Raw genomic sequence first — 115,343 nt, 5'->3', positions numbered from 1 at the left:
CCGAGGCAGCGCCCGTGCTCCACGACGCAGGCCGCCTTGCCGCTACGGGCGACGACCTTGATCGCGTCGGCGACGACCGCGCCGGGGTCGAGAGCGCCGGGATGCTCGGCCGCGTCGCAGCCCCCGGGCCGCATCGCCGTACGTACCGTCATCACCTGCTCGCGCGACACGTCCCGGACGAACTCGCGTACGTAGTCGTCGGCCGGGCTGCCGACGATCTCCTCGGGGGTGCCGAGCTGCACCACCCTGCCGTCGCGCATCAGGGCGATGCGGTCGCCCAGCTTCAGTGCCTCGGAGAGGTCGTGGGTGATGAAGACCATCGTGCGGCCCTCCTCGCGGTGCAGTCGGACCACCTCCTCCTGCATGTCCCGCCGGATCAGCGGGTCGAGCGCGCTGAACGGCTCGTCGAACAGCAGGACCTCGGGGTCCACCGCGAGCGCCCGGGCCAGGCCCACGCGTTGGCGCTGGCCGCCGGACAGCTGGGCCGGGCGGCGCTGCTCCAGGCCCTCCAGGCCGACCTTTTCGACGACCGCCTGGGCGCGCGCCCGCCGCTCGGCCTTGCTCACGCCCTGGATCTCGAGGCCGTACGCCACGTTGTCGAGGACCGTGCGGTGCGGCAGCAGGCCGAAGTGCTGGAAGACCATCGCGGCGCGGTGGCGGCGCAGTTCGCGCAGCCGGGTCTTGTCCATGGCGCGTACGTCCTCACCGTCGATGGCGATGGCACCCGCCGTCGGCTCGATCAGCCGGGTCAGACAGCGCACCAGGGTGGACTTGCCGGAGCCGGACAGGCCCATCACCACGAAGACCTCGCCCTTCTGCACCTCGAACGAGACGTCGCGCACGGCGGCGGTGCAGCCGGTGCGGGAGCGGAGTTCGGCGGGTTCCAGCGAGGTCAGCTCGGGGTCTGCGGGAACGCGGTCGGCCTTCGGGCCGAACACCTTCCACAGTCCTTCGACGGAAAAGACGGACGTACTCATCACGCACCACTTCCGATCAGGTCTATGGCTTTCTCCCCGACCATCAGCACGCCGATCATCGGGTTCACGGCGGTCATGGTCGGGAACACGGAGGCGTCGGCGATGCGGATCCCGTCCAGGCCGCGGATCCTCAGCTCCGGGTCGACGACGGCCTGCGGGTCGTCCGCGGCGCCCATACGGCAGGTGCCCGCCGGGTGGTACACGGTGTGGGCGACCTTGCGGGCGTACTCGCTGAGCTCCTCGTCGCTCGTGAGGTGCGGGCCGGGAGCCACCTCGCGCTTGAGCCAGCCCGCGAGCGGCTCGGTCCGCGCGATCTCGCGGGCGATGCGGATGCCGTCGACGAGGGTGCGGCCGTCGTAGTCGTCCTCGTCGGTGAAGTAGCGGAAGTCGAGGGCCGGCTTCACGGACGGGTCGGCGCTGGTGAGGTACAGCCGGCCGCGGCTCTTCGGCTTGGGGATGTTCGGGGTCATCGAGACGCCGTACGGCGGCCGTTCGTAGCCGAGGCGCTCGGGGTTGTCCGTGAAGGGGACCTGGTAGAAGTGGAACATCAGGTCCGGGCCCGCGTGTCCGGGGTCGCGGCGCACGAACAGTCCGGCGTCGCTGTCCATCGCGGAGTTCTCCGGGATCGGGCCGTTCGTCTCCCAGACGATCACCGACTCGGGGTGGTCCAGGAGGTTCTCGCCGACGCCGGGCAGGTCGTGCGCCACGGGTATGCCGAGCGCTTCGAGGTCCTCGCGGGGGCCGATGCCGGAGTGCATCAGCAGGCGGGGGGAGTCGACGGCGCCGGCGCAGAGCAGGACCTCGTGTCGGGCCCGTACGAGGATCTCCTCGCCGTCCTTCGTGCGGACGTGCACGCCCTCGGCGCGGGTGCCGTTCAGCTCCAGCCGGTGCGCCCAGGTCTCCAGGAGGATCGTCAGGTTCCGGCGCTCGTCCATCACGGGGTGCAGATACGCCACCGACGCCGACGACCGCTTGTTGTCCTCGGGGTGGTAGGCGAGGTCGAAGAAGCCGACACCATCGGTGAACGGCGCACGGTTGAAGCCCTCGACCCGGGGAACCCCCGTCGCGTGCTGAGCGGCGTCGACGAAATCCCGGGCGATGGCGTTCCGGTCCTTCTCGTCGACCGGGACGATGTTGTTGAGGAGCCGCGCGTAGTACGCCTCCATGGGCACCGCGCCCCAGCCCTTGGCGCCGGCCTCCTCCCACTCGTCCCAGTCGGAGGGCAGCGGCTTGAAGGCGATGAGCGTGTTGTGGGAGGAGCAGCCGCCGAGGACACGGGCACGGCTGTGCCGGATGTGGGAGTTGCCGCGGGGCTGCTCGGTGGTGGGGTAGTCGTAGTCCAGCTCGCCGCCCAACAGGCCCATCCAGCGGCGCAGCGTCAGCACGTCCTCGCGGCCGACGTCGCTGGGGCCGCCCTCGATGACGGCGACGGTGACGTCCGGGTTCTCGGTGAGGCGGGAGGCGATGACGGACCCTGCCGTGCCGCCGCCTATGACGACGTAGTCGTAGACCTGCGTGTTCTCGGACATGGGGGGTGGTGCTCCAAGGGGGTGGGGGGATCGGTCGTGGCGTGCGGCTCAGCCCGCGAACCAGCGCACCGGCTTCGGCGCGAGGTTCTGGTAGACGTGCTTGGTCTCGCGGTACTCGGCGAGGCCGGCGGGGCCGAGTTCGCGGCCCACGCCGCTCTTGCCGAAGCCGCCCCACTCCGCCTGCGGCAGGTAGGGGTGGAAGTCGTTGATCCAGACGGTGCCGTGCCGCAGCCGGCCGGCGACCCTGCGGGCCCGGCCGGCGTCGGCGCTCCAGACGCCGCCCGCGAGGCCGTACTCGGTGTCGTTGGCGAGGGCGACGGCCTCGTCCTCGGTGCGGAAGGTCTCGACGGTGAGGACGGGGCCGAAGACCTCCTCGCGTACGACGCGCATCTCGCGGTGGCACTGGTCGAGGACCGTCGGCTCGTAGAAGTAGCCGCCGGCGGGCCGCTCCGGCGCCGCCTCGGGCCGCCGGCCGCCGGTCCGCAGCACCGCGCCCTCGGCCAGCGCGGAGGCGACGTACTCCTCGACCTTGGCGCGCTGCTGCTCGGAGACGAGGGGACCGCACTCCACGGCGTCCTCGGTGCCCCGGCCGAGGCGGATCCGGCTTGCCCGGCGGGCGAGTTCGGCGACGAAGCGCTCCCGCACGGACTCCTCGACGATGAGGCGGGCACCGGCCGAGCAGACCTGGCCGCTGTGGATGAACGCGGCGTTCAGGGCCTGGTCGACGGCCGTGTCGAACCCTTCGTCCGTGGCGCAGGCGTCGGCGAAGACGACGTTGGGGTTCTTGCCGCCGAGTTCGAGGGCCACCTTCTTCACGCTCGGCGCCGCGGCGTGCGCGACCTTGGTGCCGCTCGCCAGGCCGCCGGTGAAGGAGACCAGGTCGACGTCGGGGTGCTCGGCGAGACGGGCGCCGACCGAGTGGCCGGGGCCGGTGACGATGCCCGCGACGCCGGCGGGGAGCCCGGCCTCGGTGAGCAGGTCGATGAGGGCGATCGTGGTCAGCGGGGTGATCTCGCTCGGCTTGACCACGAAGGTGTTGCCCGCCGCGAGGGCGGGGGCGATCTTCCAACTGGCCTGCAGAAGCGGGTAGTTCCAGGGCGTGATCAGCGCGCAGACACCGACGGGTTCGTGTACGACGACGCTGTGGACGTCGGGCGAGCCCGCGTCGACGACCCGGCCCGGGGCCTCGCCTGCGACGAGGTCGGCGAAGTAGCGGAAGGCGTCGGCGACGCAGTCGATGTCGATCCGGCCCTCTTCGACGGTCTTGCCCGCGTCGCGGCTCTCCAGCCGTCCGAGCCGCTCGCGGTCGCGCACCAGGAGGTCGGCGACGCGGCGCAGCAGCGCGGCACGCTCGGCCACGGGGGTGTGCGGCCAATCGCCGTGGTCGAAGGCCTGGCGTGCCGCCGCGACCGCCAGGTCCGTGTCCTTTTCGTCGCCCTCCGCGACCAGAGCGAAGCCCTGACCGTCCGCGGGGTCGAGAATCTCGCGCGTGGCGCCGGAGAGGGCTGCTCGCCATTCCCCCGCCACGTGGATGGTCGCCTGCGCGTCCAGTTCTTGGGTTTCCGCTCGGTCCGCCATGATCCGTGTTGCCTTCCGTTCCAGTTCAGCACCTCTGAGTGACACAGGTGTCACTCATGAGGACCGTGATCGCCTGCCCTTCGCCCCAGGATGCATGCGCGATCCATGGCTCAAAGTGCTCTGTGTCACTGAGAATGCGGGCAAATAGGGCCTAAACATCGCCGAAATCGGTCCGATCCGGCGCCCGGCCATGGACTCCGCGAGAAACCTTTGACTAAAGTCAAAGAACTATGGAGCCCGTGACCGTGGAGCCGGGGACGGTGGAGCCCGCGTCGCCGGAGGAGGTGGCGGCCCTCCGCCGCTTCAACCGCTACCTCACCCGCCGTATCGGGGCACTCGACGACCACTACCTCGGCCAGGACCGCCCGCTCGGCGAGGCCCGGCTGCTGTTCGAGATCGCCGAGAACCGGGGCCGGATCTCCCTGCGCGAGCTGCGCGCGACCCTGGGTCTCGACGCCGGATATCTGAGCCGCATGGTGAAGGCACTGGAGGCGCAGGGGCTGGTCCGGGTCGGCGTCCACCCGGACGACAACCGGCTGCGCATGATCGAGCCGACCCCCGCCGGGCGCGTCGAGGTCCAGGAGCAGAACCGCCGGGCCGACCTGCTCGCGACCGGACTCCTGGACGCCCTGAGCCCCGGCCGGCGCGAGCAGCTCATCGAGGCGATGGCCACAACACAGCGCCTGCTGCGCCTGGCCGGCATCACCGTCGAGCACGTCGACGGTGCCTCCCCGGACGCCCGCGCCTGCCTGGACGCGTACGCCGCCGACATCGACGAACGCTTCCCGGAGGGCTTCGACAAGTCCGACCTGGTGGAGCCGCGGGAGGTGTCGGGGGACGCCGGGGCGTTCTTCGTCGCGTACGAGGAAGGCCGGCCGGTGGGCTGCGGCGCGCTGCGCAGGCTGGAGCCGGGCGTGGGCGAGATCCGGCACGTGTGGGTGCACCGGGAGGCACGGCGGCTCGGCCTCGCACGGCGGATCCTCGACGCCCTGGAGGGTGCGGCCGCGGACCGCGGCCTCACCGTCGTACGACTCGACACGCATGCCACCCTCACCGAGGCGCAGGCCATGTACCGGGCGTCCGGGTACACGGAGATCCCCGCGTACGTGGACCACGTCTACGCAGCCCACTGGTTCGAGAAGCGACTGGGACCGACCGCCTGACCACCCGGCGCTCCAGGCCGAGTCCGGCAACCACGGCGTCGACACCGACCTCCGAATCCGCCGCGTACGTCGCGTCCGGTCGGGCCGCGATTCCCGACTCCCCTCCCCCGCCTGCTCGCCCGGTTCGGGAGCGGGACCCGTACCGCGTCCGGGACCGAAGTCCCGCCCCTGATCAGCCGGTCGAGCCGGTCAGGTCGCTGGATACGTCGCCGTGCAGGCGCGGGCTCAAGTGGCGCCTATGTGCACTGCGCTCCGGTCGGGCAGAAGGAGCGCACTGCCGTTGCCAGCGGCTCGCGTACCCGCGCGGGGTCCAGATCCGCGGGTCCGCTGGAGCGGATCGCGTACAGCGTGCCGTCGGCGGCCTGGAAGCGGTGGTCGATGACCTGGCGGGTGCCCTTGTCCTTGTCCTTGTAGCGGTACGACAGTTCGGCCCAGGTGTCGCCGCGGTCGTGCTCCAGGGCCTGGTAGCCGGGCTGCTTCGCGAAGCCGTAGCCGGGGTCGGTCTCCGCGAGGGTCAGGGACTCGTAGGGGGTGTCCTCGGTGACCTTGAAGATCTGCAGCTGCCTGCTGCCGCCCGGAGCGTCGTAGTAGACGATCGGCGCGAGTTTGCCCTGTGCCTGACGTCGGGTCCAGCCGTCCGGGACGTCGACCGTGTAGCCGACGGGATCCTCGGCGCGGCGGTAGCCGACCGAGGGCGACGGGGACGCGAGCGTCGAGGCCGTCGGAGTGCCGGTGCCGGTGTGGGCGGAGGTGGGCGTCCGGGTCTGCGACTGCGTGGTGGTGACCGTGACGCTGACACTCGTCGCCGAACCGGCCCCGGTGCCGGTCGAGTTGTCGCGGGTGAGATACCAGAAGCCGGCTCCGGCGCCCGCGCCGACGACCACCACGAGGGTCAGGGCGAGCAGCAGGCCGCGGGCTCCGCGGCGGGGAGCGGGTACGGCCGCCGGGGTCGGGACGGTCATCGGTACCGGTACCGGTCCAGGGCCCGGGAGCGGGGGTGGTGGCGGTGGTGGCCACGACGACCCCGCCGACGGCATGGGGCTGCCCGTATAGGTGTCGGCGGACGCCCAGGGCGGCGGGGACTGGCTCGTCTGTGTCTGTGCCGAGGACCACGGCGGCACGGCTCCCGGCTGCTGGGCGGCCCAGGCCGCCTGGCCTCTCTCCTCGCTCGGTTCACGCTCCGGGCCGGAAGCGGAGTTGCGGCCGTCACCACGGCCGTCGTCACGACGGTCACCGCGGCTGCCGTCGAAGCCGTCCCGTTCACTCATGACACGCCCCCCGAATCACCCCATTGGGTACCGCTTCTGACGGTAGCGGCGAAAAGGGCCACGGGCCCCGTTCCGGTAGGAAACCGGAACGGGGCCCGTGCAGGGTCGTGACAGAACCGTAAAGCCGTAAGGGCTCAGCAGGTTCAGATGAGGCCGAGACCGCGGACCGCCTCGCGCTCCTCCTCGAGCTCCTTCACGGAGGCGTCGATGCGGGCGCGCGAGAACTCGTTGATGTCCAGGCCCTGGACGATCTCGTACCGGCCGTCCTTGGTGGTGACGGGGAAGGAGGAGATCAGGCCCTCGGGGACGCCGTACGAGCCGTCCGACGGGATGCCCATGGAGGTCCAGTCGCCGTCCGCCGTGCCGTTGACCCAGGTGTACACGTGGTCGATGGCGGCGTTGGCGGCGGACGCGGCGGAGGACGCGCCACGGGCCTCGATGATCGCGGCACCGCGCTTGGCGACGGTCGGGATGAACTCCTCGGCCAGCCACTTCTCGTCGTTCACGGTCTCGGCGGCGTTCTTGCCGGCGACCGTGGCGTGGAAGATGTCGGGGTACTGGGTGGCGGAGTGGTTGCCCCAGATGGTCAGGCGCTTGATGTCGGCGACCGTGGAGCCCGTCTTCTTCGCGAGCTGGGTCAGCGCGCGGTTGTGGTCGAGGCGGGTCATCGCGGTGAAGCGCTCGGCCGGTACGTCCGGGGCGGCGGCCTGGGCGATCAGCGCGTTGGTGTTGGCCGGGTTGCCCACGACCAGGATCTTGACGTCGTCCGCGGCGTTGTCGTTGATGGCCTTGCCCTGCGGCTTGAAGATGCCGCCGTTGGCGGAAAGCAGGTCACCGCGCTCCATGCCCTTGGTGCGGGGGCGGGCGCCGACGAGCAGACCGACGTTGGCTCCGTCGAAGGCGACGTTCGGGTCGTCCGTGATGTCGATGCCCTGGAGCAGCGGGAAGGCGCAGTCGTCGAGCTCCATCGCGGTGCCCTCGGCGGCCTTCAGCGCGGGCGTGATCTCCAGCAGGCGCAGCTTGACCGGCACGTCCGCGCCGAGCAGCTGGCCGGAGGCGATGCGGAAGAGCAGGGCGTAACCGATCTGGCCGGCCGCGCCGGTGACGGTGACGTTCACGGGAGTGCGGGTCATGGCGTTCTCCGTATGACAGCTGGCGGTGGGCGTCCTTGCCCTGGGGTGCGCGGACGTACAAATGATCGATCTCTTGGTATCAAGAGATCCACCGGTCAGGCTATCGCGCATCCGGGATCCCGGTCGTCCGGGTCCGTGTGGCCCAGCCCACAGCACGCCCCGGCACGAAGAAATCCGGGGGCGGCAAAGAAATCCGGAACGGCAGGAATAGTCGCCCCCATCCCGGGCACGCGGACGTTACCCCCACGGGAGTCCGGCACAGTCGGTACCCCCCATCGGCGGCCGCCCATGTCCCCCCTCTCCCGGACGGGCGGCCGCCCCCTCTTTTCCACCGCGCTCTTCCGTCGCGCCGTTCCCTCGTGCCACGGCGCTACTGCGTGCAGCCCTTCTGGCCGGAAGCCAGCGTCGCGCACGCCTTCGCCTCGCCCGCGTCCTTCACGGCGACCATCGGCGTGTAGGCGATGTTGTCCCCGGCCGCGGTGATGCTGTCGTCCTGCTTGGCACTGCCCGCGGTCACCTGGACGGAGTCCCCCTGTGCAGCCTGGGTGATACGGCCCCAGGCCGCGCCGCACGTCTTGCTGTAACGCACCTCCACCGTGGTCGTGCCGACGACGGCGGTCTTGGCGGTGGTCACCGCGGCGGTGTCCTTGGTGCAGCCCATGGCCTCGGCGTCCTTGCCGGTGCAGGAGGCACCGCTGCACTTCACGCCGGCCGGCAGGTCGGTCTGTGCGCTGACGGACGGCGACGGCGAGCCGCCGCCCTCGTTCTTCTTGTCCGAGCCGTTGTCGGTCAGGTAGAACACCGCCGCGATCACCACCAGCACGCCCACGACACCCGCGAGGAACATCGTCAGCCTGCGCCTGCGCCCGCCGGAGGAGGAGTTCCCCCCGGGCCGCGGGCCCTGCGGCGGCTCGCCGAACGGGCTCGGCGTCCCCGGTGTCCAGCCCGGACCGTCGGCCACCGGGCCCGGCGCCGGTGTCGGCTTCGGTGTCGGCGTCGCGGCCCCGGGCGTGCGCGCGGCGGACTGCGCGGGGCCCCGGTATCCGGCCACCCCCCACGAGTTCGTGCCGGAGGAACTCCCCGCGGGAGAAGCCGGGGCACGCGCGGGAGAGGAGGCCGGGGAGTCGGCAGGAGCGGCGGGAGAGGAACCCGCCGAGTCCTGCGCGTCCGGCGCCCTCGGCTGCGGCGGCACCGTCGGCGCCACACCGGCCGGGCCCGCGATCCCCGGCGTCGCCGTCGCGCTGCCGGACCTGCGGGCCGTCCTGCTCCCCTTGGCATTGGCGGGCGGCGCCCCGAACTCACCGAGCGCGGCGCGCGCCTGGGAGATCCGGATGGCCTCCATGGTCATGTCGTGACGCATCTCCGAACGGCTCCAGGCGCGCTCGGCGAGCTCCCACATCGTCGTCAGATGGATCGGGTTGGTACCCGTGACCTCCGCCAACGCCACTATCGCGCCCTTGGGCGCGAGCAGCCGGCCGTTCAGATACCGCTCCCAGGACGTCTTGCTGTAGCCCGTACGGTCGGCCACCGACGCGATGCTCAGGCCGCTGCGGTCCACGAGCCGGCGCAGCTGGCTCGCGAACTCCCTGACCTGTGGATCGAGTTCGTCCGGCAAGGCCCTCCAACGAGGCATTGCTTCCCCCCTCTTCCCCCGGTTGTGCTGGTCTTCCTCGCGTTCCCCCGCGCGTGGTGCCCGTTCTGGCTACCCACAGGGATGCGCCCAGTAAGGATCTCAGTTCCCGGGATGGGGGCGCACGGGAGCGTTCGAGCCGCGCGGCATGCACCGTTGCACGCCGACCCGGCCGTGGTCCAGTGTCCCACCGGCGGCCCCCTCCGCCGCCCGGCCGGACGCGCCCACGCTAGCCCGCTCTTCGAACAATCCCGTGTCAAATCCGCAAACTTGTCAATACATCGACACGGTAGACACACATGGACAACCCCACATGTCACGGACGTATCCACCCCACTCACGGGCAACTCACCCGAGGAGGACGGCACCCACGGCCAGGACCAGCAGCATGAGGAGGAGGAGCAGTGCGGCGTAGAGCAGCGGCCATGCGCCGGGCCTGCGGCCGCTGTCCTCCTCGGGTGTGTCCCACCACGGCAGGGTGGGGTCGTCCTCGTACTCGGGCGCGCTCTCCTCACCGGCGGGTTTCGCCGGGCGCGGCCAGGCCTTGACGGCCAGTTCCCAGCGCACGGTGAAGCGTTCGGCGTCCGTGTCGGCGAGGCCCGCGATCCGGCACAGGGCGAGGACCGCCTGCCGGGGCGGGGGCTGGGTCGCGTTGAGGTAGCGGTGCCAGGATGACTTGCTGTACGCGGTGCGGGCGCCGAGGGAGACGAGGCTGAGCCCCGTACGGTCCTTGAGGAGCCGCAGCTGCTCCACGAAGTGCCGCACCTCCGGCGGCAGATCCTCCGCCAGCGGCTGCCAGCCGCCCATCGCCCACCTCCACGGCGTTCCTCGCATTGCCCGGTCTGACCAGGTGACGACGCAGGCCCGCCGATGGTTCCCGCGTTGCGGAACGGTCACCTCCGTGCCACAGCGCTCTGATAGCCGTTGAACAGGCAGTTCACCCTGCAGGAGGGTGGGTCCCGGCGACGGCCCGTCCTTCATCGGGGGAGAGGACGGGCCGTCGTCGTGAGACGTTCCCCGCGGCGGCTAGCCGCTGCTCACCGTGAGGTGCAGCGTGTCCTTCAGGAACGGGATCTGCAGCCACGGGTCCGGCTGCACCATCATCGCCAGCAGGACGATCGCCGTGCCCAGCAGGCCGTAGGTGGCGATGTCCGTGAAGCGGGAGCGCACGGCGAGCATGCCGACGTCGGGCAGGACCCAGCGCAGCACGGCGCCCGCCACCAGGGCGATGCCGATCAGCAGGGTGCCGTAGCGGAAGGCGTCCAGCGCGGTCACCAGCAGACCGAGCGCGACCAGGCCGAGGACGGCGAGGATCGGCCACTGCCGGGCGGGCGCGGGAGCGTCGCCCGGGGCGGCCCTGCCGCCGCCCTCGGGGCGCGCGGTGTCCTTCGTGAACAGCGGGAAGCGGCGGGTCGTGCGGCGCGGCCGCCCCTCGGCGTCCGGGGCGCTGATCGCGTCACGGACGGTCTCCTCCGCCTGCCGCTCGGGGTGCTTCACCTCGCGCTCGGTCTCCCTCGCCGCCCGCTCGGGGCCCTTCGCCTCAGCCGGCACTGCGCTCCGCCGCCTCGACCACGTTGACGAGCAGCTGCGCACGGGTCATCGGGCCGACACCGCCCGGGTTCGGCGAGATCCAGCCGGCCACCTCGGCGACGCCCGGGTGGACGTCGCCCACGATCTTGCCCTCGGCGCTGCGCGAGACACCGACGTCTAGGACGGCGGCGCCCGGCTTCACGTCCTCGGGACGGATCAGGTGGGCCGAGCCGGCGGCGGCGACGATGATGTCCGCGCGCTTGAGGTGGGACGACAGGTCGCGCGTGCCGGTGTGGCACTGGGTGACGGTCGCGTTCTCGCTGCGGCGGGTGAGCAGCAGGGGCATCGGGCGGCCGATGGTGACACCGCGGCCGACGACCACGACCTCGGCGCCCTTGATCTCGACGCCGTAGCGGCGCAGGAGGGTCAGGACGCCGTTGGGGGTGCAGGGCAGCGGGGCCGGCTCGTTCAGGACGAGGCGGCCGAGGTTCATCGGGTGCAGGCCGTCGGCGTCCTTGTCCGGGTCCATGAGCTCCAGGATCCGGTTCTCGTCGATGCCCTTGGGCAGCGGCAGCTGGACGATGTAACCGGTGCACGCCGGGTCCTCGTTCAGCTCCCGTACGACGGCCTCGATCTCCTCCTGCGTCGCCGTCTCCGGCAGTTCGCGCTGGATGGAGGCGATGCCGACCTGGGCGCAGTCGCGGTGCTTGCCGGCGACGTACTTCTGGCTACCGGGGTCGTTCCCGACGAGGATCGTGCCGAGGCCGGGCGTGACGCCCTTCTCCTTCAGCGCCGCCACGCGGGCGGTCAGATCGGACTTGATCGCGGCTGCGGTGGCCTTGCCATCGAGAATCTGGGCGGTCATGGCCCCATCCTCGCGGATGACCGCCCCCAGGTTCCAATCAGGGGGCCTCGGGGAGGCCCGGCCGCGACTCCGCCCGTATCCGCCCATGATCAGTGATGTTGCACTTGCACAACACATAGCGGATGCGGCTGGACAAGTAAGAGGCTGTTAAAGAACGATGAGCACCACAGTGCCGCGGGCAGTACCGGGGGGACGGACCGCTCTGTAGAAATTCCTCCGCACCGTGCCGCGCCCCGTCCCCACAGAAGGCAAACGGAGGAAATCCCGCCATGAGTTTCGGCGATCCGAACAACCCCTACGGTCCCCCGCAGGGGCAGCCGCAGAACCCCCCGCCCGGCTACCCGCCGCAGGCGCCCCAGAACCAGCCCGGATACGGCTACCCGCAGGGCGCTCCGCAGCAGCCCGCTTACGGGGGCTACCCGCAGCAGCCGGCGTACCCCGGCTACCAGGGCGGCAACCAGATGCCGGTCGTGATGCCCGGCCTGATGAAGACCGCGCGCGTGCTGCTCTTCGTCCTCGCGGGCTTCCAGATCCTGTTCGGCATCATCGCGGGCCTCGCCGTCGGCGCCGCCCAGGACCTGTCCAACGGCGTCGGCTCCGGCGACAACACGGACACGCTGGCCGGGCTCGGCTTCCTGGTCGCGGCGCTCCTGGTGGGCCTGGGCGCCCTGTCGATCTTCCTGGGCGTCAAGTTCAAGAACGGCGGCAGCGGCATCCGCATCACCACGATCGTGTACGCGTCGCTGATGATCCTCGGCGGCATCGTCAACATCGTGAACGGCGCGAACGGCTCGGCGACGTTCGGCGGCCTGATCTCACTCGCCATCGCCGGCATCATCCTCGCCTCGATGGTGAACGGCGCGGCCACGACGTGGTTCAACCGCCCGCGCTACTGAACAGTTCACGCCATTCACGCCCAAGGGCCGTGTCTCACCCTGCACAAGGGGGACACGGCCCTGGTGCGTCGCCCTACTCTGACGTGGGTAGCCGGCAGGCACGGGAGACGCACCTTGTACAGCATCATCGTGGTACCTCCGCCGACCACGGAGGACGAGCGAAACCGCAACCAGTTCCGGCTCGCACCCGGCGAGCGGCTGACCTTCGGGCGTTCGGCGGTCGACGTCGACGTGACGATCCCGCACGACGGGGTGTCCCGCCGGGCCGGTGAGATCACCGCGCAGGGCGCCTTCTGGATACTGAGCAACCTCAGCCGCGTGCAGACGTACGTCGTGGAGAACCCGGAGGGCGCGGGCGAGCACATCAAGGTCGGGCCGGGCCGTCTCGACGCACCGGTCCCCTTCGAGTTCTCGCGGATCGTGCTGCCCGCCGCGGGCGACCTGCTGCCGATCGAGGTGTGGGCGCCGCGCCACGACTACCTCCACTCCGACGGCGGACTCGACGGCGCGACCACCGCCCCCGCCTTCGCCGTCGACCGCACCAAGCGCTACTTCGCGGTCCTCGCCGCCCTGTGCGAACCCCGTCTGAGGGGCGAACCGCACGCCGCGCTGCCCACGGTGGACCAGGTCGTGGACCGGCTGCGCCCGAACTGGCCCAGCGCGTCCCGCACTTCGGTGCAGTGGAACATCGACTACCTCGCGGTGAAGCTGCGCCTGAAGCCCGGTCCTGACGAAGCCGACACGGGCCCGCGCCTCAACGGCAAGAAGGAGTCGCTGGTCTCCCTCGCGCTCCGCTTCGACCTCGTCCGGGAGGACGACCTGGTCGTGCTGGCCGCCGCGCCCTCCGGCCGGGTGGGCCGGTGACCGAGCCGTACGCCGTGCCGGTGCCCAAGGGGTACCGGGTGGGCGTCTGGGAGGTACGGGAGCCGATCGCGACGGGCGCCTTCGGGAGCGTGTACGAGGGGCGGCGCACGGTCGACACGGCCGGCGAGGAGCTGCCCCGAACGGCCGCCCTGAAGTTCCTGCCCACCGGCACGGGCACCCCGCGCCAGTTGACGCATCTGCGCGAACTCGTCGAGCGCGAGGTCGCGTTGCACCGCCGGCTCAGACGCCCGCGCCTCATCCGGATGTACGAGACCCTCACCGTCGACGACCCGTCGCGCCCCGCCCTCGACGGCGCCACCGTCCTCGTACTGGAGAAGGCGGAACGCTCCCTGTCCGCCCAGCTCTCGGCCACGCCCCGCCCGGCCGCCGGGCCCGCGCTGCTCGCGCAGATCTGCGAGGGGCTGGCCCAACTGCACGGCGCCGGCTGGGTGCACGGCGACCTGAAACCGGCCAACGTGCTGCTGATGAAGGACGGTTCGGCACGGCTGGCGGACTTCAACATGGCCGCGGAGCTGGAGGGCACCCACGCGTACACGCCCGCGTTCTCCACCCCCGACTACACGCCGCCGGAGCTGCTGTGGTCGGAGATCGGCGCCCGCGGCCGCCAGATCCGGCCCTCCGCCGACGTCTGGGCGTTCGGTGTCCTCGCCCACCTCGTCCTCACCGACTCCTTCCCGCTGCCCGGCGCCACCCCGACCGCCCGCCGCGACGCGGCCGCCGCCTACGCGCGCGGCACCGACGAGCTGCGCCTGTCCCCCGAACTCCCGGACGCCTGGCGGGAGATCGTGCGGGACTGCCTGTCCCGTACGCACGCGGACCGCGTCGGCACCGACGCGCTGCTGCGCCGGGTCGAGGAGGCGGCCGGTACGGGACGCTCGCCCCGGCTGCCCAGGGTGCTGCTGTCCCGCCGGCGCCGGTCCGCGGTGGCGCTGGCATCGGCGGTGGCGACGGTGGCCGTGGCGGCACTCGGCTACGGCATCAGCAACTGGGCCGACTCGGGGCCGGGCGACGGCAAGGCGGTCACGGGGGCCGCCGCCTACGGCGCCTCCGAACTCCGTACCGACAAGGGCGTCCCGGTGCGGTACCGCCACCTCATCGTCGACTCGGCCCACGACTGCCTGCAGCGGGAGGTCTCCCCGGCGCTCATCGCGGCGATGCTGAAGGTGGAGAGCGACTTCGACCCGAACCTCTCCGACCCGTCCGTGGACGGCGGCGAATACGGCATCGCCCGCTGGACCCCCGGTGTGCTGCGCTGGTGGATCCGCCCGGACGGCGTGCCCGCCTCGGCGACCCCTGTGCCGCCCCTGTCGCCCTCCGTGTCCATCCCGGCCATGGGCCGCTACCTGTGCTACATGGAACCGCTTCTGAACACCTCGCTGCCGGGCGACCGCCGCGTACTGCTCGCCGCCGCCTACCGGACCTCGTACAAGAAGGTGAACGCCGCGGGCGGAGTTCCCCCGAAGTACCGCGCCTACTCCGCCCGCGTCGCTCACTACCTCAAGGAGTACGCGCCTCCCGGCAAGAAGTGACCCTGAGACGTCCGAGGTACCTCGCGGCGGCCCCGGTTGGGACGGTGTGTGCACACCGCTTCGGCGGCATGACCAACGACGTCATGGGGGAACAACAGTGAGCATCATCAAACCGGCCGCGCTTCTCGTCGCGGCCACCGCGCTGCTCGCCGGCTCGACGGTCGCGGCCACCGCCGCCGACTCGCCGGACGGCACCCGGGTGACCGGCCTCCAGCAGACCGCCGACCAGGTACTCGCCGGCCACCCGAAGGCCCTGAAGGTCTCCGCGAACGAGGTCAGGTACGACGGCCTGAACGTCACCCGCGCCCCGAAGAACAAGCTCGGCGCGCAGGACCTGGACTGTGGCTACGGGCACCTGTGCATGATCGTCAAGGGCACCAAGTTCGACTTCTACAAGTGCCAGACGTGGGACGTCACCAACTGGACCGGCGACGGCCCGTTCACCAACAACCAGACGCCCGGCACCGTCGCCAAGTTCTTCAACAAGGACGGCAGCGTCCGCTGGACGTCCACGGCGTACCAGGCGGGCACGGCCACCTGGGACCCGATCTGGTCCCTGCGCCCCTGCTGACCGACCCACCCACAATCAGCGGTCTCCGGCTCCCTCGGGGGAGGGCCGGAGGCCGCACGGGTGCTTATCGCAGAACTCCTGCACATTCGCACACGACACGCCGTCTTTGCGTGCACTTGTGGCAACTGCGCGCTCCCTTCCTACCCTGACGTCCAGTTCCTTGTCGGGGAGGGGAAGCAGTCATGCACAGCATCATCGTCGTGCCCGTGCACAGCACTCGTCCGGACGATCACATTCACCTGGATCCGGGCGATTCCCTGCCGTTCGGCCGTACCGCACCACCGAACGGCCCGCACCTGACCATCGCGCACGAGGGTGTCTCCCGTGAGGCCGGAGAGATCACGACCGCGGGCGCCTACTGGAGACTCAGCAATCTGAGCAGCACCCAGACGTACGTGGTCGAGAACCCGGAGGGCGCCGGCGAGCACATCAAAGTCGCGCCGGGCCGGCTCGACGCCCCGGTGCCCTTCGAGTTCGCCCGCGTGGTCCTGCCCGCCTCGGGCGAACTGCTGAGCTTCGACGTCTGGGCCCCGCGCCACGACTTCCTGGACCGGACCGGACCGAGGGACGGGGCGCCCACCGCGTGCGCGTTCCCGCTCGACCGCGGCAGGCGGTACTTCCACGTCCTGGTTGCCCTGTGCGCCAGGCGTCTGCGCGGAGAGCCGCACGCCCCGCTGCCGACCGCCGAAGAACTGGTCGAGCAACTGCGTCCCCTGTGGCCGGCGGTCTCCCGTACGTCGGTGGCGTGGAACATCGACTACCTCGCGGTCAAACTGCGCCTCAAACCGGCTCCGGACACAGTGCCGGGCGGCGCCCCCCGCCTCAACGGCAAGAAGGAGCGCCTGGTCTCCCTGGCGCTGCGCTTCGATCTCGTACGGGAGGGCGATCTGGCCCTGTTGAGCGGGAACGGGGGCGCTGCCCGATGAGCGCCGAGTCGTCGCCGTACGCCGTGCAGGTTCCCCGGGGTTACCGCGTCGGCGCCTGGAAGGTGCGCGACCCCATCGCGTCCGGGGCCTTCGGCAGCGTGTACGCAGCCCGGTGCGCCGAACCCGCCGAGGGCCTGCCGGCCGAGGCCGCGCTGAAGTTCCTGCCCACCGGCACCCGGACTCCACGCCAACTGCGCCACCTGCAGGAACTCGCCGAGCGGGAGACCGAGTTGCTGCGCAGGCTGCAGCGCCCACGCCTCATCCGCATGTACGAGACCCTGACCGTGGACGACCCCGCCCGCCCCGGCCTCGACGGAGCCACCGTCCTCGTACTGGAACGCGCCGAAGGTTCGCTCGACCAACTGCTCGACCACCTGCCGGCCCGGTTACGACACCGGGGAAACGGCCCCGCCGACCGTGCCGTCGCCGTCCCCGGAGGGCCGTCCCTGGTTGCCCAGATCTGTGAGGGGGTGGCCCACCTGCATCACGCGGGCTGGGTCCACGGCGACCTCAAACCCGCCAACGTGCTGCTGATGGCGGACGGTTCGGTGCGACTCGCCGACTTCAACCTGGCCTCCGAGCTGAACGGCACCCACGCCTACTCACCCGCGTTCACCACCTCCGACTACACTCCGCCCGAACTCCTGTGGGCCGAGGTGGGAGAGCGCGGGCACCAGACCCGTCCCACCGCGGACATCTGGGCCTTCGGCATCATCGCCCACCTGGTGCTGACCGGCTGCCTGCCGTTCCCCGGGGCGAACCCGGGCGCCCGCCGGGAAGCGGTCCAGTGCTACGCCAAGGGCCGCGACGAGCTCCGCCTCTCACCGGAACTCCCGGACGCCTGGCGGCAGATCGTCACGGACTGCCTCGCCCCCACCCACGCCGACCGCGCCCCGCACTCCGCGAAGGCCCTGCTGCGCCGGGTCGAGGCCGCGGCCGGGGCCGCCCGTTCCCCGCGGCTGCCCCGGCTGAAGCCGAGGCGCGGCCCGCATCCGGCCATTCTCGTCTCGCTGGCGGCGGTCACGGCGCTGTCGCTGGCCACCGCCGGCCTTCTCACCCTGCGCGAGCCCGCGCCACAGGGGTACGCGCGCTGCGACCAGGGCGACGTCTGCTTCTTCACGGAGCCGGACGGGCAGGGCGAGATGTGCGCCTGGTACGAGTACGACGACGACTGGATCGGCGGCATCATCACCTGCGACTGGGCGAAGGCCACCAGGCCGAGGTCGGCCTTCAACAACGGCTACACCGGGGACCCGCACGACGACGTCAAGCTCTTCCGCGAGGCCGGCAGGAAGAAGCCGTTCGGCTGCCTCCAGGCCCTCCAGAAGGTCAATTTCCCAGATCCCGGCGGCCTGGTGATCCGCTCTCACGAGTGGGTGCACGCCTGCTGACCGGTCGCCCTACAACATTCGAGGTACCGCGTTCACGGCCGCCGCCCGATGCTTGATCTGTCCGCAACAAAGAAGGACGAAGAATAACAAAGCACACAAGAGCGACAACGGGGAGATCCATGAAGACAGCAGACATGAACCGACGCCGCAGGACGGCCGTGGCACTCGCGACAGGCGCGATCGTCCTCTCGCTCGGCGTCGAGGCCGCCGCCACGGCCACGGCGGCACCGACCTCGACCCGTGCGGGCGACGCGGTCGCGGCGGCGGCCAAGCCCAAGTTCCAGATGCCGTTCGGCTGCAACACGCGCTGGCAGATCAATACCTACGACTCCGGCCACAACCCGGCCGTGGACATCGTGGCCAAGGGCAACCCGGGCTCGTCGGGCAAGGCGGTGTACCCCGGCTTCAAGGGCAAGGTGGCTCGCACCTTCTGGGACCGGGGCGCGGGCAACGTCATCATCGTCAACCACGGCCGCGGCTGGTACACGGCGTACTACCATCTCAAGGACAAGTACAACAAGTACGTCAAGGCGGGCGACGCCGTCACCGCGAAGACCAAGATCGGCCGAATCGGCGCCACCGGAAGCAACAGCGGCAACTGGGCGCACCTGCACTACGAGCAGCGCTACAAGGCGAGCGGCGTTCCGACCGAGGCCAACCGCAAGTCCGTCCACTTCAACGGCAAGAAGTACACGGGCACGAACAAGGTGTGGAAGGACGTCCAAAGCAAGAACTGCTGACGCCCGCTCCCAGAGCGGCTTGACGAAGAGGGCCCAGGCCTGGTGGCGGAACACCAGGGCTGGGCCCTTGGGGTTCTTGGAGTCGTGGACGGGGATCGCGCCGGGGAGGGAGTCGGCTACTTCGAGGCACTTGCCTGCGGTGTCGTTGCTTTGACTTGCTCCTCGGGCGGGCTGAGGCCCGAGGATTCTGGCCTTCTCGATCGTTGCTGTGCCGCTACGCGGCACGGGTGGGGAAGAGGAAGCGGACCGCAAGACGGTGTGGTGCGAGCTGCTCGCCCCCGCCGACACACATCCGCCCGTACGCGGCGCGAACCGCGTACGGGCGGATGAGGCGGGGTCGTGCGGGGTGAGCGTCAGTGGAAGAAGTGCCGCGTCCCCGTGAAGTACATCGTGACGCCCGCCTTCTTCGCGGCCTCCACGACCAGTTCGTCACGGACCGAACCGCCCGGCTGGACCACGGCCTTGACTCCGGCCTCGACCAGGATCTCCAGGCCGTCCGGGAAGGGGAAGAACGCGTCCGAGGCGGCGTACGAGCCCTGTGCGCGCTCGGCGCCGGCCCGCTCGACGGCGAGCTTCGCGGAGTCGACGCGGTTGACCTGGCCCATGCCGACGCCGACCGAGGCGCCGCCCTTGGCGAGGAGGATCGCGTTGGACTTGACGGCGCGGCAGGCCTTCCAGGCGAAGGAGAGCTCGGCCAGTTCGCCGGCGGTGAGCGCCTCGCCGGTCGCGAGCGTCCAGTTGGCCGGGTCGTCGCCCTCGGCCTGGAGGCGGTCGGTGACCTGGAGGAGCGCACCGCCGTCGATGGGCTTGACCTCGGCGGGGTGGGAGGGCGCGGCCGCGGCCTTCAGCACCCGGATGTTCTTCTTCTTGGCGAGGGCTTCGAGGGCCCCGTCCTCGTAGTCCGGCGCGACGATGACCTCGGTGAAGATCTCCGCGACCTGCTCCGCCATCTCCTTCGACACCGGGCGGTTGACCGCGATCACGCCGCCGAACGCGGACAGCGGGTCGCACGCGTGCGCCTTGCGGTGCGCCTCGGCCACGTCCGAACCGACCGCGATGCCACAGGGGTTGGCGTGCTTGATGATCGCGACGGCCGGCTCGTCGTGGTCGTACGCGGCACGGCGGGCGGCGTCCGTGTCCGTGTAGTTGTTGTACGACATCTCCTTGCCGTGCAGCTGCTCGGCCTCCGCGAGACCGACGCCGGTGCCGTCGACGTAGAGCGCGGCGGGCTGGTGCGGGTTCTCGCCGTAGCGCAGGGTGCTCTTGCGCTCCAGGGTGGCGCCGAGGAAGTCGGGGAACTGCGAGGCGTCCGCGGGGGCGTAGGCGCTAGCGAACCAGCTCGCCACCGCGATGTCGTACTCGGCCGTGTGCCGGAAGGCCTCCGCGGCCAGCCGCTTGCGGGTGGCGAGGTCGAAGCCGCCGCCCTCGACCGCGCCGAGGACGTCCGCGTACCGCGCCGGGCTGGTGACGACGGCGACCGACGGGTGGTTCTTGGCGGCCGCGCGGACCATCGACGGCCCGCCGATGTCGATCTGCTCGACGCACTCGTCGGGCGAGGCGCCGGAGGCGACGGTCTCGCGGAACGGGTAGAGGTTGACCACGACGAGGTCGAACGGCTCGACGCCCAGCTCGGCGAGCTGACGCCGGTGGTCCTCGAGCCGCAGGTCGGCGAGGATGCCCGCGTGCACCTTGGGGTGCAGGGTCTTGACCCGGCCGTCCAGGCACTCGGGGAAGCCGGTCAGCTCCTCGACCTTGGTGACGGGGACACCGGCGGCGGCGATACGGCCGGCCGTGGATCCGGTGGAGACGAGCTCGACACCGGCCTCGTGCAGCCCGCGCGCGAGGTCTTCCAGTCCGGTCTTGTCGTAGACGCTGACGAGCGCCCGGCGAATGGGCCGCTTCGTGCTCTCGGCGGTGGCGGTCACTGGATAACTACCTTTCGTCCCTCAATGCGGTGGCCGTTGCGGGCGAGCCGCCCCACGACCTCGACGAGCAGCCTTCGCTCGACTTCCTTGATGCGCTCGTGCAGAGCGCTCTCGTCGTCCTCGTCCCGGACCTCGACCACGCCCTGGGCGATGATCGGTCCGGTGTCGACGCCGTCGTCGACGAAGTGGACGGTGCAGCCGGTGACCTTGGCGCCGTACGCGAGCGCGTCACGCACACCGTGGGCTCCCGGGAAACTGGGCAGCAGGGCGGGGTGGGTGTTCACGAACCGCCCGCCGAAGCGCGCGAGGAACTCCTTCCCCACGATCTTCATGAAGCCGGCGGAGACGACGAGGTCGGGCTCGTACGCGGCGACGGACTCGGCCAGCGCCGCGTCCCACTCCTCGCGGGAGTCGTGGTCCTTGACCTTCCGCACGAAGGTCGGCAGTCCTGCGCGCTCCGCGCGCGCGAGCCCCTCGATGCCCTCGCGGTCGGCGCCGACGGCCACGATCTCGGCGCCGTAGGCCTCGGTGCCGTGGGCCGCGATCTCGTCGAGGAGCGCCTGCAGATTGGTTCCGGATCCGGAAACCAGCACGACGAGGCGCTTGACCACGGGCTTGGCGGCCACGGTGGGGCCCTTTCTCGGGGGGAGCGTTCTACCAGCGGCCGGCGCTTTGTACATTCGTCCGAATGCATCACGCCCCGGGATACGGGGAAGTCTACGAAGCGGCCGACCGCCAGCAACGATACCGGCACTCCGGACGGCCCCCACGGGACGGGGGCGTGGCCGGAAGGTAGCGTCTGGGAGGGCCCGGGCGGGAACGTGGTCGTCGTGCTGTGCGTTTCCGAAGTGACGGGTCACGAAAGCCAGCCGTACGAACGCCTGATCATCGCCGTATCTCCTAGGGGAAGACGCTCACTTGATGTCGGACCGCAGCCTGCGACTCCTCAGACTCCCTCCGCAGTCCGCGCGGGGAGGGAAGCGTGGCGCCGTCCTGCTGCGGGAGCGGCCCGCCTCGCCTCCCGATGCTCCCTCGGACAAGAAGTCCGGCGACGAGCAGAGTGGTGGCGCCCAGGACGACAACCCCTTCGCGCCGCCGCCGGAGGGCAGCCCGGACCGCCCGTGGCGGCCGCGCCGCCCGGCAGACGGGGAGAGCGACGACGGATCGGGTGACCCCGACTCCCCCTGGGGCAGCCAGTGGAGCGACCGCCAGCCGGGCCGCTCCCCCGGCGGATTCGGCGAGCGGCCCGGCCGTCCGCCGTCCCCCGGCCCCGAGGGCCAGGGCGGCAACACCCCGGGGTCGGGCATGCGCTGGGACCCGACGGACGCTTCCCAGCGCCGCGCCCGCTACGCCCTGCTGAGCGGCATGTGGGCCTTCTTCTTCGCCCTCTTCAGCTGGCCGTACGTGGCCCTGCTGCTGGGTGCCCTCGCCCTGTACTGGGGCATCAGCAGCCTGCACACCAAGCCGGACACGCCCGAGCCCACGGGCACTCCGCCCGCCCGCCCCCAGACGACGGCGGCGGTGACCGGTCTGGTCACCGCCTCCCTGGCCATCGCCCTGGTCGCCGCGACCTTCACGGCCCACCTGGTCTACAGCGACTACTACTCCTGCACGAACGACGCCCTCACCAACCAGGCGAAGCAGTCCTGCACCCAGCTGCTGCCGAAGGAGCTGCGGGGAGTGCTGGGGACGAACGGCTGACGGACAGCGGGGCGGCACCGGTCGGCGTTCACTCTGCGGGCCGTGCGTCGGGCATCGCGGGTCCTTCGGGCGTTGTCGGTTCGTCCGGCACATCCGCAGTGGGCGGCGCATCCGGCACGTCCGGCGTCCGGGGCAGCTCGGAGGCGCTCTTCAGGGCCGCCCAGCGGGCCTCCCGGGTGACGTCGTCGCGCCACGGGGTCGACGGCTCGGGGAGCGGTTCGACGGGCAGGAAGTCGTACGGCGCGTACATGGCGTTGTCCCGGTCGGGCAGCGGGCCGTACATATCGCCCTGGTCGTAGGGCACGGACGGCGTACCCGTCGCTGCCGACGCCACCACCTCCTCCTGGCCGGGGCCCTTCCCGATCCCGAACCACTCTCCGATCGAGGCCACCGCCCGCCGGACCCGGCCCCGGCGCCCGCCCTTCGGCGTCCGCGATGCCGGCTCCCCGATCCTCGGTCCCGCGATCTTCGACCCCACGACCTGCGGCTCCTTCGACTTCGCGCCCTTCAGCTCCGCGTTCTTCGGTTGGGTGCTCTTCGGCACCGCGTTCTTCGGTTCCGCGTTCTTCGCTTCCCTGCTCATCGACTCCACGCTTCTCAGCTCCCCTGTCTTAGGCCCCCCGGTCCTCGCCCCGCCGGTCTTCGGCCCCCCGGTCTTCGCCTCCCCGGTCTTCTGCCGCCCGCTCTCCTCGGCCACCTTCCGCTTGCGGCAGCGCCACGCCCGTAGACCCAGTGCCGTCGGAATCGCCACGGCCGCGGTCCATACGAGCGCCGCACCGCCCGTCGCCCACCACACCGGCCCGAACCGGGCCAGCGCGTGGACTCCGAGCCGTCCGCCCGCCAGCCCCGCGAGAACGGCCGTACCGGCCGCGCAGAACAGCGCCGCCAGTGCGGCGGTCCGCCCGGCGCCGGGGTGGTCCGCCCTGCCCACGAACCACCCGACGGTCAGCGCGGCCGTCAGCGGGGCGACTCCCGCGAGCCAGTTCGGCCACGTTCCGGCCCCCGCCTCCGGTACTGCGGCCAGCAGCGGAAACGCCGGCAGCAGGGGAGCCGGCGCCGCGGACAGCGGCCCCACCACATGCCCCGCGCCCAGCACGAAGCCCGGTCCGAGGGCGTAGGCCGCGCTCCACACGGCCGCGTTCGGCACCAGCAGGAGGCACAGGACCAGGACGGCGAAACGGCCCGACCAGCCCTCCGTGAGCTGCAGGAAGGTTCCTCGCGCCGCCTCGCCGTGCCACACCAGTGAGACCGCCAGCAGCACCGACCCGCCCCCGACGAGCGCCGCCGTGCCCGCGCCCGCGGCCCGCACCGCGACAGCCAGGCGGGCGCGGGCGTCCGACCGCGGGACCCAGCGCCGTAGCCCCGCCGACCGCAGGGCCCAGCGCCGCATCCCTGGCGGCAGCAGCTTCAGGAGGCCGACGATCGCCTCGCGCGGGTGCCCGTACGCCGTCCACACTCCCGCTCCTGCCGCGGCCATCACGAGCAGCGGCGGGCACACCGCGGTCCGTTCCCACGAGGGCCGCAGCTCCCCGCCGGACGCGTACAGGGCGGCGGCCGCGCCGACGCCGAGGTAGCCGAGGACGACACCCACCCAGGCCGCACGACCGGAACCGAGCGGTTCGTCCTCCGCGCCGCCGTCCACCGCGTCCCGCGCCGCCCGGTGCACCAGCCACATCGGCAGGGCGAGCAGCAGCAGCGGTGTGATGCCCACCGGCGCGGGGGCACCGGAGAGCGTGTCGGTGCGGACCAGTTCGGCGCCGTGCGCCAGCAGCCAGAGCGCCGCGGCGACGTGCAGCGCCGCCCCGGGCCCGCTGTCGGGATACGGCGAGCTGATCCACAGCACCACCACGAGAACGGCGAGCGACCCGAGCCCCAGCCCGGCGGCCAGCACACCGCCCACGAGGCCGGCGCCGAGGCCGGGCGAGCGGTCGCGCATCCGGGTCGGCAGGGACGACAGGGGAGGTCGGCGAGCGGTCATCTGGGTCACGCCCGCCATGCTCCCAACGACACGCGCTTTCTCGTCGTAACAGGCAAACCTCCGAAGTGTCGCCCAATATACGTTTATGTACTTTTTCGTACGTAAGGGTGCCCCGTGACGCCGAACCCAGCGAGCCCGCTGCCGCCGCCCACGGAACGCCGACGCCTGCGCGAGGCGGGCTCACTGACGCAGGATCAGGTCGCCAAGCGGCTCGGTATCCCCGGCAGGGCCGTGGCCTCATGGGAGAGCGGACGCACGGCACCGCGCGGCCGCAAGCGCAAGGCCTACGCGGCACTCCTGGCCGAACTCTCCCGGACCGGCCCCGAGGTGACGGTGAGTCCGGAGAAGCAGCCGTCGGCCGTGGATCCCGCGCCGGCCGCCGCTCCCCTGACTCCCGCGCAGGCCTTCGACGCGCTGTACGCGTTCTGTGCCCCTGCCCTCGTACGGCAGGCCTACGTGCTCACCGGGCGGCGCGAGTTGGCCCGCGAGGCGGTCGAGCGGGCCTTCCAACTCGCCTGGCAGCGCTGGCCCGAGGTGGCGGTCGACCGGGACCCGGCGGGGTGGGTGCGGGCGACGGCGTACGAGTACGCGCTCTCCCCCTGGCACCGCTTCCGCCCCCGCTACCGGCACCCCGAGCCGCCGCCCCCCGACGCGGCCGATCGCGCGCTGCTGGACGTACTCCTGAAACTCCCGTCGCCTCACCGCCGGGCGCTGCTGCTGTACGACGGTGTCGGCCTCGATCTGCCGGAGACCGCGGCCGAGGCGGAGGCGAGCACACCGGCGACGGCCGGCCGGCTGCTGCACGCGCGCGAGGTGATCGCCGCGCGCCTGCCGGAACTCGCCGACCCCGCCGTGCTCCATCGCCGCCTGGCCGAGGTGGCCTCCACGGAGCTGCTGCGCGCGGCCAGACCCCCGGCGGTGCGGACGGGCGGCGAACGCCGGGCGCGCTTCTGGACACGGGCCGCCATCGCCTTCACGGTGGCCCTGATCGGGACGACGGCGCTCACCGTGCGAACGGCCCCGACGCACTACGAGCCCCCGGTCGCTCCGGGCGCGCAGGTACGGGGAGTTCCGCCGCGGGTGGCCCAGGGTGCGCTGTCGGAGGCACAGGCGGAACTGCGCAGGAAGCTGCGGACGGCGACGGCGCACGGGCCGGAACGGCTCGTTCCGCTGATGAATTGATACTCGTCGCAAGTTCACGAGTTCACGAGTTGGCCAGTTGGCCAGTTGGCCAGTTGGCCAGTTGGCGAGCTCGCTGGTGCGCTGGTTGTTCCTTATGCCGATGGGCCCGCCCCCCTTCGAGGGGAGCGGGCCCGTCAACGCTCAGTCAGGAAGCTGCCGTTCAGCCGGCGAGGATCTCGCGAGCCAGCTTCGCCGTCTCGGTCGGCGTCTTGCCGACCTTGACGCCGGCGGCCTCGAGGGCCTCCTTCTTGGCGGCGGCCGTGCCGGAGGAGCCGGAGACGATGGCGCCGGCGTGGCCCATGGTCTTGCCCTCGGGCGCGGTGAAGCCCGCGACGTAGCCGACGACCGGCTTCGACACGTTCTCCTTGATGAAGGCCGCGGCCCGCTCCTCGGCGTCGCCACCGATCTCACCGATCATGACGATCAGGTCGGTGTCGGGGTCGGCCTCGAACGCGGCGAGCGCGTCGATGTGCGTGGTGCCGATGATCGGGTCACCACCGATGCCGACGGCGGAGGAGAAGCCGATGTCACGCAGCTCGTACATCATCTGGTACGTCAGCGTGCCGGACTTCGAGACCAGGCCGATGCGGCCCGGCTTGGTGATGTCACCCGGGATGATGCCGGCGTTCGACTGGCCCGGCGTGATGAGACCGGGGCAGTTCGGGCCGATGATCCGGGTCTTGTTGCCCTTGGAACCGGCGTACGCGTAGAACGCGGCCGAGTCGTGGACCGCGATGCCCTCGGTGATGACGACGGCGAGGGGGATCTCGGCGTCGATCGCCTCGACCACGGCGGCCTTGGCGAAGGCCGGCGGCACGAAGAGGACGGATACGTTGGCGCCCGTCTTCTCGATCGCCTCGGCGACCGTGCCGAAGACCGGGATCTCGGTGCCGTCGACGTCGACCGTGGTGCCCGCCTTGCGCGGGTTGACGCCACCGACGATGTTCGTGCCGTCGGCCAGCATGAGCTTGGTGTGCTTCATGCCCGTGGAGCCGGTCATGCCCTGGACGATGACCTTGCTGTCCTTGGTGAGGAAGATAGCCATGGCTGTGTCTGTCCCTCTTCCCTTACTTCGCAGCCGCGAGCTCGGCGGCCTTGTCGGCCGCGCCGTCCATGGTGTCCACGCGCTGCACCAGCGGGTGGTTGGCGTCGGAGAGGATCTTGCGACCCAGCTCGGCGTTGTTGCCGTCGAGGCGGACGACGAGGGGCTTGGTGACTTCCTCGCCCCTGTCCGCGAGCAGCTGCAGCGCCTGCACGATGCCGTTGGCGACCTCGTCGCACGCGGTGATGCCGCCGAAGACGTTGACGAACACGGACTTGACGTCCGGGTCGCCGAGGATGATCTCCAGGCCGTTCGCCATGACGGCCGCGGAGGCGCCGCCGCCGATGTCGAGGAAGTTGGCGGGCTTGACGCCACCGTGCGCCTCACCGGCGTACGCGACGACGTCCAGGGTGCTCATGACGAGACCCGCGCCGTTGCCGATGATGCCGACCTCGCCGTCGAGCTTGACGTAGTTGAGGTTCTTCTCCTTGGCGGCGGCCTCCAGCGGGTTCGCGGAGTCCTTGTCCTGGAGGGCCTCGTGCTCCGGCTGACGGAACTCGGCGTTCTCGTCCAGGGAGACCTTGCCGTCCAGGGCGATGACGTCACCGGAGGCGACCTTGGCCAGCGGGTTGACCTCGACGAGGAGAGCGTCCTCCTCGACGAAGGTCTTCCACAGGGTGACCAGGACGTTCGCGACCTTGTCGGCGACCTCGGCCGGGAAGTTCGCGGCCTCGACGATCTCGCGGGCCTTCTCGGGGGTCACGCCCTCGTTGGCGTCGATCGGCGTCTTGGCGACGGCCTCGGGGCGGGTCTCCGCCACCTCCTCGATCTCCATGCCGCCCTCGACGGACGCGATGGAGAGGAAGGTGCGGTTGGCACGGTCGAGGAGGAAGGAGACGTAGTACTCCTCCAGGATCTCCGGGGCCGTCTCGGCGATCATCACCTTGTGGACCGTGTGGCCCTTGATGTCCATGCCGAGGATGTTGGTCGCGTGCTCGACCGCCTCGTCGGTGGTGGCGGCGAGCTTCACGCCACCGGCCTTGCCTCGGCCGCCGACCTTCACCTGGGCCTTGACGACAGACTTGCCACCGAGGCGCTCGGTGGCTGCGCGGGCCGCCTCAGGCGTGTCGATGACTTCACCGGCCAGCACCGGTACATCGTGCTTGGCGAAGAGGTCCCTCGCCTGGTACTCGAACAGGTCCACGCGCTTCCGTCCCTATCAGTGATCTCGCGGTTCGTTGGATGCGTGGGCGTGCCGCGAAGGGCAACGTGACGTCCGCATGTGTCACAAGGGGGGCGCACACGGTGACCGAGCGCGCGGCATGTCCGTCTGGCAGGTTATCTCTGCTTGCAGGAGGCCCCTAAATCGAGCGTCACACCTGAGCGGTGATACCTGTCACATGATGCCGCGCTCACTGGCACGGTGTGCCGAATGTGAGGCCCCTGAAGGGTAAGGGGCGCGGGCCGAAGGGGGCACGGGATGGGACAGGACCGGGGCAAGACGGGGGGCAAGGGGAAGGGCCTCACCGGGCTGGGGTTGACCCGGTGAGGCCCCTTTTCACACCCCCGAGGACCCGAACGGGCCGCTCAGAGGGCTGTGGGCGAGCACGATCCCCACCCCAATGGGGACCGGCCGGCCCGTTCCGCGGGGTTTCGGTCGGACGAGACCGACGGCATTCGGCCGTCCGGGACCTTCGACCTCGCGGAGTCGGTCGTGCGGCGCACTGAGCGCGTGCGCCGCCGATGGCGGGCGATCAGATGCTGTACGGGGTGCCGTACTGCACGTTCTGCATGTTCTGCATGTTCTGCACGTCCCTCACGTCCTGTGCGTTCATCACGTCGTGCGCATAGCCCGGCGTGAGTGAGTGGCCGACGCCCTCGACGCCGGTGAGGGCGTGGCCTGCGAGCGGGCCGGCGGTGGAGCGGACGGTGCCGGTCAGGTCGTCGGCGAAGGGGGCGACCCGGCCCGCGACACCGTGGGCGAACGGGTCGACGTCGCCGACGACGCCGTACGCGAAGGGGGTGACGTCGCCCGCGACGCCGTACGCGAGCGTCGTCGTACTGCCGCCGACGCCCCCCACGACCGGGCGGACGGCCTCGGTGACGGTGTCCACGACGGGCTGTACGGAACCGGTGACGCCCTGCGCGAACTGCGGCACCTGGCCCGTGACGCCGTACGCCGGCTCGGTCCCGTCACCGGCCAGGCCGTACGCGAGCGGCACCGCGGCCTCGGCGACCCCGCCGGCGAACGGCCGGACGTCACCCGCGACGCCGTACGCCAGCCCACCCGCGTCCGTCACGGCGTGTCCGGCGACCGGCAGCACGCCGTCCACGGCCGTGTGCGCGACGGGCGGCAGCACGGTGCCCGTGGCGTCGTCGAGGACCTGACCGACCAGGCCGGTGGCGTACGGCGGCACGTCCGCGACGACCCCGCCCGCGACCGGCACCACTCCATCCACCGCACCGCCCGACACTGACCGCACACCGGAGACCGCACCGCCCGCGACGGGCGTCACGCCCTGCACGGCGCCCGTGGCGACCGGCTGCGCGCCCTGGACGGCACCGGCCGCGACCGGCTGTACGTCGGCCACGGCCCCGTACGCCAGCGCCGTCGCCGTACCGACCGCGTGCCCGGCGGTCTGCGCGACCCCTGACACCGCACCCCCGGCCACGGGCGTCACGCCGTACAGGGCGTGACCGGCGACCGGCACCACGCCGTCCAGCGCGTGAGCGACGACGGGCCCGACCCCGGCGACGGCCTGCCCGGCGACCGGGACGACGCCCGCCGCGGCCTGGCCGGCCACCGGCGTCACGCCGTACACGGCACTGGTCGCGAGCGGCGGGGCGGCATCCGCGACGGTCTCGTCGACGATCGGCGTGACCGTGCCGGGCACGCTCCTGACGGTGCCGAGGGCCCTCTGCTCGACCCCGCCGACCGTGCCCGTGACCTGGCTCGGGACCGCGGCGACGGTGGCCCGGGCGGCACCGGTGACGGCACCGGCCTCGCCCTGCGCGGTGGCGGTCACGTCGGCGGCACGGCCCCGGGCGCCGGTCGCCGTGGTCCGCGCGGTGCCCTGGACGGCGTCGGTGGTGCGGGTCGCCGACTGCACGGCCTGGAGCTTCGTCTGGGCGGCCGCGAGGGCCTGCTCAAGTTCCGGTGCGAAGGCGGCGAGGGGGCCGAAGAGGTAGTCGACCTCACCCCGGGTGGGGGTGGTCGTGTCGGAGACGGTGGTCCGGGCCGTGGCCTGCGCATGGGTCTGGGCGGCGCGGGCGGCCTTGGCGCCCTGGATGGCGGCGGCGCCGCGGACCTTGGACGGGTTGTTGGCGGCCTGGGGGACGGAGACCTTGGCGTCGACATAGTTGCGGGCCTGCTCGACGGCGCCGCCGGGCGTCGTCCTCTCGGCGCTGCCGACGGCTCCGGTGACGGCGTCGGCGACCGGGGCGGTTGCCTTGGCCGCGGTGTCGTGGACGGCCGCGTCCTGGACGGTGGTGACGACGCCGTCGACCGTGTCGGTGAGCGCGCCCGTGACGGTGCCGAGCGTGCTGTCGGCGTCGGTGTCGGAGGTCGCGTCGGACACGGACAGGGCGGAGGCGGGCAGTTCGTCGGCGCTGGCGACGGCGGAGCCGAGCGCCCACGCGCCGGTGACCCCGGCGGCTATGACGATGGAGCGACGGATGTTCTTGTTCATGCGTGCGTCAGATCCTTAGATCCCTGGAAACGCCGGCTCTCCGCGACCTCGGGGAGGCCCAGAGGGTTCCGGTGCTTCTTCGAAAGGCTTGGGGCATTTCCGGCGCCGTTCGCAGTCGCGGTCCGGGCAATCGGGACCGGTGACCAGCGAATTCGGCGGCTTCCGTCCGGAGAACGGAGGGGTGTCCGGACGGGCGGGCAGACCTGTTCCGCCCCCGCGCGGCAGGTCTGTGGCGGGGGAAGGGTCTGCTCTAGCCGGGGAAGACGGGGATGTCCCGGTGCCTGTCCCTGGTGCCGGCCGCGTCCGCGTGAGCGGCGGTGCCGGGCAGGAGCCGCAGGGGGGTCCGGTGGTTCAGGGCGACGGCGTGTGCGTCACCGTGCCTCGACGCGCCGTTGTTCACGGCGGACTGGTTGCCCAGCGCACGGGTCGGGTCGCCGTCGGGCGCCTGATGGGCCGGGGCGTGACCGGCACCGGCGGCCCGCTGCCCGTCGCCGTGTGCGGTGGCGCCGGCAGTGGTGGCTCCGACGGTGAGCCGTGGCCCGTACGCCGCGCCGCTCGCGCCCGCCGCCGCGGAGCGCCTGTCGTCGACGGCCCCTTCGGTCACCGTGCCCGCGGCACCCGGCTGCGGCACGTGCGCGAACGGCGCGGGAAGTATCCGGCCCGGCTGCGCGGGGAAACGGGCCAACGAGCGCAGGGAAGGCGGGCCTGGCAGCGTCGGCAGCGCGGGCAACGATGACAACGGCGGCATCTGCGCCGTCACTTCACCCAGCCCTGCGGGCACGGCCTCCACCAGTCCACCGACCGGCTGCACGACTCTCTCGCCCACGGACTTCACAAGCTGGACGGAGGGCTCTGCCAACGCAGGCGCGGAGTTCGAAGTGGAGGCGGAGGTGAGGGAGGCGGATGTGACGGAGGTGGGCTTGAGCTGGGCCGGAGTGTCCGGGAACGGCTTGGCCGGAGTGTGAGGCGTTGGCTCGGCGGCGGGCGGCGCGGGGCGCACCTCGGGTGCGGCCGCCTTGTCCGCCAGTCGGCCGGCCGTGGTCACAGTGGTGGCCGTGGTCGCCGCGCCGCTCGTCAACGACCCGACGCCGTCCGCCGGGGCGGCAGGCGCGACCTCGGACGAGGTGACGGCCGGCGCCTCCTCAGCGGCGTGTGCCTGTTCCCCGCAGAGGAACCCGAGTGCGAGCAACCCGCCCACCAGCACGACCACTTGCAGCGCACGCCGTCCGGCCGCCGTGCGCATGACGCGCAGAGCGGCACCGGGCAAGGCTGCTGGCCAGTTCAAGGGGGCGGGTCCTCCGTGCTACGGAACGGATTGCACATGCCGAGGCGTAACGGGCTACAGGTCGGCGCGACGCGGTACGGGTGAGCCGAGTGCGGCGCACCGCTGATGAGGCGTCGATCCTCGCACGGCACTCCCAAGGTTGCGCAAGCCCCCTATTACCGATGGGTAGCCATGTCCGTTTTGCTGGTCGGATTCGGACGGTGACGGGTCGACAAATCGTCAGCGAACGCCCGCTGCCCGGCCGGTCGTCATGCCGTGCCCGCGCACGCAGCGCCCGGGCGCAAGCTGTGCCCGCTCAAGCCGTGTCCGCTCAAGCCGTGTCCGGTATCGGCAGTGGCCGCTTCTCGATCGCCGCCGCCATCACCTCCGGGAAGAGATCGGGTGTGCAGGCGAACGCCGGTGCCCCCAGCGCGGCGAGTGCGGCCGCGTGCTCCCGGTCGTAGGCGGGCGCCCCTTCGTCCGAGAGCGCGAGCAGCGTCACGAACTGCACTCCTGACGCCTTCATCGCGGCGACCCGCTTGAGCATCTCGTTCCGTATCCCGCCCTCGTAGAGATCGCTGATGAGCACGACCACCGTCTCCGCGGGCCGGGTGATCTGCGACTGGCAGTAGGCGAGCGCCCGGTTGATGTCCGTACCGCCGCCCAACTGTGTGCCGAACAGCACGTCCACCGGGTCGTCGAGCTGGTCGGTGAGGTCGACGACCGCCGTGTCGAAGACGACGAGTCGCGTGGAGATCGTCCGCATCGAGGCGAGCACCGCTCCGAACACCGATGCGTACACGACCGATGCCGCCATGGATCCCGACTGGTCGATACAGAGGATGACCTCCTTCTTCGTGGACTGGGACGCCCGTCCGTACCCGATGAGCCGCTCCGGCACGATCGTTCGGTACTCGGGCAGGTAGTGCTTGAGGTTGGCCGCGATGGTGCGGCTCCAGTCGATGTCGTGGTGGCGCGGCCGGTTGATCCGGGCACTGCGGTCGAGGGCGCCGGTGAGGGTGGCCCGGGTGCGGGCGGCGAGCCGCTTCTCCAGGTCCTCGACGACCTTGCGCACGACGGCCCGTGCCGTCTCCTTCGTCGTCTCGGGCATGGCCTTGTTGAGGGAGAGCAGCGTGCCGACGAGGTGCACGTCGGCCTCCACCGCCTCCAGCATCTCCGGCTCCAGCAACAGCGTGGACAGCCCGAGCCGGTCGATGGCGTCACGCTGCATGACCTGGACGACGGAGGAGGGGAAGTACGTCCGGATGTCCCCGAGCCAGCGGGCCACGGACGGCGCCGACGCCCCGAGCCCCGCCGAACGGTCCCGGCCTGTCTGTCCCTGCTTGTCCGCCCTTCCGTACAGCGCGGCCAGCGCCCCGTCCATTTGGGCGTCCCGCCCGGACAGTGCGCAGCCTGTGCCGTCGGCCGCGTCGCCCCCGAGCACGAGCCGCCAGCGCCGCAGCCGCTCCCGCGCCGGGTCCATCGCCTCGGTGGTCATCGGCACGCCCCCGCGCGGGGCCGGTCCCAGAGCGGCATGACGGCGACGGCGACCGCTGTGGGGCGGTGGTCCTTGACTCCCCCCATGTAGCTGTTGCTGTTCCTGCCGACGGCCGCCGCGCCGATGTCCTCGCGCGATTCCGTCAGTCGGTCCTTTGCCAGTCGGTCCTTTGCCAGTCGGTCCTTTGTCATCCCGCCACCCCCGCAAGGTCGTTGTCGACGTGCTCTTCCGATTCCGTCGGGCCACCGGGTTCCGCGATGCCGAGCAGCAGCCGGACCACCGGCAGCACGGCCTCCGCGCGCCCGAGGTCGAGGTCGGCCGCGAAGCCGGGTATGCCGGAGCCGGCGGCCGTCACACTCCCCCGCTCCCCCGGTCCGCGCCGGACCAGTTCGCCCAGCGTTCTGCGCACGCCCGGCTCATACACCGAGAACGTCCGCCGCAGCAGGGGCAGTACGTCCGTGAACGCCTCCGCCGGCACCCCGGTCAGCCATGCGTCCACCAGCCCGAGCAGGCGCTCGTCATGGACGAGGAGCATCCCGCCGCCGGACCCTCCGCCGACGAAGCCCTCGATCCACGCGGCCGCGTCCCGCGGCGGCGTCCCCGGCGACAGCACGAGCCCCATGAGCCGCGCCGCGTCGTCCTGCCCCAACTCCCCGTCGTCCAGCAGCAACCGCACGGCCCGCCCTCGGACCACACCGGGCACGGTGTCCCGGACGGACAGCACGCGCAGGACCGAGTGCCAGCGGCCGCGCAGATCGCGGTGTTCTGGCGCGGGCGCCTCGCCCAGGAGCCCCACCGCCCCGTGCACCGCGTCCACATGGCGTCGTATCTCCTCGGCCGCGTCCGCGTCCAGGGCCGCACAGGCCGGCGGCAGGCCGACGAATATCCGCTCGGCGAGACCCGCCGCGACGCCCGCCAGCGCCCCGGTGTCCGTGCCGCGCACATCGCCGTACCGCAGGGAGCGGACCAGGGCCGGCAGGGCCTGCGCGAGGTGGCCGACGTCCGTGTCGAGGGCCGCCCGGTCCGCGAGGACCTGCATCACCACGGGCAGCGCTGCCGGGAGTTCTGCCAGCAGGCAGCGCTCGGCGAGCCCGGTGACGTCGGCCAGCGCCTGTGCGGCGACGGCGTCCGCCTCGGCCTTGGCCGTCGCCGCGGCGAGCACCGTCGTACCCCACACTCCGGCCTCCGCCACCCGCACGGACAGCTCCGGCTCCCAGCGCAGCCGCCACGTCTCCCGGAACGTGCCCGTACTCCCCCGCGAGGCCACCGATTCGCCCCACCCGACGCCCAGGAGCCGGAGTCGGTGCAGCAGCCTGCTGCGCCCGGCATCGGTCTCCTTGCGCAGATCGAGCTCCAACTCCCGCTCCAGTGCCTCCGGTTTGAGCCGCAGCCTGCGCTGGATCCGGTCCAGGTCCCGCTGCAGCGGCACGGCGGGCGCGGCCTGCGGGACCTCCCCCGGCACATCCCCGACGACCAGCCGGTCGTGCACCAGCGCCAGTGGCACGTCCGAGCCCTCGCACATCACTGCGCGCACGGCGTCGGTCGTCTCGCCGAGTCCCGGCAACGGGCGGCCCCGCATCGCGGCGAGCGTCTCGGCCAGCCGCACCGCCTCGATGACGTGCGCCGGGGACACGATCCGGTCCTCTTCGCGCAGCAGTCCCGCCACCTTGGTCATCCACCGCTCGACCGGCCGGTCCGGGGCGGCGAACAGGTGCCCGTACCAACCCGGCGAGTCGATCCCCGCCCCGTATCCGCTGACCCGCGACAGCCTCCGGTGCGTCCATGGCACCCACGTCATGTCCGCCTTGACCTTGGGCAGTCCCTTGAGCAGCGCCCGGTCCGCGGCGACGGCCGTCTTCTCCCGCAGCGCGGGCACGTGCCAGGCCCCGCACACGACGGCCACCGCGTCCCCGAACTCCCGCTGCGCGGCCCGCATCTGGAGCCGCATGTGCGCCTCCCGCACGAGATCCCGGTCGTGCCCTCCGCTGCCGTACACCTCGCGCAGTGCCGCCATGGCCTCCTCGAGCACGACGAAGGGCGCGAACGCATCCCCCTCGCCGGCTCCCCGGTGCTCGACGACGTCCTCCCACCACCGCTCGGGATCGTCATGACCGGCGGCTTCGGAGAGCACGGCGAGGGGGTCGACTCGGACGTCGGCGTCCGTGCCGGCTCCGCCGTCCGCGGCCGAATCGGCGTCGTCCTCACCCCCGGCCCCGGCGCCCGTGTCCTTCCCGAGCTCCTCCCCCTCGCCCTTCTCCCAGGCCAGCGTGTGCGTGGCGGGCAGGTCGATGAAGCGTGCCGGAATTTCGTGCCGCAGGGCCCACCGGATCGCGACCCACTCCGGGGAGAACTCGGCGAGCGGCCAGAAGGCCGAACGACCGGGCTCGTCCACGGCGTGGGCGAGGAGGGCGACCGGCGGCCGCATGTCCTCCTCGGCGGCCAGCGGGATCAACGCGTCTGCTTCGGGCGGCCCTTCGACGAGGACGGCCCGCGGCCGGGCCGCGTCGAGCGCCGCCCGCACCGCGCGTGCCGAGCCGGGCCCGTGATGCCGTACGCCGAGCAACAGCGGCCCCTCCCCGGCAGCGCCGCTCCCGCCCCTCTCAGCCCCTGTCACACCGTCCCCCCTCGCCATCGCAACCCCCGCATGCCGCCCTCGTACGCCGTGGACACGGAGCCGCCCGATCCCTCTTCTCCACCCGGCTGCTTGCTTCCGCCCGTGCGACCCCACCCCAGGTCGTTCACGCGCTCACCTCCCGGCAGGCCCGGTAGAAGTCCTTCCAGCCGTCGCGCTCGCGGACGACCGCCTCCAGGTACTCCTGCCAGATGACGCGGTCGGCCGCCGGGTCGCGGACGACGGCGCCGAGGATGCCCGCGGCGACGTCGCCGGCCCGCAGCACGCCGTCGCCGAAGTGAGCGGCCAGCGCGAGCCCGCTGGTGACGACGGAGATCGCCTCCGCCGTCGACAACGTGCCGCTCGGCGACTTGACCTTCGTACGGCCGTCGGACGTGATCCCGTCGCGCAGCTCACGGAAGACGGTCACGACACGGCGGATCTCGTCGACGCCCTCGGGCACGGCCGGCAGGTCGAGGGAGCGGCCCATCTGGTCGACGCGGCGCGCGACGATGTCGACCTCCGCCTCGACGCTCTCGGGCAGCGGCAGCACCACGGTGTTGAAGCGGCGGCGCAGGGCGCTGGAGAGGTCGTTGACCCCGCGGTCGCGGTCGTTGGCCGTGGCGATCAGGTTGAAGCCGCGGACCGCCTGTACCTCCTGTCCCAACTCCGATATCGGCAGCGTCTTCTCGGAGAGGATCGTGATCAGGGTGTCCTGCACGTCGGCCGGGATACGGGTCAGCTCCTCCACCCGCGCCGTCATCCCCTCCGCCATGGCCCGCATGACCGGGCTGGGCACGAGGGCGTCGCGGCTCGGGCCGATGGCGAGCAACTGCGCGTAGTTCCAGCCGTAGCGGATCGCCTCCTCCGGCGTGCCCGCCGTGCCCTGCACGAGCAGCGTCGAGTCGCCGCTCACCGCCGCGGCCAGATGCTCGGACACCCAGGTCTTGGCGGTGCCGGGCACGCCGAGCAGGAGCAGGGCACGATCGGTGGCGAGTGTCGTGACGGCGACCTCGACGATGCGGCGCGGGCCCACGTACTTCGGCGTGATCACCGTGCCGTCCGGCAGGGTGCCGCCGAGCAGGTACATCGCCACCGCCCACGGCGACAGCCGCCAGCGGGCCGGGCGCGGGCGGTCGTCCTGCTCGGCGAGCGCGGCGAGTTCACCGGCGAAGGCGTTCTCGGCGTGCGGTCGCAGCGCCTCGGCCGGCTCCTTCGCGCGTACTTGGGCTGCTTCGACGGTCGTCGGTTCCACGGACTCCACGGACACAGACATGGCTGAGGCCCCCTCCAGCTCGGCCGGTTCGGATCTGTCACCAACCGTGCACCACGCCACTGACAATGCGTTCCGACCTGGGCAAACGCGCTCGCCAGGCCGATTGTCAGTGGGGGGATCTACCTTCGATGTCATGACTCAGCAGGGGGTGCGCTGGAGCGCGGATCAGGTGCTGGCACTGGCGCCTGACGCCGCGTCACGCAAGGCGGGCAGCAAACTCGGTGCGGCGGGGCCGTGGTCCGAGACGGGGAGTTCCGACGAGGGGGCGGTGTGGGGGCTGTGCAAGGGCAGTGGCAGCAAGCCGTATCAGACGGTCGTCGACATCGCGGACGCGGCGGGTCCCGCGTACAAGTGCAGTTGTCCGAGCCGCAAGTTCCCGTGCAAGCACGCTCTGGGCCTACTGCTGCTCTGGGCGGGCGGGGACGACGCGGTGCCGCGGGGGCAGGTGCCGGACTGGGCTGAGCAGTGGATGGAGGGGAGAAGGCAGCGCACCGGACAGAAGCAGGCGGCGGGGACGCCCGGTTTCTCTTCCGGATCCGGTGATGCGGAGGCCGCGCGGCGCCGGGCGGAGCGCCGGGCCGAGCGGATCACCGCCGGCGCGACCGAGCTGGAGCAGCGCCTGGCGGATCTGCTGCGCGGCGGTCTCGCGAGCGCGGAGCAGGCGGGGTACGGGCTGTGGGAGGAGACTGCGGCCCGCATGGTCGACGCCCAGGCACCGGGACTGGCCGCGCGGGTGCGGGAGTTGGGGGCGATCCCGTCGTCCGGGCCCGGCTGGCCGCTGCGTCTGCTGGAGGAGTGCGCGTTGCTCCATCTCCTGGACCAGGGCTGGCTGCACCGCGAGCAGTTGCCGGACGGTCTGGCGGCGACGGTCCGTTCCCGCGTCGGCCTGCCCGGCACGGCGGACGGCCCGCCGCTCAGGGACCGCTGGCTGGTCCTCGCCCAGTACGACACGGCGGACTCACGCCTGACCACCCGCCGGATCTGGCTCCACGGCGCCGACTCGGACCGCACCGCGCTGCTCCTCTCCTACGGCGCCGCGGGCCGCGCCCCGGAGCTCGCGCTGCCCGTCGGGCTGGCCCTGGACGCCGAGGTGTCCGCCTATCCGGGCGCGGGGCAGCTGCGCGCGGCCCTGGGCGAGCGGTTCGCACCGCCGGCTCCGGCGCAGACGCGGCCGCCGGGAGTGACGACGGCCCAGGCGGCCGCCCGCTACGGCGAGGCACTGCGGGCCGACCCGTGGCTGGACTCCGTCCCGGTCACGCTGGACCGGGTCATACCGATCCCGGACGGCGACGCATGGCAGCTCGCGGACGCCGACGAGGACGCGGCGCTGCCACTGACCCCCGCCGTCCGTGCCCGGCCCGGCCTGTGGCGTCTGGTGGCCCTCTCGGGCGGCGCCCCGGTCAGGGTCTTCGGCGAGTGCGGCCACCGTGGCTTCACACCGCTGACGGCCTGGCCGGAGGAAGCGGGAGAGACGGTGCAGCTGTGCTGACCCGGCCCATCGCACCCCACCGCCTCTTCCTCACCCTCCGTCCATGCCTCAGCAGCCCAGCGGTCCTCGACCGAGCAACCCTGCGCAGCCCAGCGAAAGGAACCGTATGAACAGGACGTCCACGCCTGTGGATGAGCCCGCCCCTGGCGTCTGGGAGGAGCTCGTCACGGTGGCGCTGCTCGGGACGGAGCGGCGCACCCCGCCGGGCGGTGCACCGGGGCGGGAAGCACCGGTGGTACTGCTCGATGCGGCGGCCGCGGAGACCGTACGGCGACGGGCCGGGCTGTGTCCCGCGCGGGCGGCCGGGCGGCCGGAACCGGCTTCCGACGACGCGCGCCCCGCACTGCCCGCCGCGGCGGCCCGCAGGCTCTCGCTGCTGCTCACCGACCGTCCCGGCACGGGCGGCGGCCGCCGGGGCACGGCTCCGGACCTCATGGAGCTGCTGCCCCAGTGGCTTGCGACGGCGAACGCCCGTGGCTTCGCGGCGCCTCCGCAGGCGCTGCCCGCGCTGCTGGACGCGGCCCGTGGGCGTACGGACCTGCGGCCGGCGGCGCTGACGTTCGCGGGACCGCGGGCCGTTTGGCTGGCCCGGCTGAACCCGGACTGGAAGTTCGCCCTGCGCGCGACGCCGGGCGGAGGGACCGCCCTGCCGCACCCCGAGGACACGGAGCAGACCCGACGCCTGTGGGAGGAGGGCCTGTTCGCCGAGCGCGTCGCGCTTCTGTCCGGCATACGCGCCCGCGAGCCCGCCGCCGCGCGTGAACTGCTCACGACGACCTGGTCGACGGAGCGGGCCGAGGACCGTCTGATGTTCCTCGACTCGCTGCGCGTGGGACTCGGCCCGCAGGACGAGCCCTTCCTGGAACAGGCGCTGGCGGACCGCAGCCGCAATGTGCGGGCGACGGCGGCCGAGCTGCTCTCCGCGCTGACGGGTTCGGCGCTCGCCGCCCGCATGGCCGTCAGGGCCGCTGCGTGTGTGGCCGTGGACCCCACGGGGGACACGCCGACGATCACCGTCGAGGCTCCGCACGAGTGCGACGCGAGCATGGAACGCGACGGTGTCGTGGCCAAGGCTCCGGCAGGACGGGGTGAACGGTCGTGGTGGTTCGGCCAGTTGGTGGAGGCGACCCCGCTCGGGACGTGGTCCGTGCGGCTCGGTGGGCGTATGCCCCGGCAGATCGTGGCACTGCCGGTGACGGACGACTGGCAGGGCGAGCTGCACGCGGCATGGTGCCGGGCCGCCGTGCGGCAGCGGGAGCCCGAGTGGGCCCGGGCGCTGCTCGGGGCGCCCTCCGCCCCGGAGGCCGGCGGCCCGGGCGCGGTGTCGCTGGCCGAGCGCGCCAAGCTGCTCGGCACACTCGGCGCCGCCGAACGGGCCGACTGGGTGGCCGGGTTCATCGCGACCCATGGTCTGTCCGAGGCCTTTCAGCTGCTCGGGGTGTGCTCGGTGCCCTGGACCGCGCCGCTGGGGCGGGCGGTGGTGGACGCACTCGACATCGCGCGGGACGCGGGAAGTTACCCATGGAGTTTCAGCGGAGTGATGGGCCTGGCGGAGCGCTGTCTCGACCCCGGCGAGGCGAGCCGCCTCGACGGCCTCCTGGCGATACCGGACGAACCGGAGGACGCGTCGCCCGGCGCGGGGGGCTATTGGGCGGAGGCGTTCCAACGCCTGGTCACGACCTTGCGGTTGCGGGCGTTGATGGCGGAGGAACTGGGCGCGTAGGAAGCCGCCCTTCCAGAGGGCGGCACCCTTCCAGGTCGCGGCACTCATCCCGGGCCGGCCTGCTCTCCCCAGCCCGTCCGGCGCTTGAGGACGAGGCCCTTCGGGCCGAAGGGGGGTCCGGGGGCGCAGCCCCCAGGGCCGGTCTCGCCATCCAACCCGCACCGGACAACGGCCGCACCGCCGGAGGCCTAAGCGCCCGCCGACTGTCGAACATTGGCCCGCACCCAGTCCACGATCGACCGAGTGGTCGCCCCGGGCGTGAAGATCTCCGCGACGCCCTTCTCCTTCAGCGGAGGGATGTCCGCCTCGGGGATGATCCCGCCGCCGAAGACCAGGATGTCCTCCGCGTCCCGCTCCTTGAGCAGGTCGATCACGGCGGCGAACAGCGTGTTGTGGGCGCCGGAGAGAACGGACAGCCCGATCGCGTCGGCGTCCTCCTGGATCGCCGTGCCGACGATCTGCTCGGGAGTCTGGTGGAGACCGGTGTAGATGACCTCCATACCGGCGTCGCGCAGCGCCCGCGCGATCACCTTGGCACCCCGGTCGTGGCCGTCGAGCCCCGGCTTGGCCACCACCACGCGGATCGGACCGGCGTCCACGCCCATGTCTGCCTCCATGAAGTGACTGCACTCATCCCTACCGACGGGTACTGCAGTACCCGCACCGGCCGGGAATGTGAACGAACGCTATCGCCAGCATCCCGCAACCGGCAGTTTCGCGGTGTTGGCCGAGGGGGAAATCACACGATGGGACACGTTCACCGCGCACCGTTCCGGCGGGAACAGGCGCAACGGGAGCCGCAACGAGGTCGCCGCAGCACGGCACCGCAGACCGCGCGCCGTGGCGGTGCGGTGTGTCGACGACACGAAGAACCGTCGACCGCCTTCCTCGCGGCTTCTCACGAGGGCACACGGGGGACAGAGGCGTCCTCCTGCGTGCCGACAGGAGGCCGGCCATGAAGGTCACCAGGGCAGGGATGCCCCTTCTTCCGCTCTGTCAGCGGCTGCTTCCGGGCAGACTGGCGGGGCTCTCCCTGGCCCTGCTGAAGGCGACCGCCCTGGAGTTCGCGATCCTCGCCGGGCACCTCCTCCTCTATCCCTCCGGCATCACGCAGGAACGCCGGGGATCACCGGCCCGGCTCCCCGCCACGGACGGCGCGGCACAGCTGCCGACCGAGACCAAACCCCCGGTCGTCCTCCTGCACGGCTTCATCGACAACCGCTCGGTCTTCGTGCTGCTGCGCCGCAGCCTCGCGCAGCACGGCAGGCAGCAGGTCGAGTCGCTCAACTACTCGCCGCTGACCTGTGACATCCGCACCGCGGCCGAGCTGCTCGGCCGGCACATAGAGGAGATCTGCGAGCGCACGGGCAGCAAGCACGTCGACGTCGTCGGGCACAGCCTCGGCGGGCTGATAGCCCGGTACTACGTGCAGCGGCTCGGCGGTGACATCCGCGTGCGCACGCTGGTGACGCTCGGCACCCCGCACTCCGGCACCCGGGTGGTTCCGCTGGCGAACGCCCACCCGATCGTGCGCCAGATGCGCCCCGGCTCCGCGCTGCTCGATGAGCTGACCCGGCCCGCCCCGGGCTGCCGTACGCACTTCGTGAGCTTCTGGAGCGACCTCGACCACCTGATGGACCCGCTGGAGACCGCCTGTATCGACCACCCCGACCTGATGGTGCAGAACGTACGGGTGAGCGGGATCGGCCATCTCGCCCTGCCCGTGCATCCCGCCGTCGCGACCGGGATACGCCAGGCCCTGGACACCGAGCGGACAGGAGCCGAAGCCGCCGCCCACGCCGACGGCCTGACCGTGGCCTGACCGCCCCCGCCACAGCAGGCTTACTTACGGCCTTCGGACAGCACTCGGACAACACACGGACGACCTTCAGACGGCCGGTCGACCTCGAACATTCTTCGAACGCAGGGCCAAACTCGTGCCCGCCCTCCCCCGAAACACGGCCGAATGACCGTTTCCTTCGCGCACGAAACCTGTTGAAGATTGTCGAGCCCGTATACCGGCGGGTACAGTCGCCGCACTGCTCTGGCAGCCCCTGTTGTCGAGGCGAAAGAGAAGTTGGTGAACGACCGTCACCCGTCGGGGACCATGACCACCCCGGCTCCGGCTTCCGACGCCGCCACGGCGCACTATGCCTCGTACGGCACGCAGGAAGCCCAGTACGGCGACTTCACCACGTACGGCGGCTATGACGCCAATGGTTTTGCGACCGCCGGTCACGCCACCGCGACCTTCGACGCCGACCCCCTGTTCGGCAGCCTCCCGGGCGACAGCACCGGTGTGCACGACGCGCAGCAGTGGGCCACGGGCAGTCACCAGACTCTGAACTACGACGCGTACGCGGCCCAGCACTACGCCGCCTACGACACCGGCGCGTACGACACGACCGCCTGGAACGCCGGCCGGCAGCCGCTCTCCGCCATCCCGCCGCAGGCCACCGCGCCCGACGTCTCCGGGCAGTGGGACGCGAACGCCTGGCTCCAGCCCGATCAGTCAGGCGCCCCCGCCGACCGGACCCAGCAGTGGGAGTGGGGCACCCAGGCCTTCGACACCGGGGCGTACGACGCCACGCAGTGGAACGCCGAGAGCCACGAAGGCCACGAAGGCCACGACACAGCCGCACCCGCCGACGACTACGAACAGCAGGCCGATCAGGGCTCGTACGACCAGCCCACGCCGGACGGCGGCCAGTTGGACGCCACCGGAGAGCTGCCCTCCGTCGCCCCCGTCGCCCCGCTCCTCGACGACCAGGAAGAGGTCACACCGGCTCCGGCGTCGCGTGCGGCCTCGCGCAGCGGGAGCCGTTCCCGCCGCCGTGCGCCCGCCAAGCGCTCCGCGCTGCTGACGATCGCCGTGCCCTCGGCGTGTGTGATGGGCGTGGCCGGTATCGCCGCCGCGTCCGTGGGCACCTTCAGCGGCGACAAGGACACCTCGGCGAGCGCGTCGGACGCGCATGCGGTGAAACCGGCAGCCGCCAACAACAAGCTGGACTCCCAGATCCAGAGCCTCTCCGCCGGCGCCGACGACTTCGCCGACCGGGCCAGCCGTACGCAGGAGCGCATCGACCTCAAGGCCCAGCAGGCGGCCGACAAGAAGAAGGCGGCGGAGGAGGCGGCCCGCAAGGAGCGGCTGCGCCCGAAGTTCGCACTTCCGGTCGCCCAGAAGGGGCTCAGCGCCTACTTCGGCCAGGCCGGCATCAACTGGATGTCCGTGCACACCGGCATCGACTTCCCGGTCTCGTACGGCACGACGGTGATGTCCGCGGTCGACGGCACCGTCCGCACGCAGTGGAACAGCGCGTACGGCAACATGATGATCGTGACCGCGAAGGACGGTACGGAGACGTGGTACTGCCACCTCTCCAGTTACCGCGTCTCCACCGGTATGTCGGTGAAGGCCGGCCAGCCGATCGCGTACTCCGGGAACTCGGGCAACTCGACCGGTCCGCACCTGCACTTCGAGGTCAGGCCGGCCGGCGGTTCGGCGATCGATCCGCTGCCGTGGCTGCGCAGCCACGGCCTGGACCCGACGTAGGACCGTAGGACCCGGGGGCCACGCCCCCAGGCCCCAGGCCCGTTGTTCCTACAGCTTCTCCACCGGCGCGTACCGCAGCAGCAGCCGCTTCGGCTTGGCCTCGCCGAAGTCGACCGTCGCCTCGGCGTTCCCGCCCGTGCCCTTCACCGCCACGACCGTGCCGAGTCCGAACTGGTCATGGGTGACCCGGTCGCCGACCGCCAGCGAGACCACCGGCTTGTCGGAGGCCCGCCTGGTGGCGAAGCCGGACGCACCCGACGCCGACGAGCGTGAGCGGGAGGACGACAGCGAGGCCGCCACTCCGGATGCCGGGCCGGAGGCGACCGGTGCCGTGGCGCCCGTCCGCTTCCAGTCGACGTGCTGCGCCGGAATCTCCTCCAGGAACCGGGAGGGCGGGTTGTACGACGGCTGGCCCCATGCGCTGCGCAGGGACGACCGCGTCAGATACAGCCGTTCACGCGCGCGCGTGATGCCGACGTACGCGAGCCGCCGCTCCTCCTCCAGCTCCTTGGTCTGGCCGAGGGCGCGCATGTGCGGGAAGACGCCGTCCTCCATGCCGGTGAGGAAGACGACCGGGAACTCGAGGCCCTTGGCGGTGTGCAGGGTCATCAACGTGATGACCCCGGAGCCGTCCTCGTCCTCGTCCGGAATCTGGTCCGAGTCGGCGACCAGCGCGACGCGCTCCAGGAAGCCGGCGAGCGAGCCGGGCTCCTCGCCCTCGCCGGACTCCTGCTCGAACTCCAGGGCCACGGCGGCGAGTTCCTGGAGGTTCTCGATCCGGGTCTCGTCCTGCGGGTCGGCGGAGGCCTGCAACTCGGCGAGATAGCCGGTCCGTTCGAGGATCGCCTCCAGGACGGTCGCCGGGCCGACGCCCGACTCGACGATCGTCCTGAGGTCCTCCATCAGCGTGTTGAACTTCTTGACGGCGTTCGCCGACCGGGCGGCCATGCCGTACGCCTCGTCGACGCGCTTGAGCGCCTGCGGGAAGCTGATCTTCTCGCGCTGGGACAGGGCATCGATCATCGCCTCCGCGCGGTCGCCGATGCCGCGCTTGGGCACGTTCAGGATCCGGCGCAGCGGCACCGAGTCCTCCGGGTTGGCCAGCACCCGCAGGTAGGCCAGGACGTCCCGGACCTCCTTGCGCTCGTAGAAGCGGACGCCGCCGACGACCTTGTAGGGCAGGCCGACGCGGATGAAGACCTCTTCGAAGACACGGGATTGGGCGTTCGTGCGGTAGAAGAGGGCGACGTCGCCCGCCTTCGCGTCGCCCGCGTCCGTGAGGCGGTCTATCTCGTCGGCGACGAACTGGGCCTCGTCGTGCTCGGTGTCGGCGACGTAGCCGGTGATGCGCGCGCCCGCACCCGCGTTGGTCCACAGGTTCTTGGGACGGCGCGACTCGTTGCGCTCGATGACCGCGTTGGCCGCGGAGAGGATCGTCTGCGTGGAGCGGTAGTTCTGCTCCAGGAGGATGGTCGTCGCGTCCGGGTAGTCCTCCTCGAACTGGAGGATGTTGCGGATCGTCGCGCCGCGGAAGGCGTAGATCGACTGGTCGGCGTCGCCGACGACGCACAGTTCGGCGGGTGGGAGGTCGTACTCGTTGGGCGGTACGTCCTCATCGTGCTGGGCGGTGCCGACGAGTTCCCGTACGAGCGCGTACTGGGCGTGGTTGGTGTCCTGGTACTCGTCGACCAGGACGTGGCGGAAGCGGCGGCGGTAGTGCTCGGCGACGTCGGGGAAGGCGCGCAGCAGGTTGACCGTCGTCATGATCAGGTCGTCGAAGTCGAGGGCGTTCGCCTCGCGCAGCCGCGACTGGTACATGGCGTAGGCCTGGGCGAGGGTCTTCTCGAAACCGTCGGTTGCCTGGGCGGCGAAGTCCTCCTCGTCGATCAGCTCGTTCTTCAGGTTCGAGATCTTGGCGCTGAAGGACTTCGGGGGATAGCGCTTGGGGTCGAGGTCCAGGTCGCGGCAGACCAGGGCCATCAGGCGCTTGCTGTCGGCAGCGTCGTAGATCGAGAAGGAGGAGGTGAAGCCGAGCTTCTTCGACTCCCTGCGCAGGATGCGCACGCACGCGCTGTGGAAGGTCATCACCCACATCGCGTTGGCGCGCGGGCCGACGAGCTGCTCGACGCGCTCCTTCATCTCGCCCGCGGCCTTGTTGGTGAAGGTGATCGCGAGGATCTGGCCCGGGTGCACGTTCCGCTCGCCGAGGAGGTGGGCGATGCGGTGAGTGAGGACGCGGGTCTTGCCGGAGCCGGCGCCGGCCACGATGAGCAGGGGGCTGCCGGAGTGGACGACGGCAGCGCGCTGGTTCTCGTTCAACCCGTCCAGGAGCGCGGCCGCGTCGATCGCCGGGCGCGGGGCGCCGTCGCGGTAGTAGGCGTCCCGGTCCGGGGGCACGTCGAACTTCCCGCCGAACAGATCGTCCGGAACGGGCTCCGGCAGGTGATCGTCCTCGGGCGGCGGCGGGGATTCTTCCTCGTGGCCGCGGGGGGCCTTGAGATCCGCCAGGAAGCTGTCGTCAAAGAGGCTGCTCATCGCCTTCCGAGTCTAGGGTGCCCCACTGACAGCCCGCCGCCGCCCCGGGAACTTCCGCCGAATCGGGGGCCTTGTGGGCCTCGGCCGCAGAAGCCGCGGATCTTCCGGATCCGGCCGCCCGGCGTCTTCCTGCCCTCCGAGACCGTGCCGTCACGGTCCGCGACCGACCAGGCCGAGACGTAGACCGTGCCGCCCCGCGGGGCGACGGCCACTCCCGCCGGAAAGGGCACCTTCACGTCCGTACGCCTGCCGCCCGAGACCTTCGTCACGACGCCGGCGAAGAGCCGGCTTACGTACAGGTCGCCCCGTTTGTTGAAGCGATGCCGTGATCGCGCCGAAGCCGGACGTCCACGAGGATCTTTCCGCTCCAGGGGTCGACCTGCCACACGCGCGCGGTGGGCTTCGCGGGCTCGCCGTTCAGCTCGCCGACGTAGAGGTTGCCGTCCTGGCCGAGGGCCAGGGAGGTGGGGACGGCCTCGTGCCCGTCGTGGTCCTTGAAGACCGTGAACGGGCGGGCCCTGCCGCTCCTGGGCACCACGATCAGGTCGTTGCCGGCCGCGTCCGCGACGATCCTGCGGCCGTCGGGGAGCGCCAGGACGGCGTACGGATCGGAGTCGACGGCCGTCTCGTGCGGGTTGCACGTCAGCTCCTCGGCGGAGACGTCGGCGGCGATCCTGGCCCTGGCCCGGTCGATCGACAGCAGGTTGCCGAGCTTGTTCCAGGGCCGGGCGGTGGGCACACCGGCTTCGGGCCCAGGTCTCCACGCCCCAGACGCTGCCGTGGCAGGCCGAGACGCCGTTCAGGCCGACCGCGAAGCCCCCGTCGGGGGCACCGGCCGAGGCAGGCCGTCGACCAGGCGGTGGTGCTTCCAGGGCGCCCCCTCGCGGAAGACCTTGCCGACCGCCGCCGTCAGGCCGATGCAGGTCGGGCCCTCGGGTCCCTCGCCGAGGCACTTCCTGCCGCCGCGGCCGGCCTCGGCGACGTACGGACGACCGCGGTCGCAGGAGAGCCGACGCGGATTGTCGAGGTCCTTGGCGATCACGCGGATCACCGGCTTGCCGCCAAAGTGTCCGCCGGAGTCGCTCGCGGGTGCGATGCCGCGGTGGCGGCCAGGGCGACCGATGTGCCCAAGACGGGTGCTGCGCGCTTTCTCATGGCCGTACCCCCTCACCCAGCGCGGTACCTGACCGCGGCCGGCTGGAAGTTAGCGCCAGGAAGCGGGCGCATGCCGTCAGTCCGGTCAGAAGGCGCATGAATCTACGCAGATCATTGCGGAAGGACCACGTTTCGCGACGCCCTGACCCAAGGTCACGAAAATGTATCGGGCATATCGAACATCAACCTTCACACGGGCCCCACGAGTTGGCTACCGTTCCGAGCAGGCCGCACGACACCCACCGGCGAACGTCGCCGGGCCGAGCAGCCTCCGCTGAGTCCGGTATGCCGCCGCGCATCCGGAGCCGGGGACCCACCGATCCCGGGGTGAATCGGTCCGACTCCTTTCCGGGGCGCGGACCGTAGGGCAACCCTTCCGAACCACCCGCCCGAACCCGACAGCTAACTCGGTAGGCGGAACGTGGAAGGAGTCGCCTCCCTTGGCGTCGCACCGCAAGTCACGCCCCGCTGTTACGCGCGTAGCAGGCATACGCACCCCCGCTCTCGCCACGGCCGCCCTCACCTCCATGGCCCTGCTGTCCCAGTCGGCCATTGCCGCCCCCGCCACCGACGGGCAGCCCAGTCTCGAGGAAGTCGAGAAGAAGGTCGACGACCTCTACCGCCAGGCGGAGTCGGCCACCGAGAAGTACAACGCGGCCAAAGAGAAGACCACGACGCAGCGCAAGCGCGTCGACACCCTCCTCGACGACGTCGCCCAGCGCACCCAGAAACTCAACGCGGAGCGGGAGGAACTCGGTTCCTACGCCGCCGCCCAGTACCGGACCGGCGCCGCCGCACCCGACACGGCGACCTTCCTGCTCGCCGACTCGCCGCAGGACTACTTCGACCAGACGCATCTGATGAGCCGGCTGACCTCCCGCCAGAAGAGCGCGGTCGACGACTACTTCACCGAGCAGTCCGCGACGATGAAGAAGCGGCAGGAGGCCTCCAAGAGCCTTCAGACGCTCACCAAGACGCAGAGCGACCTGCAGACGGCCAAGTCCACGGTGCAGGCGAAGCTCTCCGGCGCGCGCGAGCTGCTGTCGAAGCTGACCGCCGAGGAGAAGGCTCGGCTCGCGGCGATCCAGCGGAAGAAGGAGCAGGAGGCCGCGCGCAAGGCGGCCGAGCTGGCCGAGCGGCAGGCGGCCGAGCAGAAGGCCAAGGAGGAGGCCTCGGCCGGCGGGAGCGGTTCCTCCGCGGACTCGGGCAGTACCTCCGGCACCGGCTCCTCGTACGCCACGAAGGCCGAGAAGACGCTCGCCTTCGCCCGTGCGCAGATCGGCAAACCGTACGTCTGGGGCGCCACCGGCCCCGGCTCCTACGACTGCTCCGGCCTCACCCAGGCCGCCTGGAAGGCCGCGGGCGTCAGCCTCCCGCGCACCACCTACGACCAGGTGAACGCCGGCACCACCGTCCCCCTGGCCGACGCGCAGCCGGGCGACCTGGTCTTCTTCTACGACGACATCAGCCACGTCGGCATCTACATCGGCAACGGCATGATGATCCACGCCCCGAAGCCCGGCGCGTACGTCCGCGAGGAGTCGGTCTACTACGGCGGCGAATCGATCATCCACAGCGTGGTGCGGCCGGCCTGAGGCACCCCGGAGCGGGGCACGCGCGCGTGCAGGTGTTTTTGGACCCACGCGCGCGTGCCCCGCGCCCCTGCGGCGGCGGGTCTCCCTAGGCTCGGCCCCATGTCCGCCTCCTCCGCTTTCCGCGCCTGGTGGGCGCAGCGCTCGCCGGCGGCCGGGGCCGCCCTGATGGCGACCGGCATCGTGTCGGTCGGGCTGCATCTGACCGGGTACGAGGTGTTGTCGCGGATCGCCCTGGTCCTGACCTGTGTCGCCTGGGTGGGGCTGGCGGCGGACTTCGGCGCGCGTCTGGTGCGGGATCCGGAGAGGTGGCTGGCACAGGCGCGGACACCGGACTCGCTCACCGCCGTCGCGGCGACCGCCGTACTCGGGACCCGGTTCGCCGCCCTCGGATGGCAGACCCTCGCCGAGGCCCTGCTCGCGCTGGCGGCCGTGCTGTGGCCCGTACTGCTCGTCGACGTCGTATGGCACTGGTGGCATCGCATGCCGGGTTCGGTGTTCCTGTGTTGCGTGGCCACACAGGGGCTCGCGGTGCTCGGCGCCGCGCTCGCCGCAGCCGAGACGACGGCATGGCTCGCGCACGCGGCACTCGTGCTGTTCTGGCTCGGGCTCGTGCTCTACGGCTTCGCGCTGGCCCGCTTCGACCTGCGGCAGATCACTCAGGGCCACGGGGATCACTGGGTGGCGGGCGGGGCGCTCGCCATCTCGGCGCTCGCCGGATCGGGGCTCCTCGCGGCGGACAGCGCACGCCTGTACCTGTGGAACGACGACGACCGCGGCGTGCTGCGCGCCGTCACCGTCGCGCTGCTCGTGCTCGACATCGCCTGCTGCGCCGTACTGCTCGTCGCCGAGGTGGTCCGGCCGCGGCTCGGCTACGACGCGCGCCGCTGGGCGACCGTGTTCCCGATGGGGATGACGGCGGCGGCCGGGCTGTCCGCCTCCGCCGCCCTCGACGTCCCGAGGCTCAAGGGGCCCGGGCAGGTGCTGCTGTGGATCGCCGTGGCGGCGTGGGTGGCCGTCGCCGCGGGGGCCGTCGCGTCGGCCCGCGTCGGCATCAGGTCCACAGCACCGCGATGAAGATGTTCGCCGTGGTGAGCAGGCCCACCACCCCGAACATGCTCTTGTCGACCTTCTCGTCGTCCCGCTTCACATAGACCAGGCCGAGGACCACGACCAGCAGGGCCAGCTTCAGGCCGATCTTGACGGTGTTGACGTGATGGCCGTCGGCCTGGTTGAGGCCGACCAGGATCGCGCCGGTGACCAGCATCGTCAGCGCCCCGTGCAGCATGCCGGGGACGAAGCGGGCCGTGCCCTGCCCCATCGCCTTCATCTGAGTGAGGAAGCCGCCGAGCAGCGCGGCGATGCCGATGATGTGCAGGCCGACGAAGAGATGGATGAGTACGTCCATGAGGCCGGAGCTTAAACAGGGGCTCACGGGCGTCCGACACCGCCCCGTCCTTCACCCGTGGACCGCGCACATATGCGGCCCAGCGGCTCATAGCAGCTCGCCGTCGGGCGCGGCGCCAGAACCGTCACTTCGGTCAGCGCACTGCGCGAAGTCGACGGCAGGGGCCGCGGATCACGGACGTATACGGTCACCCGGCGATCCGCCCGGGGCACTTCCGCACATCGCGTTACCGAGCCGACACCGTCAGGTTTAGCGTCCTCCACCAGGTGGCCGGCTCCCCACCGCCGCCCGGGCCAGGGGCGGCAGTCGGACACCACCGCCGAGAAGGTCCGGCGGCGGACCGTTCCCCCTGTGCGGGCCGCCGCCGGACGCGTGAGCCGCTCGGAAGTGGTCGGAACAGGGCGGAACAGTGCGGACAAGGCGGAACAGGGCGGTTCTACGAAAGGACGTGCAGTCCACGTGGCAGCGCACCGCAAGCCCAGCCGGCGCTCGCTCAGCGGCAGTTCGGCCCGGACCGCGTTCACGATCGCCCTGGCGGGTGCGGCGACCGCGACGGGTTTCGACGGGACCGGGCACGCCGAACCGGAGCTGACTCCCGCGCAGGTCAAGGCGAAGGCGGACAAGCTGTACCAGGAGGCGGAGGCCGTCACCGAGAAGTACAACGGGGCGAAGGAGAAGGCGGACGCCGCCGAGCAGCGGCTGTCGACGCTGCGGGACGAGGCGGCACGCAAGACGGACGGGCTCAACTCGGCGCGGGACGCGCTGGGTTCGATGGCCGCGGCGCAGTACCGCGACGGCGGCCTCGACCCGGCGCTGCAACTCGCGTTGTCCAACGACCCGGACCGCTACCTCGAGGGCGCCGAGTTCGCCGAGCGCGCGGGCACCCGGCAGGCGGCGGCCGTCGCGGACGTACGCAAACAACTGCGGGAGATCGAGCAGCTGCGGGGGGCCGCGCGCATCGAGCTGACCTCGCTCACGTCGCGGCAGGCGGAGCTGGAGCGGGACAAGAAGGCGATCACCGGGAAGCTGGCAGCGGCACGGCGACTGCTGGCTCGGGTCCCGGCCGCGGAACGTGCTCGGCTCGGGCTCGGCGAGGACGGAGGCACGCGCGCGTCACGGTCCGGCCCGGGCACGCGGGTCGGCCTGGAAGCGCCCGGTGGCGCGACGGCCGAGGCGCCCGGCTCCCGTGCCGCGGCCGCCGTCTCGTACGCCTACGCCAAGCTCGGCAGCCCCTATGTGTGGGGCGCGACCGGCCCGGACTCCTTCGACTGCTCGGGCCTCGTCCAGGCCGCCTACCGCTCGGCGGGCATCTCCCTGCCTCGCACGACCTACGCCCAGATCGGCTCGGGCCGGCGCGTCGCCCGCTCCGAACTGGCCCCCGGCGACCTCGTGTTCTTCTACTCCGGCATCAGTCATGTCGGCATCTACGTCGGCAACGGCCAGATGATCCACGCTCCGAATCCGTCGGCGCCGGTGCGGATCGCCCCGATCGACGAGATGCCGTTCGCGGGCGCCACGCGGGTGGTGTGAGGAGGGCTGACGCTCTCGTCCTCGCGACCCTCACCTCAATTCCGCTCGGGGATCTGCCCGAGCCACAACCGCCTTCCCAGGTCGTCGAGTTCCTCCTTGCGCGCCTCGCACTCCGGTATCGCCCGCTTGAGAAGCATCCAGTAGTCGGGCCCGTGCCCGGAGACCTTGATGTGTGCCAGTTCGTGAGCGATCACGTAGTCGACAAGGTGGGCAGGCAGCTGGAAGACAGCCCAGTGCAGGGCCATCGTGCCGGCGCCTGCATCGCCGGGCCGGTACGTTCCCCATCGGTTTCCGACGTCGCGAACGTTCACCGCAGGTTCGGGAACCTCCATGCGGGCAGCCCACGGCTGAAGACGTCCCCGCGACCACCGCAGCCCGGCCTTCCGGTACCAGGCGACCAGGTCTCGCCGCGCTCGGGCGGGCTCCGCCGCGACTGCCTTGTCCATTCTCAGCCGCCCCGCCGACAGCCGCACCGGAGCCCTGCCCTCGTCCACCAGAAGCAGCCGGTACTCGCGCCCCAGATAGCGAAAAGTCTCGCCGTCCCGGAACTCACGCACCGGATGCGCCGGCCGGTGCCGTTCCCGCAGCACAAGTTTCGACTCAAGCCAGGCCCGGCTCTGCCGCACGAAGTCCTCAGCCCTCGCCACATCACAGCTCACAGGCGTGCGCAGGGTGAGCGTGCCGTCCCTCTCGACTGTGAGTCCGAGCCGCTTGCGCCGAGCACTCACAGCGATCAGGAAGTCCCTCCCGTCCACCCCGAGCACCTGACCGTCGACAAGCTGAGGACGCTCTGTGACACCGGAGGGCGGGACGAGATCTGGCACGCGTTCTATTGTCCCCGCCCCCGCGCGCGGAACGCGGAGGCATGCTGCTGCGCGTATCCGGCGATCGCGTTGGACAGATCACGCAACGGTTTGGGATCACGCTCTCGCGGCTTCAGCCCCGCTTTCCGCAGTTCGTGCCAGATGGCGATCCGGAGATCACCCAGGCTCGACTCGTTGGCCGACCAGGACGCCCGGTTCACATACACGGAGATGAGCGAGCCGAGATCGACGGTCAGGCCACGCAGAAACTCCTGGCCCGGCTGCTCGAACGCCGGCTGCTCGGCCAGTTGCTCCGACAGTTTGGTGTACAGCCGCTGCTCGACGGGACTCAGATCCGCCACAGCCGGGTCGGCCTGCTCCGCCTTGCGGGCCCTGTCGATGAGCGGCCCGACCCGCTGCCTGATCTCGTCCCAGCGGCCGTCGAACTGGTCGAGGATCTCCTGGAGCTCCTGCGCGAGCGTCCGGTAGACCGGGCGGTCCTCCTGCTCCAGACGTTCCTCCAGGTGGTAGCGGAGTGCCTGCACCTGCTCCGCCGCCGATTCCCGGGCCTCCGGGATGCGCCCCACGACCTCGTCGAAGTCCGGCGCGAGAATGGACACGGGCGCGATCACCTGCGTCAGCTCGGGCAGTTCGAGGTGATCGGCGATCATCGCCCGCACTTTCCGGCCGTACGCGCGCAGGGCGAACTGACCGCCGGTGTCGTCCCGGTAGTGCCGACGCACCCGTCTCTGCAGTACGGCCCACTGTCGTGCGCTGGGAATCTGCTTCAGCGCCGCCTCGTGCGGCAGTACACGCTCCAGAGCACCCAGGAAGGCGCCCATCTTGCTGTCGAAGTCGGCCCGGGCGGACTGGTCGCCCAGCGCCCACAGACCGCTGGTGACGCCCTCGGCAGTGTCGAGACGCGTGATCCCCAGTCCGTCCAGGAACCGCTGCATCTCGGCACCCGCCGCCTCCAGGTCCGGCACCTCGCTGGCCAGACTCCGTACGGCACTCAGCGCGGGCCCGTCGCCCTTGTACGCGGGCAGGGTCACCGCGAGGTTGTTCAGCACCCCGTAGTAGTCCACGACCCGGCCCTCCTCCTTGCCGTTGCGGGGCCGGTTGACCCGGGCGATGGCCTGCAGCAGCTCGGCGTCCTGAATGGGCCGGTCCAGGTAGAGGGCCTGCTCGATGGGCGCGTCGAAGCCGGTGAGCAGCATCGACTTCACGATGAGGAAGGCGATCGGCCGCTGTTCCCGGTCGCTCCACGGGTTCAGTCCTGTCTCCACCGGGGCGGTCTGCGGGACACTCCACGGGTTCATGGCGACCACGCCGCCCGGCTCGGAGTCGTACTCCGGCGGATGGTCAACCACCCACGGGTTGTCCTTCGGCAGCTCGGGAAACGGCTCCAGGAACTGCTCGACGTGTTCCTGCTGCCGCTGCGGGTCCGTCCACTCCTGCCACCGCCCACTCTTCTGCTCGTTCCCGGCGGAGATCACCGGTACGAACTCGATACGGCGCAGCAGTTCCTGGTAGTGCCAGGCGCGCAGCAGCACCAGCTCGTCCCAGGTGTAGTCCTTGAGGTCCTTGTGGCGCAGTGTCGCCGGGTCGAAGGCCCGGACCTTGGCGAGCAGTTCGGCACGGGCGTCGTTCAGCATGTGCCGGTAGAGCACGGCGGCGCTGCGGCTGACAGCGGCCACCTGGGCCTTGAACCCTCCGGTGAGCGGGCCGGTGACGTAGTGCTCCAGCATGTCGACGGCCTTGCGCCGGATGATCGGGAGGGACTCGGCGACATCGCGGCTGGTGGGCTTCAGTCCCTTGCGGACCTTGTCCTTGTCCTCGTCGCTCAGGCTGGCGATGAGGTCCTCGAACTTGTGGTTGATCCCCCGCTCGTCCTTCACGTTCGCGGGCCCGGCCCGCCCCTCGTAGCGGACGGGCACGACCACCTTGTCCCGCTCCGCCTCGTCCATGAGGTAGGCGTCGAGGAACTTGTCGTCCGGCTCAAGACCGAAGATCCGCCCGGTGTCGTGCAGCTTGCCCTTCATGATCGGCGTACCCGTGAAGCCGATGCGGGCGGCGTTCGGCACCGCGTCCCGCAGGCAGGCGTGCAGGACCGAGCTGTGCGAACGGTGCGCCTCGTCGACGAGCACCAGCACGTACGGCGAGGTGCTGCACTCGCTGAACCGCCGCCTGACCTCCTCGATGACGTCGTCGTCCGGCGTCGGATCCGCGGCCTCCTCGGCGGACTCACCGTCGGCGATCCGCTCCTGAGCCGCCACGAACTCGACACTCGGGTCACGGTCGTCGTCCGCCGTCTCCGCGACGAGCCCGGGAACCCGCCCCAGGTACTTCTGGATCATGGCGAAGATGACCGCGCGCCCTCCGGGCTTGCCCGCCCGTTGCAGCATCCCTTCCACATCCGCCTGGGACTTGGCGATGCGTACGGGGCGACCGCTGACCCGCACCGCCGCCGACAGCTGTCGTTCGAGCTGCTTGCGGTCGGTCACGACCAGGAGGGTGAACCGGTTCAGCCCGGGGTCCCGGCTGCTCTGGAGCCGACGCGCGAGGAAGGCCATGGTCAGGCTCTTGCCGGAACCCTGGGTGTGCCAGATGACACCACCGCGCTCGTCGTCCTCCGCCGCGGGGTCGAGGCGGGTGCGCCCGGTCCTCAGCTTGGCCACGATCTTCTCGACGGCCCGGTACTGCTGATGCCGGCACACCGCCTTCACGGTCAGCGGCGGCTCCCCCTCCTTGGTCTGCACCGGCATCTCGAAGACGTAATGCCGCATGACGTTCAGCAGATTGCGCGGCTTGAGGACGACGGCGGCGAGCTTGTGCTGGTCGGTGAGCTTCTGCCCGTCGGAGAGCAACCGCGCGCCGTCGTCCTGCCGGACGGCCTGCAGCGCGCGCACCAGCGCCGCGTCGTCCTCGTAGTCCGGGGTGACGCTGCGCCAGGCGGCGAAGTGCTCCTCGGTCGACGTGATGGTGCCGAGGGCCGCGTCGTCCCCGCTGGCGGCGACGAGCAGTTGCACGGAGGCGAAGAGCTCCGGCACACCGCTCGGCCGGTCGTGCGGCGCCCGGACGTCGTCGTCCAGAGGCTCCCCGGAGTAGGCCCGCAGATCGCGAATGGCCTTCCCTGTCGGATCCTTGACCTCGGGGCTCTTGCACTCGATGACGACGACGGGGATCCCGTTGACGAACAGGACGAGATCGAGGACGACATCCTTGCCGTCGGCGGCACGTACCCTGAGCTGGTCGACGACGAGGAACTCGTTCCTCCTCAGGATCTCGGCGTCGTCGAGTGCTTCCAACTCCCAGTCGACGTACTGGACATGCACCGTCTTGTCCTGGTGGTGGACCTCGTGCCCGGTCGCGGGCGTACCGCTGAGCAGCAGACTCGTCACATCGCTGTTGACGTCCTTCAGCTTCTTCGTGGCGACGTTGCGTGCGGCTCTGCGCAGTTCGCCGACGGCGCTGTCGACGTCCGCGTCACCCATCCAGGGATCGCCGGTGCCCGATACACGGTTGATCCGCCGAATCGCCGAGCCGAGGCGCCGGGTGAGCAGGACGTCTCCGTACGCCCGCTCGTCGTCAGGCCCGGTGAGCTCCGGTCCGTGGACGTGCCGCCACCCCATCGCCTTCAGCTGCTCGACGAACGGGCGCTCCACCTCGTCCAGTTCGGCCGTGCCCCGTGCCATGCGTACGCGCCTCTCCCCGTGTGCTGCCTGGCCTCGGCCAACGGTTCTGACCGGTGTTCCATTCTGCGGCAGACGAGGCGGATGTGACGCGGGGATGCACGGTTCAAGCCACGGGTTGCGAGCCGTACGCGAAAACGGCTCACGCGCGCAGCGGCATACGGATCGCTTCGCGCACCTGCGCGGCTCGTACGTGTACGGCCGGCGGAGGCAGCGCCCGCGGCGCGGCCGTGGTGCCGCCACGGCAGGCCCGACAGAGACCGCCGGGCAGGGCCTCAGGGCGGCCGGGAACGCGGCACTCGGTGCACTCCATGATCAGGCGTGCCCGGGGCTCCGGGCGCTCCGCCGGGGCGGGCAGCTCGGGCGGCATCTTGTCGCGGAGGCGCCGGTGCACGAGGGCTCGGGGTGAGTACACCTGCTCGGGGAGCCCTGCGACGAGGGATTGCGTCAGGCCGGCCGATGTCACGCCACGGGCGAGCCAAGCGGCGGCGAGTTCTTCAAGGGCGGCACAGTCGGCGGCGGAGAGCGCCAAACAGGGTTCGGTGCGGCCGAGTTGGGCGAGGGTTTCGTACGCGAGGGAGGGGCGAGGCCGCTCTGTGGGCTGGGGTGCTTCGGCCCGATCAGCTCGCTCCGCTTGCTCGGCTTGCTTCGGTTCCTGGCCCGGTACGTCGCCGGGCGCGGCCGGAGACGTAGAGGCTGGGCACGCCTCCGAGGAAGTCTCGGGCCGGACTTCGTTCGTTACGTCACCGACGAGGAGCCGGGCCCACCATTCGCTGTCACGTGCGGTACGGGTCCAGTAGGTGCGGAACACCCAACGGGTTACCCCCTCCACAGCGTCGACGCCCTCTGCGCGGCGCCGCACTCGACGGAGGTGCCCGGCCCGGGAGAGCTCGTTGAGGGCGGTGCGGACGGCCTGTTGACCGTAGAGGGGCAGTGCCTTGGCGAGCGTCTTGGCGTCCATGGCGGCACCGTCGGGCAGCCGGTCGATGAAGGCGGCGATGTAACGCTCGCGGGGCGGAAGGTGATCGAAGCAGCCGGAGCGGAACGGGAGCTGGTCCGGGGCGGGCCGCTTGCCGTAGCCGGGATTGGCCATGGGGTGTGCGGGTGCGGGCACGACCACGTTAGGGTCTTGGGAAGCCATGAGATCGTTGGTTCCGATCTTGAGGTCAGACCCCGGTTTGGTGCTGGTAACACCTGCCGGGGTCGTTTGTTTGTTGCTGCGAACGCTAGAGGTTGACCACGGCGCGTGGCAAGCCGGTCACGAAAAGTCATGTGCGGTGGTACGCGCAGAGGTTGGGAGGGAGGTTGGGTTGAACCAACCTCCCAATCCTCACAAACAGAGCTCGAATCTCGGGGCCCGAAACCCGGGGCTCAAGCGTCGGGAGTCAGACGCTGCGGGCGTGGGCGACGAAGGCGGCCCAGGCGCTGGCGGCCACGGCGAGTTGAGGACTCCGAGCGCCGAGCTTCGAGTCTCGGACGTGGGTGGTGTGGGGGCAGGCGGCGACTTCTACGCATTCGCCGCTCTGGTCATCGCTGTGGCTGGACTTGCGCCAGGCGTAGGCGACTTCGAGGCATTCGCCGCCTCCACTGCTGCTGTAGCTGGACTTGAACCACACCAACTCGGTACTCACAGCTCCTCCGCCAACTTCGCGATAAACCGGGCCGACTCGTCGGGGCTGAGAGCCTGCCGGAGGATCATGGCATGCCGCTGAACGATGGCGCTGACCTTATCGACGTCTGCGTACAGCCGTCCGGTCTCCTGCCCTTCCTCAAAGACCAGCAGCTCGTGCTCAGCAGTCTCCAGCAACACGAACGGGCCGTCCACGCCAGGGCCAGCACCCACGAACGGCAGCACCTGGACTGTCACGTTACGCGTCTCGCCTGCCTCCACCAGCCGTAGCAGCTGCCGTTTGTGTGCTTCCACACCCCCAACCGGATTTCTCAGCGCGGCCTCCCCAATCACAAAGCTGAACGCCCTGGTCCGCTTGTCCAGCAGTGCCTGCCGCCCCAGTCGCCCGGCAATCCGCTCCTCAATCGTCTCGTCATCGAGCGGAGGCAGGTATGCGTTGAGCAGTGCCCTGATGGTCTCTTCGGTTTGCAGCAGGCCTGGGATGTGAAGGGGCTGGTAGGCACCCAGGGAGATCGCCTCAGACTCGTACTGAACATAGTCCTCGGCGTATGACAGGAACTTTTCCGGCTTGAGGAACTCCTGCGCAGCAACGAGCTTCCCGCCCGCCCCGCACATCTGATCCGCAACCTGCAACAACCTCAACGTCGGCCGGCGCCTGCCGCACTCCATCGACTTGACGTACTCGTAGTCGTAGTTGACCTCGTTGGCCAGCTCCTGGCGGCTGACGCCGGCCCCCTCCCGCCACAACTTGATCTGGCCGCCGCAGTACCGCCAGCTCTGTTGCGCCTGCTGAGACCCACCCGAGGCCACCGCGCCCACCTGCCTCTCGCCGACACCCCGTGTACAAGCACGCTGTGTACCCAAGTCGCTACTCGTGAGGCTACGCGCCAGCCACCAGCCTGATCTCGGTAAATGACGGAGAATCACACACAAGGAACGAAGCGCGCATGCCGAACCCCGGAGGCCCCGCTCCCCAGCCCACCCCCACCGCGATCCCCCAGGACATCGAGTGGCGCCTGCCCCGCCACGCCCGCAGCGTGAGCAGAGCCCGAACTCTCCTACGAGAGCAAGCCACTTCATGGAAGCTCCCTGCCGAGGTAACGGAGACCGCGGTGCTCCTGCTCAGCGAGCTGATGACAAACGCGTACCACCACGCGAAGGTCTCCCCCGGCCGTGAGATCTGGGCCCGCTGCGCCGTGGACGACGACCGCGTCCGGATCTGGGTGACAGACGCGAACGAGACGCTTCCAGTGCCCCGGAACGCGTCGCCGGACGACGAGTCGGGCCGGGGCCTGGAGCTGGTGGCCACACTGGCGGACGACTGGGGCGCGGCCCCTCGGGAGCGAGGCATCGGCAAGACGGTGTGGTTCGAACTCCGCCTGGCACCTCAGTAGTGGGCCTGAACCGTGTCACGCAGGGACGTTTTTGAGCCAAGGCGACTTCCGGCGGCTCCGATTAGCGCAAGCCTCGATATGCAGACAAAAGCACCCGTAATGGATACGATCACGCCCGGCCGCCCCAAGGCATCCGCCTGTACACGGCTTTCCCAGTGTGACTGGTATCCGGCTACCACCCCGCACCCTCGCCCCCATAAGCTTCTATAAGCAGCCTCAATTCCAGCCGAGAAAGTTGTATGAGGTCGCCGATCGTCAACAGAAACGAGCGAGGCAAGCATGGGCGAAGCGCTCCAGTCGACCGACTCCCGCAAGTCCGGATTTAAGAAATACTGCAACGAACATGACACAGCTAGTGCAATAATCAGCGCCGCCGTGGGAGCAGCAGTAACGGTTGCCCTAACCGTCGCCTTCATGCCCGACTCACAGCCTCTAGTCGTTCACGATCAAGCCTGTCCACCCGGGCAGATTCACCTGAAAGTCACCACCGGCTCGTGACGCCACCGCACTAAATCACCATGCGACTGGGGCCGTTCAATGAGGACGCCCCAGCCGTATCACTTAGGGCCGACCTGAGCCAGCAATGCCAGCACCGACCCTTGCTTTACGAGCGCAGACTTTGCCAACTCCTCCTGAATGATCAGCGCGCGGGATTCCAGGCCTTCAACTAGGTCGACAACAAGTCTCTGCTCCGCGATCGACGGACAAGGAACAGGCATTGACTTCAGTTCCGAAATAGCGATCGTGGCCAAATTAGTAGTTTGCTTGGCAATCCCCAAGATGTATTTCCGTCCAGCGGGGGATGCCATATAGATAGCAAGGAATTCCGGAACCATCCGCCTACTGTCACATCGCACACGGAACACATGGTTCTGATAGACACATGGATCAATTCGCGCGTCCCAAACGGCACCGCGTCCAAGTTTGTCAAAATCACCCCCTTCCGTAAGGAGCAGATCACCCTTCCGCAAAAGGTACCGATCAACCTCTCTGTGAAAAACTCGAATACTCTTTACGCTCTCAGTATCAATAAAACCGTCTTGCACATTAGCAACTCGCAGATATGGAAGTTCAATCGATTCCACTTCAGAGATCGTCCGGCCAAGAGTAACGCCGCCGCACACCTCGGCAATATCCCCAAGCGGAGCCATTTGGCCGGATTGGACTTCAATTGACCCCAAGACGTCAGTATCACCGCTGAAAATCTCGGCCAGACGCCGTCGGATCGACTCGTGCCTAGTCTCGATATCAACCAGCGAGACCCCATACTTTCCCTCCCAAACCCCGTACGCCTCCCCCAACTCCCGCTGACGCCGCACCACATGACCGCCCAGCTTCCCCGCCAGGTCGTCCCGCAGAATCCCCAGGACCACGTCCCGCTCGCCCCCGGACTCGGCCACCACCCCGCGCACCCTCTTCAGCCTCGGCTCCGGCGCGACCGACCCAGACTCGGCCACCGCCCCATCGCCCCCCTCGCCCTCCTCACCCGGAAGCATCAGCAAAGTCCCCTGCCCAGCCTGCGCCGCAGGCGCCACCGCCGCGGCCTTCTTCTTGGCCGCCTTCTCCGACTGCTCCCGCTTCTTCCGCCGGACCCCCGGCACCGGCCAGAAGTCGTCCTCCAACTCCTCGATGACCTTCTTCGCCGCGGTGCGCCGCTTCTTCAGGTCGCGCATCTCCGCATCGCTGAGGACCGCCTCCGCCAGCGCGGGGTCGATCTCCCCGGCCCCAGACCCATCGGACTCCTCGCCGTCCTCCGAGGGCTCCCCGTCCTCACCAGCCTCCGCCGCAGCCCGCGCCGCCGCCAGCGCGGCCTCCGCCTCCAGGCCCGCCTTCACCTTCGCGTCGAGATCCGCGTGCGTGCGGTCCGCGGAGGCCAGTTCCTCAAGAAAGTCGGGGGCGATAGCCGCGATCACCTTGTGGCCGTACGCCTGCCGTCGTTCCGCCGCCGTACGATCACGGGCGCCGCCCGTGCGCGGGTCGGGCTCCGGTGCGAGCATCGTCTCAACCGTTTCGACCCACCCGTCGACGACACCGGCGAAGCCGTTCACCGACAGTGCCTTCAGCTCGTTCTTGGCGTCGTGCCACCACCCGGCGACCGCGCCGGCGAGTGCGTACCGGTCCAGCAGTCCGACCCGCAGCAGACGTTCCCGGAAGGAGTCGATCAAGTCGGCGCGCAGGCGGGCGAGTTGAGCCTTACGCTCGTGCTCTGTGCGGTCGTCGTCCTCAACCGGTTCCAGCGCCGCGATCTGCTCCGTCTCCGAGCCCCACCACTCCTCGAAGGCCGCCCACAGCTTCTGCTCTCGTCCGCTCGCCAGCTCGGCCAGACGGGCCGCGTCCGGGCGCTCGCCCTCGGGCAGGAAGTCGACGTACTCGGGGTCGTCCTCGCGGACCGCGAAGAGATCCCGGACGCCGATGCCGTACGCGTCCAGCAGCGGCTTCTTCGCCTCGATTTCCGCGACCGGGACACCGCCCACCAAGTGGGCCCGTACGTCCTGCGGCTCGGGCGGCGGGGTGTTGTCGACGTAGCGCCGGATGTTGAAGTTGTAGTCGTTCTCCTCCAGTTCGGCGCGGTCGACCACCCGCGCGAAGCCCTCCGCGTCCTTGAAGGCGTGGAACGTGGAGACGATCTTCTCGACGTGCTCGGGCAGGAGGACGTTCTGCGCACGCTCCGCGTGGAACTCCCGGTCCGCGTTGATGAAAAGGACCTTGCCCCGCCGGTCCTGCTGCTCCCCCCGGCCCGGTGCGCGCAGCACGATCACGCAGGCCGGGATACCGGTGCCGTAGAAGAGGTTCGGGGCGAGGCCGATGACCGCCTCGATCAGGTCGTGCTTGAGCAGTTCCGCGCGGATCTTGCGTTCCTCGCCGCCGCGGAACAGGACACCGTGCGGCATGACGGTGAACACGGCCCCGGCCCGCTTCTTCACCATGTCCAGCATGTGTTGGAGGAACATCAGGTCGGCCTTGCCGCGCTCGGACGTCTGGCCGTACGGCATCCGCGTCAGCAGGTCCGGCACCTCGGACTGCTTGTAGTCCATGGAGAACGGCGGGTTGCTGAGGACCAGGTCGAAGTCCCGCTCCGGGTGAAGGGGGGTGGTGAGAGTGTCGCCGGTCCGCAGGGAGAAGTGCTTGGCGCTGTGGAAGAGCATGTTCATGGTGGCCATGACCCAGGAGCCGCTGTTCGCGTCCTGCCCGGCGAGCAGCAGGTCGTCGGAGTCCTCGCCGTGCTCGTCGATGTACTCCATGGCGTGGATGAGCATGCCGCCGGAGCCGACGCACGGGTCGTAGATCCGCATGCCGCCGTGCGGCCGGGCCAGCTCGACCATCATGCGGACGACGGAACGCGGGGTGTAGAACTCGCCGCCCTTGCTGCCGGCCGAGTCCGCGAAGTCCTTGATCAGGTACTCGTACGCGGCGCCGATCATGTCGGGGAACTCGAAGTCCTCCCCGCGCAGCCGGATGCTTCCGAAGTGCTCGATCAGAGCCTCAAGACGCCTGTCGGCGAGCCCTGCCGCAGAGCCCTGGCCGCTGCTGCCGCCGCCGATACGGTTGAAGTTGACGTGCCCGAACAGTCCGCGGAGTTCGCTGTTGCCCTCTTGGTTCTCCAGGGCGTCCAGAGCGGGCTGGAGGTACTCCATGGCCACGTTGTCCTGGGCACCGGCCAGCAGCTCCCAGCGGGCCTTCTCCGGGACGAAGATGACACCGCGGGGGCGGTAGAACTCGAACTGCTCGGCGTCGTCCTCGGCGTCCTCACGGCTCTCGCCGGCCTTCAGCCGCTCCGCGATGATCGCCTCGCGCGCGGCCTCGAACTCGTCGTTGACGCGCTTGAGGAAGAGCAGGACGAAGATGAAGTCGCGGTACTCGGCGGCGTCCATCGTGCCGCGCAGGATGTCCGCCGCCGCGAAGAGATGGCGTTCCAACTGCGCGAGCGTGAGCTTGGCCACGTACGGCACTCCCCTGAGATGACTGGATGTCCGGTTGCGGATGCACCGGGAAGCCTACGGCTTGCCGGGCATGCGACAGCACCGTATCCAGCCAGTCACCGTGCGCTGCCGGGGTGACGAGCCGGGGCCGTCACCGATCCCACGCGTCGCTTCTTCCCTCACCACTCCCTGCGGCAGCTCCGGCCTGCGTCACCAGCAGGTCAGTAGTCGATCACGTCCAGGCCGTCCTCCACGAAACTCCATACGTTGGTGTACGGGTCCCAGTGGTTCTGATCGGGGCCCGTGTGCCCCGCGCTGATCTGCTTGGCGTGCTGCCGGGCCTTCTTGTACTTCCCCTGCAGCTGACCCGGCATGACGCGCTTGGCCTGCTCCGAGGAGACGGACCGGATGGTGGGGCCGTAGGTCTGGGCGAAGCCGTGCTGGTTCTTCAGCTTGCCCGCCGCACTGTCGCAGACGCCGCCGAGGGTGCTCGTGTAGTTCTGGTAGTGGAGCAGACGCCACAGCTCGAAACAGGGGTGGGAGTAGGCGATGTGCAACTTCGCCTTCCGGGCTCGCGAGAACGCGGTCGGGATGTCCTCGTGCTGGTCCCGGTCGAAGAGGCACCACACCTGAGGCCAGTTCCAGCTCTCGGGATCCAGCTTCGCCTTCTTCGCGGCCTTCTCGACCTCGGTCCACTTCCCGATGGCCTCGTCCACGAGCGGCAGCGGCTTGCGGCGCTTCGTCGGCGCGTTCAGGTTCTCCACACTGCAGATGACCTCGCGACCCTGTTGTGCGCGGGTGCCCTGGGCGGTGACGAACTCGATGAATTCCGGCTCGGTGACCTCACCCTCGGTGAACACGTACACCTCACGCGGACGATCCTGAGGCAGCACTCTTCTGTGCCGGCCTGTGATGTTGTCCCGCCCCTTGTCCCTCGCCATCAGGAACGCTCTGCCTCCCCTGCCAGTGCCGTCAGCACTCTGCGACCGATCTGTCCTTGAGTCACCTTGGGAACGGCGCCGAACGCGCCCGCGAGGTAGGAGTCCATGAGGTCCTCGTCGGGACCCGGCTCCGCGTCGCTCAGCGGGTACAGCTCCGTGGCACCGCCCGCGTCCTTCTCCGTGAGCCAGATCTGTCCGGGCTCCAAAGGGCGCCCGCCTCTCGGTGACTTGAGCAACGACGGAGCGTGTGAGGTGAAGACCAGCTGGGCGCCCTTGGTGTTGACCCAAGGTGCCTGGAAAAGGCGTACGACCTCTGCGGCGAAACGTGGGTGCAGGCTGGAGTCAAGCTCGTCGATCAGCAGGACGGCGCCCTTGTCCAGCGCCAGCAGTAGCGGTCCGATCAATGCGAACCACGAACGTGTGCCGAACGATTCGCGCTGCCAGTCCAGTGCCACGGGTTCATCGGAGTCGCCACCGTGCAGCAGTCGCACGAGTGGCGACTGCCCAGGGCGCTGTTCCACCTCCGCGCCCCGGATACCGAGATCGGCGACACGAAGGAGTTCCTCGATACGGTCGCGGGCGCCCTCGTTCAGCAGTTGCCGGGCGGTGTAGGCCTCGCGCTGCGTGCGCTCGGTCTCCGGCGTGACATCCCACAGGTTCTGGTTGAACCAGTCGTAGATTCTGGTGAGTTGAGGGTGGTTGTCGTTCGCCGCCCGACTCAGAAGGAGGGCGTTCGGGCGCGTGGTCCGAGCGAGCAGCGCGCGGTCGTGAATACGGTCGCCGGGGAACTCGAAGACGTTGTCACGCGTAGCGTCGCGGTCCAGCCAGACCTGGCGCCGCCCCTTGGGATAGGCGTGCAGCCACTCGGACTCCACCACGCTCGCCCCGAGCTCGAACCCATAGGTCCAGCGCACACCGTCATCGAGTACGAAGTCCGCCTCGTAGAAGGTGCTCTCCGCGGCCGACTTCGGGTCGAGCGCGAACTCCTCACGAGGAATCCCCTGGTACGACGTCCACTGAGCGTAGGACCCGAGGACCGCTTCTTTCATCTTCTTCAGCGCGATGATCACATTGGACTTGCCCGAGGCGTTCGCGCCGAAGATCCCCAGAAGCGGATAGACCTGTAGTGACTTGCCATCCGACAAGGTCAGCGTGCGGGCAGCGTCCGACTCCTCGCCCTGGGGCACGACGAAGGACAGCTCCTGCTCGTCGCGCAGCGACCGCACATTCGCCACTCGGAATCTCAAAAGCATGCCGTCCTCCTCCCGTCGCGCACAGGGTATCCGCGTGATCGCGCACACGCCTACCGGACGGTCACACCGGTCGGAGTCCCGGGCAAGTCACACCAGCCGTCGCGCCGTAGCCCACCGCGTCAGCTCGTGCCGGTTCGACAGCTGCAACTTCCGCAGGACCGCCGAGACATGGGACTCGACCGTCTTCACGGAGATGAAGAGCTGCTTGGCGATCTCCTTGTACGCGTATCCGCGCGCGATGAGCCGCAGCACCTCCCGCTCCCGCTGGGTGAGACGGTCCAGGTCCTCGTCGACCGGCGGGGCGTCCGTGGAGGCGAAGGCGTCGAGAACGAACCCGGCCAGGCGCGGGGAGAAGACGGCGTCGCCCTCCTGGACGCGGAAGACGGAGTTGACGAGGTCCGTGCCGGTGATCGTCTTGGTGACGTAGCCGCGCGCACCGCCGCGGATCACGCCGATCACGTCCTCCGCCGCGTCCGACACGGACAGCGCGAGGAAGCGCACCGGCTGCTCGGCGTCCGCCATCAACGCGGCGCAGCGGCGCAGCACTTCGACCCCGCCTCCGCCCGGGAGATGGACGTCGAGAAGGACCACCTCGGGGCGGGTCGCGGCGATGACCGTGACGGCCTGGTCGACGTCGGCGGCCTCGCCGACGACCTCCACGCCGGTCTCGTCGGTCCGGCCGATCTCGGCCTGGACGCCCGTACGGAACATGCGGTGGTCGTCGACGAGGACCACACGCACATGGCGCTCGTCCGCGCCGCCCGCAGCCGTCGGCTCAGTAGGCTCCGCGCTCGCCTCGGTCGGGTCGCTCATCACGTCTTCTCCGCCCTCTCCATCTCCAGCTCGACCTCCGTGCCGCCGTCCGGCACCGCGCGCAGCCGCGCCGTGCCGCCGTTGCGCTCCATGCGGCCGATGATCGATTCTCTGACGCCCATACGGTCGGCGGGTATCGAGTCCAGGTCGAAACCGGGGCCGCGGTCCCGGACCGACACGAAGACCGTCCTTCCCTCGACTTCGGCGTAGACCTGTACGGCGCCGCCCTCGCCACCGTACTTGGCGGCGTTCACCATGGCCTCGCGCGCGGCCTGCATCTGTGCGCCGACGCCGTCGTCGAGCGGGCAGTCGCCGACTACGACGACCTCTATGGGGACGCCGTGCTTGTCCTCCACCTCCGCGGCGTTGCGCCGCACCGCGTCGGCGAGGGTGGTGGGTTCGTCGGCCTCGTCCTTGCCGGTGCCCTCGGGCTTGTAGAGCCAGGTGCGCAGGTCGCGCTCCTGGGCGCGGGCGAGGCGGCGCACCTCGTTCGCGTTCTCCGCGTTGCGCTGGATCAGGGTCAGGGTGTGCAGCACGGAGTCGTGGACATGGGCGGCTACCTCGGCGCGCTCCTGTGCGCGGATGCGCATCAGCCGCTCCTCGGAGAGGTCCTGGGTCATACGGACGAGATACGGACCCGCGAGGAGCGTTATCCCGACGAGGACCGCGAGGGCCGCCTGCAGGACGGAACCGAGATGGGCGGCGGAGCCCTGCAGTACGAAGACGCCGGAGACGCCCGCCGTGACGAGGAGGACACCGGCCGCGGCACGCAGCAGGGTGAGCGTGCGCCGGCGGCTGCCGACCTCGACCCAGCGGGCCCGGCGGGCGTTGTCCGCCTGCCGCCAGACGAGGGCGACGCCCGCGCCGACGAGGACGACGGGCCAGAGGTAGACCTTGGCGCCACCGCTCAGATTCACGTTGCCCACGAAGACCATGGCCACCACGACCATGAGGAGCAGCGCGACGATCTGGCCCCGGTCCGGCCTGCGGGCGACCAGTCTGCGGCGGCCGTCGGGCGAGGTCTCGGTGCCGACCAGCGACGGGGGTTTCTGTCCGCCGACGCCGCCGACGCCGAGCGGCACGAAGAACCAGAACGCGGCGTACAGCAGCGCGCCGAGGCCGTCCGCCATGAACAGGCCCACGAAGACGAGCCGCACCCAGATGACGGGCAGCCCGAGATGCCCGGCGAGCCCCCGCGCCACGCCACCGAGCCAGCGTCCGTCGCTGCTGCGGTAGAGCTTGCGCGGCGGCCGCGGTTCGACGAGTGGCGCTGCGGCGGCTTCCGGCATGGCATCGATACTCACACGGTCGGCGGACACGGGCATCAGGGTCGGCCCCCGAGACTCCCCTGATCTTCGAAGCCGGGCCGCGTCGAACGCCTCCCGGGCGCCGGCTCAGGGGCGATATCAGGGTCCGGCCAGGGTCGAACCGACTCCCGCCCGGGCTGCCCGGCCGTCACCATGGACACATGACAGATCACGAGCGCGCCGCGACGGGTCCGGGACCCGGCTCCGGCCCGCGCCCCGCTCCGGGCGCCGGGCCGCAGGACGCCGAGCGCGCCGCGGACGCCGCCCCCGCGGCCGGGGCGGGACCCGGCGGCGAGGCCGGGGCCGGTGCCGATCCGGGCCCCGGCAGCGGAGAAGGACCCGGCGCCGGGCCGAACCCCGATGCTCGGCAGAACCCCGGTACCCGGCCGGACCCCGGCACCGCCGCACCCTCGGCCGAGGCGGCAGCCGGCAGCGGAGCAGGACCCGCCGCCGCAGGGCCCAGGGCCCAGCCGAACCCCGGCGCCGGTCCGAACCCCGGAGTCCGGCCGGACCCGAGTGCCGCAGCGGGCCCGGGCCCCGGTAGCCCTGCCGACTCCGCATCCGGTGACCCCGCCGGCGCGGGCGGGGGTTCGCGGGCGGGCGGGCGGGCGGGCGCGCAGGACCAGGGAAGCTCGGACGCGAAGGCCGGCGAGGCCCCCCGCAGGCTCCGGCGCGACCGCCGGTACAAGGCGCTGGCCGGGGTGTGTTCCGGGCTCGGGCGGCAGTGCGACATGGACCCGGTGATCTTCCGGATCACCCTCGTCGTGCTCTCCATGACCGGCGGCATCGGCCTGATCTTCTACGGCTTCGCGTGGCTCCTCGTCCCGTACGAGGACGAGGAGGAGAACGAGGTCCGCAAGCTGCTGACCGGCCGGGTCGACGGCCAGGCGCTGACCGCGGTGCTGTTCGCGCTGGTCGGCTGCGGGGTGTTCCTGACCATGCTGAGGAACGGCAGCGTGCTGGCCTTCGCCGTCGTCCTCTCCCTGCTCCTGGCGGGCGCCGGTTACTGGTCGCGGCAGCGCGGCGCTCCCGACCCCGACCCGCTGGCCGCCCAGGCCGCCGCCGACGCTCCGCCGGAGGCGCAGGCACCGCCGGTCCCTGCCGCCTACCCCTCCTGGTGGCGCGACCCCATCGTCAAGGACGGCACACACGTGGGCGGCACCGGCTATCTGTGGGGCCCCCAGGGCTCACGCGACCGGGACATCGCGGCGGCGGTCAACATCAGCCTGGGCCGCTCCTGGACCGACCCCGCGGCGTCCATACGGACCCCGCGCGCCCCGGCACCGAAACCACGCGGCCCCCGCTGGATCGGCGGCTGGGTCTTCCTGCTGGCGGTGGGCGCCGGAGCCCTCGGCACGGGCCTCACGTGGGAAGACCACGCGCTGGGCACCAGCCTGCAGACCGGGCTCGCCTGCGCGCTGACCGTCTTCGGTCTGGGCATCGCGCTCAGCGCGTTCCTGGGGCGTACGGGAGCGGGGTCGGTCTTCCTCGCCATCGTCACGGCGGCCCTGCTCGGCGCGTCGGCCGCACTGCCCAAGGACATCGACACCCACTGGGAACGCCTGACCTGGCAGCCCGCCGCGGTCGCGGACGTACGGCCGAAGTACGAACTCGGCACCGGCGTCGGCACCCTGGACGTCAGCAAGCTGAGCGTGGGCAGGGGGCGGACGGTGAGCACGGACGCCTCGGTCGGAGCGGGCCGGCTGAAGGTGATCGTGCCGAAGGACGTCACCGTGCGGCTGAGTATCGACGTGGGGGTGGGCGACATCCAACTGCCGGGCGACAAGCAGAAGGACGTGGACGTGGAGCCGGGCAAGCACAAAGAGGTGACCCTGCCCCCGATCGCGGGCGGCGAGAACACCGGCACGCTCGACCTCGATCTCCATGTCGGCGTCGGACAGGCGGAGGTGGCACGTGCTGCGTCATGAGTTCCAGCCCGGGAAGCTGGTCGCCGGTTTCTTCCTCGCCCTGGCGGGCGTGGTCTTCGCCGGTGACGCGGGCGGGCTGTGGGAGACGCCGTGGTTCGCGGTGATACCCGTCGTCACGGGCGGACTGTGCCTCGCCGGGGCAGTCGGGGTGGTGAGCCGGGCCGTACGCCGGCGACGAGCCGTAGCACGGCCCACGGACACGGCGCAGACGCCGCTGGACGCATCGCCCTGAAAGGGGCGGTGGCGGAGGGCTCCGGGTCGCCCCGGGGCTCCGCCACCGGTAGCCCCCGCCGACCAGGAGCTACCGGTAACCTCCCGCCCGCTGCCTTCGCCGCGCGCGGAGTGCGGCGTCCAGGGAGAACACGGAGGCGCCGGCGAGGACGAGGGGGATCCAGGCCATCAGATAGGCGAGGTCGTTGCCGTAGTAGTACGGGTCGGAGGACCAACTCACGGTCAGCCACAGGCTGAGGGAGATCAGTGCGCCGCCGAGCGCGGCAAGGCGGGCGAGCAGACCGATCAGGGTGCCGATGCCGACGGCCAACTCGCCGAGGGCGATGGCGTAACCGAAGCCCACGGGGTTCTTCAGAGCCATGTCGACCAGGGCGGGGATGGCGGAGGAGTTGCGGACGCCGCGCATCATGTCGCCGATCGAGCCACTGCCGGAGTCCTTCATGAACGCGCTGTTGGTGAGTTTGTCGAGGCTGGCGTAGATGAAGGTGACGCCGAGGAAGACCCGAAGAGGAAGGAGGGCGTATCGGGTGGCGGCTTCGCGCCAGCTCCGGTCGCCGTCGAGATAGGGGGTGTGCGTGTCCGTGCGCATGCCATGAGTCATCGCTGTCGCCTCTCGCCCGCTGTGCCGGGACCCCTCACAAGACGATACGTACGTAAGGGACGGTGCACTCAATCCGGTCGTACCGATTTCGGCGCCGGTGCGGAGGAACTGCTCCTCAGTCCGTCGCCCCAACCCGTCGCCTCAGTCCGTCACGTCGATCGCGTATCTGTTGGTCTCTACCCCCGCTGCCGTCACTACTTGCACCTCGACCCTCCCCGGTTCCACGTCCGCCGGTACGGGGACGGTCAGTACCGCGTCCGTCGGGTTGCTGAAGCCGCCGGTCACGGGGACGAGTGGCACATGGACGTTGACCGTGCCGATGCGGACCACCATCCGCGTCAGCCGGTCGGCGCCGTGCGTGCCCGGGGGGACGAAGCCCGCGCCGCGGATCTCGATGTCGTCGCCCGTGCGGATGGGGGCGTCGAGGTCGCCGGCCTCGCGGGCGCGCACCACGGAGAGGATCACGGGGCGGCCGCCCTCCGCGTACTTGCCGGCCACATAGGTCGCCGCCGACACCAGCACCACCACCGCGAGACCCCACGGAAGGTCCGGCAGCTGGTCCGGGCGCCGGGCGAGCCGCACCGCGGCGAACAGCAGGGCGACGGTGCTGATCACGACGTACTGGATGTCGGCGAAGGTGCCGCGGCCCGCGTCGTCGGTGAGCAGGTCGGCCGCCCGGGGCCGGTACGCCCGTACCTTCTGCAGCCGCTGGCCGAGGATCCGCAGCCCGACCACGCGCCGCACCAGCACCGCGATGCCGCACACCACGGCGAGGACGGTCACGACACCGGCGCCGCGGGCGAGTTCGAGGCCGGAGATCAGCGCGTCGCGCTCCGCGTGGTCGGACGCGGCGGCGAGGCGGACGGCCAGGACCAGCACGGCGTAGACGATGAACAGCACCCAGGCCGCCGCCACCGCGCGGGAGGTGGACAGACGGTTGTCCTCGCCGATGACGGGAGCCAGTACGCCGCCCCGCGCGCGGTGGAACCAGGACGCCGCGGTCAGCGCACCACCCGTGATCAGGGCCGCCAGCAGACCCGCCGTACGCGCCGTCGTCCAGCCCGCACCGATCGCGGTCAACGCCTGCACCAGCAGCAACACGACCACCAGCGACCACACCGCACACACCGTCCACCGCCACAGGCGGGCCAGCCAGGCCTCGCCCTCGGCGCGGCCGCGGTCGGCGACGAGTCCGGCGGACTGGCTGAGTTCCTCCGAGACCCACTGGCGGGAGGCCGAGGCCGAGTGCGCCACCGCGGCGGGCACGCCCTCTCCGGCCGCGAACCCGTCGCGCATCAGCAGGAATTCGGCGACCGCGCGCCGGTGCCCCTCGCGCGCCCCGTGCGGGCAGTCCCCGCAGGTGCAGCCGCCTCCATGGGAGCTTCCCGGCACGTCCGCGCCGCCTCTCGCCTCCTGCACCGCCACGCCCGCCGCCCGCCTTCCCCGCAAGCCCCCGTGTGATGACAGCGAATTGTGCCCTACGCCACCCCACCCGCGTCCGGCAGGTCTGGTCAGCGCGGGGTGAGGCGGGCCCGCCGTGTTGACCCTGCTGCGAGAATTTCCCTATGGCCGAGATCATCCAGCGGGACGGAACCTGGGCCTTCGACGGCACCACGGTCAGGATCACGCCGGGTCTGCACCGCTCCGTGCCACTGTTCCGGCAGACGTACGGGGAGGTGGCGGTGCCCCTCGAAGCCGTCGCGGGCGTGGTCTTCGAACCCGAACGCAGGCGCGGACGGCTGCGGATGCGGCTGCGCGAGGGGGCCGACCCGCTGCTCCAGGCGACCGGCGGACGGCTGCCGGACGAGGCCGATCCGTACCGGCTGCAGGTGGACGTGGACCGTGCCGGGGTCGCCGAGTACGTCGCCGAGGAGATCCGCCGGGCCCTCATGCTGGACCAGGTGCCCAAGGAGCCGACGAAGGCGTACATGCTGCCGGGGCCGCCCGTTCCGGTCTCGGTCCGTTCCTCCGACGGCACTGTCTCCTTCGACGGCAGCCAGGTGCGCATCGACTGGGCCGACACCTCCGAGCGGGTCAAGCGCGCGACCGGGCCACGGATCATCACGGTCGGCGATCTCGTCCAGGTGGAGTGGCTGCCCAACTCGGGCTACGAGGACGGCTTTCTGCGGTTCGTGACCCGCGAGACGGTGTTCTCCAAGCTGCCGCCGGAGAAGGACCCCTACGCCCTGGACCTGTGGGGCAGCGCCCGCCGCGACCTGCTCACCGCGCTCGTGGCCACCGCGATCACCGCCCGACTGCCGCACCCGTCCACCCGCAACGGGGGCGGGTACGACGAGCTGGAGGCCCGGCGCAAGCCGGCGCCCGCCGTCCCGGCCCCGGCCGACCACCACGACGTACTCCTGCGGCGCCTGCGGGAGTTGGGCGAGCTGCACCGGGACGGGGTGCTCACGGACGAGGAGTTCGCGAGGACCAAGGCGGCCGTCCTGCGCGGCTTCTGAGCCGCACCGGCCGCACCCCTGGCCTTCGGCCAGCGCTAGCTCAGCAGATCGGGTTCGCTGCGGCTGATGTCCTGCCACAGCGGCTGGTAGTTGATCCATGCCACCAGGTCGCCGCCGAGCTGTTCGCGGGTCGCCGCGGCCAGTCGGTGGTCGATGAGGAGCGGGCGGCCGGCAGCCTTGGCGGTCAGCTGCACCTGGGCGGACCGTTCCATGGACACGAACCACCAGGCGGCCGCGTCCACCGAGTCGCCGACCGTGAGCAGCCCGTGGTTGCGCAGCACGAGCGCCTTGCGGGAGCCGAGTGCGGTGGCGATGCGGGAGCCCTCCTCGGCGTCGACGGCGACTCCGGTGTAGGCGTCGTACAGGGCGTGGTCCTCGTAGAAGGCGCAGCTCTCCTGGGTGATCGGGTCGAGTAGATCGCCGAGAGCGGACAGGGCCCGGCCGTGCACGGAGTGGCAGTGGGCCACTGCCACCACGTCGGGGCGGGCCGCGTGGACCTGGGAGTGGACCGTGAACGCGGCCTGGTTGACGTGATAGCGGCCGTCGATCACCTGCCCGTCGGAGTTGGCGAGCACCAGGTCGCTCACGGTGACGTGCCTGAAGGACATCCCGAACGGGTTGACCCAGAAACAGTCGCTGTACTCGGGGTCGCGCGCCGTTATATGCCCCGACACGCCGTCCTCGAAGCCGAGCCGTCCGAAGATCCGCAGGGCGCCCGCGAGCCGCTCCTTGCGGTGACGCCGCTCGTCGTCGACCGAATCGTGCATGGGCGGCATCGCGAACCGCAGCCGGTCGTTCGGGAGGGCGGGGGGCGGAGTGGGCGCGGCCCCGGGGGTCCCGTGCATGTGTCCTCCAGCACTGGCTTGCCTTACGGGGCGGAAGTTACCCTCAGTCAGCTCAGGAGAACAGAGATGTTCTGTAAAGATGACGCGCGCAACCGTTCCGGGTGCCTGTGGGTCTGGAGTGCGGAACCACAGGTTCAGCACCAGTTTTCAGCCAGCCAGCACAGCCGGCGCAGCACCCTCCGGAGTCCTCCTTGAGCCAGGCCGAACGCCATCTCCACGCCCTCATGCGGCAGCTCGCGACCCAGCAGCACGTCGTCGAGCTGGTCCATCCCTTCGCCGAGCTGAAGACCTTCGGGGCGCTCGTGTACGTCGCCGAGTGCTTCGGCTTCCGTTACGCCGGCCTCCGGCTCGTCGGCCGGCACAAGATCCTGCACGTCCGTCTCGTCCGGGACGCCGAACCATGGGCCCAGCAGCGCGCGGCGGCGAACGTCGCCACGTTCGGGCAGGTGGGCGCGGGCGGGCCGGTGCCCGGCATGTACCTGAACTCGCTCACGCCGGTACCCGAGGCCCAGGCGGACGTCGACCTGCTGACCGCGCTCGTCCGGTACGACGCCCTGGTCGAGGCGGGCAACCGCCGGCAGTTGCTGACCATCGGCTGGGGCTCCGGCGCCGTGTGCCTCCTGCTGGCACTGCTCACCGGCGTCTACGCCGTCCTGCTGCCGCTCGCCGTGCTGCTGCCGGCGCTGGTGCTCGGCGCCCTGCGCGTCAACACGGTCCGGCGCGCGAAGCTGGCCAAGCAACTGACCGCGGCCGGGTGCACCCAGGTGCGGGACGACGCGGGCCGCGAGCGGTACGTGCGGCCGTTGCCGTACGGGGCGTCCTCACCGCAGGCGTGACATCTGCGCCGATACCCGACAGCGGATGTCGGGTATCGGCGCCACACTCGCCGTATGACAGCGAACACGGCCGCCAACTGGGCGGCTTTCACCGAGGCGGAGCCCGCACTGGCGCGGATCGCGGAGGACCGCTTCGGCGCCTTCACCCATCACGTTCTCGCCACGCTCCGCACGGACGGCTCCCCCCGCACCTCCGGCCTGGAGGTCCGTTTCCTCGACGGCGAACTGTGGCTCGGCATGATGCCGGGCTCGCTCAAGGCCCTGGACCTGAACCGCGACCCGCGCTTCGCGCTCCAGGCGAACCCGGGGCCGGGCACCGGGATGGGCGGCGGTGACGTACGGGTCGGCGGGCGGGCGATCGGCGTCGAGGACGGCGAGGCGAAGAAGGCGTACGCGAAAGAGGTGGAACCGCCGGAGCCGTTCCACCTCTTCCGCACCGAGCTGACCGAGGTCGTACGGACCTACGTCGAGGACGACAAGTACCTGGTCGTCGAGGTCTGGAAGCCCGGCAGGCCCCTGCGCACCGTCAGGCGCACCTAGGGCCTACTCCCATTCGATGGTGCCCGGCGGCTTCGAGGTCACGTCGAGGACGACTCGGTTGACGTCCGCGACCTCGTTGGTGATCCGTGTCGAGATCTTCGCCAGCACGTCGTAGGGCAGACGCGACCAGTCGGCCGTCATGGCGTCCTCGCTCGACGCCGGGCGCAGGACGATCGGGTGGCCGTAGGTGCGGCCGTCGCCCTGGACGCCGACGCTGCGGACGTCCGCGAGCAGGACCACGGGGCACTGCCAGATGTCGCGGTCGAGGCCGGCCGCGGTCAGTTCCTCGCGGGCGATGGCGTCGGCTTCGCGCAGGAGGTCGAGACGCTCCTTCGTCACCTCGCCGACGATGCGGATGCCGAGGCCCGGGCCGGGGAACGGCTGGCGCTGGACGATCTCGTCCGGGAGCCCGAGCTCCTGGCCGACCATCCGGACCTCGTCCTTGAAGAGCTTGCGCAGCGGCTCGATGAGCTGGAACTCGAGGTCTTCCGGAAGCCCGCCGACGTTGTGGTGGGACTTGATGTTGGCGGTGCCGGTGCCGCCGCCGGACTCGACCACGTCCGGGTAGAGCGTGCCCTGGACCAGGAACTCCACCGCCGGACCGGCGTCCGCGATGATCTCGGCCTGCGCCTGCTCAAAGACCCGGATGAACTCGCGTCCGATGATCTTGCGCTTCTCCTCGGGGTCGGAGACGCCCTTCAGCGCGGTGAGGAAGCGCTCCTCCGCGTCCACGACCTTCAGCTGTACGCCGGTCGCGGCCACGAAGTCCTTCTCGACCTGCTCGGTCTCGCCCTTGCGCATCAGGCCGTGGTCGACGTACACGCAGGTCAGCTGGGAGCCGATGGCCTTCTGTACGAGGGCGGCGGCAACGGCGGAGTCGACGCCGCCGGACAGACCGCAGATGGCACGCCGGTCGCCGACCTGCTCGCGGATGGCCGCGACCTGCTCCTCGATGACGTTCCCGGTGGTCCAGGAAGGCGTGAGCCCGGCCCCCCGGTACAGGAAGTGCTCCAGCACCTGCTGGCCGTGCGTCGAGTGCATGACCTCGGGGTGGTACTGGACGCCGTACAGCTTCTTCTCGTCGTTCTCGAAGGCGGCGACCGGGACGACGTCCGTGGACGCCGAGACGGTGAAGCCCTCGGGGGCGGCGGAGCAGGCGTCGCCGTGCGACATCCACACCGACTGCTCGTCCGGGGTGCCCTCGAAGAGCGTGGAGCCCGACTTGGAGACATGCAGAGGCGTACGGCCGTACTCGCGGGCGCCGGTGTTGTCGACCGTGCCGCCGAGGGTCGTGGCCATCAGCTGGAAGCCGTAGCACATGCCGAAGACGGGGACGCCGGCCTCGAAGATCTCGCGGTCGAGGCGCGGAGCGCCCTCCGCGTAGACCGACGAGGGACCGCCGGAGAGGATGATCGCAGCCGGGTTCTTGGCGAGCATGTCCGCGACCGGCATGGTGCTCGGCACGATCTCGCTGTAGACCCGGGCCTCGCGGACGCGGCGGGCGATGAGTTGGGCGTACTGCGCGCCGAAGTCGACGACCAGGACGGTGTCGGGAGCGGCGGCAGCGGGGGTCGCTGATGACACGGGGTGCCTTCCGGCGGTCGGGCGGGGGTCTGTGGTCACCGATTCTAACGGGGTGCGGGACGGTCACCTCGCGTGAGCTGGGGGCTGCCGCTCCCAGGCCCCCGCTTCGGCCTGAACGGCCTCGTCCTCAAACGCCGGACAGGCTGGATGCGACTGGACGTGACTGGATGCGGCTGGATGCGGCTGGATGTGACCAACGCCGCTTGGAAGGGGACCCCAGCCCCGTGCATACTGACCGCATGCTCACGCACCCGACCTTCCGCTTTACCTATGGCATCCGGCCCGCCGGTTGCCATGGTCGTGCTGCTTGAGCTACTGACAAGCGACTTCCCAGGCGCCCCGGGCCGACAAGGCCCGGGGCGTCTGTCGTTTCCGGGTCCCGTCGGTCCGGGGCTCCCGCCGAGCCATCCGACAAGGAGCCCCGACATGACCACCACCACCACACCCGAGCAGACCATCGCCGACGCCCGGGAGCGCATCGACGCCCTCGACGACCGGATCATCGGCCTGATCCAGGAACGGGTCGCCGTGTCCGCCGTGGTCCAGGAGACACGGATCGCGTCCGGCGGCCGGCGCGTGAACCTGTCCCGCGAGAACGAGATCCTCGGCCGCTTCAGGGACGCGCTGGGCAAGCCGGGAACGGCGCTGGCGATGACGCTGCTCGAACTGTCCCGGGGGCAAATCTGAGTTCGAGTCCCCTCTCACCCGTACGGCGCGTGACCGTCCCGCGAACCGCTTCGTTGGTGCTGGTGTCCGTGCCAGCCAGGGGCGGGCCCGAAAGAACCACGCGTGGCTTGCTGGAGCGATGAGACGTACGGGTCGTGCCGCACGTCGTGGGACCTCGTTCCAGGGTTGTGGCCGGACGGCAGGGGACAGCAGCCCGGTCACCCAAGTAAACGGTCGGCTCCGGGGACGCCCGGGGCCGACCGGCGGAAAATGCAAAAATGCACAACCCTGGGTCAAACGGTTGCGTACGCCCCGTCCATCCAGCACGATGCGTAGAAAGCCCCAAGTCCCGCCGCAGCCAACCGCATTGCTTGCACTTCCGCACCGCCAGAGGTCGAGACCACCCGTGCGCCCCAACTGCGCCGGGGAGGCGACCCAGGGCACACGAGACAAGCGGCGCAACCCCCCGGCGCCGCTCCCAGGCACCGGCGCTGCCCTGACGTCGGTGCTGACGGAGAAGGGCCCCGCGGCCCAAGCCCGCGGGGCCCTTCGCATGCCCGGACAGTGGTGCAGGCCACATAAGAATTTTGTCAATGTCTGCACAACCATCCACACGCCTCACGGATCCAACATGCGAAACCAGGGCCACACCCGCGCCCCACACGCGGAGCCCTTCCACTGGACTCCCTTGAGGTTTTCATGAAGCTTCGTCGTGTCATGGCCACTGCGGCCGCGACGGCTGTCATAGCGCCCCTCGCCCTGCTCTCGGCTCCGGCGGCGTTCGCGGACGAGACTCCCAGCACGTCGACGAGCAGCCCCGCCGCCGACACCACTCCCGCCGCGGACCAGAGCACCCCGGCCGCCGAGGACAGCACCCCCGCCGCGGACGAGAGCACTCCCGCGACCGGCGAGAGCACTCCCGCCGCGGAGGAGAGCACCCCGGCCGCCGGCGAGAGCACTCCCGCGGCGGACGAGAGCACCCCGGGCGGGGACGAGAGCAGCGCCGGCGCGTCTGCCTCGCCGAGCCCCGGTGAGAGCACCCCGGGTGGCGCCGAGCTCTGCGTCGACGAGAACGGCGACAGCACCGCCGAGCTCAGCTCCGACCTGAAGAGCGGCCTGTCCGGCCTGCCCGACACGATCGTCGCCGGCAGCGGCTGGACCGGGTTCTCCTTCAACGTCACCAACCACGGCGACGAGACGATCAAGGACATCAAGCCGCTGATCGGTGTCGCCGCCATCGGCTGGGAGGACGCGAAGGACTACTCCGGCGAGATCAGGGTCCAGGTCTTCGACAAGTCCTCCAAGTCCTGGCGGACGATCGCGGACGCCGCGGGCGAGGGCGGAACATTCACCGCGTTCTCGCTCGGCGCGGGCCAGTCCGTCTCCTACCAGCTGCGCCTCAGTGTCAGCGGCAAGGTGCCGGACTCCCTCGGGCTGACCGGTGGTCTCGCCGAGTACGCGGACGACAAGGGCTGCTGGGTCGCCGACGACCCGAACGGCTGGGTCTACTTCTTCGACATCCTGGCCGCCGGGTCCGACGCCGGAAACCCGAACGACGCCAAGCCGCAGACCGGCGGCGTGAAGGACCTCTCGGACGTGAACGACGTGGCCGCCACCGGCAGCCTCGCCGAGACCGGCTCCAGCTCCGCGCTGCCGATGATCGGCCTCACCGGCGGTCTCGCGGTCGCCCTGGGCGCCGGCGCGGTGTTCGTGGTGCGTCGGCGCAAGTCCGGTACGCACGCGTAACCAGACCTGCTGAAAGAACCGGAAGGACCCGCACTCGGAGGGGGGTGCGGGTCCTTCTGCTTCTCTGCGTCGCTTGTTCTGTTTCTGCTGCGTCTTCTACGTCTTCGGCTACTTCCTGAACGTCTTCGGCTACTTCTTCTGGTTCTTCGGCATGGCCGGCATTCCCAGGAAAGGCAGCTTCAGCGCGCCGAAGGCGTCCGCCGGGACGGCCGGGGTGTTCGGCTCCACCGGCTTCAGGCGCTCGTACGCCGCCCCCTGCTGCGGACGCGGGTCCTCCTCGCCCTTGTTGGGCCAGTACGACATCGCGCGCTCGGCCTGGGCGGTGATGGTGAGGGACGGGTTCACCCCCAGGTTGGCGGAGACCGCGGCGCCGTCGACGACCGAGATGCCGGGGTGGCCGTAGAGGCGGTGGTACGGGTCGATCACGCCGGTCTCGCGCGAGGCGCCGATCGGGCAGCCGCCGAGGAAGTGGGCGGTGAGAGGGGTGCCCATGAGTTCGCCGACGTTCGAGCCGGCGAAGCCGTTGATGTCGGCGGCGATCGCGGCGGCGGACTCCGAAGCGGCCCTGATCTGCTTGGGGTTGGGGGCGCCGTGGCCCTGGCGGGCGGTCAGCAGGCCCTTGCCCACGCCGTCCGGTTTCAGGTACGTCGTCAGGGAGTTGTCCAGCGACTGCATCACCAGACCGATGATGGTCCGCTCCGACCAGTGGTGGTTGGAGAGGGAGCGCAGGACGAGGAGGGGGTGGCGGGCCGCGTTCCGCAGCCAGGCCAGCACCCGCGACGAGCCCTCCGCGTACGGCACTTGGAGGATGGAGAGGCCGCCCATCGAGTTGGAGCCCTTGCCGTAGCGGACCGGCTCGATGTGGGTGTTCTCGTCCGGGTGGATGGACGAGGTGATCGCGACGCCCTGGGTGAAGTCGACCTTCGCCGCGCCCGTCGCCCTGCGGTACCGGCGGTTGTCCGTCTGCGCGCCGACAACCGCCTCGGAGTTGGTGCGGGTGAGTTCACCCAGCTTGCCTGAAATGTACGGGAGTTGGCCGCCCGTCTTCATCCGGTGCAGCAGGGTCTGGGTGCCGTAGGTGCCGGCGGCCAGCACCACGCGGCGGGCCTTGAAGGTGCGGCCCGCGGAGTTCTTCTTCCCGTCCGTGGGGAGGGTGGCGATGGCGTAGCCGCCCTGGGAGTCGTCCGTCACCGATACGACCGTCGTCATGGGGTGCACCGCCGCGCCCGCCTTCTCGGCGAGGTACAGGTAGTTCTCGTTGAGGGTGTTCTTCGCGCCGTGGCGGCAGCCCGTCATGCACTCGCCGCACTCGGTGCACGCGTTGCGGGCCGGGCCCGCGCCGCCGAAGTAGGGGTCGTTCACCTGCTCGCCGGGGGCGGCCTTCGCCGTGCCCTCCGCGTCCTTGCCGTCTCCGAAGAAGACGCCGACCGGCGCCATGTGGAAGGTGTCGCCGACGCCCATCCGCTCGGCGGCCGCCTTCAGGTGCACGTCGGACGGGGTCATCGTCGGGTTGAGCCGTACGCCGAGCATGCGCTGCGCCTGGTCGTAGTACGGCTTCAACTCCTCTTGCCAGTCCGTGATGTCACGCCACTGCGGGTCGTCGAAGAACGGCTTCGGCGGCACGTAGAGGGTGTTGGCGTAGTTGAGGGAACCGCCGCCGACGCCGGCGCCGGCCAGGACCATGACGTTGCCCAGCAGGTGGATGCGCTGGATGCCGTACATGTTGAGCTTGGGGGCCCAGAGGTAGTTCCTGAGGTCCCAGGAGTTCTTGGGGAGGGTGTCGCGGGTGAAGCGGCGGCCGGCTTCCAGGACACCTACGCGGTAGCCCTTCTCGGTGAGGCGAAGGGCGGTGACGGAGCCGCCGAAACCCGAGCCGACGACGATGACGTCGTAGTCGTAGGTGTCCTGTGACACGTGCTCTCCTCGTTGAGAACGGATGGTCCTACTTGAAGCGCAGGGCCTTCATCAGCCGGAGGCTGCGGCTCATGAACTGCGCGTACTTCTCGTCGTCCATCCCCAGCGAGGGGGCCATCGGCAGCAGGCGCTGCTGGGCGACCGTCTGGGCCTCCGTGTACTTGAGGATGCCCTCCGAGCCGTGGCGGCGGCCGAGGCCGGAGTCCTTCATGCCGCCCATGGGGGACTGGACGCTGCCGTAGGCGGGCGCGTAGCCCTCGTTGACGTTCACGGTTCCCGTACGGAGGCGGGAGGCGACCTCGCGGCCGCGGCTGCCGTTCTTCGTCCAGACCGAGGAGTTCAGGCCGTACGGCGTGGAGTTGGCGTGCTCGATCGCCTCGTCGTCGCTCTTGAAACGGTAGAGGGAGACGACGGGGCCGAAGGTCTCCTCGGTGCAGACCGACATCGGCTCGGTGACGTCGTCGAGGATCGTCGGCTCGAAGAAGTACGGGCCGATGTCCGGGCGGGCGACGCCGCCCGCGACGACCTTCGCGCCCTTGGCCACGGCCTCCTCCACGTGCCGGGTCACCGTCTCCAGCTGGCGCTGCCCCACCAGCGAGCCCATGTCGGCGCCGTAGGCGAGGGAGGTGCCGAGCCGCATCGCCTTCGTGCGGGTGGCGAAGCGGTCCAGGAAGGTGTCCGCGATCGACTCGTGGACGTACAACCGCTCGATGGAGATGCACAGTTGGCCCGCGGAGGAGAAGCAGGCACGCACCGCGCCCGCGGCGGCCTTCTCTATGTCGGCGTCGTCCAGGACCAGCATCGCGTTCTTGCCGCCGAGTTCGAGGGAGACCCCGACCAGACGGGCGGCGGCGCCCTGGGCGACCTCGCGGCCGGTGCGGGTGGAGCCGGTGAAGGAGACGTAGTCGGCGCGCTTGACGAGCTCCGGGCCGACGACGGGTCCCTCGCCGAGGACGACCTGGAAGACGGCGGCGGGGAGCCCTGCCTCGATGAGCAGGTCGCGTGCCCACAGAGCGGTGAGGCAGGTCTCCGTGTCCGGCTTCATCACCACCGCGTTGCCCGCCACGAACGCCGGGAGCGCGTCGCCCACCGACAGTTCCAGGGGGTAGTTCCAGGGGGCGATCTGGCCCACCACGCCGCGCGGGTGGCGCAGTTCGGTGACGCGGGTGAGGGTGGGCATGGCGCCCGCGTGCCGCTTGGGCTTCAGATAGGCGGCGGCCCGGTGGCCGTAGTGGCGCGCCGCGACGGCGACGGCCTGGACCTCCTCGTGGGCGTGCAGCCGGGCCTTGCCGGTCTCCAGCTGGATCAGGTCGAGGACCTCGGCCTGGCGCGCGAGCACCAGGTCGTGGAAGCGGAGCAGTACGGCCGCGCGCTGTCGGACCGGCGTCTGCGCCCACACCGCCTGCGCGGCACGGGCGGCGTCGAAGGCCTTGGCCACGTCCTCGGGCGTGGACTCCGGCAGGTCGGCCAGCTTCTCGCCGGTGAACGGCGTGTGGTTGGCGGTGCGGCCGGTGCCGACCACGCCCTTGGTGAGCTGTGCGATCAGCTCGGGCGTCACCACGTCGGCGGCGGTACGGGCGCCCTTCGGAGCGGGGGCGAGGGGATTCGTGCCGGTCTTGGCCGGGGCTTGCGCGTCCGTCATGAGGCGCAGGGTATGCCGGTGCGGAGGCTTTGGGTACCCGTCGGTAACGCGGCTTCACGCAGTGCACACACGCCGCCAGTGGGTACTGGCAACGAATGCGCTGATCAGGGCGTTGGGCGGTGCGGCGGGGCGGGTTTCGGCTTTTCGCGATCACAAGGCGGTCACGTGCGCCCTTGAACAGGGCCGTGCCCTTCTTCTCGGCCGCTGTGCCCTTGGGCATGTCGACGCGCGGTTCGTGCATGCGACCGGCGTCGGTGCGGATCATCAGCTCCATCACCCGGGTCGGGGAGCCCTCCAGCCGACGTGGGCGGCGGCGCGGGCCTCGCGGTGGGGGCGGCCGGCCGCCCGACGGCGGTGCTCGTCCTCGGGGTCGCCCGGCAGCCGGGGCTGCTTGACGGCTACGTCCCGCCCCACGAGTTCGTCGTACGCCTGCCAGACCGTGCCCATGCCGCCCGAGCCGATGCGCTCGGTGAGCCGGTGGCGCCCGCCGACCAGCCGGCCGCCGCGCCCCTGTTCGCCGCCTGCACTCATGCCTCATGAGCACCTTGCGCAACGGGGACCTGTCGACGCGGACCCCGCTACGGCGTCCAGTTGCCGAAGGCGAACGAGGCCCCCTGCCGCCGCACCTCCACCACCCCCGACCCGCCGAAGTGCGCCGGGATCACCAACTCACCCTGGTCCGCGGCCCGTTCCAGGACGCGCCGGCGCTCCGCAGCCGCATGCTCGGGGTCCAGGCAGAAGCAGCTGCTGCACTCGGGGTGCAGGATCTGGACCGGGCTGTGCATCAAGTCGCCCACGAAGACGACCTGTTCGCCGCCGGAGGCGACGCGCAGCACGGACGAGCCCGGGGTGTGCCCGGGGGTGGACTCCAGGGTCAGGTGCTCGTCGATGCGGTGTTCGCCGTCCCAGAGCACCGCCTGTCCGGACCTGTGGACGGGCGCGGCGCTGTCCTCGTAGGTCAGGCGGTCGTCGGGCCGTACGCCACCGCCGTACCCCCCGTCGGGGCCGAAGTGGTGGTCGTCGGCGACCGGGAGAAGGTACCTGGCGCCGGGGAAGGTCGGCACCCAACTGCCGTCCACGTCATGGGTGTTCCAGCCGACGTGGTCGCCGTGGATGTGGGTGTTGACGACGACGTCGACGTCCTCGGGCCGTACTCCGGCCCGTGCCAGGCGCTCCGGGAGGCCGAGCCCCTGCTGCCGGTGGAAGAGCGGATTTCCCGGCCGCTCCCGCCCGTGCCCCACGCCGGTGTCCACCAGCACGGTCCGCCCGCCGCTGCGCAGCACCCAGGTCTGCAGGGCGACGACGGCGCGGTCGCCGCCCGGCTCCCAGTGGTCCGGCGCCAGCGCCTCCCGGTTGTCCTCCCACACCTCGGGTGCGACGCCCGGTACGAGGCCGCGGGCGGGGGCGTAGGGCTTCTGCCACTCGACGATCCGGAGGACCTGGACGTCACCGATCACGAAGCTCTGCGTGGTTTCATCAGCCATACCCACGACGGTACGAACTCCGAATGAGCATTCCAATGCCTGATCCACTCTTCCGGATACGCATACGTCTCACACGCGATGCGCTCTCGCTTCGGGCCGGAGTAGGCTGCGGAGCCATGGACGTGGTGAGCGACGCGATCTCCGCCGTACGCATCGGGCAGCCCTCCTCGAACCGGCTGCGGGTCGGCGGCAGTTGGTGCACCCGGTTCGCCCCGTACGAGGGGGCGGGCTTCCATGTCGTCCTCGCGGGCAGCTGCTGGCTGCGGCCCGACGGGGGCGGCGAACCGGTGACGCTGGGTGCCGGGGACGTCGTACTGCTGCCGCACGGGGCGGGGCATGTGCTCGCGGACGCTCCCGGCGACACGACGAGGGCGGTGCCGTTCGAGGAGATGCGCCGGCCGCCCGCCGATCCGGCCGGGCGCGAGGTGGAGCTGCTGTGCGGCAAGTACCGCCTGGACCGCAGCCGGGTCCATCCCCTGCTGGCGGAGCTGCCGCAGGTCGTCCACCTGCCCAACCGTGTGGGCGCGCACCCCGAACTCCGTTCGGCTGTGGACCTGTTGGCCCGCGAACTCGACGAGCGCCGCCCGGGCGCCTGCCTGGCCCTGCCGAGCCTGCTCGACCTGCTGCTGATCTATTTGGTGCGTGCCTGGACGACGGAGTCGGACACCGGTTCCTGGCCGGCGGTCCTGGGCGACCCGGTGACCACGGCCGCCCTGCGCGCGCTGCACTCGGACCCGGCCGCCCCCTGGACCAACGACAGCCTGGCCGCGGAGGCGGGCGTGTCACGGGCGACGCTGGCGCGACGGTTCACGGCGCTGGTGGGCCGGCCCCCGATGGCGTATCTGACGTGGTGGCGGCTGACCCGCACGGCCGCGCTCCTGCGCGACACCGACGCCCCGCTGGCCTCGGTCGCCCGCGAGGCGGGGTACAGCAGCCCGTACGCGCTCTCGCACGCGTTCAGCAGGGAGTTCGGGGTGACACCGGGCAAGTACCGTGCGGGTGTACGGGGTTGAGGGCGGGTCAGAGCCGGCGGACGTCCCAGTTGGCGAGGGCCTCCCTGGCGATCTCCCGGCCCTCGTGGGTGAAGTAGCCCCGGCCCGGATAGTCGATCCACAGTCGGTACATGTCGCCGTTGCCCGCCCGGTAGTAGCGGACCTGGGCCTCACGCAGCTGCGGGTCGTCGGTGGCCGTGTAGACGATGGTGTTCTCGGCGGCCTTGCGGTCCTTGTAGGTGCTCTCCCGCGGATCGCCCTTGGGCGCGGGGGCGTCGGCGATGCCCCAGGAGTACTCGCCGTCCTGCAGCGTCGCCCACTCCGCGAAGGCCCTGGCCGCCGCGGACTCCGGGATCTCGTGGCCCTTGTCGTCGGCCTTGATGTCGCGGTCGACGGTGATCCAGACCGTGCCGCTCGGATCCTTGAACGTGGCGGTCGTCCCGTCCGAGTCGTCGGCGGGCTTGCTCTTCACGAACGCCGCGGGCACGCCGATGGCGGACCCGACCTTCGTCCCGAGGTCGTGCTTCCTCCAGCCGTCCGGCAGCGTCCCCGCGAACGGATCCGCGATCAGCAGATACGCCGCCACCGCCGCCGCGACGACACCCGCGCCGACGCCGAGCCACGCCCTGCGCCCGAGCCGGATCCCGCGCGTGACGATCTGCACGGGCTGGGTGGGCGCGGGGGCCGGCGGGTTCGCGGTCTCCGACAGCAGGTCCCGGATCCGGGCGGCGGTCGGCCGTGTGGCCGGATCCTTCTGCAGCAGGCCCGTGATCAGCTCGGCCAGCGGTCCCGGCGCCGAGGCGGGCGGTGCCGGCGTGGCGTTGAGGACGGACTGGAGCGTGGCCGGCGTGTTGCTGCGGCGGAACGGGGAGACGCCCTCCGTGGCCGCGTAGAGGACGACGCCGAGGGACCAGAGGTCGGAGGCCGGGCCCGGACGCTGGCCCAGCACCCGCTCGGGGGCGATGTACTCGGGCGAGCCGACGAAACCGCCGGTGTCCGTCAGGTTCGTCTCGCCCTCGATCCGGGCGATGCCGAAGTCGGTCAGGACGACGCGGCCGTGGCGGCCCAGAAGCACGTTGTCCGGCTTGACGTCACGGTGCAGGATGCCCGCCGCGTGCGCGGCCTCCAGAGCGCCGAGCACCTCCAGGCCGACCCTGGCCGCCTCGCGCGCGCCCAGCGTGCCCTCCTGCAGGGCATCACCGAGCGAACGTCCGTGCACCAGCTCCATGACGATCCACGGCCGGCCGTCCACGACCGCCACGTCATGGACGTTGACGACGGCCGGGTGGTCGAGGCGTGCCGCGGCGCGCGCCTCGCGGCGCATTCGCTCAAAGGCGTTGGCGCGTTCGCGCTCGGGAAGATGGTCCGGGACGCGGGGCTCCTTGACGGCGACCTCGCGGTCGACGGTCTCGTCCTTGGCCCGCCACACCGTGCCCATGCCGCCGTGCCCGAGCTTGGCCAGCAACCGGTAGCGGCCCGCGACGAGACGCCCGGCACCCGGATCCTGCATGGGCTGGGACGGCGACGGGACGACCTGCGTGGGCATCGCCTGCGTGGGCGACGCATGCGCGCTCGCCTGCTGCGGCGGTTGCAGAACAAAACTCGTCGTGTCGTCGGGCTCGCGGGCGGATCCCCCGTTGCTGCTCATGCGTCCATCCATATCGCGCCGGGCGCTCCCGCATCCACAAGGAATGCTTTCCGGTCACACAGCCGTGACCCGCACCGCCGCCTGTTTCCCTTTTGTGCATGCCCGGATATGCACGCCCGAAGGCGGTACGAAGGAGTGTGCCGCTCAGTGACGTACGAAGGTGTCGGTCGCGACATCGAAGTACTCCTTCGCCTCCCGCACCTTTCCCACCGGCGCCGACACCCACACGTCGTACAACCGCCCGCCCTCCTCCCAGCACAGGTCGTAGGTGTGCCGCGGCCCTTCTGCCGTACTGAAACCGTTCCAGGTGAACTCCCAGAGGGCGGCGGGGTGTTCGGCCCGCGTGGTCGAGATGACCCGGCCGTCGTGGTAACCGGGGTTCGTGTCGGCGCCCTTGGCGGCGGCGCGCCGCATCACGCCGAGCGGGCCGCCCGCCGCCGGGTCGACGACCTTGATGCCGAGGCGGAAAACCTGCCCCGGCGACAGGTAGAAGACGCGCTCACCCTGGGGCTCGCGGGTGAAGTCCTCCGGTACGGCGAGGGAGAAGCCCGCGGGGTCGTCGACCGTGCGGTAGCCGGAGGGGGCGGAGGGCCGGTGACTCGCGGTGACGCCGGCACCGGAGACCGTGGGGGACGACGCTGTGCTCGGGGCAGTGGGAGAGGCCGAGGCGCCGGGAGAGGCCGACGCGCTCGTCGGCGTATGTGGTCCCGGGCTCGTCGGGGTGCCGTCCCCGTCACCGTCCCGGTTCATGAGCAGCGCCGCCGCCGACACCCCGGCCCCGGCCATCGCGGCGACGAGCAGCGCGGCCACCAGCACGCTCCGGGTGGAGCGCCTGGTCTCCACCGTGGGCGACGGCGCGAGCGCCGGCGTCGGTGACGGCGTCGGCGCGGGCGCGGGCGGCACGTTCCGCTGGGTCGGGGTGTAACCGGGCGGATGCTCCGGGGTGCGGCCGGTGGCACGGTAGGCGCGCAGCATTCGCTCCGCCTGCTCCGCGTCCAGCCGCCGGTCCGGGTCACGCTCCAGCAGCCCCCGCACGACGGGCAGCAGCGGCTCGGCCTGCGCGGGCGGCCGTATCTCGTCGACCACCACCGCGTGCAGGATGCCGCCGAGCGAGTCGCGGCGGAACGGTGACTCGCCGCTCAGGACGGTGCACAGCAGCGCGCCCAGCGACCAGAGGTCGGACTCGGGGCCGGTCCTCGCACCGGACATCCGCTCCGGCGCGGTGTACTCGGGCGAGCCGACGAAGGAGCCGGTCTCGGTGAGCGTGGTGGCGCCGGCGACCTGGGCGATGCCGAAGTCGGTGAGGACGACCCGGTCCGTGCCGGACTCCACCAGGACGTTGGCGGGTTTGATGTCGCGGTGCAGGACGCCGGCCGCGTGCGCGGTGCGCAGCGCGCTCAGCAGTCCGACGCCGATACGGGCGGCCTCAGCGGCGTCGACCGGTCCGCGCGCGGAGACCCGGTCCGCGAGGGAGCCGCCGTCGATCAACTCCATGACGATGTACGGGCGTTCGTCGTGCTCCACCACGTCGTGGACGACGATGATGTGCGGATGGCGCAGCTGGGCCACCGCGCGGGCCTCGCGCAGGGTGCGGTCGCGCTGACGCCGGGCCTCGTCGGCGGAGAGCGTCTCGTCGAGGTCGAGTGGGATCTCCTTGACCGCCACCTGCCTGCCGAGCAGCTCGTCGGTCGCCCGCCACACCACGCCCATGCCACCGCGCCCGAGTCTCGCCTCAAGCCGGTAGCGGCCCGCGATGACGCGGGCGTTCTCCCCCTCGGTCCCCATGCGCCCCATCATGCCCCACCGGACGGACCGGCTCCGGGGCGCCGACCGGCCAACTCCGGCTACTGGTCCGTCTTCTCCTGCCAGCCCTGCAGTACCGACTTGAACTGCTTGCTCGTCTTCGCCCAGCTGTCGGCAGGCGCGGACATGTAGATCGCGTACTCCGTGCCCTCCCGCGAGAAGTACGTCTCCTCGATGGCGTGGCGCGGCCCGGCGACGTAGGGCGGGTCCTTGGCCAGCGCGGACCAGGTGTACTCCCACACGGAACCGTCGACGTCGCGGTACACGTTCTTCTCCAGCCGGACTCCCCTGTAGTCGACCAGGCGCTGCTTGAGCTGCTCGGCCAGGTCGAGTTGGTGCGAGTAGGCGTCCTTGAAGTCCGGCGAGGCGTCGATGGCGATGCGGACGAAGTGCTTGCCGTTGTCGGGCGTGTAGTCGACCTGGCGGAGGTCGCCGTCGACGCCGACGATCTTCCGGTGCCAGCCCTTGGGCAGGTAGAGGGTGAAACCCCAGGGGTCGTCGTAGCGCTTCCACGCGGCGGGGACACCCCCGGCGGGGGTGCTGGTCGGGCCGCTCGACGCGGGCGAGCTCTCCGATACGGAGGGTGCGCCGCCGCCGTTCGGATGCCCCCCGTCCCATTTCTGCCATGCCACCGCCGCGCCGCCGCCGATGATCGCGGCGAAGGCGACCGTGAGCGCGAGGGACCGCAGACGGCGGCGCTTCGGCGCGGGGACCGGGCCCGTGGGCATCCCGGTCGGCCCGATCGACGTGGGCGCCGAGACGGGCGGATACGGCGTCGACGAGCCCGACTGCGGACCCGTACCGGCCTCCGTCTCGTAGCGGGAGCCCACGTGCTGCGTCGGCACGTACGCCTGCGCCTGATTCGAGCGGCGCCCCTCGGCCGCCTCGGCGAGCATCTGCTCGGCTTCCGCCAGGCCGGGTCGGGCGGCCGGGTCCTTGTGCAGCAGCGCGGCCATGACGGGCCCGAGCGGGCCGGCGTAGTGCGGCTCGGCGGCGTGCTCCTCGACGACCGCCTGCATCGTGGACAGCGGCGAGGTGCGGCGGAACGGCGACCTGCCCTCCACCGCCGTGTACAGCGTGGCGCCGAGCGCCCACAGGTCGGAGGCGGGGCCCGGGTCGTGGCCGCGGACGCGCTCGGGGGCGAGGTAGTCGACCGAGCCGACGACCTCTCCGGTGCGTGTGATCGTCGTGTCGCCCTCGATCTGGGCGATGCCGAAGTCGGTGAGCAGGACGCGTCCGTCGTGGGCGACGAGCACGTTGCCCGGCTTCACGTCACGGTGCAGCACGCCGGCGGAGTGCGCGGCGCGCAGCGCCCGCAGCACCCACAGTCCGATGCGCGCGACCTCCGCCGGCTCGACCCGCCCGTGCTCCTTGACCGCGTCGGCCAGCGAGTACCCCTCGACCAGCTCCATCACGATCCACGGGCGGCCGTCGTGCTCCAGCACGTCATGGACGGTGACGACCGCGGAGTGGTTGATGCGCGCGGCGGCGCGCGCCTCCGCTCGCGTGCGCGCGAGCAACCGCTCCTGGTCGCTCTCGGACACGTAGAGCGCGGCGGTCAACTCCTTGATCGCGACTGCTCGGTGCAGTACCTCGTCGTGTGCGCGCCACACGCGGCCCATGCCGCCGCTGCCGATCGATTCGGCGAGCCGGTAGCGGCCCGCGACAAGCTGGCCCTGCATCTGATTCACGTTGCCCCGCAATGCTCTTGACAGGGTCAGACTAAGGACCGGCCCGCCAACAGGGAACAAGGGGGGTCCCAAGGAGACCGCACTGTGACGGTTGTCGCTTCTGTGCGCAGGGCGCAACCATTCGCGCCCTTCACGGAGCCTTCACGGACGAGTTCAGTCGGTCACCTGATACGAGGCCGACGCCTGTTCGTAAAGCTTCGTCACCTCGTCCCGCTGGGACTCCGGGCCGCGCACCTGCACAATGTGGTACCGCCCGTTGATGAGCATCGCGAGGTTGCGCACATACAGGTCGCGCCCGCTGCCGTCGGTCCAGGTGAACTGTCCCTCGGCCGAGGCCCGCGTCCCCACGGTCACGGTGCGCAGTCCGGTCGCGGTGGCCCAGCTGGAGCTGCGGTACGGCTGCAGCTCGTGCTCCGTGTCCCGCTGATACACCATCGGATCGCTGCCGTAGGTGACCGCGCCGTCCCGTCCCTTCACGACGATGAGCTCGAAGCCGCCGTGCGAGTACACCACTTGGTTCCAGCTGTTCTTGCCGGCCCGGGACCAGCCTTTGGCGACGGCCACCCGGAAGCCCTCCGGGTCCTTGCGCAGGGTGAAGCCGTCCGCGACGTCCGGCCCGGTGGTCTGACTCTCCGTCGCACCCGCCGAATGGGACGGGGATGCGCTGCCGTCGGCCTTCGGGGAGGTCTGGTCGGGGCGTGGCTCGCCGCCGGCCTCCGGGTGCGACTGCGTGGGGGCGGCGCCGGCGTCACCCGCCGTGCCGGTACGGTCGCTGCCCGCCGCTCTGCTCTCGCCGGACTTCGGCATGAAGAACATGGCGTACGCGACCGCCGCGGCCAGCAGGAGCAGGATCAGCAGGAGCAGGGTGCGCCCGAGTCTGCGCGGCGACTTCGCCTCCTGCTTGGCCCGCTTGTGCCGCCCGTGCGCGCTGGTCGCGGGGAGTCCGGCGCGGCGCCTGCGCACCAGCTCGCCGCGGCGCCGTACGACGGGCAGCCTGCTGGTGTCGGCCGGCGGTGCGGCGACGACGTGCGCACCGGCGTCGGGCTCGGGCGCGGACCGCACCAGCGAGCGCAGCCAGCCCCCCAGTTCCTCGAAGTCGAGGCGCTCGGTGGGGTCCTGACGCAGCAACGACTCGACGACCGGCCTGAGCGGCCCGCACTCCTCGGCGAACGCGGGCGGTTCGGCACACACCATCTGCACCAGCTCGGCCGTCGACTCCTCCGGATACGGCGCATGCCCCTGTACGGCCCTGAAGAGCAGCGCCCCCAGCGCCCACAGGTCGGTCGCTGGCCCGATCGGCGCCGCCAGCTGCCAGTTCTCGTGCACCGGACCGGCCTGCTCCGGCGCCCATCGCTCCGTCACGGCCCCCACGACAGCCATCCGCGCCTGCCGGGCCCGCTCGGCGGCGAGCGGGGTGGCGGGGCCTCGGGGGACGGGGGTGCCCGCCACGAGGTCGTCCCAGCGACTGGGGGGCGTCGCGCCCGGCGGCAGCGGGGCGGGCGTGGAACCGGGCAGGGCAGGGGTGTTGGCCACGGGCGCCGGCACCCCGGCGGGGGGCGCCGTGTCCAGGCCGGGGGCGGGAAGACCGGACGGGGGAGCGGCGCCGAGACCGGGGGGCATGCCCGGCTGAGCCGCGTAGCCGTCGTCGTCTGTGTAGGCAGCTCCGCCGGCGCCCTCGTCGGGAGGGAAGCCGCCGGTTCCGGTGCGGGGCGCGGCACCGTGCCAGGAGGGGGCGCCCATGCCGTAGGGGTCGGCTATCTGCCCGGCGGAAGCGGTGGTGCCGGGCGCGCTCTGCACACCGTCGCCCGAAGTGTGCGTCTGTGCCGAGCCGTTGGCCTGGGCCGCGGGGTCGCCCTCGGGTGCGGAACGTGCGCCGGGCAGTGCCGCCCGCCCGCTCTGCTGCGCCTCCTGGACCCTGGCCGCGGCCCGGGCGCCCGCCCGGTACGCGGCGATCGCGCCGGCCCGCGCGGCCCGGACGTCCCCGCCGCCTTCGAGGGCCTTGGGCGCGAAGGCACCCGACGGCCCGGCCCCGTTCGCCGTGTCGGCCCCGACGGGCGGCAGTCCCCCGGCCGCACGCGCCCCGATGGCGGCACGCCGGGCCGCCTCGGGATCGGCGCCGCCGAAACCACCGGGACCGCCCTGGGCGCCAAATCCGCCTTGTGTGCTCTGGGCTCCCGGGGACTCCGGAAACCCCTGTCCCCCTTGGGCGTCTTGGGCGCCTTGCGGAACCGGCCCACCCGAGGGGCCTGCGGCAGCGCCGGGACTGCCGTCCCCGTCACCCTCCGGAGCCGGCACCGGGTCGTACCCGCACAGCGCTTCCTCCGCCGCCCCCACCGCGAGCCCGGTCAGCATCACCCGGCCGTCGTCGCAGACGAGCACCGTGCGGGCCGTGATGTTCCGGTGAACCCAGCCGTGGGCGTGCAGCACGCGCAACGCCATCAGGACGTCGGAGGCCACCTCGGCCGCCCGATACGGCGTCAGTGGCTTCTCGGCGAGCAGTGCGGCCAGCGGTCGCGCCGCCACCAATTCGCTGACGATCCACAGCGAACCGCCCTCGGCGAACACGTCGAAGACCTGGTCGAGCCGTGGATGGTCGGGTATCCGCGCCGCGGCCTGCGCGGCCTCGACCGCACGCCGTACGGCGGGATCGGTGGGCCGCCGCACCCCGGTGCGCGCCGCGGACCGCCGCGCTCCCCGGTCCCGCGGGTCACGGGCCGTGAAACCGTCGGGCAGCCCCTCCGCGTCGAGCACCTCGGCCTCGACGACTTCCGGCAAGGGCACCTGCCTGACCAGGACTTCCTGTCCGCTGTAGGTGTCGAAGGCCCGGGTGTCGGTGAGTTCGTACTCGTCGGCGGGCGGCAGTGGCAGGCGGTAGCGGTCGGCGAGTACCCGTCCCGCATAGTCGTCCACGTTGCCTCCCCCGGCAGCCCGGTCGGTCAATTCCGTTCGCCTTGCGCCCCGTTCCGCACCCATACCCGGATGCGTACGGTCCGTAAGCACTCACGATACGTGCCGGAGGCAACCCGCAATGAGGGGATGACAGATCTCGCGGCTCAAACGCGGGTTCGACCACTTCACGACTTGGGTTCGAACGTCTTCGCGAGCGTCTGCCAGGTGTCCTTACGGAGTTCACTGCCCCAATTGGCGGCTTTCGCCGTGTACATCAGCGCATACCCGAGATGGTCGTTCACGACGAAACCCCGGTCGATCGTCCGGTACTTCGTCCCGCTCTCCACATAGGTGAACTCCCAGTCGGCCGTATTCCAGCCGCGGTAGTCCACCTGCTCTATGCGGATCTTCCGGTACTGCGAGCGCACCATGTAGCGCTCCTGGTTCTTCCAGTCGCCGACCGGGTCGCCCTTGGGCGTGGACGTCCAGGCGACGAGCAGCTTCTGCCCGTCAGGTCCGGTGAACCGGTCCCCCGCGGCACTCGCGGCATGGAACGCCCACCCCTTGGGCAGCCCGATCGAATACCCCTGGCCCCCCTTGTGCGACGTCTCCACCGCGCTTCCGTCCCCGGATGCCCCGCCGTTTCCGCCGGTCGCGGTCGGACTGTTGCTGGGCGTGCCGCCCTTCGAACTCGACCCGGACTGCGAAGCGCCCCCGCCCTCACGGGTCCCGCCCCTTGTGTCCTCCTTGGTGCCGGCAGTGGTCGACGCGCTCGCCGCCGCCTTCCTGCCACCGCCCCCGGCCCCGCTCGCGTCCTTGTCGCCGTCGCCACCGAGCGTGAGGGCCAGCACGGTGCCGAGCACGGCGAGCACGATCACCACCGCGATGATCACCAGCGTCCGCTTGGGCACCACATCGGTGAGCGGCGCCCTGGGCACGGACCGCGGCGGCAGGTCCGGGGGCGGCATGACCGGCCACCCCGCACTGCGCCCGCCGGCCTGTGTGTTCGCCCCTTTTGACCCGCGCTCCGATCCTCCGGAGCCCGCGCCCTTCGCAGAAGCCGATGACGCCGACGAAGCAGCCGCCGCCGAGGAACCGGAAGCAGCCGAGGTACCCGTCGCCGCCGACGCACCCGAAGGAGACGACGTACTCGAAGGAGACGACGTACTCGAAGGAGACGACGCACCGGAAGGGGACGACTGGGCCGGCGCCGACGGTGCCGAGGACGGCAACGAGGCCGTCGGCGGAGCCGGAGGCACGGGAGGCACCGCAGGCATCGGCGCCGTGGAGCCGACCGCACCCGACGCCGCACCGCCGGACTGCCCGGTGGACGTGGCGCCACCGGATCCCGAATCCGCCGTACCGCTACCCGACTTGCCCCGAGTGGCCGCCGCCGAACCGGCCGCCCCCACGGCGGCCTTGCGCACGGAACGCAGCGCCCCGCGCAGCTTCTCCGCGGCCTCCTCGCCCCGCTTGGGACCGGAGCCCCCCGAACCCCGCCTGCTCTCGGGCCCGTCGGGCTGCACCGGCAACGGCACGACCCTGGTCTCGTCGGCAGGAGGCTCCGGCTCGGCCGCCTTCGGCTCGGGCGCGTGGATCACCGCGTTGAGCATCGCCCGCGCGCCGGCGTCGTCGAGCCGCTTCGCCGGGTCCTTGGTGAGCAGTCCGTAGATGACGTCCGTCAGCGGCCCCGCGTTCTTCGGCTCCTCCAACTGCTCGGTCATCACGGCGGTCAGCGTCGCGATCGCGGAACCCTTGTCGTACGGCGGCACGCCCTCGACCGCCGCGTACAGCAGTCCGCCGAGCGACCACAGGTCGGCCGCGGGGCCCGGCTTGTGCCCGCGGGCCCGCTCCGGGGAGATGTAGGAGGGCGCGCCGACGAGCATGCCGGTCGAGGTGATCGACGGGTCGCCCTCGACCTGGGCGATGCCGAAGTCGGTGAGCACGACCCGCTGGGTGTCGGACTCCAGCAGGACGTTCGACGGCTTCACGTCACGGTGCAGAATGCCCTCGCGGTGCGCCGAACGCAGCACGTCGAGGATGGCCAGCCCGACCTCCGCCGCCCGCCTCGGCTCCAGCAGGCCGTCCTCCCGGATGAACTCGGCGAGCGACTTGCCCTCGACGAGCTCCATCACGATCCACGGCCGGTCGTCCTCCTCGACCACGTCGAAGACCGTCACCGCGCTGTTGTTGCGGATCCGCGCGATCGCCTTGGCCTCGCGCAGCGTCCGCGTGATCAGCCGGCGCTTCTCGTCCTCGTCGATGTTCGACGGGAACCGCAACTCCTTGACGGCGACCGTCCGGCCCAGGGTTTCGTCCTCGGCCCGCCACACCGTGCCCATGCCACCACGGCCGAGCACCTTCCCCAGCCGGTACCGCCCGGCGAGAAGACGCTCGCGGTTGTCCTGACGAGTGTCCTGACGAGATGTTCCCGCCCGCTCCGCCTCCGACATGCGTCCCCTCATGCAACCCGCCCTGACAGAGCCTTCATTGTCCCTCACCCGACAAGTGCGCGTCGCCCAGGGTGCCCCTGGCACAGTACGGGGTGCCTGTGCACGCGAGACCCTGCCGAACCGCGCCGTCCGCCACCCTGCATGATGGGCCGCGACAAGGCGCGACAAGGGAGGACGCGATGCCGCCGCTTCGGACGCTGCTGGCCGTGCCGGTGTCCCTGGCGCTGCTCGCTCTCACCCCCGCCGCCTCCTCCGCGCCCACCGCACCGGCCACGGACACGCTCCTCCCGCTTCTGGTCACCGCGGGCGGGGCCCCCGCCGCAGCCCTCCTGGCCCGCGAGGAGTCCGGCACCCGCTACTCCGGGGCCGGCCGAGGCATCAGCCGTGCCGACCACTTCCGCGCCGGCAGCATCACCAAGACCTTCATCGCGACGGTCGTCCTGCAACTCGCCGCAGAGCACCGGCTGTCGCTGTCCGACACGGTGGAGCAGCATCTCCCGGGCCTGGTGCACGGAGCGGGCAACGACGGCCGCGCGCTGACCCTGCGTTCCCTGCTCACCCACACCAGCGGCCTGAACGACTTCTCCGCGGACACCAAGGGCGTGATCGCCCTCTCCCCCCTTCAAGCGGTACGCATCGCACTCACCCACCCTCCGGCCGAACCCGGCCGCTTCTCCTACTCGAACACCAACTACGTGCTGCTCGGCATGGTCATCGATCAGGTCACCGGCCACTCCTACGCCACCGAGGCCGAGCGGCGCATCATCGCTCCGCTGGGTCTGACGGGTACCTCCTTTCCTGGTGCGCGCGCTTCTCTCCCCTCGCCGCACGGCCGCGCCTACGCCGCCGACGGAACCGACGTCACCGAACTCGACCCGCGGGTGGCCGGAGCCGCGGGCGAGCTGGTGACCACGCTGGCCGATCTGGACCGCTTCTACGCGGCACTGCTCGGAGGCCGGCTGCTGCCCTCACGCCGGCTGCGCGAGATGCGCGACACCCGGGCCGCACACGGGTTGTACGGCATGGGCCTGTTCCCTCAGAAGCTGCCGTGCGGCATCACGGTGTGGGGGCACAACGGCCGTATCACCGGCAGCTACGTGCGCACCGCGGCCACCGTCGACGGTCGTCGCGTCCTCACCTTCCGGGTGAACACGACGGCGGTCACAGATCCCGGCCTCGAACCGGCCCTGCTCGCCGCCGAGTTCTGCCCCCGCACCCCGTAGAACGACCCGGTTCCGAACGAAGATCCCGGTTCGCGACACTCGTTCGAGTGACGTTCGTTCCGCCCGAAACTCACTGCCCGAACGTCCCGTCCGATCGTTTCGCCCGAACGTCCCACCCCCGACGCTCTACAGCGGCACGATGTCCGGCGCGCCGAGCCTCGCCGCGTCCGCCGTCAGATCGTCCGGCTGCCGCTGCGACTCCCGCTCGGCCTCCACCCGCTTCTCGTAGTGCTCGACCTCGCGCTCGATGTGGTCCTTGTCCCAGCCGAGCACGGGCGCCATGAGCTCGGCCGCCTCCCGCGCGCTCCGCGTCCCCCGGTCGAAGGTCTCGATGGAGATGCGGGTGCGCCGGGTCAGCACGTCGTCCAGGTGCCGTGCGCCCTCGTGCGAGGCGGCGTACACGATCTCGGCGCGCAGATAGTCGTCGGCGGCCTGCAGGGGCTCGCCGAGCGAGGAGTCGGCGGTGACGAGGTCGAGGACCTCCTCCGCCATCGCCCCGTACCGGTTCAACAGGTGTTCCACGCGCACCACATGAAGACCCGTCCGGGCCGCGATCCGCGCTCGCGCGTTCCACAGCGCCCGGTAGCCCTCGGCTCCCAGCAGCGGCACGTCCTCCGTCACGCACTCGGCGACCCGCATGTCGAGCCCGTGCACCGCCTCGTCGACCGCGTCCTTGGCCATCACCCGGTACGTCGTGTACTTGCCGCCCGCCACCACGACGAGGCCGGGCGCGGGATGCGCCACGGTGTGCTCGCGCGAGAGCTTGCTGGTGGCGTCCGACTCACCGGCCAGCAGCGGGCGCAGGCCCGCGTACACGCCCTGCACGTCGTCCCGCGTGAGCGGCACCGCGAGCACCGAGTTCACATGCTCCAGCAGGTAGTCGATGTCCGCGCTGGAAGCGGCCGGGTGCGCCTTGTCGAGGTCCCAGTCGGTGTCCGTGGTTCCGATGATCCAGTGCCGGCCCCAGGGGATCACGAACAGCACGGACTTCTCCGTGCGCAGGATCAGTCCGGACGAGGAGTTGATGCGGTCCTTCGGTACGACCAGGTGGATGCCCTTGGACGCCCGTACGTGGAACTGTCCGCGCTCTCCCACCATGCCCTGGGTGTCGTCGGTCCACACGCCCGTCGCGTTGACGACCTGCTTGGCGCGGACCTCGTACTCGCCGCCCGCCTCGACGTCCTGCACGCGCGCGCCGACGACCCGCTCGCCCTCGCGCACGAATCCCGTCACGCGCGCGCGGTTGGCGACCTTCGCGCCGTACGACGCCGCCGTACGCACCAGCGTGGCCACATAGCGGGCGTCGTCCATCTGCGCGTCGTAGTACTGCAGGGCGCCGACCAGCGAGTCCTTCTTCAGGGCCGGTGCCACGCGCAGGGCGTGACGGCGGGTCAGGTGACGGTGCAGGGGCAGGCCACGGCCGTGTCCGCGGGCCATCGACATGGCGTCGTAGAGCGCGACGCCCGATCCGGCATACAGGCGCTCCCAGCCCTGGTGCTGCAAGGGGTACAGGAACGGCACCGGCTTCACCAGATGCGGGGCCAACCGCTCCAGGAGCAGCCCGCGCTCCTTCAGCGCCTCCCGTACGAGCGCGAAGTCGAGCATCTCCAGATAGCGCAGTCCGCCGTGGACCAGCTTGCTGGACCTGCTGGACGTGCCGGACGCCCAGTCACGCGCCTCGACCAGGCCCGTGGACAGGCCGCGTGTCACGGCGTCCAGTGCGGTGCCCGCACCGACCACGCCGGCGCCCACCACCAGCACGTCCAGCTCGCGCTCCGCCATTCCCGCCAGTGACTCGGCTCGCTGCGCCGGCCCCAGTGTCGCTGTCCTCACCGCTGCCTCCCGCTATCAGTAGCGTCGGCCGCACCCGTGGGGCGAAGCCCGGTTCCTGTCCCCCTGCCCAAAATTCTGACCGGCTTGCCCGACTTCAGCCACCACGCACCCTCAGCCTGTGGACAACATTCCCAGGACCTGCGGAAAACACGGACAGCCAATACCGCAAGTAGGTCATATTTACTCCTAGTGTGACATTGCGCCTCACCTGTCCTGTCCACAGGGCTTGCGCACCTGTCCCGCTTCGGTTACTGGGAAGGACGGCCCACGCCATGCCCGCAGATCTCGCCGTCATCGGACTCGGCCCGTTCGGCCTGCCCCTGGCCCAGGCAGCCGTCGCGGCCGGCATCTCCACGCTCGGCTACCGGACCGGGCCCGAGCCCGGCTCCCTCAGCCCCGCGGAACTGCGCCGGATGCTCTCGGGGGGCTTCCGGCACGCCACCAGCCCGGCCGAGCTCGGCCGGGTACGCACCGCGGTCATCTGCGCGCCGACCCCGCGCGGCGCGGACGGCCTCGATCTCGCCCAGGTGGAGGCGGCGGCCCGCACCCTGGCCGCGCGGCTGCGCCCGCACACCACGGTCATCCTGGAGTCGCCCGTCCCCCCTGGCACCACGGAGGAGTTTCTGCGCGCCCTTCTCGAAGAGGGCTCCGGGCTCCGCGCGGGCCGCGACTTCCACCTCGCCTACTCGCCCAGCCGGGTGGACCCCGGCAACCGCGACTTCACGCCGGCCAACACCCCCAAGGTGATCGGTGGCCTCACCCCCGCCTGCACCGAGTCCGCCGCCGCGTTCTACAGCCGCCTCACCGACAAGGTGGTACGCGCGCGTGGACTGCGCGAGGCGGAGACCGTGCAGCTGCTGGAGACAAACTTCCGGCACGTGAACATCGCCCTCGTCAACGAGATGGCCGTCCTCTGCAACGACCTGGGCGTCGACCTGTGGGACGTCATCCGTTGCGCGGAGACCAAGCCGTTCGGCTTCGAGGCGTTCCGCCCCGGCCCTGGAGTCGGCGGCCACGCCGTCCCCCAGGACCTGACCGGCTCCGCGGGCCGCACTCTGCGCATGGTCGAACTGGCCCAGCAGGTCAACAGCCAGATGCCCCGTTACGTCATCCAGCGCGCGGCGGCCCTCCTGAACGAGCACGGCAAGTCGGCGCGCGGCGCGCGCGTGCTGCTCCTCGGCGTCACCTACAAGCCCGACCTCGCCGACCAACAGGGCACACCCGCCCGGGAGATCGCCGTCCGCCTCACGGAACTCGGCGCCTCGGTCAGCTACCACGACCCGTACGTCCCGTCCTGGATCGTCCTGGAACGCCCGGTCCCGCGCGCGGAGTCCCTCTACGACGCCGCGGCCGACGCCGACCTGACGATCCTGCTCCAGCACCACCGCACGTACGACCTGCAGGGCCTGTCCGTGAAGGCCCAACTCCTGCTGGACACAAGGGGAGCGGCACCGACGGGAGCCGCCCACCGTCTGTGACGGCAAATTCGCTGGTCACCCTGTCGTCCCGGCCTGCTACTCTCCCTCCACTCGCCGCACAGTCGTGCGCGCGCTTCTCCGCGTCACCATCCGCTCGTTCCATCCCGTGGGGGGATCTCTGTCATGAGCCAGTCAGCTCCGCCGCCGCAGCAGCCGCAGCCCCAGCCGGTCGACGGCAACCCGTTCGCGCAGCAGCCGGGCGCCGTACCGCCGCCACCGGCGCCGGGGGTCCCGTACGTGGCCGTTCCCGCTCCCGCCCCGGTGAGCGGCAACATCGGTCTCGGCCTGGCGGCCGCCTTCGCCGCCGCCGTGGTCTCCGCCGGGGTCTACGGCGCGATCATCGGTATGACCAAGCACGAGATCGGCTGGGCCGCCGTGGGCGTCGGCTTCCTGATCGGCCTCGCCGCAGGCCGCGTCGGCGGACGCAACCCCGTGCTGCCGGTCGCGAGCGCGGTCCTGTCCCTCGCTTCGGTCTACGTCGGCCAGCTGGTGGGCGAGGCCATGCTCGGTGCCAAGGAGACCGGGCTGGGCTTCAGCGAACTCTTCTTCCAGCACTTCGCCGCCGTCCAGGAGGCCTGGAAGGCGGACGCCGACCCGCTGACCTTCCTGTTCTTCGCGATAGCCGCGTACGTGGCGTTCACCGGCGCCAGGAAGGCCGCGGCGTGACGCCGTAGGACGCAGCCTCGTACGGCACAGGGGGCCGTACGACACAGGGCCCGGACCGTCTGACGACGGTCCGGGCCCTGTTGCGCTCAGGCCGAGCGCGGTGTCACCGCTTGTGCTGCGAGTCCGCCACCGTGACCTCGACCCGCTGGAACTCCTTCAGCTCGCTGTACCCGGTCGTGGCCATCGCCCGGCGCAGCGCACCGAAGAGGTTCATCGAGCCGTCGGGGGTGTGCGACGGGCCCGTCAGCACCTCCTCGATGGTGCCGACCGTGCCGAGGTCGACCTTCTTGCCGCGCGGCAGCTCCTCGTTGACGGCCTCCATGCCCCAGTGGTGGCCCTTGCCCGGACCGTCCGTCGCGCGGGCCAGCGGGGAGCCCATCATCACCGCGTCCGCACCGCAGGCGATCGCCTTCGGGAGGTCGCCGGACCAGCCCACACCGCCGTCCGCGATCACGTGCGCGTACCGGCCGCCGGACTCGTCCATGTAGTCGCGCCGGGCCGCCGCCACGTCCGCGACCGCCGTCGCCATCGGGACCTGGATGCCCAGGACGTTCCGGGTGGTGTGCGCGGCGCCGCCGCCGAAGCCGACCAGCACGCCCGCCGCGCCCGTGCGCATCAGGTGCAGGGCCGCCGTGTACGTGGCGCAGCCGCCGACGATCACCGGGACGTCGAGCTCGTAGATGAACTGCTTGAGGTTCAACGGCTCGTGCGAGCCGGAGACGTGCTCCGCCGAGACCGTCGTACCGCGGATGACGAAGATGTCCACGCCGGCGTCCACGACCGCCTTGGAGAACTGCGCCGTGCGCTGCGGGGAGAGTGCGGCCGCCGTGACCACGCCGGAGTCGCGCACCTCCTTGATGCGCGCACCGATCAGCTCCTCCTTGATGGGGGCGGAGTAGATCTCCTGGAGGCGGCGGGTCGCGGTGTCCGCGTCCAGCCCGGTGATCTCGTCGAGCAGCGGCTGCGGGTCCTCGTACCGCGTCCACAGGCCTTCGAGGTTGAGCACGCCGAGGCCGCCGAGCTCACCGATGCGGATCGCGGTGGCGGGCGAGACGACCGAGTCCATGGGAGCGGCCAGGAAGGGCAGCTCGAACCGGTAGGCGTCGATCTGCCAGGCGATCGAGACCTCCTTCGGGTCCCGCGTACGGCGGCTGGGGACGACGGCGATGTCGTCGAAGGCGTACGCCCGGCGGCCGCGCTTGCCGCGCCCGATCTCGATCTCAGTCACGTCTGTGGCCTTTCCTGATGCGTTTCAGCGTCTTCCAGTATCGCCGACGGATACGACAAGGGCGGCCCCGGTACTCCGGGACCGCCCTCGGGAAGCCTGGCGACTGCTTGCTCCTACTTGCTGCGGCTGTAGTTCGGCGCCTCGACCGTCATCTGGATGTCGTGCGGGTGGCTCTCCTTGAGGCCCGCGGAGGTGATCCGCACGAAGCGGCCCTTCGTCTCCATCTCGCCGATGGTCGCCGCGCCCACATAGCCCATGGTCTGGCGCAGACCGCCGACGAGCTGGTGCAGCACGTTGGCCAGCGGGCCGCGGTAGGGCACCTGGCCCTCGATGCCCTCGGGCACGAGCTTGTCGTCGGAGGCGACCTCGGCCTGGAAGTAGCGGTCCTTCGAGTACGACTTCCCCTGGCCACGGGACTGCATGGCGCCGAGCGAGCCCATGCCTCGGTACGACTTGAACTGCTTGCCGTTGATGAAGAGCAGCTCGCCGGGCGACTCCTCGCAGCCGGCCAGGAGGCTGCCGAGCATCACGGTGTCGGCGCCGGCGGCCAGCGCCTTGCCGATGTCGCCGGAGTACTGCAGACCGCCGTCGCCGATCAGCGGAACGCCGGCCGGACGGGCGGCGAGGGAGGCCTCGTAGATCGCGGTGACCTGCGGCACACCGATACCGGCGACCACGCGGGTCGTACAGATCGAGCCCGGGCCGACACCCACCTTGATGCCGTCGACGCCGGCGTCGATCAGTGCCTGGGCGCCGTCACGCGTGGCGACGTTGCCGCCGATCACGTCGACGGAGACGCTCGACTTGATCTTCGACATCCAGCCGAGGGCGTTGCTGTTGTGACCGTGCGAGGTGTCGACGACCAGGAAGTCCACCCCGGCCTCGGCGAGCGCCTGGGCGCGCTCCAGGGCCTCGGGGCTGGCACCCACGGCGGCACCGACGATCAGCCGGCCCTCGGCGTCCTTGGCCGCGTTCGGGTACTTCTCGGCCTTGACGAAGTCCTTGACGGTGATCAGGCCCTTGAGGACGCCCGACTCGTCGACCAGCGGAAGCTTCTCGATCTTGTGGCGGCGCAGCAGCTCCATGGCGTCCACGCCGGAGATGCCGACCTTGCCGGTGACCAGCGGCATCGGCGTCATGACCTCGCGCACCTGGCGGCTGCGGTCCGACTCGAAGGCCATGTCGCGGTTGGTCACGATGCCCAGCAGCTTGCCGGACGGGTCGGTGACGGGGACACCGCTGATGCGGAACTTGGCGCACAGCGCGTCCGCCTCGGCGAGCGTCGCCTCCGGGTGCACCGTGATGGGGTCGGTGACCATGCCGGACTCGGAGCGCTTGACCAGGTCGACCTGGTTGACCTGGTCCTCGACGGAGAGGTTGCGGTGCAGCACGCCGACGCCGCCGAGGCGGGCCATCGCGATGGCCATGCGGGACTCGGTCACCTTGTCCATCGCCGCCGAGAGGAGCGGGATGTTGACCCGGACGTTGCGTGAGATGCGGGACGAGGTGTCGACCGCGCCGGGGAGCACCTCGGAGGCGCCCGGCAGCAGCAGCACGTCGTCGTAGGTCAGCCCGAGTGTCGCGAATTTTCCGGGCACTCCGTCGACGTTTGCAGTCATGACACCTTCCCCAAATGGCCTTGATCGGTGCGGATGTCCATGCTAACGGGAAGCACGGCTACCAAATTCCACGGTTCCGCGTGACCTCGGGCTTCGTACGTTCGTACGGAATCTCCGAGCGTCCTGTTCAGGGAGGGCCCCTCACGGGCTCACGGCGGAGGAGTTACTGCTCCGCGAGCGCCCTGAGCCGACTCAGGGCCCGGTGCTGCGCCACCCGGACCGCGCCGGGTGACATTCCCAACATCTGGCCGGTCTCCTCGGCCGTCAGCCCCACCGCGATGCGCAGCAGGAGCAGTTCGCGCTGGTTCTCGGGCAGGTTGGCCAGGAGTTTCTTGGCCCATTCGGCGTCGCTGCTCAGCAGCGCCCGCTCCTCCGGGCCGAGCGAGTCGTCGGGCCGCTCGGGCATCTCGTCGGACGGGACGGCGGTCGAACCCGGGTGCCGCATCGCCGCTCGCTGCAGGTCCGCGACCTTGTGTGAGGCGATGGCGAAGACGAACGCCTCGAAGGGGCGGCCGGTGTCCTTGTAGCGCGGCAGCGCGAGGAGGACGGCGACGCAGACCTCCTGCGCGAGGTCCTCCACGAAGTGCCGTGCGTCGCCCGGAAGACGGGACAGACGGGTGCGGCAGTAGCGCAACGCCAGCGGGTGAACATGGGCGAGCAGGTCGTGTGTGGCCTGCTCGTCCCCTTCGACGGCGTGGTGGACGAGTGCACCGATGCCCCCTGCGGCACTCGCCGCCTCGTCGTCGCGCATCGGTCCATGGTGCCTTGCGGCCGTGCGGTCCGTGGCACCGCGTCCGATGTTGTGCACCGAAGCGTTATGAGCAGGTGCGCCGGAACTCATCCCTTGCGCCCTCCCCTTCCGCTCGACCGACTCGTCCCCGAGAGACTCCACACCTCAAGGATGCGGCATCCGCGCCGAAACGAGCAGCGGGCGCCGAGGACACCGCTTGACCGATCTCGCGACCGCGCCCCCAAAGGGGCGCGGGGCTGCATCGATGTACGGCTCCGCCGCGCGGGCGCGACCAGCCACGACCGGCCGGCGCCACTACGACAACCTGCACGTCCGAACTCTCAGCGAACCAGGCCCCAGCGGAACCCGAGCGCCACCGCATGCGCCCGGTCGGACGCACCCAGCTTCTTGAAAAGCCGTCGTGCGTGGGTCTTCACCGTGTCCTCGGAGAGGAACAGCTCACGCCCGATCTCGGCATTGGACCGACCGTGGCTCATCCCTTCGAGCACCTGGATCTCACGCGCCGTGAGCGTGGGCGCGGCGCCCATCTCGGCGGAGCGCAGCCGTCGCGGGGCCAGCCGCCAGGTCGGGTCGGCGAGCGCCTGGGTGACGGTCGCGCGCAACTCCGCGCGTGAGGCGTCCTTGTGCAGATAGCCGCGGGCACCGGCGGCGACCGCGAGGGCCACGCCGTCCAGGTCCTCGGCGACCGTGAGCATGATGATGCGCGCACCGGGGTCGGCGGACAGCAGCCGCCGCACGGTCTCGACGCCGCCCAGCCCGGGCATGCGCACGTCCATCAGAATCAGGTCCGAGCGGTCGGCGCCCCAGCGGCGGAGGACTTCCTCGCCGTTGGCCGCGGTCGTCACGCGCTCGACGCCGGGCACGGTCGCGACCGCGCGGCGGAGCGCCTCTCGGGCAAGCGGGGAGTCGTCGCAGACGAGGACGGATGTCATGGCCGCCCTCCGCAGCTGATGCACGTCACCTTGAGCCTCCAGGCTGGTACGAAATCGTCACCTGTGCGGTCGACCGTCTCGGACGTCTGCCCGAGCACTTATTGCTTCAACCGCCTCCGCACTCTCAACGACGGTCACTCGAAAGAGTTACGGGGCTGTGTGCCATCTTCGGCACTCTACGTGAGGGGACGGACACGGTGCAGACATGCAGGGCGGACCCCCAATGTTTCATCACAACCCATGCCCCATTTAGACCCCTTTTCTTCCCATCTACTGGTGTCTGAGGCTAGATTCGCAATGAGTCATATTTTCATCTTCTTAGATCGTAGATGTACGGTCGTTGGCACCGTATCCGCTCAGAACGGCTACAAGGGGTCACGTAATGGCAGATTTCTCCCGCCTTCCCGGACCGAACGCGGACCTGTGGGACTGGCAGCTCCTGGCCGCCTGTCGCGGAGTGGACAGCTCGCTCTTCTTTCATCCGGAGGGTGAGCGCGGTGCGGCCCGGAGCGCTCGCGAGAACTCGGCCAAGGAGGTCTGCATGAGGTGCCCCGTGCGCGCACAGTGCGCTGCGCACGCGCTGACGGTGAGAGAGCCGTACGGCGTGTGGGGCGGCCTGACCGAGGACGAGCGCGAAGAACTCATGGGTCGGGCGCGGAACCGGCTGGTGTCGGCGGGGGCCACTGGTGGGGACGGCGTATCGAACAACTGAAGGAACGTTTCTTCGTTCCAGGGTTCCATTCGAGCTCCAGGACCCCGAGCTCCCGACGAGGAGGGCACGCGTGCGTGCCCTCCTTCACTGCCGGGCGGCCGCGCGGCCGAGTTCCTCCAGGGTTGCCGCGACCGCCGGGACCCGGGCCAGATCGGGCAGCGTCAGCGCCACGATCTCCCGCCGCACCGCGGGCTGAAGTGCCAGCACGCGCGCGTGGCGCGGCCGTACCGACTCGATGGCCAGCTGCGGCAGTACGGCGACGCCTAGGCCGGCGCCGACCAGGCCGACGACCGCCGGATAGTCGTCGGTGGCGAAGTCGATGCGCGGGGTGAAACCGGCCCCCTCGCACACCTCGACCAACTGCCCGCGGCAGCGCGGGCAACCAGCGATCCACGGCTCGCCCGCGAGGTCCCCGATGGACACGGACGCGGCGTCGGCGAGCCGGTGCCGTTCGGGCACGAGCCCGACCAGCCGGTCGCTCAGCAGAGGTCGTACGACGAGGTCGTCCCACTCCTCCGCGCCGGCCGCGCCCTCGTACCGGAAGGCCAGCGCCACGTCGCAGTCGCCCTCTCGGAGCAGTTCGACGGAGGCGGGCGGTTCGGCCTCCTCCAGTGAGACGCGGGTGCCGGGGTGCGCGGCACGCAGGGCCGCGAGGGCGGTGGGCACGAGGGTGGAGCTGCCGCTGGGGAAGGAGACCAGCCGGACGCGTCCGGCGCGCAGGCCGGCGATGGCGGCGACCTCCTCCTCGGCGGCGGTGAGCCCGGCGAGGATGCCGTTGGCGTGCCGCACCAGGGCCTCTCCGGCCTGTGTCAGACGCATCTCGCGCCCGCTGCGGATCAGCAGCGGGGTGCCCACGGACGACTCCAGGGCCTTCATCTGCTGGCTGACGGCGGGCTGGGTGCAGCCGAGTTCGCGCCCGGCCGCCGAGAAGGAACCGGTGGTGGCGACGGCACGCAGGACACGCAGATGACGGGCTTCGATCACAGTTCGAGCATAAGCGAACCTTTGGGGAGGCTCGATGTCTCGTGGGCGGGCTTTGGCGACACCTGCCTGGCGGGTCTCCCCCGAGGCTCGGGTGGAGCGGTTCACGCGGAAGGGTGCTCCGGGTGGGTGACCGCGGTGACCGTGCCGGGCGGGAACCGCGACCGCGACGTAACGGACGCTGCCGCCAAGGCGGTTGGCGGCCGGGGAGGCGGGGGCTTCGCCGTCTGCCGAAGTACGGCTTCTGACGGCCCTTCACCCGGGTGTCCTTCGCGGATGTTTCACCAGCGTCGGAGCATGTGCAGAGATCGGATCCGCACAGTCCGGGTCACTACCCTTGGGCCATGACAACGGCTCTGATTACGGGATCGACCGCGGGCATCGGCGCCGCGTTCGCGCGGCGGCTGGCAAACGACGGGCACAACCTGGTGCTCGTCGCCCGCGACACCAAGCGACTGCGGGAACAGGCGACCGAGCTGCACGACCGGCACGGCATCGAGGCGGAGGTCCTCACGGCGGACCTCGCCTCGGACGACGGGATCGAGGCCGTGGCCGCGCGCCTGGCCGACCGCAGGAACCCCGTCGATCTGCTGGTCAACAACGCCGGCTTCGGCAACAAGGGCCGCTTCCTCGACGTGTCGATGGCCGACGAGCTGAAGATGCTGAAGGTCCACTGCGAGGCGGTGCTGCGGCTCACGGCGGCGGCGACCGAGGCGATGCGGGAGCGCGGCCGCGGCGGAGTCGTCAACGTCGCGTCCGTGGCCGCCTTCGTGCCGCGCGGCACGTACGGCGCCTCCAAGGCGTGGGTCGTGCAGTTCACGCAGGGGGCGGCGAAGGATCTGGCCGGGAGCGGGGTGCGGCTGATGGCGCTGTGCCCGGGGTTCGTGCGGACGGAGTTCCATCAGCGGGCGGGGATGGGCACGGACAACATCCCCGGGTGGATGTGGCTGGACGCGGACAAGCTCGTGGCGGCGGCGCTGGCGGATCTGGCGCGCGGGAAGTCGCTGTCCATTCCGGATCCGCGGTACAAGGCGCTGATGGGGGTCGTGAAGGTGACTCCCCGCGGGCTGCTGGGTGGGATCTCTTCGCGGACCGGGCGGAAGTACGGGCCGCAATAACCTCTCGGCCAGGGGGCGCCCGGACGCTCCGGTGGGAAAATGGTGCTGTTCAACCGGACCTCGGGGACCGGAGGCGAAGCCATGACCTTCGTACAGATCATCGACTGCAGGACCAGCCGCTTCGACGACATGAACCGGCTGATGGACACATGGGTCGAACAGACCAGGGGGAAGCGGACCGCGACACACAGTGTGATCGGCAAGGACCGGTCGGACGGGTCGCACTTCATCGAGATCGTGGAGTTCCCGTCGTACGAGGAGGCGATGCAGAACTCCAGCCTGCCCGAGACCGACAAGATCTTCCGGGAGATGGTGGCTCTCTGCGACGAGATGCCGACGTTCACCGACCTGGACATCGTGCGCGACGAGCAGCTGAACGCGGACACCTCGCGGCGGTTCTTCCAGGCGGCGGCCGCAGAGGGCGAGCTGCCTTCGCTCGACGACATGGTCGCCGAGAACTACCACGACCACGATCCCGCCAACGAGCAGGACACCATCGGCATGGACGCGCTGCGGCGCGAGGTCGAGATGTGGCGCGGTGCCTTCGACTTCACGTTCACCATCGACGACCAGGTCGCCCAGGGCGACCGGGTGTGCAACCGGTGGACCTGGAGGGGAACCCAGAAGGCCGAGTTCATGGGGATCCCGTCGAGCGGGAAGAACGTCACCATGACCGGCGTGACCACGCACCGGTTCGGCGAGCACGAGAAGATCGTCGAGGCGTGGTGGGAGTACGACCGGCTGGGCCTGATGGCGCAACTGGGTGCGCTGGAGGGACTGGAGCAGTAGGGCAACGCGAAGGCCCGGCACCTCAAAGGTGCCGGGCCTTCGTACTGACCGAGGTCAGTGGGCGTGGCCGTGGCCCGCGGCCGCCGGCTCTTCCTCTTCCTTCTTCTCGACGACCAGGGTCTCGGTCGTCAGGAGGAGGGAGGCGATGGAGGCGGCGTTCTCCAGGGCGGAGCGGGTGACCTTGACCGGGTCGATGACGCCGGCCTTGACCAGGTCGCCGTACTCGCCGGTGGCGGCGTTGAAGCCCTGGCCCTTCTCGAGCTCGGCGACCTTGGAGGTGATGACGTAGCCCTCCAGGCCGGCGTTCTCGGCGATCCAGCGCAGCGGCTCGACGACCGCGCGGCGGACGACGGCGACACCGGTGGCCTCGTCGCCGGTCTTGCCGAGGGAGCCCTCCAGCACCTTGGCGGCGTGGACGAGCGCGGAGCCACCACCGGAGACGATGCCCTCCTCGACCGCGGCGCGGGTCGCGGAGATGGCGTCCTCCAGACGGTGCTTCTTCTCCTTGAGCTCCACCTCGGTGGCGGCGCCGACCTTGATCACGCACACGCCGCCGGCCAGCTTCGCGAGGCGCTCCTGGAGCTTCTCGCGGTCCCAGTCGGAGTCCGTGTTCTCGATCTCGGCCTTGATCTGGGCGACGCGGCCCACGACGTCCTCGGAGTTGCCGGCGCCGTCGACGACCGTCGTGTCGTCCTTGGTGACGGTGACGCGGCGGGCGGAGCCCAGCACGTCAAGGCCGACCTGGTCGAGCTTGAGGCCGACCTCCTCGGAGATGACGGTGGCGCCGGTGAGGATCGCCAGGTCCTGCAGCATCGCCTTGCGGCGGTCGCCGAAGCCGGGGGCCTTGACCGCGACCGCGTTGAAGGTGCCGCGGATCTTGTTGACGACCAGGGTGGAGAGGGCCTCGCCCTCGACGTCCTCGGCGATGATCAGCAGCGGCTTGGAGGAGTTGGTCTGGATGACCTTCTCCAGCAGCGGCAGCAGGTCGGCGATCGAGGCGATCTTGCCCTGGTTGATCAGGATGTACGGGTCGTCGAGGACGGCCTCCATACGCTCCTGGTCGGTGACGAAGTACGGGGACAGGTAGCCCTTGTCGAAGGCCATGCCCTCGGTGAAGTCCAGCTCCAGACCGAAGGTGTTGGACTCCTCGACGGTGATGACACCGTCCTTGCCGACCTTGTCCATCGCCTCGGCGATGAGCTCGCCGACCTGGCTGTCCTGGGCGGACAGGCCGGCCACGGCGGCGATGTCGGACTTCTCGTCGATCGGGCGGGCCGTCGCGAGGAGTTCCTCGGAGATGGCGGCCACAGCCGCGTCGATGCCCTTCTTCAGGGCGGCCGGGGAGGCGCCCGCGGCGACGTTGCGCAGGCCTTCGCGTACGAGCGCCTGGGCGAGCACGGTGGCGGTGGTGGTGCCGTCACCCGCGATGTCGTTGGTCTTGGTCGCCACCTCCTTCACCAGCTGGGCGCCGAGGTTCTCGTACGGGTCCTCGACCTCGACCTCACGGGCGATGGTGACGCCGTCGTTGGTGATGGTGGGCGCGCCGAACTTCTTGTCGATGACGACGTTGCGGCCCTTGGGGCCGATCGTCACCTTGACCGTGTCGGCAAGCTTGTTGACGCCGCGCTCGAGGGCGCGACGGGCGTCCTCGTCGAACTTCAGGATCTTCGCCATGGGAGCGGTTCAGCCCTCTCGGAAAATGTGGGTGAAACGAACTGCGCCCCTGACGCCCGGCTTCATAAGGTCGCGGGGGCCCGGGGCGCAGCTCACAGCAGATGTGCTTCGAAGTGAATTACTTCTCGATGATCGCGAGCACGTCGCGAGCCGAGAGGACGAGGTACTCCTCGCCGTTGTACTTCACCTCGGTGCCGCCGTACTTGCTGTACAGCACGATGTCGCCGGTCTTGACGTCGAGCGGAAGACGCTCGCCGTTCTCGAAGCGGCCCGGGCCCACGGCCAGGACGACGCCCTCCTGGGGCTTCTCCTTGGCGGTGTCCGGAATGACCAGGCCAGAGGCGGTGGTCTGCTCGGCGTCGAGCGGCTGGACCACAATGCGGTCCTCGAGCGGCTTGATGGCAACCTTGGAGCTGGTGGTCGTCACGATCCGACCTCCCCCTTCGGAGATCTCACGGGGTTAACTGTCTGAGGTGGCGACCAGGTGGATCCGTCGTCGCGGGTGCCGGACCTGCCCGTCGCGTAGTTGGCACTCTCCAGTGGGGAGTGCCAGACCCGAGACTATGACTGCGATTAGCACTCGGTCAAGCGGAGTGCCAATGCCGTGCGGCGCGTCGGCGGAGATTGCCGGTGAACGCCGGGTTCTGCGGCGCCCTGGGTCGGCGTGAGCGTCCCCGGGGGCTGCCGCCCCCCGGGCCCCCCGCTCCGGCCTGAACGGCCTCGTCCTCGAACGCCGGACGGGCTGACGTGCCTGAGGCGGCGTTGCAGAGTCAGACGTAGTCCTCCAGGCGGCCCACCGTCAGGCCCGCCCGCTGGACCCGGCGCAGCAGGCGCGCTGTCCGCTCCCGCAGTGTCGGGCCCGAGCGCTCGTCCGGGTCCACGGCCACGATGTCGCCGGGACGCAGGCCGTGGCCGCCGCGGAGGTAGGCCAGTTCGCCGCCTCCCGTCATCGAGGCGCGCCACAGGACCAGTGCCGAGATGCCGCAGTCGGCGGCCGCCCGCCGTGTGGTGGGGTCGTAGGCGCCGTGGGGAGGACGGAACAGCCGGGGCCGGATGCCGAAGCGGGATCTGAGCCTGTCCTGCTGGCCGCAGATCTGGGCGCGCCGGCCGGCGTAGGGCAGACCGCGCAGGGCGGGATGGCCGAGGGTGTGGTTCTGGATGCTCGCGCCGACCGACTGGAGGCGGGCGAAGTGGCCGTATCCCGGCCCGACGACGCTGTCCGTGAGGAACATGCTGACGGGCAGGCGCAGTTCACGGACCATGTCGACGAACCGTGGGTCCTTCTCGGCCCCGTCGTCGTAGGTCAGGAAGACGACCTTGTCGCGGGTCGGGACGCGGGAGAGGACGGGGGGCAGGCCCCTGCCCTCGGTTTCGGTACCCGCCCTCGGCGCACGGGACGGCTTCGGGGCGGGGAGCAGGGGAGCGGTCAGGCCCCAGCGGCGGTACGGCCGTTCGGCCGCGCCGCGCGGCCCGTGCGCCCTCACCCGCTGGGCCGCCTTCGCGCCCAGTCGCTCGATCGGGTCGACGGACTGGGCGCAGCCGGTGAGCAGGACGACCGCCAGCGCACCGGCCGCCAGGGCCCGCAGCCTCACAGGTAGTCCTCCAGGCGGGCCACCGCGTATCCCCCGGCCGTGACCCTCCGCAGGAACCGGCGCATGTCCTCGACCATCGTGCCCTTCCACTCGTGACGGCCGCGGAAGTGGGTGAGGACGATGTCGCCGGGGTGCAGGTCCTGGTCGTCCTCGCGGTACTCCCAGTGGTCGACGAAGACCTCCTCGTCCCAGATCGGCGCGTACTTGATTCCGCAGGACTTCGCGGCCCGCAGCGTGTCCCGGTTGTAGTTGCCGTACGGCGGCCTGAAGACCGTCGGGGCCCTGCCGAACTGCTTCTTCATGATCTTCTGCATGCCGCAGATCTCGTGCCACTGCTCCTCGTACGACAGTCCCGGCAGGTAGGGGTGCGTGAGGGTGTGGTTGTTGAGGGTGACGCCCTCGGACTGCATCGTGCGGAAGTAGGGGTAGTCGCCCTTCACCAGGAAGTTGCTGAGGAAGGCGGAGTAAGGGATCTTCAGCTCGCTCATCATCCGCAGGAACGCCCGGTCCTTCTCGGCGCCGTCGTCGATGGTGAGGAAGACGACCTTCTGTTTCGTGGGAACGGTGGTGAAGACCGGCGGGAGGTTCAACTCCTCCTGGTCGTCCACCTCGAAGCCCTTGCGTGCCGTGATCCTCGGCTTCTTCGCGGGCGGCGGCGGAGCCGTCAACGGAACCTGCTCCAGGCCCCAGCGCCTGGCCACGGCGGCCCGGGCGGTGTACGCCGCGTGCAGCTTCGCGGCGTAGGAACCGAGGGCGCGGGCGGGGGGTGCCTGCAGGGGCTGCTGTCCGGAGGCCGGGCGCACCTGAGAACCGCTGTCCGGAGCGCAGCCCGAGGCGATGGCCGCGACGGCGAGCACGGCGATTCCGCCGCGGATCCGGCTCACCCCATAAGCGCGATTCTTGTCATTTTGTACGACTGCTCGCATGACGCGGGATCCTTGCAGGTCACCCCACGGATCCCGGCCCGACACCGCGGCCGGAGGCACACCGTCCACCGACTGGCCCACAATGAGCCGGTGAACGACCTCGCTGACCTCCTCACCCCCGAAGGCCGCGCCCTCCTCGACGAGGTGCGTGGCACGGCCCCGGCCGACGAACTCGCCGTCGCCACCCGGCTGCGCCGCGAACACCCCGCCGAACTGGTGTCGGCGGCGATCGGGCAGGCCCGGCTGCGGCAGCGGGCGGCGGCCAAGTTCGCTGCCGGGGACGCGGAGCGGATGTTCTTCACGCCGAACGGGGTGGAGCAGTCGACGCGGGCGAGTGTCGCCGCGTATCGCGCCGAGCGGCTGAAGGAGCTGGGCGTCACCTCCCTCGCCGACCTGTGCTGCGGGATCGGCGGGGACGCCATCGCACTCGCCCGGGCCGGGATCCGGGTACTGGCCGTGGACCGGGACCCGGTGACGGCGGCCGTGGCGCGGGCGAACGCCGACGTGCTGGGACTGGGCGAGCTGATCGAGGTGCGGGAGGCGGACGTCACGGACGTGGACACGGCCGGCTACGACGCCGTGTTCGTCGATCCGGCCCGGCGGGGCGGGCGCGGCCGGATCTTCGACCCGGAGGCCTACTCGCCGCCCCTGTCCTGGGCGGTGGAAGCCGCCCGCGCGGCGCCCCGCGCCGCCCTGAAGGTCGCGCCCGGCATTCCGCACGAGGCCGTGCCCGCCGACGCCGAGGCCGAGTGGATCTCGGACGGCGGCGACGTCAAGGAGGCCGTGCTGTGGTTCGGGACGCGGCCGGGACTGGTCCGCGCCACCCTGTTGCCCGGTCCGCGCACACTGCTCGGGAGGGGCCTGCCCGATCCCCAGGTCCGGCCCGTCGGGCGGTACTTGTACGAGCCCGACGGCGCCGTCATCCGCGCCCACCTGGTCGCCGAGGTCGCCGCGGACCTGGCGGGCGGGCTGATCGACCCCACCATCGCGTACATCACCGCGGACGAGTACCACGTGACCCCGTACGCGACGGCGTACGAGATCACCGATCAACTCCCCTTCGGCGTGAAGAAGTTGAAGGCGCTGTTGCGGGAGCGCGAGGTCGGCGTCCTGACCGTGAAGAAGCGCGGGTCGGCGGTCGAGCCGGAGGAACTGCGCCGGAAGGTGCTCCCCAAGTCGCAGGGCCCCCACTCGGCGACCGTGTTCCTGACCCGGGTCGCGGGTGCCCCGACCATGCTGATCGGCGCACCCGCCTAGCCAGTGCCCGGGCAGGCGACGTTTGCCCGTGAAGAAGCGGCGTCCGGTGCGTGCTCCGGCACTCCCCCGGCCGGAGGCTGGGGGAGCACCGGGTGCGGGCCGTCGTACTGGACGTACTTGGGCTGTGCCCGGTGCGGTGAGTGGGGACCTCCCACGCACTTGAGGCAGTGAGGGCGCGTGCCGGGCGTCGCGACGGGGCGAACGGTGCCTGCCGGGGCACTACGCGCCGAGTGACCGGAGCTTTCCGCGCAGCAGCTCTCGCTCGCGTTCGTTGCGGGCGAGTTCCGCGGCCCGTACGAACTCCTCGCGTGCCTCCGCCGTGCGGCCGAGCCGGACCAGCAGGTCCCCGCGCACGCTGGGCAGCAAGTGGTAGTCGTGCAGGGCGGGTTCGGTTGCGACGGCGTCGACGACGGCGAGCCCCTCGGCCGGCCCCCGCGCCATCGACACGGCGACCGCGCGGTTGAGCTCGACGACCGGGGACGGGGCACGGACGGCGAGCAGACCGTACAGGGTCGCGATGCTCGCCCAGTCGGTCTCCTCGTACGTGTACGCGTGCGCGTGGCAGGCGGCGATGGCGGCCTGCAGGGCGTACGGGCCCGGGGCGCCTGCGGATGTGGCGTCGGCGCGGTGCAGGGCCGTGATGCCGCGGGCGATGAGCATGCGGTTCCAGCGGCTGCGGTTCTGGTCCTTGAGGAGGACGGGGGCGCCGTCCGGGGCGGTGCGGGAAGCGGTGCGGGAGGCCTGGAACTCCAGGAGGGAGGTCAGGGCGTGCACCTCGGGCTCCTTGGGCATCAGCCCGGACAGCACGCGGGCCAGCCGCAGCGCGTCCTCGCAGAGCGCGGGTCGCAGCCAGTCGTCGCCGGTCGTCGCCGCGTATCCCTCGTTGAAGATCAGGTAGATGACGTCGAGTACGGAGCCGAGCCGGACCTCGCGTTCGGGGCCGTACGGCCCCTCGAAGGCGACGTTCCTGGCAGCGAGGGTGCGCTTGGCGCGGACGATGCGCTGGGCGACGGTCGCCTCGGGGGTGAGGAAGGCGCGGGCGATCTCAGGTGTCGTCAGGCCGCCGAGCAGTCGCAGGGTGAGGGCGATGCGGGCCT

The 115,343-nt window shown here is 71.0% G+C and carries 91 protein-coding genes, 2 pseudogenes and 1 riboswitch (2 of these 94 cut by a window edge); of the genes and pseudogenes, 33 read left to right on the top strand and 60 right to left on the bottom strand.

Annotated elements, in window-relative coordinates; translation table 11 throughout:
• The 3 genes in view from ACYUED_RS27780 to ACYUED_RS27770 are tightly spaced (at most 48 nt apart) and all read right to left on the bottom strand, a layout consistent with a single transcriptional unit that may run on beyond the window.
• Positions 1 to 977 carry the 5' portion of a quaternary amine ABC transporter ATP-binding protein gene (locus ACYUED_RS27780; protein ID WP_491286149.1) on the bottom strand. The gene continues 67 nt to the left of window position 1, outside the view, so 977 of the gene's 1,044 nt are visible here — the first part of the coding sequence; the start codon lies at positions 975 to 977; its stop codon lies beyond the left edge, outside the window.
• The gene (locus ACYUED_RS27775; protein ID WP_491286147.1) at positions 977 to 2,506 is read right to left on the bottom strand and encodes a GMC family oxidoreductase; all 1,530 of its coding nucleotides are present in this window, start codon (positions 2,504 to 2,506) and stop codon (positions 977 to 979) included. The genes ACYUED_RS27780 and ACYUED_RS27775 overlap by 1 nt, the downstream gene beginning before the upstream one ends.
• Before the next feature lie 48 nt (positions 2,507 to 2,554).
• Entirely contained in the window at positions 2,555 to 4,084 is a 1,530-nt protein-coding gene (locus tag ACYUED_RS27770; protein WP_491286145.1) for an aldehyde dehydrogenase family protein, read from the bottom strand.
• A gap of 230 nt (positions 4,085 to 4,314) precedes the next feature.
• Between ACYUED_RS27770 and ACYUED_RS27765 the strand changes: the two genes are divergently transcribed.
• Positions 4,315 to 5,247, top strand: coding sequence for a GNAT family N-acetyltransferase (locus tag ACYUED_RS27765; protein WP_491286143.1), 933 nt, complete (start codon positions 4,315 to 4,317; stop codon positions 5,245 to 5,247).
• Between the two features lie 236 nt (positions 5,248 to 5,483).
• On the opposite strand, the gene ACYUED_RS27760 is transcribed toward ACYUED_RS27765, so the two are convergent.
• The 6 genes from ACYUED_RS27760 to ACYUED_RS27735 form a co-directional block, all read right to left on the bottom strand.
• Complete coding sequence (locus ACYUED_RS27760; protein ID WP_491286141.1) at positions 5,484 to 6,515, bottom strand: serine/threonine kinase C-terminal domain-containing protein; 1,032 nt, start codon at positions 6,513 to 6,515, stop codon at positions 5,484 to 5,486.
• Between the two features lie 143 nt (positions 6,516 to 6,658).
• The gene (locus ACYUED_RS27755; protein WP_491286140.1) at positions 6,659 to 7,648 is read right to left on the bottom strand and encodes a malate dehydrogenase; all 990 of its coding nucleotides are present in this window, start codon (positions 7,646 to 7,648) and stop codon (positions 6,659 to 6,661) included.
• Between the two features lie 370 nt (positions 7,649 to 8,018).
• Positions 8,019 to 9,281 (bottom strand): helix-turn-helix domain-containing protein, encoded by a 1,263-nt coding sequence (locus ACYUED_RS27750; RefSeq protein WP_491286138.1) that lies wholly within the window; start codon positions 9,279 to 9,281, stop codon positions 8,019 to 8,021.
• A 345-nt stretch (positions 9,282 to 9,626) separates the two neighbouring features.
• On the bottom strand, positions 9,627 to 10,085 hold the full coding sequence (locus tag ACYUED_RS27745) for a helix-turn-helix domain-containing protein (protein WP_491286136.1): 459 nt from the start codon (positions 10,083 to 10,085) through the stop codon (positions 9,627 to 9,629).
• 219 nt (positions 10,086 to 10,304) lie between these two features.
• Positions 10,305 to 10,775, bottom strand: coding sequence for a DUF3017 domain-containing protein (locus ACYUED_RS27740; RefSeq protein ID WP_491294460.1), 471 nt, complete (start codon positions 10,773 to 10,775; stop codon positions 10,305 to 10,307).
• A gap of 43 nt (positions 10,776 to 10,818) precedes the next feature.
• Positions 10,819 to 11,673 (bottom strand): bifunctional methylenetetrahydrofolate dehydrogenase/methenyltetrahydrofolate cyclohydrolase, encoded by an 855-nt coding sequence (locus tag ACYUED_RS27735; RefSeq protein WP_405869906.1) that lies wholly within the window; start codon positions 11,671 to 11,673, stop codon positions 10,819 to 10,821.
• Positions 11,674 to 11,942: 269 nt separating this feature from the next.
• Between ACYUED_RS27735 and ACYUED_RS27730 the strand changes: the two genes are divergently transcribed.
• The 7 genes from ACYUED_RS27730 (at position 11,943) to ACYUED_RS27700 (ending at position 18,611) form a co-directional block, all read left to right on the top strand.
• Entirely contained in the window at positions 11,943 to 12,569 is a 627-nt protein-coding gene (locus ACYUED_RS27730) for a hypothetical protein (RefSeq protein WP_491286134.1), read from the top strand.
• A 114-nt stretch (positions 12,570 to 12,683) separates the two neighbouring features.
• On the top strand, positions 12,684 to 13,433 hold the full coding sequence (locus ACYUED_RS27725) for an FHA domain-containing protein (protein WP_491286132.1): 750 nt from the start codon (positions 12,684 to 12,686) through the stop codon (positions 13,431 to 13,433).
• Positions 13,430 to 14,983: a protein kinase domain-containing protein gene (locus tag ACYUED_RS27720; protein ID WP_491286130.1), complete on the top strand. Its 1,554-nt coding sequence runs from the start codon at positions 13,430 to 13,432 to the stop codon at positions 14,981 to 14,983. Before ACYUED_RS27725 ends, ACYUED_RS27720 begins: the two co-directional genes overlap by 4 nt.
• Positions 14,984 to 15,080: 97 nt before the next feature.
• Positions 15,081 to 15,554, top strand: coding sequence for a hypothetical protein (locus ACYUED_RS27715; RefSeq protein WP_491286128.1), 474 nt, complete (start codon positions 15,081 to 15,083; stop codon positions 15,552 to 15,554).
• A gap of 182 nt (positions 15,555 to 15,736) precedes the next feature.
• Entirely contained in the window at positions 15,737 to 16,480 is a 744-nt protein-coding gene (locus tag ACYUED_RS27710) for an FHA domain-containing protein (RefSeq protein ID WP_491286126.1), read from the top strand.
• Complete coding sequence (locus ACYUED_RS27705; protein ID WP_491286125.1) at positions 16,477 to 17,871, top strand: protein kinase domain-containing protein; 1,395 nt, start codon at positions 16,477 to 16,479, stop codon at positions 17,869 to 17,871. Before ACYUED_RS27710 ends, ACYUED_RS27705 begins: the two co-directional genes overlap by 4 nt.
• Positions 17,872 to 17,990: 119 nt before the next feature.
• Complete coding sequence (locus ACYUED_RS27700; protein ID WP_491286123.1) at positions 17,991 to 18,611, top strand: M23 family metallopeptidase; 621 nt, start codon at positions 17,991 to 17,993, stop codon at positions 18,609 to 18,611.
• 30 nt (positions 18,612 to 18,641) lie between these two features.
• Here the strand turns inward: ACYUED_RS27700 and ACYUED_RS27695 are convergent.
• The 3 genes and pseudogenes from ACYUED_RS27695 to purN all read right to left on the bottom strand — a co-directional run.
• Positions 18,642 to 18,836, bottom strand: a pseudogene (locus ACYUED_RS27695) (DUF397 domain-containing protein); the annotation flags it as partial.
• Between the two features lie 128 nt (positions 18,837 to 18,964).
• Positions 18,965 to 20,536, bottom strand: a complete 1,572-nt coding sequence (gene purH / locus ACYUED_RS27690) for a bifunctional phosphoribosylaminoimidazolecarboxamide formyltransferase/IMP cyclohydrolase (RefSeq protein ID WP_491286121.1) — start codon at positions 20,534 to 20,536, stop codon at positions 18,965 to 18,967.
• A complete protein-coding gene (gene purN, locus ACYUED_RS27685; RefSeq protein ID WP_491286119.1) occupies positions 20,533 to 21,162 on the bottom strand; it encodes a phosphoribosylglycinamide formyltransferase in 630 nt (209 codons plus the stop codon). The genes purH and purN overlap by 4 nt, the downstream gene beginning before the upstream one ends.
• 295 nt (positions 21,163 to 21,457) lie before the next feature.
• On the opposite strand from purN, the gene ACYUED_RS27680 reads away from it, so the two are divergent.
• Entirely contained in the window at positions 21,458 to 22,237 is a 780-nt protein-coding gene (locus ACYUED_RS27680) for a hypothetical protein (protein WP_491286117.1), read from the top strand.
• 28 nt (positions 22,238 to 22,265) lie between these two features.
• On the opposite strand, the gene ACYUED_RS27675 is transcribed toward ACYUED_RS27680, so the two are convergent.
• Positions 22,266 to 24,233: a cell division protein PerM gene (locus tag ACYUED_RS27675; protein ID WP_491286115.1), complete on the bottom strand. Its 1,968-nt coding sequence runs from the start codon at positions 24,231 to 24,233 to the stop codon at positions 22,266 to 22,268.
• A gap of 96 nt (positions 24,234 to 24,329) precedes the next feature.
• Here ACYUED_RS27675 and ACYUED_RS27670 point away from each other — a divergent pair, with 96 nt between their 5' ends.
• Positions 24,330 to 25,397, top strand: a complete 1,068-nt coding sequence (locus ACYUED_RS27670) for a helix-turn-helix domain-containing protein (protein WP_491286113.1) — start codon at positions 24,330 to 24,332, stop codon at positions 25,395 to 25,397.
• Positions 25,398 to 25,557: 160 nt separating this feature from the next.
• Here the strand turns inward: ACYUED_RS27670 and sucD are convergent, their stop codons facing one another.
• The 8 genes from sucD to ACYUED_RS27630 form a co-directional block, all read right to left on the bottom strand.
• Positions 25,558 to 26,442, bottom strand: a complete 885-nt coding sequence (gene sucD, locus ACYUED_RS27665) for a succinate--CoA ligase subunit alpha (RefSeq protein WP_491286111.1) — start codon at positions 26,440 to 26,442, stop codon at positions 25,558 to 25,560.
• Positions 26,443 to 26,464: 22 nt separating this feature from the next.
• Positions 26,465 to 27,643, bottom strand: coding sequence for an ADP-forming succinate--CoA ligase subunit beta (gene sucC / locus ACYUED_RS27660; RefSeq protein WP_491286109.1), 1,179 nt, complete (start codon positions 27,641 to 27,643; stop codon positions 26,465 to 26,467).
• A 550-nt stretch (positions 27,644 to 28,193) separates the two neighbouring features.
• Positions 28,194 to 30,128, bottom strand: a complete 1,935-nt coding sequence (locus ACYUED_RS27655; protein ID WP_491286108.1) for a hypothetical protein — start codon at positions 30,126 to 30,128, stop codon at positions 28,194 to 28,196.
• Between the two features lie 250 nt (positions 30,129 to 30,378).
• Positions 30,379 to 31,413, bottom strand: a complete 1,035-nt coding sequence (locus ACYUED_RS27650) for a hypothetical protein (protein WP_491286106.1) — start codon at positions 31,411 to 31,413, stop codon at positions 30,379 to 30,381.
• Positions 31,414 to 31,723: 310 nt separating this feature from the next.
• On the bottom strand, positions 31,724 to 32,890 hold the full coding sequence (locus ACYUED_RS27645) for a VWA domain-containing protein (protein ID WP_491286104.1): 1,167 nt from the start codon (positions 32,888 to 32,890) through the stop codon (positions 31,724 to 31,726).
• Positions 32,887 to 33,081 (bottom strand): hypothetical protein, encoded by a 195-nt coding sequence (locus ACYUED_RS27640; RefSeq protein WP_491286102.1) that lies wholly within the window; start codon positions 33,079 to 33,081, stop codon positions 32,887 to 32,889. The genes ACYUED_RS27645 and ACYUED_RS27640 overlap by 4 nt, the downstream gene beginning before the upstream one ends.
• Positions 33,078 to 35,522 (bottom strand): DUF5682 family protein, encoded by a 2,445-nt coding sequence (locus tag ACYUED_RS27635; RefSeq protein ID WP_491286100.1) that lies wholly within the window; start codon positions 35,520 to 35,522, stop codon positions 33,078 to 33,080. Before ACYUED_RS27635 ends, ACYUED_RS27640 begins: the two co-directional genes overlap by 4 nt.
• Positions 35,523 to 35,628: 106 nt before the next feature.
• The gene (locus tag ACYUED_RS27630; RefSeq protein ID WP_491286098.1) at positions 35,629 to 36,777 is read right to left on the bottom strand and encodes an ATP-binding protein; all 1,149 of its coding nucleotides are present in this window, start codon (positions 36,775 to 36,777) and stop codon (positions 35,629 to 35,631) included.
• A gap of 133 nt (positions 36,778 to 36,910) precedes the next feature.
• Here ACYUED_RS27630 and ACYUED_RS27625 point away from each other — a divergent pair, with 133 nt between their 5' ends.
• Together ACYUED_RS27625 and ACYUED_RS27620 are read left to right on the top strand one after the other, a co-directional pair.
• A complete protein-coding gene (locus ACYUED_RS27625; RefSeq protein ID WP_491286096.1) occupies positions 36,911 to 38,266 on the top strand; it encodes an SWIM zinc finger family protein in 1,356 nt (451 codons plus the stop codon).
• A gap of 106 nt (positions 38,267 to 38,372) precedes the next feature.
• Positions 38,373 to 39,989, top strand: coding sequence for a DUF5691 domain-containing protein (locus tag ACYUED_RS27620; protein WP_491286094.1), 1,617 nt, complete (start codon positions 38,373 to 38,375; stop codon positions 39,987 to 39,989).
• 188 nt (positions 39,990 to 40,177) lie between these two features.
• Here the strand turns inward: ACYUED_RS27620 and icmB are convergent, their stop codons facing one another.
• On the bottom strand, positions 40,178 to 40,594 hold the full coding sequence (gene icmB / locus ACYUED_RS27615) for a coenzyme B12-dependent isobutyryl CoA mutase small subunit (protein ID WP_491294458.1): 417 nt from the start codon (positions 40,592 to 40,594) through the stop codon (positions 40,178 to 40,180).
• A 350-nt stretch (positions 40,595 to 40,944) separates the two neighbouring features.
• Here icmB and ACYUED_RS27610 point away from each other — a divergent pair, with 350 nt between their 5' ends.
• Together ACYUED_RS27610 and ACYUED_RS27605 are read left to right on the top strand one after the other, a co-directional pair.
• Positions 40,945 to 41,811 (top strand): lipase family alpha/beta hydrolase, encoded by an 867-nt coding sequence (locus ACYUED_RS27610; protein WP_491286092.1) that lies wholly within the window; start codon positions 40,945 to 40,947, stop codon positions 41,809 to 41,811.
• 258 nt (positions 41,812 to 42,069) lie between these two features.
• Positions 42,070 to 43,542 carry a M23 family metallopeptidase gene (locus tag ACYUED_RS27605; RefSeq protein WP_491286090.1) on the top strand — a complete coding sequence of 491 codons (1,473 nt, stop codon included), beginning with the start codon at positions 42,070 to 42,072 and terminating at the stop codon, positions 43,540 to 43,542.
• 48 nt (positions 43,543 to 43,590) lie between these two features.
• On the opposite strand, the gene pcrA is transcribed toward ACYUED_RS27605, so the two are convergent.
• The 3 genes from pcrA to ACYUED_RS27590 form a co-directional block, all read right to left on the bottom strand.
• Positions 43,591 to 46,077, bottom strand: a complete 2,487-nt coding sequence (gene pcrA, locus ACYUED_RS27600; RefSeq protein WP_491286088.1) for a DNA helicase PcrA — start codon at positions 46,075 to 46,077, stop codon at positions 43,591 to 43,593.
• Positions 46,078 to 46,366: 289 nt separating this feature from the next.
• A complete protein-coding gene (locus ACYUED_RS27595; RefSeq protein ID WP_491286086.1) occupies positions 46,367 to 46,816 on the bottom strand; it encodes a ScyD/ScyE family protein in 450 nt (149 codons plus the stop codon).
• A 60-nt stretch (positions 46,817 to 46,876) separates the two neighbouring features.
• Positions 46,877 to 47,119, bottom strand: a complete 243-nt coding sequence (locus tag ACYUED_RS27590; protein WP_491286084.1) for a hypothetical protein — start codon at positions 47,117 to 47,119, stop codon at positions 46,877 to 46,879.
• 375 nt (positions 47,120 to 47,494) lie between these two features.
• Positions 47,495 to 47,664, top strand: a riboswitch (cyclic di-AMP (ydaO/yuaA leader).
• 8 nt (positions 47,665 to 47,672) lie between these two features.
• Between ACYUED_RS27590 and ACYUED_RS27585 the strand changes: the two genes are divergently transcribed.
• Positions 47,673 to 48,827 carry a C40 family peptidase gene (locus ACYUED_RS27585; RefSeq protein WP_491286082.1) on the top strand — a complete coding sequence of 385 codons (1,155 nt, stop codon included), beginning with the start codon at positions 47,673 to 47,675 and terminating at the stop codon, positions 48,825 to 48,827.
• 99 nt (positions 48,828 to 48,926) lie between these two features.
• Positions 48,927 to 49,901: a tellurite resistance/C4-dicarboxylate transporter family protein gene (locus ACYUED_RS27580; RefSeq protein WP_491286080.1), complete on the top strand. Its 975-nt coding sequence runs from the start codon at positions 48,927 to 48,929 to the stop codon at positions 49,899 to 49,901.
• Here ACYUED_RS27580 and ACYUED_RS27575 read toward each other — a convergent pair.
• Positions 49,879 to 50,232 (bottom strand): hypothetical protein, encoded by a 354-nt coding sequence (locus ACYUED_RS27575; RefSeq protein WP_491286078.1) that lies wholly within the window; start codon positions 50,230 to 50,232, stop codon positions 49,879 to 49,881. The genes ACYUED_RS27580 and ACYUED_RS27575 overlap by 23 nt on opposite strands.
• Positions 50,233 to 50,691: 459 nt before the next feature.
• On the opposite strand from ACYUED_RS27575, the gene ACYUED_RS27570 reads away from it, so the two are divergent.
• A complete protein-coding gene (locus ACYUED_RS27570) occupies positions 50,692 to 51,762 on the top strand; it encodes a C40 family peptidase (protein WP_491286076.1) in 1,071 nt (356 codons plus the stop codon).
• Between the two features lie 35 nt (positions 51,763 to 51,797).
• On the opposite strand, the gene ACYUED_RS27565 is transcribed toward ACYUED_RS27570, so the two are convergent.
• From ACYUED_RS27565 to ACYUED_RS27545, 5 genes are all read right to left on the bottom strand, one after another.
• Positions 51,798 to 52,586 (bottom strand): M48 family metallopeptidase, encoded by a 789-nt coding sequence (locus tag ACYUED_RS27565; protein WP_491286074.1) that lies wholly within the window; start codon positions 52,584 to 52,586, stop codon positions 51,798 to 51,800.
• Positions 52,587 to 52,591: 5 nt separating this feature from the next.
• Positions 52,592 to 56,260: a type I restriction endonuclease subunit R gene (locus ACYUED_RS27560; RefSeq protein WP_491286072.1), complete on the bottom strand. Its 3,669-nt coding sequence runs from the start codon at positions 56,258 to 56,260 to the stop codon at positions 52,592 to 52,594.
• Between the two features lie 139 nt (positions 56,261 to 56,399).
• Positions 56,400 to 57,398 (bottom strand): hypothetical protein, encoded by a 999-nt coding sequence (locus ACYUED_RS27555; RefSeq protein WP_491286070.1) that lies wholly within the window; start codon positions 57,396 to 57,398, stop codon positions 56,400 to 56,402.
• A gap of 244 nt (positions 57,399 to 57,642) precedes the next feature.
• Positions 57,643 to 57,888, bottom strand: coding sequence for a DUF397 domain-containing protein (locus ACYUED_RS27550; protein WP_491286068.1), 246 nt, complete (start codon positions 57,886 to 57,888; stop codon positions 57,643 to 57,645).
• Positions 57,885 to 58,697 (bottom strand): helix-turn-helix domain-containing protein, encoded by an 813-nt coding sequence (locus ACYUED_RS27545; protein WP_491294457.1) that lies wholly within the window; start codon positions 58,695 to 58,697, stop codon positions 57,885 to 57,887. Before ACYUED_RS27545 ends, ACYUED_RS27550 begins: the two co-directional genes overlap by 4 nt.
• A 137-nt stretch (positions 58,698 to 58,834) precedes the next feature.
• Here ACYUED_RS27545 and ACYUED_RS27540 point away from each other — a divergent pair, with 137 nt between their 5' ends.
• On the top strand, positions 58,835 to 59,281 hold the full coding sequence (locus tag ACYUED_RS27540) for an ATP-binding protein (RefSeq protein ID WP_491286066.1): 447 nt from the start codon (positions 58,835 to 58,837) through the stop codon (positions 59,279 to 59,281).
• A gap of 557 nt (positions 59,282 to 59,838) precedes the next feature.
• Here the strand turns inward: ACYUED_RS27540 and ACYUED_RS27535 are convergent.
• The 5 genes from ACYUED_RS27535 to ACYUED_RS27515 all read right to left on the bottom strand — a co-directional run bounded on the left by ACYUED_RS27535 (position 59,839) and on the right by ACYUED_RS27515 (position 67,497).
• Positions 59,839 to 63,222: an N-6 DNA methylase gene (locus tag ACYUED_RS27535; RefSeq protein WP_491286064.1), complete on the bottom strand. Its 3,384-nt coding sequence runs from the start codon at positions 63,220 to 63,222 to the stop codon at positions 59,839 to 59,841.
• 200 nt (positions 63,223 to 63,422) lie between these two features.
• Positions 63,423 to 64,142 carry an RloB family protein gene (locus tag ACYUED_RS27530; protein ID WP_491286062.1) on the bottom strand — a complete coding sequence of 240 codons (720 nt, stop codon included), beginning with the start codon at positions 64,140 to 64,142 and terminating at the stop codon, positions 63,423 to 63,425.
• Entirely contained in the window at positions 64,142 to 65,395 is a 1,254-nt protein-coding gene (locus tag ACYUED_RS27525) for an AAA family ATPase (RefSeq protein WP_491286061.1), read from the bottom strand. Before ACYUED_RS27525 ends, ACYUED_RS27530 begins: the two co-directional genes overlap by 1 nt.
• Before the next feature lie 87 nt (positions 65,396 to 65,482).
• A complete protein-coding gene (locus ACYUED_RS27520) occupies positions 65,483 to 66,208 on the bottom strand; it encodes a LuxR C-terminal-related transcriptional regulator (protein WP_491286059.1) in 726 nt (241 codons plus the stop codon).
• Complete coding sequence (locus ACYUED_RS27515; RefSeq protein WP_491294455.1) at positions 66,208 to 67,497, bottom strand: ATP-binding protein; 1,290 nt, start codon at positions 67,495 to 67,497, stop codon at positions 66,208 to 66,210. Before ACYUED_RS27515 ends, ACYUED_RS27520 begins: the two co-directional genes overlap by 1 nt.
• Positions 67,498 to 67,676: 179 nt before the next feature.
• Here ACYUED_RS27515 and ACYUED_RS27510 point away from each other — a divergent pair, with 179 nt between their 5' ends.
• Together ACYUED_RS27510 and ACYUED_RS27505 are read left to right on the top strand one after the other, a co-directional pair.
• A complete protein-coding gene (locus ACYUED_RS27510; RefSeq protein ID WP_491286057.1) occupies positions 67,677 to 69,443 on the top strand; it encodes a PspC domain-containing protein in 1,767 nt (588 codons plus the stop codon).
• Positions 69,430 to 69,675, top strand: a complete 246-nt coding sequence (locus tag ACYUED_RS27505) for a hypothetical protein (RefSeq protein WP_491286055.1) — start codon at positions 69,430 to 69,432, stop codon at positions 69,673 to 69,675. Before ACYUED_RS27510 ends, ACYUED_RS27505 begins: the two co-directional genes overlap by 14 nt.
• 69 nt (positions 69,676 to 69,744) lie before the next feature.
• On the opposite strand, the gene ACYUED_RS27500 is transcribed toward ACYUED_RS27505, so the two are convergent.
• Positions 69,745 to 70,275, bottom strand: a complete 531-nt coding sequence (locus tag ACYUED_RS27500; RefSeq protein ID WP_491286052.1) for a DoxX family protein — start codon at positions 70,273 to 70,275, stop codon at positions 69,745 to 69,747.
• A 141-nt stretch (positions 70,276 to 70,416) separates the two neighbouring features.
• Positions 70,417 to 71,700, bottom strand: coding sequence for a hypothetical protein (locus ACYUED_RS27495; protein ID WP_491286050.1), 1,284 nt, complete (start codon positions 71,698 to 71,700; stop codon positions 70,417 to 70,419).
• 140 nt (positions 71,701 to 71,840) lie between these two features.
• Between ACYUED_RS27495 and ACYUED_RS27490 the strand changes: the two genes are divergently transcribed.
• Complete coding sequence (locus tag ACYUED_RS27490; protein WP_491286049.1) at positions 71,841 to 72,734, top strand: DUF4429 domain-containing protein; 894 nt, start codon at positions 71,841 to 71,843, stop codon at positions 72,732 to 72,734.
• A 35-nt stretch (positions 72,735 to 72,769) separates the two neighbouring features.
• On the opposite strand, the gene ACYUED_RS27485 is transcribed toward ACYUED_RS27490, so the two are convergent.
• Positions 72,770 to 73,579, bottom strand: coding sequence for a class II aldolase/adducin family protein (locus tag ACYUED_RS27485; RefSeq protein WP_491286047.1), 810 nt, complete (start codon positions 73,577 to 73,579; stop codon positions 72,770 to 72,772).
• 191 nt (positions 73,580 to 73,770) lie between these two features.
• Here ACYUED_RS27485 and ACYUED_RS27480 point away from each other — a divergent pair, with 191 nt between their 5' ends.
• Both ACYUED_RS27480 and ACYUED_RS27475 read left to right on the top strand, forming a co-directional pair.
• Positions 73,771 to 74,415: a hypothetical protein gene (locus tag ACYUED_RS27480; protein WP_491286045.1), complete on the top strand. Its 645-nt coding sequence runs from the start codon at positions 73,771 to 73,773 to the stop codon at positions 74,413 to 74,415.
• 54 nt (positions 74,416 to 74,469) lie between these two features.
• Positions 74,470 to 74,955 (top strand): pyridoxamine 5'-phosphate oxidase family protein, encoded by a 486-nt coding sequence (locus ACYUED_RS27475; RefSeq protein WP_491286043.1) that lies wholly within the window; start codon positions 74,470 to 74,472, stop codon positions 74,953 to 74,955.
• Positions 74,956 to 74,958: 3 nt separating this feature from the next.
• On the opposite strand, the gene guaA is transcribed toward ACYUED_RS27475, so the two are convergent.
• Positions 74,959 to 76,539 carry a glutamine-hydrolyzing GMP synthase gene (gene guaA / locus ACYUED_RS27470; protein WP_491286040.1) on the bottom strand — a complete coding sequence of 527 codons (1,581 nt, stop codon included), beginning with the start codon at positions 76,537 to 76,539 and terminating at the stop codon, positions 74,959 to 74,961.
• Between the two features lie 426 nt (positions 76,540 to 76,965).
• Here guaA and ACYUED_RS27465 point away from each other — a divergent pair, with 426 nt between their 5' ends.
• On the top strand, positions 76,966 to 77,226 hold the full coding sequence (locus tag ACYUED_RS27465; protein ID WP_491286038.1) for a chorismate mutase: 261 nt from the start codon (positions 76,966 to 76,968) through the stop codon (positions 77,224 to 77,226).
• 678 nt (positions 77,227 to 77,904) lie between these two features.
• On the top strand, positions 77,905 to 78,951 hold the full coding sequence (locus tag ACYUED_RS27460) for an LAETG motif-containing sortase-dependent surface protein (RefSeq protein WP_491286036.1): 1,047 nt from the start codon (positions 77,905 to 77,907) through the stop codon (positions 78,949 to 78,951).
• A 129-nt stretch (positions 78,952 to 79,080) separates the two neighbouring features.
• On the opposite strand, the gene ACYUED_RS27455 is transcribed toward ACYUED_RS27460, so the two are convergent.
• From ACYUED_RS27455 to ACYUED_RS27440, 4 genes and pseudogenes are all read right to left on the bottom strand, one after another.
• Positions 79,081 to 80,865: a GMC oxidoreductase gene (locus ACYUED_RS27455; protein WP_491286034.1), complete on the bottom strand. Its 1,785-nt coding sequence runs from the start codon at positions 80,863 to 80,865 to the stop codon at positions 79,081 to 79,083.
• Between the two features lie 28 nt (positions 80,866 to 80,893).
• The gene (locus ACYUED_RS27450) at positions 80,894 to 82,507 is read right to left on the bottom strand and encodes a succinic semialdehyde dehydrogenase (protein WP_491286032.1); all 1,614 of its coding nucleotides are present in this window, start codon (positions 82,505 to 82,507) and stop codon (positions 80,894 to 80,896) included.
• 300 nt (positions 82,508 to 82,807) lie between these two features.
• Positions 82,808 to 83,038 (bottom strand): annotated as a pseudogene (locus tag ACYUED_RS27445) (serine/threonine protein kinase); the annotation flags it as partial.
• A gap of 47 nt (positions 83,039 to 83,085) precedes the next feature.
• Positions 83,086 to 83,991, bottom strand: coding sequence for an MBL fold metallo-hydrolase (locus tag ACYUED_RS27440; protein ID WP_491286030.1), 906 nt, complete (start codon positions 83,989 to 83,991; stop codon positions 83,086 to 83,088).
• Between the two features lie 116 nt (positions 83,992 to 84,107).
• Here ACYUED_RS27440 and ACYUED_RS27435 point away from each other — a divergent pair, with 116 nt between their 5' ends.
• Positions 84,108 to 85,004, top strand: a complete 897-nt coding sequence (locus tag ACYUED_RS27435) for an AraC family transcriptional regulator (RefSeq protein ID WP_491286028.1) — start codon at positions 84,108 to 84,110, stop codon at positions 85,002 to 85,004.
• Between the two features lie 7 nt (positions 85,005 to 85,011).
• Here the strand turns inward: ACYUED_RS27435 and ACYUED_RS27430 are convergent, their stop codons facing one another.
• The 5 genes from ACYUED_RS27430 to ACYUED_RS27410 form a co-directional block, all read right to left on the bottom strand.
• Positions 85,012 to 86,631 (bottom strand): serine/threonine-protein kinase, encoded by a 1,620-nt coding sequence (locus ACYUED_RS27430; RefSeq protein ID WP_491286026.1) that lies wholly within the window; start codon positions 86,629 to 86,631, stop codon positions 85,012 to 85,014.
• A gap of 144 nt (positions 86,632 to 86,775) precedes the next feature.
• Complete coding sequence (locus ACYUED_RS27425; protein ID WP_491286025.1) at positions 86,776 to 88,416, bottom strand: serine/threonine-protein kinase; 1,641 nt, start codon at positions 88,414 to 88,416, stop codon at positions 86,776 to 86,778.
• Between the two features lie 59 nt (positions 88,417 to 88,475).
• A complete protein-coding gene (locus ACYUED_RS27420) occupies positions 88,476 to 90,116 on the bottom strand; it encodes a serine/threonine-protein kinase (protein ID WP_491286023.1) in 1,641 nt (546 codons plus the stop codon).
• 162 nt (positions 90,117 to 90,278) lie between these two features.
• Positions 90,279 to 93,035: a serine/threonine kinase C-terminal domain-containing protein gene (locus tag ACYUED_RS27415; protein WP_491286021.1), complete on the bottom strand. Its 2,757-nt coding sequence runs from the start codon at positions 93,033 to 93,035 to the stop codon at positions 90,279 to 90,281.
• A gap of 164 nt (positions 93,036 to 93,199) precedes the next feature.
• Entirely contained in the window at positions 93,200 to 95,467 is a 2,268-nt protein-coding gene (locus ACYUED_RS27410; RefSeq protein ID WP_491294454.1) for a serine/threonine-protein kinase, read from the bottom strand.
• Between the two features lie 179 nt (positions 95,468 to 95,646).
• Here ACYUED_RS27410 and ACYUED_RS27405 point away from each other — a divergent pair, with 179 nt between their 5' ends.
• Positions 95,647 to 96,690 (top strand): serine hydrolase domain-containing protein, encoded by a 1,044-nt coding sequence (locus ACYUED_RS27405; RefSeq protein WP_491286020.1) that lies wholly within the window; start codon positions 95,647 to 95,649, stop codon positions 96,688 to 96,690.
• A gap of 126 nt (positions 96,691 to 96,816) precedes the next feature.
• On the opposite strand, the gene ACYUED_RS27400 is transcribed toward ACYUED_RS27405, so the two are convergent.
• Complete coding sequence (locus ACYUED_RS27400) at positions 96,817 to 98,523, bottom strand: glycerol-3-phosphate dehydrogenase/oxidase (protein WP_491286018.1); 1,707 nt, start codon at positions 98,521 to 98,523, stop codon at positions 96,817 to 96,819.
• 272 nt (positions 98,524 to 98,795) lie between these two features.
• Here ACYUED_RS27400 and ACYUED_RS27395 point away from each other — a divergent pair, with 272 nt between their 5' ends.
• Together ACYUED_RS27395 and ACYUED_RS27390 are read left to right on the top strand one after the other, a co-directional pair.
• Complete coding sequence (locus ACYUED_RS27395) at positions 98,796 to 100,001, top strand: nucleotide sugar dehydrogenase (RefSeq protein WP_491286016.1); 1,206 nt, start codon at positions 98,796 to 98,798, stop codon at positions 99,999 to 100,001.
• A 123-nt stretch (positions 100,002 to 100,124) separates the two neighbouring features.
• Entirely contained in the window at positions 100,125 to 100,667 is a 543-nt protein-coding gene (locus ACYUED_RS27390; protein ID WP_491286014.1) for a hypothetical protein, read from the top strand.
• Between the two features lie 103 nt (positions 100,668 to 100,770).
• On the opposite strand, the gene ACYUED_RS27385 is transcribed toward ACYUED_RS27390, so the two are convergent.
• From ACYUED_RS27385 to ACYUED_RS27370, 4 genes are all read right to left on the bottom strand, one after another.
• Positions 100,771 to 101,895 (bottom strand): GuaB3 family IMP dehydrogenase-related protein, encoded by a 1,125-nt coding sequence (locus tag ACYUED_RS27385; RefSeq protein ID WP_491286012.1) that lies wholly within the window; start codon positions 101,893 to 101,895, stop codon positions 100,771 to 100,773.
• 113 nt (positions 101,896 to 102,008) lie between these two features.
• The gene (guaB, locus tag ACYUED_RS27380; protein ID WP_491286010.1) at positions 102,009 to 103,514 is read right to left on the bottom strand and encodes an IMP dehydrogenase; all 1,506 of its coding nucleotides are present in this window, start codon (positions 103,512 to 103,514) and stop codon (positions 102,009 to 102,011) included.
• Positions 103,515 to 103,677: 163 nt separating this feature from the next.
• A complete protein-coding gene (locus ACYUED_RS27375; protein WP_491286008.1) occupies positions 103,678 to 104,265 on the bottom strand; it encodes a sigma-70 family RNA polymerase sigma factor in 588 nt (195 codons plus the stop codon).
• A 320-nt stretch (positions 104,266 to 104,585) separates the two neighbouring features.
• Positions 104,586 to 105,197, bottom strand: coding sequence for a response regulator transcription factor (locus ACYUED_RS27370; RefSeq protein WP_003948568.1), 612 nt, complete (start codon positions 105,195 to 105,197; stop codon positions 104,586 to 104,588).
• Positions 105,198 to 105,579: 382 nt separating this feature from the next.
• On the opposite strand from ACYUED_RS27370, the gene ACYUED_RS27365 reads away from it, so the two are divergent.
• Positions 105,580 to 105,909 carry a WhiB family transcriptional regulator gene (locus ACYUED_RS27365; RefSeq protein WP_491285985.1) on the top strand — a complete coding sequence of 110 codons (330 nt, stop codon included), beginning with the start codon at positions 105,580 to 105,582 and terminating at the stop codon, positions 105,907 to 105,909.
• 84 nt (positions 105,910 to 105,993) lie between these two features.
• On the opposite strand, the gene ACYUED_RS27360 is transcribed toward ACYUED_RS27365, so the two are convergent.
• Positions 105,994 to 106,893, bottom strand: a complete 900-nt coding sequence (locus tag ACYUED_RS27360) for a LysR family transcriptional regulator (RefSeq protein WP_491285984.1) — start codon at positions 106,891 to 106,893, stop codon at positions 105,994 to 105,996.
• Between the two features lie 341 nt (positions 106,894 to 107,234).
• On the opposite strand from ACYUED_RS27360, the gene ACYUED_RS27355 reads away from it, so the two are divergent.
• Together ACYUED_RS27355 and ACYUED_RS27350 are read left to right on the top strand one after the other, a co-directional pair.
• Positions 107,235 to 108,008 (top strand): SDR family NAD(P)-dependent oxidoreductase, encoded by a 774-nt coding sequence (locus tag ACYUED_RS27355; RefSeq protein WP_491285982.1) that lies wholly within the window; start codon positions 107,235 to 107,237, stop codon positions 108,006 to 108,008.
• A gap of 81 nt (positions 108,009 to 108,089) precedes the next feature.
• Positions 108,090 to 108,797, top strand: a complete 708-nt coding sequence (locus ACYUED_RS27350) for an ester cyclase (RefSeq protein ID WP_491285980.1) — start codon at positions 108,090 to 108,092, stop codon at positions 108,795 to 108,797.
• A 54-nt stretch (positions 108,798 to 108,851) separates the two neighbouring features.
• Here ACYUED_RS27350 and groL read toward each other — a convergent pair whose 3' ends face one another.
• The 4 genes from groL to ACYUED_RS27330 form a co-directional block, all read right to left on the bottom strand.
• Entirely contained in the window at positions 108,852 to 110,471 is a 1,620-nt protein-coding gene (gene groL, locus ACYUED_RS27345; RefSeq protein ID WP_491285978.1) for a chaperonin GroEL, read from the bottom strand.
• Between the two features lie 118 nt (positions 110,472 to 110,589).
• The gene (gene groES, locus ACYUED_RS27340) at positions 110,590 to 110,898 is read right to left on the bottom strand and encodes a co-chaperone GroES (RefSeq protein WP_003998759.1); all 309 of its coding nucleotides are present in this window, start codon (positions 110,896 to 110,898) and stop codon (positions 110,590 to 110,592) included.
• Between the two features lie 343 nt (positions 110,899 to 111,241).
• Positions 111,242 to 112,063 carry a polysaccharide deacetylase family protein gene (locus tag ACYUED_RS27335; RefSeq protein WP_491285976.1) on the bottom strand — a complete coding sequence of 274 codons (822 nt, stop codon included), beginning with the start codon at positions 112,061 to 112,063 and terminating at the stop codon, positions 111,242 to 111,244.
• Positions 112,060 to 112,989, bottom strand: coding sequence for a polysaccharide deacetylase family protein (locus ACYUED_RS27330; protein ID WP_491285974.1), 930 nt, complete (start codon positions 112,987 to 112,989; stop codon positions 112,060 to 112,062). The genes ACYUED_RS27335 and ACYUED_RS27330 overlap by 4 nt, the downstream gene beginning before the upstream one ends.
• 90 nt (positions 112,990 to 113,079) lie before the next feature.
• Here ACYUED_RS27330 and ACYUED_RS27325 point away from each other — a divergent pair, with 90 nt between their 5' ends.
• Positions 113,080 to 114,246 (top strand): class I SAM-dependent methyltransferase, encoded by a 1,167-nt coding sequence (locus ACYUED_RS27325; protein ID WP_491285973.1) that lies wholly within the window; start codon positions 113,080 to 113,082, stop codon positions 114,244 to 114,246.
• A gap of 219 nt (positions 114,247 to 114,465) precedes the next feature.
• Here ACYUED_RS27325 and ACYUED_RS27320 read toward each other — a convergent pair whose 3' ends face one another.
• Positions 114,466 to 115,343: the 3' portion of an RNA polymerase sigma factor gene (locus ACYUED_RS27320; protein WP_491285971.1), read on the bottom strand. The gene runs 409 nt beyond the window's last position; only the last 878 of its 1,287 coding nucleotides appear in the window; its start codon lies beyond the right edge, outside the window; its stop codon occupies positions 114,466 to 114,468.

This window comes from Streptomyces sp. DF42, assembly GCF_058267695.1.
This window is presented reverse-complemented; position numbering and strand designations above follow the sequence as displayed.

Coding starts and splice junctions, on each gene's coding strand:
- ACYUED_RS27575 (WP_491286078.1), bottom strand. CDS start 50,232: ATGGACGTACTCATCCATCTCTTCGTCGGCCTGCACATCATCGGCATC.
- ACYUED_RS27410 (WP_491294454.1), bottom strand. CDS start 95,467: ATGTCGGAGGCGGAGCGGGCGGGAACATCTCGTCAGGACACTCGTCAG.
- ACYUED_RS27730 (WP_491286134.1), top strand. CDS start 11,943: ATGAGTTTCGGCGATCCGAACAACCCCTACGGTCCCCCGCAGGGGCAG.
- groL (WP_491285978.1), bottom strand. CDS start 110,471: ATGGCGAAGATCCTGAAGTTCGACGAGGACGCCCGTCGCGCCCTCGAG.
- ACYUED_RS27760 (WP_491286141.1), bottom strand. CDS start 6,515: ATGAGTGAACGGGACGGCTTCGACGGCAGCCGCGGTGACCGTCGTGAC.
- ACYUED_RS27405 (WP_491286020.1), top strand. CDS start 95,647: ATGCCGCCGCTTCGGACGCTGCTGGCCGTGCCGGTGTCCCTGGCGCTG.
- ACYUED_RS27370 (WP_003948568.1), bottom strand. CDS start 105,197: ATGACATCCGTCCTCGTCTGCGACGACTCCCCGCTTGCCCGAGAGGCG.
- ACYUED_RS27580 (WP_491286080.1), top strand. CDS start 48,927: ATGTCCGCCTCCTCCGCTTTCCGCGCCTGGTGGGCGCAGCGCTCGCCG.
- ACYUED_RS27330 (WP_491285974.1), bottom strand. CDS start 112,989: ATGCGAGCAGTCGTACAAAATGACAAGAATCGCGCTTATGGGGTGAGC.
- icmB (WP_491294458.1), bottom strand. CDS start 40,594: ATGGGCGTGGACGCCGGTCCGATCCGCGTGGTGGTGGCCAAGCCGGGG.
- ACYUED_RS27705 (WP_491286125.1), top strand. CDS start 16,477: ATGAGCGCCGAGTCGTCGCCGTACGCCGTGCAGGTTCCCCGGGGTTAC.
- ACYUED_RS27610 (WP_491286092.1), top strand. CDS start 40,945: ATGAAGGTCACCAGGGCAGGGATGCCCCTTCTTCCGCTCTGTCAGCGG.
- ACYUED_RS27430 (WP_491286026.1), bottom strand. CDS start 86,631: ATGAGCAGCAACGGGGGATCCGCCCGCGAGCCCGACGACACGACGAGT.
- ACYUED_RS27640 (WP_491286102.1), bottom strand. CDS start 33,081: ATGACAAAGGACCGACTGGCAAAGGACCGACTGGCAAAGGACCGACTG.
- ACYUED_RS27645 (WP_491286104.1), bottom strand. CDS start 32,890: ATGACCACCGAGGCGATGGACCCGGCGCGGGAGCGGCTGCGGCGCTGG.
- ACYUED_RS27390 (WP_491286014.1), top strand. CDS start 100,125: ATGAGCCAGTCAGCTCCGCCGCCGCAGCAGCCGCAGCCCCAGCCGGTC.
- pcrA (WP_491286088.1), bottom strand. CDS start 46,077: ATGAGCAGCCTCTTTGACGACAGCTTCCTGGCGGATCTCAAGGCCCCC.
- ACYUED_RS27750 (WP_491286138.1), bottom strand. CDS start 9,281: ATGCCTCGTTGGAGGGCCTTGCCGGACGAACTCGATCCACAGGTCAGG.
- ACYUED_RS27655 (WP_491286108.1), bottom strand. CDS start 30,128: ATGAACAAGAACATCCGTCGCTCCATCGTCATAGCCGCCGGGGTCACC.
- ACYUED_RS27630 (WP_491286098.1), bottom strand. CDS start 36,777: ATGTCTGTGTCCGTGGAGTCCGTGGAACCGACGACCGTCGAAGCAGCC.
- ACYUED_RS27620 (WP_491286094.1), top strand. CDS start 38,373: ATGAACAGGACGTCCACGCCTGTGGATGAGCCCGCCCCTGGCGTCTGG.
- ACYUED_RS27440 (WP_491286030.1), bottom strand. CDS start 83,991: ATGGCTGATGAAACCACGCAGAGCTTCGTGATCGGTGACGTCCAGGTC.
- ACYUED_RS27350 (WP_491285980.1), top strand. CDS start 108,090: ATGACCTTCGTACAGATCATCGACTGCAGGACCAGCCGCTTCGACGAC.
- ACYUED_RS27485 (WP_491286047.1), bottom strand. CDS start 73,579: ATGCACGGGACCCCCGGGGCCGCGCCCACTCCGCCCCCCGCCCTCCCG.
- ACYUED_RS27460 (WP_491286036.1), top strand. CDS start 77,905: ATGAAGCTTCGTCGTGTCATGGCCACTGCGGCCGCGACGGCTGTCATA.
- ACYUED_RS27515 (WP_491294455.1), bottom strand. CDS start 67,497: ATGCCGGAAGCCGCCGCAGCGCCACTCGTCGAACCGCGGCCGCCGCGC.
- ACYUED_RS27435 (WP_491286028.1), top strand. CDS start 84,108: ATGGACGTGGTGAGCGACGCGATCTCCGCCGTACGCATCGGGCAGCCC.
- ACYUED_RS27425 (WP_491286025.1), bottom strand. CDS start 88,416: ATGGGGACCGAGGGGGAGAACGCCCGCGTCATCGCGGGCCGCTACCGG.
- ACYUED_RS27735 (WP_405869906.1), bottom strand. CDS start 11,673: ATGACCGCCCAGATTCTCGATGGCAAGGCCACCGCAGCCGCGATCAAG.
- ACYUED_RS27765 (WP_491286143.1), top strand. CDS start 4,315: ATGGAGCCCGTGACCGTGGAGCCGGGGACGGTGGAGCCCGCGTCGCCG.
- ACYUED_RS27625 (WP_491286096.1), top strand. CDS start 36,911: ATGACTCAGCAGGGGGTGCGCTGGAGCGCGGATCAGGTGCTGGCACTG.
- ACYUED_RS27675 (WP_491286115.1), bottom strand. CDS start 24,233: ATGGCGGGCGTGACCCAGATGACCGCTCGCCGACCTCCCCTGTCGTCC.
- ACYUED_RS27680 (WP_491286117.1), top strand. CDS start 21,458: ATGTCGGACCGCAGCCTGCGACTCCTCAGACTCCCTCCGCAGTCCGCG.
- sucD (WP_491286111.1), bottom strand. CDS start 26,442: ATGGCTATCTTCCTCACCAAGGACAGCAAGGTCATCGTCCAGGGCATG.
- ACYUED_RS27450 (WP_491286032.1), bottom strand. CDS start 82,507: ATGACGGACGCGCAAGCCCCGGCCAAGACCGGCACGAATCCCCTCGCC.
- ACYUED_RS27490 (WP_491286049.1), top strand. CDS start 71,841: ATGGCCGAGATCATCCAGCGGGACGGAACCTGGGCCTTCGACGGCACC.
- ACYUED_RS27555 (WP_491286070.1), bottom strand. CDS start 57,398: ATGGCTTCCCAAGACCCTAACGTGGTCGTGCCCGCACCCGCACACCCC.
- ACYUED_RS27530 (WP_491286062.1), bottom strand. CDS start 64,142: ATGGCGAGGGACAAGGGGCGGGACAACATCACAGGCCGGCACAGAAGA.
- ACYUED_RS27420 (WP_491286023.1), bottom strand. CDS start 90,116: ATGCAGGGCCAGCTTGTCGCGGGCCGCTACCGGCTCGCCGAATCGATC.
- ACYUED_RS27770 (WP_491286145.1), bottom strand. CDS start 4,084: ATGGCGGACCGAGCGGAAACCCAAGAACTGGACGCGCAGGCGACCATC.
- ACYUED_RS27700 (WP_491286123.1), top strand. CDS start 17,991: ATGAAGACAGCAGACATGAACCGACGCCGCAGGACGGCCGTGGCACTC.
- ACYUED_RS27475 (WP_491286043.1), top strand. CDS start 74,470: ATGACAGCGAACACGGCCGCCAACTGGGCGGCTTTCACCGAGGCGGAG.
- ACYUED_RS27500 (WP_491286052.1), bottom strand. CDS start 70,275: ATGACTCATGGCATGCGCACGGACACGCACACCCCCTATCTCGACGGC.
- ACYUED_RS27560 (WP_491286072.1), bottom strand. CDS start 56,260: ATGGCACGGGGCACGGCCGAACTGGACGAGGTGGAGCGCCCGTTCGTC.
- ACYUED_RS27520 (WP_491286059.1), bottom strand. CDS start 66,208: ATGAGCGACCCGACCGAGGCGAGCGCGGAGCCTACTGAGCCGACGGCT.
- ACYUED_RS27745 (WP_491286136.1), bottom strand. CDS start 10,085: ATGGGCGGCTGGCAGCCGCTGGCGGAGGATCTGCCGCCGGAGGTGCGG.
- ACYUED_RS27510 (WP_491286057.1), top strand. CDS start 67,677: ATGACAGATCACGAGCGCGCCGCGACGGGTCCGGGACCCGGCTCCGGC.
- ACYUED_RS27525 (WP_491286061.1), bottom strand. CDS start 65,395: ATGCTTTTGAGATTCCGAGTGGCGAATGTGCGGTCGCTGCGCGACGAG.
- ACYUED_RS27775 (WP_491286147.1), bottom strand. CDS start 2,506: ATGTCCGAGAACACGCAGGTCTACGACTACGTCGTCATAGGCGGCGGC.
- ACYUED_RS27365 (WP_491285985.1), top strand. CDS start 105,580: ATGGCAGATTTCTCCCGCCTTCCCGGACCGAACGCGGACCTGTGGGAC.
- ACYUED_RS27395 (WP_491286016.1), top strand. CDS start 98,796: ATGCCCGCAGATCTCGCCGTCATCGGACTCGGCCCGTTCGGCCTGCCC.
- ACYUED_RS27540 (WP_491286066.1), top strand. CDS start 58,835: ATGCCGAACCCCGGAGGCCCCGCTCCCCAGCCCACCCCCACCGCGATC.
- guaB (WP_491286010.1), bottom strand. CDS start 103,514: ATGACTGCAAACGTCGACGGAGTGCCCGGAAAATTCGCGACACTCGGG.
- ACYUED_RS27755 (WP_491286140.1), bottom strand. CDS start 7,648: ATGACCCGCACTCCCGTGAACGTCACCGTCACCGGCGCGGCCGGCCAG.
- ACYUED_RS27635 (WP_491286100.1), bottom strand. CDS start 35,522: ATGGCGAGGGGGGACGGTGTGACAGGGGCTGAGAGGGGCGGGAGCGGC.
- ACYUED_RS27355 (WP_491285982.1), top strand. CDS start 107,235: ATGACAACGGCTCTGATTACGGGATCGACCGCGGGCATCGGCGCCGCG.
- ACYUED_RS27710 (WP_491286126.1), top strand. CDS start 15,737: ATGCACAGCATCATCGTCGTGCCCGTGCACAGCACTCGTCCGGACGAT.
- ACYUED_RS27465 (WP_491286038.1), top strand. CDS start 76,966: ATGACCACCACCACCACACCCGAGCAGACCATCGCCGACGCCCGGGAG.
- ACYUED_RS27375 (WP_491286008.1), bottom strand. CDS start 104,265: ATGCGCGACGACGAGGCGGCGAGTGCCGCAGGGGGCATCGGTGCACTC.